The 113,639-nt window shown below is 66.7% G+C and carries 102 protein-coding genes, 4 tRNA genes and 1 pseudogene (2 of these 107 only partly in view); 57 read left to right on the plus strand and 50 right to left on the minus strand.

All coding sequences use genetic code 11. The features are described from left to right. A protein-coding gene (locus RE429_RS01640) for a substrate-binding domain-containing protein (protein ID WP_414472664.1) crosses the window boundary here: on the plus strand, positions 1 to 174 show its 3' end. It extends 516 nt beyond the left edge of the window; the window shows 174 of its 690 coding nt (coding positions 517–690); its start codon lies off the left edge, out of view; it ends in the stop codon at positions 172 to 174. A gap of 45 nt (positions 175 to 219) precedes the next feature. On the opposite strand, the gene kdgD is transcribed toward RE429_RS01640, so the two are convergent. Continuing rightward, positions 220 to 1,125: a 5-dehydro-4-deoxyglucarate dehydratase gene (gene kdgD, locus RE429_RS01645; RefSeq protein ID WP_414472665.1), complete on the minus strand. Its 906-nt coding sequence runs from the start codon at positions 1,123 to 1,125 to the stop codon at positions 220 to 222. Positions 1,126 to 1,458: 333 nt separating this feature from the next. Between kdgD and RE429_RS01650 the strand changes: the two genes are divergently transcribed. The 8 genes from RE429_RS01650 (at position 1,459) to RE429_RS01685 (ending at position 11,062) form a co-directional block, all read left to right on the plus strand. Continuing rightward, positions 1,459 to 3,546: a hydantoinase/oxoprolinase family protein gene (locus tag RE429_RS01650; RefSeq protein ID WP_414472666.1), complete on the plus strand. Its 2,088-nt coding sequence runs from the start codon at positions 1,459 to 1,461 to the stop codon at positions 3,544 to 3,546. An 18-nt stretch (positions 3,547 to 3,564) separates the two neighbouring features. After that, positions 3,565 to 5,202: a hydantoinase B/oxoprolinase family protein gene (locus RE429_RS01655; RefSeq protein WP_414472667.1), complete on the plus strand. Its 1,638-nt coding sequence runs from the start codon at positions 3,565 to 3,567 to the stop codon at positions 5,200 to 5,202. A 78-nt stretch (positions 5,203 to 5,280) separates the two neighbouring features. Then, the gene (locus tag RE429_RS01660) at positions 5,281 to 6,483 is read left to right on the plus strand and encodes a pyridoxal phosphate-dependent aminotransferase (RefSeq protein WP_414472668.1); all 1,203 of its coding nucleotides are present in this window, start codon (positions 5,281 to 5,283) and stop codon (positions 6,481 to 6,483) included. 47 nt (positions 6,484 to 6,530) lie between these two features. Next, positions 6,531 to 7,001: a RidA family protein gene (locus RE429_RS01665; protein WP_414472669.1), complete on the plus strand. Its 471-nt coding sequence runs from the start codon at positions 6,531 to 6,533 to the stop codon at positions 6,999 to 7,001. 178 nt (positions 7,002 to 7,179) lie between these two features. Next, positions 7,180 to 7,890 (plus strand): FadR/GntR family transcriptional regulator, encoded by a 711-nt coding sequence (locus RE429_RS01670; RefSeq protein WP_414472670.1) that lies wholly within the window; start codon positions 7,180 to 7,182, stop codon positions 7,888 to 7,890. Between the two features lie 300 nt (positions 7,891 to 8,190). After that, a complete protein-coding gene (locus RE429_RS01675; protein WP_414472671.1) occupies positions 8,191 to 9,180 on the plus strand; it encodes a TRAP transporter substrate-binding protein in 990 nt (329 codons plus the stop codon). Between the two features lie 43 nt (positions 9,181 to 9,223). After that, positions 9,224 to 9,748 carry a TRAP transporter small permease gene (locus tag RE429_RS01680; RefSeq protein ID WP_414472672.1) on the plus strand — a complete coding sequence of 175 codons (525 nt, stop codon included), beginning with the start codon at positions 9,224 to 9,226 and terminating at the stop codon, positions 9,746 to 9,748. A 9-nt stretch (positions 9,749 to 9,757) separates the two neighbouring features. Next, positions 9,758 to 11,062, plus strand: a complete 1,305-nt coding sequence (locus tag RE429_RS01685) for a TRAP transporter large permease (RefSeq protein WP_414472673.1) — start codon at positions 9,758 to 9,760, stop codon at positions 11,060 to 11,062. A gap of 663 nt (positions 11,063 to 11,725) precedes the next feature. Here RE429_RS01685 and RE429_RS01690 read toward each other — a convergent pair. The 3 genes from RE429_RS01690 to RE429_RS01700 all read right to left on the minus strand — a co-directional run bounded on the left by RE429_RS01690 (position 11,726) and on the right by RE429_RS01700 (position 13,455). Further along, complete coding sequence (locus tag RE429_RS01690; RefSeq protein ID WP_414472674.1) at positions 11,726 to 12,805, minus strand: diguanylate cyclase; 1,080 nt, start codon at positions 12,803 to 12,805, stop codon at positions 11,726 to 11,728. Between the two features lie 238 nt (positions 12,806 to 13,043). Continuing rightward, positions 13,044 to 13,208, minus strand: a complete 165-nt coding sequence (locus tag RE429_RS01695) for a hypothetical protein (protein WP_414472675.1) — start codon at positions 13,206 to 13,208, stop codon at positions 13,044 to 13,046. A gap of 100 nt (positions 13,209 to 13,308) precedes the next feature. After that, on the minus strand, positions 13,309 to 13,455 hold the full coding sequence (locus RE429_RS01700; protein ID WP_414472676.1) for a hypothetical protein: 147 nt from the start codon (positions 13,453 to 13,455) through the stop codon (positions 13,309 to 13,311). Between the two features lie 99 nt (positions 13,456 to 13,554). Between RE429_RS01700 and RE429_RS01705 the strand changes: the two genes are divergently transcribed. Continuing rightward, complete coding sequence (locus RE429_RS01705; protein WP_414472677.1) at positions 13,555 to 13,812, plus strand: hypothetical protein; 258 nt, start codon at positions 13,555 to 13,557, stop codon at positions 13,810 to 13,812. Positions 13,813 to 13,940: 128 nt separating this feature from the next. Here the strand turns inward: RE429_RS01705 and RE429_RS01710 are convergent, their stop codons facing one another. From RE429_RS01710 to RE429_RS01725, 4 genes are read right to left on the minus strand one after another with little or no spacing between them, the layout of a single operon-like run. After that, positions 13,941 to 14,171, minus strand: a complete 231-nt coding sequence (locus RE429_RS01710) for a Trm112 family protein (protein ID WP_370435732.1) — start codon at positions 14,169 to 14,171, stop codon at positions 13,941 to 13,943. An 11-nt stretch (positions 14,172 to 14,182) separates the two neighbouring features. Continuing rightward, a complete protein-coding gene (locus RE429_RS01715) occupies positions 14,183 to 14,854 on the minus strand; it encodes an LON peptidase substrate-binding domain-containing protein (protein WP_414472678.1) in 672 nt (223 codons plus the stop codon). Positions 14,855 to 14,883: 29 nt separating this feature from the next. Then, complete coding sequence (gene trxA, locus RE429_RS01720; protein ID WP_414472679.1) at positions 14,884 to 15,789, minus strand: thioredoxin; 906 nt, start codon at positions 15,787 to 15,789, stop codon at positions 14,884 to 14,886. Positions 15,790 to 15,828: 39 nt separating this feature from the next. After that, positions 15,829 to 16,368 carry a prolyl-tRNA synthetase associated domain-containing protein gene (locus tag RE429_RS01725; protein WP_414472680.1) on the minus strand — a complete coding sequence of 180 codons (540 nt, stop codon included), beginning with the start codon at positions 16,366 to 16,368 and terminating at the stop codon, positions 15,829 to 15,831. Positions 16,369 to 16,543: 175 nt separating this feature from the next. Here RE429_RS01725 and RE429_RS01730 point away from each other — a divergent pair. Together RE429_RS01730 and RE429_RS01735 are read left to right on the plus strand one after the other, a co-directional pair. Then, a tRNA-Gly gene (locus tag RE429_RS01730) sits at positions 16,544 to 16,618 on the plus strand. Between the two features lie 259 nt (positions 16,619 to 16,877). Continuing rightward, positions 16,878 to 19,274 (plus strand): transketolase-like TK C-terminal-containing protein, encoded by a 2,397-nt coding sequence (locus tag RE429_RS01735; RefSeq protein WP_414472681.1) that lies wholly within the window; start codon positions 16,878 to 16,880, stop codon positions 19,272 to 19,274. 168 nt (positions 19,275 to 19,442) lie between these two features. On the opposite strand, the gene RE429_RS01740 is transcribed toward RE429_RS01735, so the two are convergent. Beyond that, a complete protein-coding gene (locus tag RE429_RS01740; RefSeq protein WP_414472682.1) occupies positions 19,443 to 20,069 on the minus strand; it encodes a LysE family translocator in 627 nt (208 codons plus the stop codon). Between the two features lie 166 nt (positions 20,070 to 20,235). Here RE429_RS01740 and RE429_RS01745 point away from each other — a divergent pair, with 166 nt between their 5' ends. Beyond that, positions 20,236 to 22,020: an ABC transporter ATP-binding protein gene (locus RE429_RS01745; protein WP_414472683.1), complete on the plus strand. Its 1,785-nt coding sequence runs from the start codon at positions 20,236 to 20,238 to the stop codon at positions 22,018 to 22,020. 239 nt (positions 22,021 to 22,259) lie between these two features. Here the strand turns inward: RE429_RS01745 and RE429_RS01750 are convergent, their stop codons facing one another. Then, positions 22,260 to 22,982 carry a fused DSP-PTPase phosphatase/NAD kinase-like protein gene (locus tag RE429_RS01750; protein ID WP_414472684.1) on the minus strand — a complete coding sequence of 241 codons (723 nt, stop codon included), beginning with the start codon at positions 22,980 to 22,982 and terminating at the stop codon, positions 22,260 to 22,262. 312 nt (positions 22,983 to 23,294) lie between these two features. Between RE429_RS01750 and RE429_RS01755 the strand changes: the two genes are divergently transcribed. The 5 genes from RE429_RS01755 to RE429_RS01775 all read left to right on the plus strand — a co-directional run bounded on the left by RE429_RS01755 (position 23,295) and on the right by RE429_RS01775 (position 27,349). Continuing rightward, positions 23,295 to 23,576, plus strand: a complete 282-nt coding sequence (locus RE429_RS01755) for an acyl carrier protein (protein ID WP_414472685.1) — start codon at positions 23,295 to 23,297, stop codon at positions 23,574 to 23,576. A 149-nt stretch (positions 23,577 to 23,725) separates the two neighbouring features. After that, positions 23,726 to 24,193, plus strand: a complete 468-nt coding sequence (locus tag RE429_RS01760; protein ID WP_414472686.1) for a 3-hydroxyacyl-ACP dehydratase FabZ family protein — start codon at positions 23,726 to 23,728, stop codon at positions 24,191 to 24,193. Further along, positions 24,186 to 25,304, plus strand: a complete 1,119-nt coding sequence (locus RE429_RS01765) for a beta-ketoacyl-ACP synthase (protein WP_414472687.1) — start codon at positions 24,186 to 24,188, stop codon at positions 25,302 to 25,304. Before RE429_RS01760 ends, RE429_RS01765 begins: the two co-directional genes overlap by 8 nt. A gap of 13 nt (positions 25,305 to 25,317) precedes the next feature. Next, a complete protein-coding gene (locus RE429_RS01770) occupies positions 25,318 to 26,598 on the plus strand; it encodes a beta-ketoacyl-ACP synthase (RefSeq protein ID WP_414472688.1) in 1,281 nt (426 codons plus the stop codon). Positions 26,599 to 26,602: 4 nt separating this feature from the next. Continuing rightward, positions 26,603 to 27,349 (plus strand): SDR family oxidoreductase, encoded by a 747-nt coding sequence (locus RE429_RS01775; RefSeq protein ID WP_414472689.1) that lies wholly within the window; start codon positions 26,603 to 26,605, stop codon positions 27,347 to 27,349. A gap of 16 nt (positions 27,350 to 27,365) precedes the next feature. Here RE429_RS01775 and folK read toward each other — a convergent pair whose 3' ends face one another. Genes folK through folP form a run of 3 tightly spaced genes read right to left on the minus strand, consistent with a single transcriptional unit; the run spans position 27,366 to position 29,033 of the window. After that, the gene (folK, locus tag RE429_RS01780) at positions 27,366 to 27,839 is read right to left on the minus strand and encodes a 2-amino-4-hydroxy-6-hydroxymethyldihydropteridine diphosphokinase (protein ID WP_414472690.1); all 474 of its coding nucleotides are present in this window, start codon (positions 27,837 to 27,839) and stop codon (positions 27,366 to 27,368) included. Beyond that, the gene (gene folB, locus RE429_RS01785) at positions 27,832 to 28,200 is read right to left on the minus strand and encodes a dihydroneopterin aldolase (RefSeq protein ID WP_414472691.1); all 369 of its coding nucleotides are present in this window, start codon (positions 28,198 to 28,200) and stop codon (positions 27,832 to 27,834) included. Before folB ends, folK begins: the two co-directional genes overlap by 8 nt. After that, the gene (gene folP / locus RE429_RS01790) at positions 28,197 to 29,033 is read right to left on the minus strand and encodes a dihydropteroate synthase (protein WP_414472692.1); all 837 of its coding nucleotides are present in this window, start codon (positions 29,031 to 29,033) and stop codon (positions 28,197 to 28,199) included. The genes folB and folP overlap by 4 nt, the downstream gene beginning before the upstream one ends. Before the next feature lie 281 nt (positions 29,034 to 29,314). Here folP and RE429_RS01795 point away from each other — a divergent pair, with 281 nt between their 5' ends. The 3 genes from RE429_RS01795 (at position 29,315) to RE429_RS01805 (ending at position 32,178) form a co-directional block, all read left to right on the plus strand. Then, positions 29,315 to 30,337, plus strand: coding sequence for a zinc-binding dehydrogenase (locus RE429_RS01795; RefSeq protein ID WP_414472693.1), 1,023 nt, complete (start codon positions 29,315 to 29,317; stop codon positions 30,335 to 30,337). 168 nt (positions 30,338 to 30,505) lie between these two features. Beyond that, positions 30,506 to 31,411, plus strand: coding sequence for a lipid A biosynthesis lauroyl acyltransferase (locus tag RE429_RS01800; RefSeq protein ID WP_414474278.1), 906 nt, complete (start codon positions 30,506 to 30,508; stop codon positions 31,409 to 31,411). A 29-nt stretch (positions 31,412 to 31,440) separates the two neighbouring features. After that, entirely contained in the window at positions 31,441 to 32,178 is a 738-nt protein-coding gene (locus tag RE429_RS01805; RefSeq protein WP_414472694.1) for a DUF1223 domain-containing protein, read from the plus strand. 67 nt (positions 32,179 to 32,245) lie between these two features. On the opposite strand, the gene RE429_RS01810 is transcribed toward RE429_RS01805, so the two are convergent. From RE429_RS01810 to RE429_RS01820, 3 genes are all read right to left on the minus strand, one after another. Next, positions 32,246 to 32,854, minus strand: coding sequence for a TPM domain-containing protein (locus tag RE429_RS01810; protein ID WP_414472695.1), 609 nt, complete (start codon positions 32,852 to 32,854; stop codon positions 32,246 to 32,248). After that, positions 32,855 to 33,673 (minus strand): TPM domain-containing protein, encoded by an 819-nt coding sequence (locus tag RE429_RS01815; RefSeq protein WP_414472696.1) that lies wholly within the window; start codon positions 33,671 to 33,673, stop codon positions 32,855 to 32,857. It lies immediately after the preceding gene. Positions 33,674 to 33,790: 117 nt separating this feature from the next. Continuing rightward, the gene (locus tag RE429_RS01820; protein WP_414472697.1) at positions 33,791 to 34,396 is read right to left on the minus strand and encodes a LemA family protein; all 606 of its coding nucleotides are present in this window, start codon (positions 34,394 to 34,396) and stop codon (positions 33,791 to 33,793) included. A 164-nt stretch (positions 34,397 to 34,560) separates the two neighbouring features. On the opposite strand from RE429_RS01820, the gene RE429_RS01825 reads away from it, so the two are divergent. Continuing rightward, positions 34,561 to 35,202, plus strand: coding sequence for a LysE family translocator (locus tag RE429_RS01825; RefSeq protein ID WP_414472698.1), 642 nt, complete (start codon positions 34,561 to 34,563; stop codon positions 35,200 to 35,202). Here the strand turns inward: RE429_RS01825 and RE429_RS01830 are convergent. Genes RE429_RS01830 through RE429_RS01840 form a run of 3 tightly spaced genes read right to left on the minus strand, consistent with a single transcriptional unit; the run spans position 35,174 to position 37,052 of the window. Then, on the minus strand, positions 35,174 to 35,683 hold the full coding sequence (locus RE429_RS01830; protein WP_414472699.1) for a hypothetical protein: 510 nt from the start codon (positions 35,681 to 35,683) through the stop codon (positions 35,174 to 35,176). The genes RE429_RS01825 and RE429_RS01830 overlap by 29 nt on opposite strands. Beyond that, positions 35,680 to 36,135 carry a hypothetical protein gene (locus tag RE429_RS01835; RefSeq protein WP_414472701.1) on the minus strand — a complete coding sequence of 152 codons (456 nt, stop codon included), beginning with the start codon at positions 36,133 to 36,135 and terminating at the stop codon, positions 35,680 to 35,682. The genes RE429_RS01830 and RE429_RS01835 overlap by 4 nt, the downstream gene beginning before the upstream one ends. Beyond that, complete coding sequence (locus RE429_RS01840; protein ID WP_414472702.1) at positions 36,135 to 37,052, minus strand: YiiG family protein; 918 nt, start codon at positions 37,050 to 37,052, stop codon at positions 36,135 to 36,137. Before RE429_RS01840 ends, RE429_RS01835 begins: the two co-directional genes overlap by 1 nt. A 266-nt stretch (positions 37,053 to 37,318) precedes the next feature. Between RE429_RS01840 and RE429_RS01845 the strand changes: the two genes are divergently transcribed. Beyond that, positions 37,319 to 37,825 (plus strand): hypothetical protein, encoded by a 507-nt coding sequence (locus RE429_RS01845; RefSeq protein ID WP_414472703.1) that lies wholly within the window; start codon positions 37,319 to 37,321, stop codon positions 37,823 to 37,825. Between the two features lie 245 nt (positions 37,826 to 38,070). Here RE429_RS01845 and RE429_RS01850 read toward each other — a convergent pair whose 3' ends face one another. The 5 genes from RE429_RS01850 to RE429_RS01870 form a co-directional block, all read right to left on the minus strand. Continuing rightward, on the minus strand, positions 38,071 to 38,487 hold the full coding sequence (locus tag RE429_RS01850; RefSeq protein WP_414472704.1) for a hypothetical protein: 417 nt from the start codon (positions 38,485 to 38,487) through the stop codon (positions 38,071 to 38,073). Positions 38,488 to 38,489: 2 nt separating this feature from the next. Then, on the minus strand, positions 38,490 to 38,912 hold the full coding sequence (locus RE429_RS01855) for a hypothetical protein (protein WP_414472705.1): 423 nt from the start codon (positions 38,910 to 38,912) through the stop codon (positions 38,490 to 38,492). 85 nt (positions 38,913 to 38,997) lie between these two features. Next, positions 38,998 to 40,323, minus strand: a complete 1,326-nt coding sequence (gene rlmN / locus RE429_RS01860) for a 23S rRNA (adenine(2503)-C(2))-methyltransferase RlmN (protein ID WP_414472706.1) — start codon at positions 40,321 to 40,323, stop codon at positions 38,998 to 39,000. A gap of 178 nt (positions 40,324 to 40,501) precedes the next feature. Further along, positions 40,502 to 41,191, minus strand: coding sequence for a hypothetical protein (locus RE429_RS01865; protein WP_414472707.1), 690 nt, complete (start codon positions 41,189 to 41,191; stop codon positions 40,502 to 40,504). A gap of 322 nt (positions 41,192 to 41,513) precedes the next feature. Continuing rightward, positions 41,514 to 41,918 (minus strand): YkvA family protein, encoded by a 405-nt coding sequence (locus tag RE429_RS01870; protein WP_414472708.1) that lies wholly within the window; start codon positions 41,916 to 41,918, stop codon positions 41,514 to 41,516. 81 nt (positions 41,919 to 41,999) lie between these two features. Here RE429_RS01870 and RE429_RS01875 point away from each other — a divergent pair, with 81 nt between their 5' ends. After that, on the plus strand, positions 42,000 to 42,785 hold the full coding sequence (locus tag RE429_RS01875; RefSeq protein ID WP_414472709.1) for an SDR family NAD(P)-dependent oxidoreductase: 786 nt from the start codon (positions 42,000 to 42,002) through the stop codon (positions 42,783 to 42,785). A gap of 6 nt (positions 42,786 to 42,791) precedes the next feature. On the opposite strand, the gene RE429_RS01880 is transcribed toward RE429_RS01875, so the two are convergent. The 6 genes from RE429_RS01880 to RE429_RS01905 all read right to left on the minus strand — a co-directional run bounded on the left by RE429_RS01880 (position 42,792) and on the right by RE429_RS01905 (position 47,523). Further along, positions 42,792 to 43,838 carry an Ldh family oxidoreductase gene (locus RE429_RS01880; protein ID WP_414472710.1) on the minus strand — a complete coding sequence of 349 codons (1,047 nt, stop codon included), beginning with the start codon at positions 43,836 to 43,838 and terminating at the stop codon, positions 42,792 to 42,794. A 199-nt stretch (positions 43,839 to 44,037) separates the two neighbouring features. Then, the gene (locus tag RE429_RS01885; RefSeq protein WP_414472711.1) at positions 44,038 to 44,340 is read right to left on the minus strand and encodes a 4a-hydroxytetrahydrobiopterin dehydratase; all 303 of its coding nucleotides are present in this window, start codon (positions 44,338 to 44,340) and stop codon (positions 44,038 to 44,040) included. A gap of 130 nt (positions 44,341 to 44,470) precedes the next feature. Further along, positions 44,471 to 45,088, minus strand: coding sequence for a histidine phosphatase family protein (locus RE429_RS01890; protein ID WP_414472712.1), 618 nt, complete (start codon positions 45,086 to 45,088; stop codon positions 44,471 to 44,473). 37 nt (positions 45,089 to 45,125) lie between these two features. Next, a complete protein-coding gene (gene thpR, locus RE429_RS01895; RefSeq protein ID WP_414472713.1) occupies positions 45,126 to 45,662 on the minus strand; it encodes an RNA 2',3'-cyclic phosphodiesterase in 537 nt (178 codons plus the stop codon). A gap of 85 nt (positions 45,663 to 45,747) precedes the next feature. Beyond that, a complete protein-coding gene (locus tag RE429_RS01900; protein ID WP_414472714.1) occupies positions 45,748 to 46,791 on the minus strand; it encodes an aldo/keto reductase in 1,044 nt (347 codons plus the stop codon). Between the two features lie 69 nt (positions 46,792 to 46,860). Beyond that, positions 46,861 to 47,523: an arylesterase gene (locus RE429_RS01905; protein ID WP_414472716.1), complete on the minus strand. Its 663-nt coding sequence runs from the start codon at positions 47,521 to 47,523 to the stop codon at positions 46,861 to 46,863. A 69-nt stretch (positions 47,524 to 47,592) separates the two neighbouring features. Here RE429_RS01905 and RE429_RS01910 point away from each other — a divergent pair, with 69 nt between their 5' ends. From RE429_RS01910 to RE429_RS01925, 4 genes are all read left to right on the plus strand, one after another. Then, complete coding sequence (locus tag RE429_RS01910) at positions 47,593 to 48,285, plus strand: ABC transporter ATP-binding protein (protein WP_414472717.1); 693 nt, start codon at positions 47,593 to 47,595, stop codon at positions 48,283 to 48,285. Between the two features lie 12 nt (positions 48,286 to 48,297). Continuing rightward, positions 48,298 to 50,880, plus strand: coding sequence for an ABC transporter permease (locus RE429_RS01915; protein ID WP_414472718.1), 2,583 nt, complete (start codon positions 48,298 to 48,300; stop codon positions 50,878 to 50,880). A gap of 233 nt (positions 50,881 to 51,113) precedes the next feature. Then, entirely contained in the window at positions 51,114 to 51,896 is a 783-nt protein-coding gene (locus tag RE429_RS01920; protein WP_414472719.1) for a Bax inhibitor-1/YccA family protein, read from the plus strand. Positions 51,897 to 52,017: 121 nt separating this feature from the next. After that, entirely contained in the window at positions 52,018 to 52,554 is a 537-nt protein-coding gene (locus RE429_RS01925; RefSeq protein ID WP_414474279.1) for an N-acetyltransferase family protein, read from the plus strand. Between the two features lie 106 nt (positions 52,555 to 52,660). Here RE429_RS01925 and RE429_RS01930 read toward each other — a convergent pair whose 3' ends face one another. Next, a complete protein-coding gene (locus tag RE429_RS01930) occupies positions 52,661 to 53,041 on the minus strand; it encodes a DUF2794 domain-containing protein (protein ID WP_370435780.1) in 381 nt (126 codons plus the stop codon). 443 nt (positions 53,042 to 53,484) lie between these two features. Continuing rightward, positions 53,485 to 54,501: a zinc-binding alcohol dehydrogenase family protein gene (locus tag RE429_RS01935; RefSeq protein WP_414472720.1), complete on the minus strand. Its 1,017-nt coding sequence runs from the start codon at positions 54,499 to 54,501 to the stop codon at positions 53,485 to 53,487. Positions 54,502 to 54,596: 95 nt separating this feature from the next. Here RE429_RS01935 and RE429_RS01940 point away from each other — a divergent pair, with 95 nt between their 5' ends. From RE429_RS01940 to RE429_RS01960, 5 genes and pseudogenes are all read left to right on the plus strand, one after another. Beyond that, on the plus strand, positions 54,597 to 54,944 hold the full coding sequence (locus tag RE429_RS01940) for a winged helix-turn-helix transcriptional regulator (protein WP_414472721.1): 348 nt from the start codon (positions 54,597 to 54,599) through the stop codon (positions 54,942 to 54,944). Positions 54,945 to 55,056: 112 nt separating this feature from the next. After that, entirely contained in the window at positions 55,057 to 59,916 is a 4,860-nt protein-coding gene (locus RE429_RS01945) for an NAD-glutamate dehydrogenase (RefSeq protein ID WP_414472722.1), read from the plus strand. 60 nt (positions 59,917 to 59,976) lie between these two features. Beyond that, positions 59,977 to 61,323, plus strand: a complete 1,347-nt coding sequence (locus RE429_RS01950) for an MFS transporter (RefSeq protein ID WP_414474280.1) — start codon at positions 59,977 to 59,979, stop codon at positions 61,321 to 61,323. Positions 61,324 to 61,728: 405 nt separating this feature from the next. After that, positions 61,729 to 62,040, plus strand: a pseudogene (locus RE429_RS01955) (helix-turn-helix domain-containing protein); the annotation flags it as partial. Further along, positions 61,962 to 62,675 (plus strand): IS630 family transposase, encoded by a 714-nt coding sequence (locus RE429_RS01960; protein ID WP_414474281.1) that lies wholly within the window; start codon positions 61,962 to 61,964, stop codon positions 62,673 to 62,675. The pseudogene RE429_RS01955 and the gene RE429_RS01960, both read left to right, overlap by 79 nt. Positions 62,676 to 62,690: 15 nt before the next feature. On the opposite strand, the gene purH is transcribed toward RE429_RS01960, so the two are convergent. The 4 genes from purH to htpX form a co-directional block, all read right to left on the minus strand. Next, the gene (purH, locus tag RE429_RS01965) at positions 62,691 to 64,283 is read right to left on the minus strand and encodes a bifunctional phosphoribosylaminoimidazolecarboxamide formyltransferase/IMP cyclohydrolase (protein WP_414472723.1); all 1,593 of its coding nucleotides are present in this window, start codon (positions 64,281 to 64,283) and stop codon (positions 62,691 to 62,693) included. A 93-nt stretch (positions 64,284 to 64,376) separates the two neighbouring features. Beyond that, the gene (locus tag RE429_RS01970) at positions 64,377 to 66,131 is read right to left on the minus strand and encodes a heparinase II/III family protein (protein WP_414472724.1); all 1,755 of its coding nucleotides are present in this window, start codon (positions 66,129 to 66,131) and stop codon (positions 64,377 to 64,379) included. Positions 66,132 to 66,362: 231 nt separating this feature from the next. Continuing rightward, positions 66,363 to 67,622: an RsmB/NOP family class I SAM-dependent RNA methyltransferase gene (locus RE429_RS01975; RefSeq protein ID WP_414474282.1), complete on the minus strand. Its 1,260-nt coding sequence runs from the start codon at positions 67,620 to 67,622 to the stop codon at positions 66,363 to 66,365. A 56-nt stretch (positions 67,623 to 67,678) separates the two neighbouring features. Next, positions 67,679 to 68,599, minus strand: coding sequence for a zinc metalloprotease HtpX (htpX, locus tag RE429_RS01980; RefSeq protein ID WP_414472725.1), 921 nt, complete (start codon positions 68,597 to 68,599; stop codon positions 67,679 to 67,681). Between the two features lie 145 nt (positions 68,600 to 68,744). On the opposite strand from htpX, the gene RE429_RS01985 reads away from it, so the two are divergent. Together RE429_RS01985 and RE429_RS01990 are read left to right on the plus strand one after the other, a co-directional pair. Beyond that, entirely contained in the window at positions 68,745 to 68,981 is a 237-nt protein-coding gene (locus RE429_RS01985; RefSeq protein ID WP_414472726.1) for a DUF1674 domain-containing protein, read from the plus strand. A 303-nt stretch (positions 68,982 to 69,284) separates the two neighbouring features. Next, complete coding sequence (locus tag RE429_RS01990) at positions 69,285 to 70,592, plus strand: class I SAM-dependent methyltransferase (RefSeq protein WP_414472727.1); 1,308 nt, start codon at positions 69,285 to 69,287, stop codon at positions 70,590 to 70,592. Between the two features lie 36 nt (positions 70,593 to 70,628). Here RE429_RS01990 and RE429_RS01995 read toward each other — a convergent pair whose 3' ends face one another. The 6 genes from RE429_RS01995 to tsaD form a co-directional block, all read right to left on the minus strand. After that, a complete protein-coding gene (locus RE429_RS01995) occupies positions 70,629 to 71,126 on the minus strand; it encodes a L,D-transpeptidase (RefSeq protein WP_414472728.1) in 498 nt (165 codons plus the stop codon). A gap of 65 nt (positions 71,127 to 71,191) precedes the next feature. Further along, complete coding sequence (locus RE429_RS02000) at positions 71,192 to 71,671, minus strand: bleomycin resistance protein (RefSeq protein ID WP_414472729.1); 480 nt, start codon at positions 71,669 to 71,671, stop codon at positions 71,192 to 71,194. An 89-nt stretch (positions 71,672 to 71,760) separates the two neighbouring features. Next, positions 71,761 to 73,719 carry an acetate--CoA ligase gene (gene acs, locus RE429_RS02005; RefSeq protein WP_414472730.1) on the minus strand — a complete coding sequence of 653 codons (1,959 nt, stop codon included), beginning with the start codon at positions 73,717 to 73,719 and terminating at the stop codon, positions 71,761 to 71,763. 216 nt (positions 73,720 to 73,935) lie between these two features. Next, on the minus strand, positions 73,936 to 74,349 hold the full coding sequence (locus RE429_RS02010; RefSeq protein ID WP_414474283.1) for an EVE domain-containing protein: 414 nt from the start codon (positions 74,347 to 74,349) through the stop codon (positions 73,936 to 73,938). A gap of 34 nt (positions 74,350 to 74,383) precedes the next feature. Continuing rightward, positions 74,384 to 75,379 (minus strand): NAD(P)H-dependent glycerol-3-phosphate dehydrogenase, encoded by a 996-nt coding sequence (locus tag RE429_RS02015; RefSeq protein WP_414472731.1) that lies wholly within the window; start codon positions 75,377 to 75,379, stop codon positions 74,384 to 74,386. Beyond that, a complete protein-coding gene (gene tsaD, locus RE429_RS02020) occupies positions 75,379 to 76,434 on the minus strand; it encodes a tRNA (adenosine(37)-N6)-threonylcarbamoyltransferase complex transferase subunit TsaD (protein ID WP_414472732.1) in 1,056 nt (351 codons plus the stop codon). Before tsaD ends, RE429_RS02015 begins: the two co-directional genes overlap by 1 nt. A gap of 128 nt (positions 76,435 to 76,562) precedes the next feature. On the opposite strand from tsaD, the gene hemC reads away from it, so the two are divergent. The 7 genes from hemC (at position 76,563) to RE429_RS02055 (ending at position 81,958) form a co-directional block, all read left to right on the plus strand. Next, a complete protein-coding gene (hemC, locus tag RE429_RS02025; protein ID WP_414472733.1) occupies positions 76,563 to 77,489 on the plus strand; it encodes a hydroxymethylbilane synthase in 927 nt (308 codons plus the stop codon). Further along, positions 77,489 to 78,187 (plus strand): uroporphyrinogen-III synthase, encoded by a 699-nt coding sequence (locus RE429_RS02030; RefSeq protein ID WP_414472734.1) that lies wholly within the window; start codon positions 77,489 to 77,491, stop codon positions 78,185 to 78,187. Before hemC ends, RE429_RS02030 begins: the two co-directional genes overlap by 1 nt. 235 nt (positions 78,188 to 78,422) lie before the next feature. Further along, complete coding sequence (locus RE429_RS02035) at positions 78,423 to 79,910, plus strand: COG4223 family protein (protein WP_414472735.1); 1,488 nt, start codon at positions 78,423 to 78,425, stop codon at positions 79,908 to 79,910. A 15-nt stretch (positions 79,911 to 79,925) separates the two neighbouring features. Continuing rightward, on the plus strand, positions 79,926 to 81,521 hold the full coding sequence (locus RE429_RS02040) for a heme biosynthesis HemY N-terminal domain-containing protein (protein ID WP_414472736.1): 1,596 nt from the start codon (positions 79,926 to 79,928) through the stop codon (positions 81,519 to 81,521). Positions 81,522 to 81,602: 81 nt separating this feature from the next. Then, positions 81,603 to 81,678: transfer RNA gene (locus tag RE429_RS02045), tRNA-Thr, on the plus strand. A gap of 109 nt (positions 81,679 to 81,787) precedes the next feature. Next, positions 81,788 to 81,863 (plus strand) — tRNA-Ala (locus RE429_RS02050). Between the two features lie 20 nt (positions 81,864 to 81,883). Next, a tRNA-Gly gene (locus RE429_RS02055) sits at positions 81,884 to 81,958 on the plus strand. Between the two features lie 603 nt (positions 81,959 to 82,561). Here RE429_RS02055 and RE429_RS02060 read toward each other — a convergent pair. From RE429_RS02060 to RE429_RS02085, 6 genes are all read right to left on the minus strand, one after another. Then, positions 82,562 to 82,915: a hypothetical protein gene (locus RE429_RS02060; protein ID WP_414472737.1), complete on the minus strand. Its 354-nt coding sequence runs from the start codon at positions 82,913 to 82,915 to the stop codon at positions 82,562 to 82,564. Then, positions 82,855 to 84,282, minus strand: a complete 1,428-nt coding sequence (locus RE429_RS02065) for a methyl-accepting chemotaxis protein (RefSeq protein WP_414472738.1) — start codon at positions 84,280 to 84,282, stop codon at positions 82,855 to 82,857. The genes RE429_RS02060 and RE429_RS02065 overlap by 61 nt, the downstream gene beginning before the upstream one ends. A 203-nt stretch (positions 84,283 to 84,485) precedes the next feature. After that, positions 84,486 to 85,373 (minus strand): cation diffusion facilitator family transporter, encoded by an 888-nt coding sequence (locus RE429_RS02070; protein ID WP_414472739.1) that lies wholly within the window; start codon positions 85,371 to 85,373, stop codon positions 84,486 to 84,488. Positions 85,374 to 85,484: 111 nt separating this feature from the next. Continuing rightward, positions 85,485 to 87,470 (minus strand): CHASE2 domain-containing protein, encoded by a 1,986-nt coding sequence (locus tag RE429_RS02075; RefSeq protein ID WP_414472740.1) that lies wholly within the window; start codon positions 87,468 to 87,470, stop codon positions 85,485 to 85,487. 2 nt (positions 87,471 to 87,472) lie between these two features. Next, on the minus strand, positions 87,473 to 91,108 hold the full coding sequence (locus tag RE429_RS02080) for a FecR domain-containing protein (protein WP_414472741.1): 3,636 nt from the start codon (positions 91,106 to 91,108) through the stop codon (positions 87,473 to 87,475). Positions 91,109 to 91,361: 253 nt separating this feature from the next. Next, entirely contained in the window at positions 91,362 to 91,796 is a 435-nt protein-coding gene (locus tag RE429_RS02085) for a response regulator (RefSeq protein WP_414472743.1), read from the minus strand. Positions 91,797 to 92,315: 519 nt separating this feature from the next. Here RE429_RS02085 and RE429_RS02090 point away from each other — a divergent pair. Continuing rightward, positions 92,316 to 93,095 (plus strand): glutamine amidotransferase, encoded by a 780-nt coding sequence (locus RE429_RS02090; protein ID WP_414472744.1) that lies wholly within the window; start codon positions 92,316 to 92,318, stop codon positions 93,093 to 93,095. An 82-nt stretch (positions 93,096 to 93,177) separates the two neighbouring features. Here RE429_RS02090 and RE429_RS02095 read toward each other — a convergent pair whose 3' ends face one another. After that, positions 93,178 to 94,611: a helix-turn-helix domain-containing protein gene (locus RE429_RS02095; RefSeq protein WP_414472746.1), complete on the minus strand. Its 1,434-nt coding sequence runs from the start codon at positions 94,609 to 94,611 to the stop codon at positions 93,178 to 93,180. Positions 94,612 to 94,830: 219 nt separating this feature from the next. Here RE429_RS02095 and RE429_RS02100 point away from each other — a divergent pair, with 219 nt between their 5' ends. From RE429_RS02100 to RE429_RS02150, 11 genes are all read left to right on the plus strand, one after another. Then, on the plus strand, positions 94,831 to 95,040 hold the full coding sequence (locus tag RE429_RS02100) for a hypothetical protein (protein WP_414472747.1): 210 nt from the start codon (positions 94,831 to 94,833) through the stop codon (positions 95,038 to 95,040). 232 nt (positions 95,041 to 95,272) lie between these two features. Beyond that, positions 95,273 to 96,187, plus strand: a complete 915-nt coding sequence (locus RE429_RS02105) for an ABC transporter substrate-binding protein (protein ID WP_414472748.1) — start codon at positions 95,273 to 95,275, stop codon at positions 96,185 to 96,187. 99 nt (positions 96,188 to 96,286) lie between these two features. Next, positions 96,287 to 97,453: an ABC transporter permease gene (locus RE429_RS02110; protein ID WP_414474284.1), complete on the plus strand. Its 1,167-nt coding sequence runs from the start codon at positions 96,287 to 96,289 to the stop codon at positions 97,451 to 97,453. Beyond that, positions 97,450 to 98,388 carry an ABC transporter ATP-binding protein gene (locus RE429_RS02115; RefSeq protein ID WP_414472750.1) on the plus strand — a complete coding sequence of 313 codons (939 nt, stop codon included), beginning with the start codon at positions 97,450 to 97,452 and terminating at the stop codon, positions 98,386 to 98,388. The genes RE429_RS02110 and RE429_RS02115 overlap by 4 nt, the downstream gene beginning before the upstream one ends. Then, on the plus strand, positions 98,385 to 99,137 hold the full coding sequence (locus RE429_RS02120) for an ABC transporter permease (RefSeq protein ID WP_414472751.1): 753 nt from the start codon (positions 98,385 to 98,387) through the stop codon (positions 99,135 to 99,137). The genes RE429_RS02115 and RE429_RS02120 overlap by 4 nt, the downstream gene beginning before the upstream one ends. Beyond that, positions 99,134 to 99,700: a biliverdin-producing heme oxygenase gene (locus RE429_RS02125; protein ID WP_414472752.1), complete on the plus strand. Its 567-nt coding sequence runs from the start codon at positions 99,134 to 99,136 to the stop codon at positions 99,698 to 99,700. The genes RE429_RS02120 and RE429_RS02125 overlap by 4 nt, the downstream gene beginning before the upstream one ends. Further along, on the plus strand, positions 99,697 to 101,997 hold the full coding sequence (locus tag RE429_RS02130) for an ATP-binding protein (protein ID WP_414472753.1): 2,301 nt from the start codon (positions 99,697 to 99,699) through the stop codon (positions 101,995 to 101,997). The genes RE429_RS02125 and RE429_RS02130 overlap by 4 nt, the downstream gene beginning before the upstream one ends. After that, positions 101,997 to 102,446, plus strand: coding sequence for a response regulator (locus RE429_RS02135; protein ID WP_414472754.1), 450 nt, complete (start codon positions 101,997 to 101,999; stop codon positions 102,444 to 102,446). The genes RE429_RS02130 and RE429_RS02135 overlap by 1 nt, the downstream gene beginning before the upstream one ends. A gap of 8 nt (positions 102,447 to 102,454) precedes the next feature. Continuing rightward, positions 102,455 to 103,504, plus strand: a complete 1,050-nt coding sequence (locus RE429_RS02140; RefSeq protein ID WP_414472755.1) for a sensor histidine kinase — start codon at positions 102,455 to 102,457, stop codon at positions 103,502 to 103,504. 1 nt (position 103,505) lies between these two features. After that, entirely contained in the window at positions 103,506 to 105,650 is a 2,145-nt protein-coding gene (locus RE429_RS02145; protein WP_414472756.1) for a sensor histidine kinase, read from the plus strand. Positions 105,651 to 105,806: 156 nt separating this feature from the next. Further along, entirely contained in the window at positions 105,807 to 107,099 is a 1,293-nt protein-coding gene (locus tag RE429_RS02150) for an amidase (RefSeq protein WP_414472757.1), read from the plus strand. A 12-nt stretch (positions 107,100 to 107,111) separates the two neighbouring features. Here the strand turns inward: RE429_RS02150 and RE429_RS02155 are convergent, their stop codons facing one another. Then, on the minus strand, positions 107,112 to 108,131 hold the full coding sequence (locus tag RE429_RS02155) for a hypothetical protein (RefSeq protein ID WP_414472758.1): 1,020 nt from the start codon (positions 108,129 to 108,131) through the stop codon (positions 107,112 to 107,114). A gap of 479 nt (positions 108,132 to 108,610) precedes the next feature. Here RE429_RS02155 and RE429_RS02160 point away from each other — a divergent pair, with 479 nt between their 5' ends. From RE429_RS02160 to RE429_RS02170, 3 genes are all read left to right on the plus strand, one after another. Continuing rightward, positions 108,611 to 110,200, plus strand: a complete 1,590-nt coding sequence (locus tag RE429_RS02160; protein WP_414472759.1) for an isocitrate lyase — start codon at positions 108,611 to 108,613, stop codon at positions 110,198 to 110,200. Positions 110,201 to 110,352: 152 nt separating this feature from the next. Next, complete coding sequence (locus RE429_RS02165) at positions 110,353 to 111,588, plus strand: efflux RND transporter periplasmic adaptor subunit (RefSeq protein WP_414472760.1); 1,236 nt, start codon at positions 110,353 to 110,355, stop codon at positions 111,586 to 111,588. Then, positions 111,588 to 113,639, plus strand: partial view of an efflux RND transporter permease subunit gene (locus RE429_RS02170; RefSeq protein ID WP_414474285.1) — the 5' portion only. Its footprint extends 1,083 nt past the window's final position; the window shows 2,052 of its 3,135 coding nt (coding positions 1–2,052); the start codon lies at positions 111,588 to 111,590; its stop codon lies off the right edge, out of view. Before RE429_RS02165 ends, RE429_RS02170 begins: the two co-directional genes overlap by 1 nt.

Genomic DNA, 113,639 nt, shown 5'->3' on the forward strand with positions numbered 1-113,639 from the left:
CAGGGTATCGAAATCCTCGGTCCCCTGCCGTCGGAGGTCCAGGCGACGACCGTGTTCACGGCCGGGATCGCGAGAACCTCCGCCCGGCCGGAGACGGCGCGCGCCCTTATCGGCTTCCTGAATGCGGACCAGGCGCAAGAGGCGAAGCGCAGATACGGCATGGAGCCTGCCTAGCGCATCGGACCCGAAAGCGGATGTGCACTTTTCACGTCCGATGCTCTAACGCTTCACGCGGTCGATCAGCGCCTGCAGCATGCGTTCTTCCTCCGCCGTCAGGTCCACCAAAGGTGGTCTCACCGGGCCGGCCGAGAAGCCTTGAAGGCGCACGCCCGCCTTGACGGCGGAGACCGCATAGCCCTTGGCCCGGCTGCGCAGGCGCATGAAGGGATAGAAGAACTCGTGCAGGATCGCCTCGCAGCGAGCCCGATCGTTGGCGCGGACGGCCGTGTAGAATTCCACGGCGAGTGCCGGAACGAAGTTGAACACCGCCGAGGAATAGGTCGTAAAGCCCGCGCTGAGATAGGCTTCGGCGAAGAGCTCGGCCGTCGGCATGCCGCCGAGATAGGTCAGCCGGTCTCCGAGGGTCGCCGTAATCTGGCGGATCGTGCCGATCTCGCCTGTGCCGTCCTTGAAACCGACAAGGTTGGGGCACTCGTCGCAGAGCCGCGCAAGGGTGTCCGGCTGAAGCACGGAATTGTCGCGATTGTAGACCATCACCCCAATGCCGACCGATGCGCAAACCTGCTTGACGTGCCGGTAGAGTCCCTCTTGCGGTGCATCGATCAGGTAGTGGGGAAGCAGCAGGATCCCGTCAGCCCCGGCATCCTCGACCGCCCTGGCGATGGACACGGCGACGTCGGTGCCATACCCGCAACCGGCGATGATCGGCGTGGCGCCTGCCGCTTCCTTCGCGGCCCTCACGACCTGCGGAACCTCATGAGGCTGAAGCGAGAAGAACTCGCCGGTTCCCCCGGCCGCGAACAGAGCCGCCGCCTTGTATTCCGAGAGCCAGGCGACATGTCTCCGGTAGCTTTCGGCATTGAACCGATGCTCCGCATCGAAATGCGTGACGGGGAAAGACAATAGGCCGGCGCCGATGGCCGCCTTCATATCCCGAGGATCCATGTGAAGCTCCTGTTTCCTGGCCCTTGTTCCGCAACCCTTAGCGGCTCGAAGAAGACGGGTCAACAGTTGTATGATGAATTACATCATGCAAAGGTCAGGCCGGCGCCTGCCGGCTCAGGGTGGCGGCGATGCAACTCCCATGAAATCATGTCATCATACATATTACGTCCTTGACGCGCCGCAACGGGCCATTCTACGTTGACGGCATGTGCTCCGGTCGATGCGCCAAGGCTGTCTCGTCAGCCGCATCGCGGGTGTGTTCCGACGGCATGGCGTTCAAGACCAGGCATCGCGACAGAGGCAGAAATCCAGAAGACGGGAGAAGCAGCAGAAATGACGGTTGACGGCAATCAGGTCAGAGTCGGCGTCGATATCGGCGGAACGTTCACCGATGTCGCAATGGAGATCGGCACTCAGCTTCATTCCACGAAGGTGCTGACCAATTATGCGTTTCCCGAACAGGCCATCGTCGATGGAATTCGTCAGGTGGCAGAGTCGGCCGGGCTGGCGCTTTCGCAGATCGACATGGTCATCCATGGCACCACGCTCGCGACCAACGCTCTCATCGAGCGCCGCGGTGCGAAGATGGCCTTCGTGACGACCAAGGGCTTTCGCGACGTCATCGAGATGCGGACGGAAAACCGGTTCGAGCAGTACGATCTCGACATCGTATTGCCCGCTCCCCTGGTCGAGCGCAGCCACCGCTACGTCCTCGATGAGCGGATCGGGGCGGACGGATCGGTCCTCAAGGCGCTCGATCCCGCCGAGGTCGCGACATTGGCGGAGCGTCTCGCCGCCGGACCGTTCGAAAGCATCGCGATCGGGTTCATTCACTCCTACCTGAACGGGGTTCATGAGCGCCAGGTGCGTGATGCGCTCCTCAAGTGCAATCCGAAGCTCTCGGTCTCGATCTCGTCGGAAGTCTCGCCTCAGATGCGCGAGTTTCAGCGCTTCAATACGGTCTGCGCCAACGCTTACGTCAAGCCGTTGATGGCCTCTTACCTTCACCGGCTCGTCGGGCGTCTCTCGGAGGAGGGGATCGGCTGTCCGATCTTCATGATGCATTCCGGGGGCGGCATCATCAGCGTCGAGAGCGCCATCGAATTTCCGGTGAGGCTCCTGGAGTCGGGGCCTGCGGGAGGCGCCATTTTCGCGGCCGATATCGCGGCGCGCTACGGGCTCGATCAGGTTCTGTCCTACGACATGGGCGGCACAACGGCCAAGATCTGCCTGATCGAGGGGCAGGTTCCGAAAACCGCGAAGACCTTCGAGGTCGCCCGCACCTACCGTTTCAAGAAAGGCAGCGGCATGCCGATCTCGATCCCGGTCATCGAGATGGTGGAAATCGGCGCCGGCGGCGGCTCGATCGCAACCGTCGATTCCATGCGGCAGATCCGCGTCGGTCCGCACAGCGCGGGCTCCGAGCCCGGCCCGGCCTGCTATGGCCGCGGAGGAAACCATCCGACGGTGACCGACGCCGATCTGCTCCTGGGCAGGCTCGATCCGGAAGAATTCGCGGGCGGATCGTTCAAGCTGCACCCTGCGGCCTCGCACGATGCCGTGGAGCGTGACCTGGCGTTGAAACTGGGCATCGACAGCACCACCGCGGCGTTCGGGCTGAGCGAAGTCGTCGACGAAAACATGAGCAACGCCGCCCGCATGCATGCGGTGGAGAACGGCAAGGAGCTCTCCGAGTTTACGCTGATCGCATTCGGGGGCGCCGCGCCGATCCACGCTTCCCGCCTCTGCGAGAAGCTCGGCGTGAGCGAGTTGCTGATCCCGCCGGGCGCCGGCGTCGGGTCGGCCATCGGCTTCCTCCGCGCTCCCTTCGGGTACGAGTCCGTTCGCAGCGCCTATTTGCGGCTGAGCCGGTTCGATGCGGCCAAGATCAACGCGGTGCTGAAGGACCTGATCGACGAGGCGACATCCTTCGTGCATCTGGGAGCACCGGGAATCACCCCCGACCTGGAATGCGTGGCCTATATGCGCTACCTCGGTCAGGGCTGGGAGGTTCCCGTCCCGGTGGAGGTCCGCGACTATGCGGACGCGGACGGGGCGACCTTCCGCAAGAATTTCGACGATCAGTATACCCGCTTCTTCGGCCGCCTCATCGACGGCCTGGACGTCGAGATCGTCAGCTGGTCGCTGCGGGCGAGTTCCGAGGTTCCCCAGCCCGGCGCCGTCGCCCGGACGCACGGCATGCGGGCCATCGATGCTTCCGGTCGGCGACAGGTCTTCGACGCGCAGAGCGGCCGGTTCGTCCAGGCGGGCGTCGTTGCCCGCAGCGCGATGAAGACCGGCGATTTCATCAAGGGGCCCGCCGTCATCACGGAGCGGGAAACGTCGACCATCGTCACCGTCGGGCGAGAGGCCGTGATGCAGGCCGACGGCTGCCTGCTGATCCGCGCGTCGTCCGTCTGAGGCCGAGGAGATTCCATCATGACCAATTCCGCACTGTCCGATGTCCACATGCAGATCATGTGGAACCGCCTCATCTCGGTCGTCGAGGAACAAGCCGTCACCTTGATCCGCACGGCCTTCAGCACCAGCGTGCGCGAGTCGGGCGATCTCTCGGCCGGCGTCTTCAACCGCGGCGGCAAGATGATCGCTCAGGCCGTCACCGGCACACCCGGCCATGTGAATGCGATGGCCGAGGCCGTGGGGCATTTCATCAACGACATCGGCCCGGACAACATCTTCGAGGGCGACGTCTATATCACGAACGATCCCTGGAAAGGGACCGGCCACCTGCTCGACATCACGATGGTGACGCCCTCGTTCCGCAACGGCCGGCTGATCGGCTTCTTCGCCTGCACGGCGCATGTGGTCGATGTCGGCGGCCGGGGTTTCGGCCCCGATGCCAACGAGGTGTACGAGGAAGGCATCTTCATTCCGATCATGAAATTCGTGGAGCGCGGCGCCGTCAACCGCGATCTCGTCAACATCCTGCGCCACAACGTCCGGGAAGCGCATCAGGTTGTCGGAGACGTGTATTCCCTCGCGGCCTGCAATGAGATCGGGCACCGCCGCCTGATGGACATGATGGACGAATTCCATCTGGAGGACCTCGAAGCGCTCGCCGACTTCGTGTTCGAGCGAAGCTATGCGGCGACGATCGAGAAGATCGCGGCGCTGCCCCGGGGGGCCTACGACAACGTGATGCGGGTGGACGGCTACGGCAGCCCGATCGACATCGCCGTGCGCATCGATGTCGCCGCCGATCATATCCTGGTCGATTTCGACGGTACTTCGGGTCCCAGCCCGCTCGGCATCAACGTGCCGATGATCTACTCCAAAGCCTATGCGTGCTACGGGCTCAAATGTTCGCTGGCTCCGGAGATCCCGAACAATTACGGTTCGCTCCTGCCGTTCCAGGTGACCGCGCCCGAAGGCTGCATCCTGAACGCACAGCATCCCGCGCCGGTCGCGGTCCGCCACGTCCTCGGCCACTTCATTCCGGACGCCGTCCTGGGAGCCGTTCACAAGATGCTGCCCGGAAAGATCCCGGCCGAAGGATCGGGCGCACTCTGGAACCTCCATCTCAGCGCGCGCCCGCTTCAGGGAGACAGGGCGCCCAAGGATGGAGGGCAGCGAGCCGAAGTGCTGCTTTTTAACAGCGGAGGCGCAGGTGCGCGCCCGACCCTCGACGGGCTCAGCGCCACGGCCTTCCCGAGCGGCGTTCATACCATGTCGATCGAAGCGACCGAACATGTCGGTCCGGTCGTCTTCTGGCGAAAGGAGCTGCGCAACGGTTCGGGGGGAACGGGTCAGTATCGCGGCGGGCTGGGCCAGGTCGTCGAGATCGCCGCGACCGATGGGCACGAGTTCTATTTCAACGCGATGTTCGACCGGATCGACCATCCGGCGCGGGGCCGTGCCGGGGGAGGGGACGGCGCTCCCGGCGCCGTGCTTCTGGACGACGGGACCAGGCTTGCGTCCAAGGGACGCCAGCATGTGCCCTCGGGCCGGCGGCTCGTGCTGCAGCTTCCGGGCGGCGGCGGTTACGGTCCCGCGGAGAAGCGCAGTCCGGAGGCCGTCAAGCGGGACTTCGCGTTCGACTACGTTCTCAACGATTGAACTCGTAAGCATGGAGGGGATCCGGGGCCGGGCGGGCCGTTGCCGCCGCCTGGATCCTCGTCCTCATGGAGAAGGCGGATGAAGTACGAAGCGGATCTGATCAAAACGATCAAGGCCTCTCCGGCGATGGCGATCTCGATGAAGGCGAGGGCGATGACGGCAGCGGGAACCGATGTCGTCGATCTGAGCGTCGGCGAGCCCGATTTCTCCACGCCGCCCCACATCGTCGATGCGGCGATCGCCGCCATGCGCCGGGGGGAGACCCACTACACCGCCGCCGACGGCACGGCCGAACTCAAGGACGCCGTCATCGAGAAGTTCCGGCGTGAGAACGGTCTCGATTTCGCGCGCAATCAGATCTCGGCGGGCAACGGCGCCAAGCAGATCATCTTCAACGCCCTGATGGCGACGCTCGAGCCCGGCGACGAGGTTGTCGTTCCGACGCCGTACTGGGTTTCGTATACCGACATGGTCATGCTGCTGGGAGGCACGTTCAAGCTTCTTCCCTGCACGTATGAAGAGGGCTACAAACTGACGCCCGAGAAGCTCGATGCCGCGTTGAGCGAGAGAACCCGCTGGCTGCTGTTGAACGCGCCGAACAATCCTTCGGGCGCCAGCTACACCCGCGCGGAAATGCGCGCTCTGGGGGATGTGATCGCCCGTTACCCGAATCTCCTGGTCCTGTCGGACGAGATCTACGAGCAGATCACCTATGGGGCGGATCCGTTCTGCTCCTTTCTCAGCGCATGCCCGGAACTCCGGGAGCGCGTCGTGATCGTCAACGGGGTCTCGAAAGCCTATGCCATGACCGGCTGGCGCATCGGCTTTGCCGCCGGGCCCGCGGATTTGATCTCCGCCGTGGCGAAGATTCAGTCGCAGAGCACCTCCAATCCCTGCTCGATCTCGCAAGCGGCCGCCGTTGCCGCGCTCACGGGCCCCCAGGACTTCGTGCAGGAAGCCCTCGCCGAGTACAGGGCGCGCCGCGATCTCGTTCTCGATGGGTTGCAATCCATTCCGGGTTTGCGGCTGCGCGCGCCGGACGGCGCCTTCTACGTCTTCCCGGAATGCGGCGCCCTGATCGACCCGGGATCCGGAAGCGAAAGAGCCGTTGAAGACGATGCCCAACTCGCGTCCTATCTTCTCCATGAGGCTCATGTGGCGGTGGTGCCGGGTGCGGCCTTCGGGTCGCAGCCCTGTTTGCGCCTGTCGTTTGCGACATCGCGGGACAATCTTGAGAAGGCCGTCGACCGGATCGGCCGGGCGCTCGCCCGCCTGGCTTGAAAGACCAAGTATTCCGCCGATGGAACGATCCTGAAGGGGCGAGCGCCATGAGTCCTGAAAAGCGTCTGATCGGGTTGGGTCTCACCCTGCCGGCGCTTCGATCGTCCGCGGGAGCCTATCTGCCCTTCCGCTGGGCCGGAAATCTCCTCTTCGTCTCGGGCCGCGGCGCGACCAGGGGCGATGGGAGATTCATGACCGGACGCGTGGGCCTTGATGTCTCGGTCGAACAGGCGCGCCTGCATGCGCGCGATGCCGGACTGCAGCTTCTGGCGGCCGCGAAAGCCGCCCTGGGCGATCTTGAGAGGATCGGCGCCGTGGTCAAGCTCACCGGAATGGTGAACGCCGTCGAGGGATTCACCGAGCATCCGGCGGTCATCGACGGTTGTTCGCAGCTGCTCGTCGATGTGCTGGGAGAGGCCGGGCGCCATGCCCGAACGTCCATGGGCGCCGCAAGTCTCCCTCACGGGATGAGCGTCGAGATCGAGATGATCCTGTGGGCCGACCGGCCGTCCGGCTGAGACAGACCGGACCGGCTGTCTCTTGCGGCCCGGCGTCGGGCCTTGTCCATTCCCGCTCCGGTTCCCTTGGGGGATCGGGGCGGGAGACTGTCGATACCGTCGACTGGCGCGCGGTGCTCAGATGTCATACATATGAGCGTATAGTGGAATGTAATCGCGTTCGAACAGGAACAGCCTCATGCTGGGCAGAAAAGAGAGCCTTTCTTCGCAACTGACGAAAGAGCTCACGCAGAAAATCGAAGCGCAGGTCTATGCCCCGGGCTCGCGGATCCCGACCGAGGCCGAGCTCTGCCAGGAATATGGCGTCAGCCGGACGGTCGTGAGGGAGGCCATTGCCTCCTTACGGGCCGACGGTCTCGTGATCCCGCGACAGGGCATCGGCGTTTTCGTCAGTGAGAGAACGAGACTTCTTCCCTTCGAGTTCGATGCGAAATCGGAAGGGGCGCTCGCCGACATTCTCTCTATTCTGGAGCTTCGGCTGAGCGTCGAACTCGAGGGCGCGGCTCTTGCCGCCGAACGTCGCAATACCCGGCAGCTTCAGGCGATCAAAGCCCGCCTCAAGGATATCGCCAAGGAGATCAGCGACGCTCAAGGAGACGGCGGCCGCGGCGACTTCGAGTTTCATCTGGCGATCGCCCGGGCGACGAACAATCCCTATTTCGAGAAATTCCTGAGCTTCATCGGCCCGCAGATCATTCCGAGAATCAGGATGAGCAGCCTGCAGACCCAGCGGGTGTCGGATCAGGAATATCACGCGACGCTTCAAAAGGAACACGTCGCCATCGTGGAGGCTATCGCCGATCGAAACGCGAATGCCGCACGGGACGCGATGCGGGCCCACCTGTCCGGGAGCCTGGAGCGTTACCGCGCGCAAAACCCGCGCAGCTGACGAGAGCCGGCGACGTTCCGAAACGCCCGAATGGCGACAAGTCTCCGGATTAGGACGGCGCAGAGGAGCGATGCTCCGGCGCCTTGTCGCCGAATTCCTTGGAGCGCATGCGCGGGCAAGACTTTCCGGAGGCCCTGTTCGTGTCGCATATGCCGGGCCCATGACGGTTGACATATATGACAACTGATGACAGGTTTTCATACTAGATGCCGTGCAGCGGCCGTTCTCAAGAGAAGAGACGAGACAGCGCAGAAATGCTGCCCGAACTCGTCCGCCACTCCAGCGAACAGAGGGAAAATCATGTCGTTCAAAGCCTATTTTGCCGCAGCGGCGCTTTCGGCAGCCGGTCTCGTCGCGGCAACCGCATCCCACGCCCAGACTGTCTGGACGATGGCTTCCGGCTATCCGGAAAGCAGTTTCTTCACCAAGAACCTTCGGGAGTTCATCAAGGAGGTCGAGACCAAAAGCAGCGGAAAGCTGAAGATCGATCTGCGTCCGCATGACAGCCTGATCAAGCTCGATGCGATCAAGCGGGCCGTGCAGTCCGGTCAGGTGCAGATCGGTGATATCCGCATGGGCGTCTACGGCAATGAAGCCGCGATGTACAATCTCGACAACATTCCCGGCGTCGTTCCCACGTTCGACAAGTCGTACAAGCTGATGGAGTTTCAGAAGCCGTTCTACGACAAGCTTTTCGGCAAGAACGGCATGCGGGTCATCGCCTATGTCGCCTGGCCGGGGCAGGGGTTCTTCACGAAGGAGCCTGTAACCTCGCTCGCCGATCTCAAGGGCCAGAAGCTCCGCATCTATTCCAAGCAGACCCAGATCATGGGCGAGAAGCTCGGCATGGAATCCCTGATCCTGCCGTTTGCGGAAGTCCCGCAGGCTTTTGCGACGGGCATGATTCAGGCGCTGTGGACGAGCGCCCAGAGTGGGACGGACGTTCAGGTCTGGGACTACGTGAAGAACTTCACCTATACCGGCACGATGCACAACAAGAATGCGATCATCGTCAATGAACGGGCCATGCGCGCACTTGATCCGGAGTTGCAGAAGATCGTCATGGATGCCGGTGCTGCCGCGACCGATCGCGGCTGGCAGATGGCCAAGGAGGCCAGCGCCGAGCGCGAGCAGGTTCTGCGCGATCACGGCGTAACGATCGCTCAGGCTCCCAAAGACGTTCTCGATAAAATCGACGAGATCGGCAAGGAGATGGTTCAGGACTGGCTGAAAGACGCCAATGCGGAGGAAAGAGCCGTCTACGAGCAGTACCAGGCTGCATTGAAGTGAAAAGGCCTGAAGCCTTCGATCGGCCAAAAGGAGAACGCCGCTCATGATCAGGCCCATCCTGAACAAGCTCTATCTTTTCAGCGGTTACATCGCAGCGGTGTTTCTGGTTGGAATCGCCGTCGCCATCATGACCCAGATCATCGGGCGCATGAAAGGCGTCACCATCGATGCGACGGAGGCGGCGGGGCTTTGCCTCGCCGCCGCCACTTTCTTCGGTCTCGCCCATACCTTCGGCCATGGAGGACACGTGCGCATCACGGTCGTCATCGAGCGCCTGTCCGGCGGCACCAGGCGCGCCGTCGAGATCTTCAACTGCCTGATCGCATCCCTGGCCGTGTGTTACCTGTCATGGAACGTCATTCTGCTCGCCGTGCAGTCATACGAGTTTCATGACGTGAGTCCCGGGCTTCTGGCGATGCCTTTCTGGATTCCCCAGGCAGGCATGGCCTTCGGCGTGACCATGTTCGCGGTCGCGCTTCTCGACGAACTGTTCTGGGTCATCGGGGGACGAAAGCCCCGCTACGACCATGTGGACGATCCGGCGCAAGACGACAGGCCCGTGGCTTAGGAGGAATTGATGGATCAGACCATTTTAGCCTCTGTCGTTCTCGTCGTCCTCACGTTCGGATTGCTGGCTTCCGGAATCTGGGTCTCGGTGGCGCTCCTCATCGTCGGCATGGCCGTCATGGAGCTGTTCACGACCGCGCCCATGGGGTCTCTCATTGCGTCGACCTTGTGGGATTCGAGCTGGGGGTGGGCGCTGACATCGCTGCCGCTCTTCGTATGGATGGGAGAGATCCTGTTCCGGACGAACCTGTCGTCGGACATGTTTCGCGGGCTGGCGCCCTGGCTGTCGCGCCTGCCGGGCGGATTGCTGCACGTGAACGTCATCGGATGCGGCATCATGGCGGCCGTTGCGGGCTCGTCGGCCGTGACCTGCGCCACGATCGGCCGCATGAGCGTCCCTGAGCTCACCCGGCGCGGCTACCCGCTGAATATGACGATCGGGACCCTTGCGGGATCGGGAACCCTGGGCCTCTTGATTCCGCCCTCGATCGTCATGATCGTCTATGGGGTCACCGCCGAGCAGTCGATCGGCCGGCTCTTCATCGCAGGCGTTCTTCCGGGGCTCGTCCTGATCCTGCTGTTCATGGGCTACACGGCGATCTGGAGCCTGCTGAACAAGGAGAAGCTCCCGCCGCCGGAGCCGCGCATCGGCCTTCTCGCGCGGATCAACAAGTCCCGGAGCCTCATCCCCGTTGCGCTGCTGATCGGATTGGTCGTCGGCTCCATCTATGGGGGCATTGCGACGCCGACGGAGGCTGCGATGTTCGGGGTCGTCGGCGCCCTGATCCTTGCGGCGTTCAGCAGAACCCTGACCTGGGCGAGCTTCATGGACAGCCTGATGACGGCGGTCCGCACCTCGTGCATGATCTCGTTCATCATCGGATGCGCCGCCTGCCTGTCGATCGCCGTCGCGTTCGTCGACATTCCCAGAACGCTGGCCGCCTGGGTCGACGCGATGCAGCTCTCGCCCTATGTGCTTCTGGCGGTTCTAGCGGTCTTCATGCTGATCCTGGGATGCTTCCTCGAGGGCATTTCCATCATCGTGCTGACGTCGTCGGTCATGCTGCCGATGGTGCAGAGTGCCGGCATCGATCTGATCTGGTTCGGAATCTTCATCGTCGTCCTGATCGAAGCGGCGCAGATCACCCCGCCCGTCGGATTCAACCTGTTCGTCCTGCAGAGCATCACGGGCAAGAACATCATCACCGTCACCAAGGCGGCGATACCGTACTTCTTCGTCCTGATGCTCCTGCTCGTGCTGATCACGATCTTTCCGTCGATCGTCCTCGTTCTACCGAGCTTCATGAGCGGGTAACGACAGCGGCTCCGTTGATGAACCGGCGAAGCCGCACCGGTCGCTCCGGCGTGGCTTCGTCATGCGGGAAAATCTCATGGCATCGCCGCTAGCGCATCGTGCGGACCCAGCGGGCCGCGCGAGCGAAAAGCGGATCCGGTTTTCCGCAAGAACGACGCGCTCGAGGACTCACAATCCTGTCGGCACAGGGAGCCGGACGCAGGCATGCTGCGCAATCCTCGCGCTCATCGCCGTCTTTCAAGGTTCCGGTGTAAAAGAAGAGCGCCACGGGGGCGCTTTGAAGTGCACGACCGTAGGGGCAAAAAGCGGTCGATGGGTTCAATTTATACGATTAATCGGAAAACTCGATAGATCCTTCGATCTACCTCTTCAGAGGTAGCGTTCGCTCTATTGTCGTACACCGAACGAATCAAATATCCCTATATCTGCCGTGGGGGCATGACGGTACAGGGCCGCTGACCAGAACCATCCAAGAGTTCTGGCGCGGCCCTTTTTCTTGCGTGCCGGTTCGTCCCACTTGGGCCGGTCCGGCTCGATCGTCGGACGTGAAAAGCGGGAACCGGTTTTGCGTGGAAAGATGCTCAAAACCACAAGGGGCAAGGCATCGGATGTGGGTTCGATGTCACGTCCGATGCTCCATGAGCGGCGACGAGGCGGGGCACTTCAAGCGGCGGTGTAAACGACGCTGCGGTCGCGGCCTTGCTGCTTGGCCCGATAAAGAGCCGCATCGGCCCGAGCGATCAAGGTCTCCGGGCTTCCGGCACTGTCGAGGCCAATTTCGGGGCCAATTTCGGGGCCAAGTCCGGGGTCAAGTCCGGGGTCAAGTTCGGGACCAAGTGTTGCGATGCCGATGCTGACCGTGACGAGGTCATCGATGCCGTGAGGGTGGGGGATCCGGGCCGAGGCCAGCAACGATCTCACCCGCCCGGCCGTCTCCAAGGCCTGGGCGCCGTCGGCATCCGGAAGAATCAACGCGAATTCCTCGCCTCCATAACGGGCCGCCAGGTCGTCGGACCCGCTGCCGGCTTCCGACAATATCGGAGCACAGCGCCGGAGAGCCTCGTCCCCGGCCTGATGCCCCCAACAATCGTTCAGGAGCTTGAAGCGGTCGAGATCGACCAGCAGCAGGGACAGGGGACGCCGTGTCCGCTGAAACCGCCGCCAGGCGCGGTCGAGAGCTGCGTCGAAGGCGCGGCGATTGGCCAGGCCGGTGAGACTGTCGGTGTCCGCAAGCCGCCTCAGGTCCTGGTTGCGACGCCACAGGTCCAGCTCATCCATGGCGATCGCGCCGAGGTCCTGAAGAGGCGACAATTCGAATTCGTCTGCCGGCTGGGGAGCGTGCTTGAGAACGCACAGCGACGCGACGGCGACGCGATCCTCCGTCATGAGGGGCACGCCGGCATAGAAACGGAACGGCAGCCGAGGAAGAGCCGGATGGCCCTGAAGACGAGGATCCGACTGCAGGTCGCCGATCACGAGGGGCTTTCCGGATGCGATCACGATCTGACAGATCGTCTGGTCCCGGTCGGCCCATGGCGCGATGCCCCCGCCATGAACGGACTTCATCCATTGGGTCCTGTCGTCGACGAAGCCGATGAAGGCGGCGTCGGCATCGTAGAACTGCGCCGACAGACGGGTGATTCGGTCGAAGCGCTCGTCCTTCTCCGTGTCGAGAATTCCGCAGGAGAAAAGAATTTTGAGGCGCTCTGCTTCGTTCGAGGGCGGCCGAGGCACGACAAACATGTCAGAACTCCTGCTTTTCGACACGTCGGACTGAGGTGGCCTCCATATATCATGCGTGGCGGGCTTGCGACCGGCCGCGGACAAAAAGGGCATAGAGCCTGTTCGGGCGAAGGGGCGCCGGCTCGCCGTTCAAAAATGCGGCTGAGCCGAAGACATGGGCCGATCCACAAATTGGGGCAACAGTTCTCAGTCCGCCGTCAGGCGCCGCAGATGTCTGAAACGTGAGAAGGCTCGAGGATCACGGCGGCAATTTCGGCGCCCTTGTCGGGTTGGACGCCATGGATTCCAGCGTTGGTCCCAAGACCTTGATGGCGAAGCCGAGAGCCCCGCCGATCAACAGGCCGGTCACGATGACAAACGGCAGCAGGCTCCAATCGCGGCGATTATCCATCCTGCGAGCCATGATGTGCCCAACCTGATTTGCTTGGGGTCCCGATCCGAGTTTAGCGCTATTCCGTCAGCCGTGGGAGCATCGTGAGTGCGAAGGCGGGCTCATCCTCGTTTCATCCGCCCACAGGCTCGTCGTCATCGTCGCCCAGAGGCGTCTTTTTCGCGTTGGCCAGGACCGCGATCAGCTTAACCGCGAGGGCGAAGCCCAGGAGGAGAATGATTGCGCGCGGGAGCGTCATCTCCGAAATGAGTTGAGCCATTCCCGCCCTCAAATCGTACATATGATTGAAGCGATAAGATATGTATGATACTTCCGTCAATCATAGATACGATAAAAAAATTGACGAAAAGAGGCCCGCTTGACTCAATTTCGTATATACGTCACTCCATCCAAGGTTGGACGTAAAAAGCCGTCTAAAGTGGGTCGCAAAAAGCAATTTCAGACGCGGATCACGCTGCCCCTCTCCGATGAGATGGCGGAACGCATTGCTGCGACGTTACGTCCCGACGAGGTCCGCCTCGATTTCATCCGCGATGCCATCGAGAGAGAGCTGAAACGGCGGGAGCGCCTCAAGGACGGCCCCGCCAAACGGTCCGAATCGGGCTCTGACGCTTAGCGCACCATGATCGTCTGGTCCGGCACATACCGCTTCCTTCGAAATCAACCCTCCGTCATCCCGGGACGGCTTCTCCCTCTCGGGAATAGTGCAGGTTCGGCATGGCCTGCTCCGGAGCGACGGGCCCTTTAATCCGTCAGCTGCCGCGCCTCTTCCGGCAGCATGATCGGGATGCCGTCGCGGATGGGATAGGCGAGTTTGGCGCGCCGGCTGATCAGTTCCTGGCGCGCAGCGTCGTACTCCAGGGTTTCCTTGGTGAGCGGGCAGACGAGAAGCTCGAGGAGCTTCGGGTCGATGCGCGTCGCCTCGACGGGCTGCGGAGCATCGGTGTGGGGCGAGGCATTCGTCTCTGCGGACATCGTTTTCAACCCTATTGCAGCGTCGAATCGGAGCTGACGCCGCCGCGGGCGAGCTCGATCTCGGTGAGCGCGATGAGAACTTCCGCGCGGGTTTTCAGGTTCGGCGCTTCGAGGAGCGCCTGCTTTTCGCGCACGCCGAAGGGGCTCATCATGCACAACGCATTGACCAGCGCCTCGTTGGGCGCTTCCTCGATGCCGCGCCAATCCACCTTCACATGGGCGGCATCCACGAAGTCGCGAAGAGCCTTGACGACGCCGTTCCGATCCACCTCGTTCTCGCCCGCGCGGGCGATGAAGTCGTTCCCGAAAGGCCCGAAGCTCACGCGGCAGCGGCGGAAGAGTTCGACGGGCGGCAATTCCTCCTCGACACGGAACCGCGCGATGCCGATCAGCGTGATGAGATAGCGGCCGTCGCCGGTCTCGGCGAACTGGGTGATGCGGCCCGCGCAGCCGACGGAATAGAGCCTGGGAACGACCGAATTGGGATTGCTGTCCGCGTCCGGCTGGATCATGCCGATCACCCGGTCGCCCTTGAGCGCCTCGTCCACCATGGAGAGATAGCGCGGCTCGAAGATGTTGAGCGGCATCTGCCCGCGCGGCAGCAGCAGCGCGCCGGGAAGGGGAAAAACGGGAATGACCGACGGGCAATCTTCCGGCCCCCGGTATACCGCGTTCATTCCCATGCCGATCTCCCCGTTGACGTCGAGCGACGTCAGGCAAACAGAAGCGAGGACAGCTTCCGCCGTCCCGCGATGGTCATCTCGTCCATCGGGCCCCAGGCCTCGAAGAACTGGACGAGCTGCTTGCGTGCGCCGTCGTCGTTCCAATTGCGGTCGCGGCGGACGATTTCAAGGAGGTGGTTGACCGCTTCCTCGCGCTTTCCGCGCGCGTTGAGGGCGATCGCCAGATCGAAGCGCGCCTGGTGATCGAGCGGGTCGGCTTCGACCCGGCGCTGAAGGTCGGCCGCATCGCCCAGGGAGCCCGCCTGCTCGGCAAGTTCCACGGCGGCCCGCGCGCCGGCAATCGCCGGGTCGTTCGCCTTGGCGGCGGGCGCCATGGCGAGGAAGCGCTTCGCGCCTTCGAGATCGCCGACATCAACATGGAGCTTCACGAGCGCCGCGAGCGCCGCCGTATTGTCGGGCTCCTGTGCAAGCACGGCGGCATAGAGCTCGGCCGCGCCCGCCATGTCGCCGGCGGCTGCGAGCTGGTCCGCTTCGCTCAAGATTTCTTCCGTGGCGCCGGGGCCCAAGGGGCCGACGAGGCGTTCGATGAACGCCTTCAGCTGGCTCTCCGGCAGGGCGCCCATGAAGCCGTCCACCGGCTGACCGCGCTGGAAGGCGAAGACGGCGGGAATCGACTGCACCCCGAGCTGGCCCGCGATCTGCGGATGATCGTCGATGTTCATCTTCACCAGCTTCACCTTGCCGCCGGCGGCGCGCACCACCTTCTCCAGGACGGGGGTGAGCTGCTTGCAGGGGCCGCACCAAGGAGCCCAGAAATCGACCAGCACGGGGCGGTTCATCGATTCGGCCAGCACGTCCTGGCGGAAATCGGCCGTGGTGGTGTCCTTCACGAGATCGTCGGACGGCATTCCGGAGGAGGGGGTATCGGTCAACATGCGATCCTCGAAGGGTGATCGTGAAAAGAAGGTCTGTCCCTAGATGGGAGCTCGACCGTTGTCTGGCAAATCCGCAGGCGGCTCCGGCAGCTTCAGGATCAGCGGGTCGTGGCCTGTCGCGCGCAGGAACTTCACCAGATCCTCCCGCGACACGCCAGTGGTCATGGAATTCACCAGGGGATGAAAGTTCACGCGCTCGTGCTCCATCAGGTTGGCGTCGAGCACCATGGTCACCTTGCCTTCCGTATCGTTCACCACCGCGAAGGCGGTCACCGAGCCGGGCTCCACACCCAACATGGTGCGCAACTGGTCGGCGGAGCCGAAGGAGAGGCGGCCCGAAGCCCCGAGGGCCTCGTGGGTGCGCTTGAGGTCGATGGCGGTGTCGTGCTTGGCGGAAATGAGAAAGAAGCGCCCCTTCTTGTCCTTCACGAACAGGTTCTTGGAATGAGCGCCCGGCACCTGCTCCTTGACGGATTTCGATTCGGCGACCGTGAATACGGGCTCGTGCTCGACGGTCTCGAACGGGATTCCCAGCGCGTCGAGGCGATCGAGGAGTTCTTTGGGAGAAAGGTGGGCCAAGACAGGAAACTCCGACAGATCACCGGCTTCTACCGGCCCGGACCCGCAGGCTCAAGCGCCGCGTCAAAAAGTTTGGCGAGACCCCCCGAAAAGCCCCGAAAAGCCCCTTGCCAAGCGAACCGATTTGGGGCAAATCAGCGGCCTCGCAACGATGCCTTGCCGCATCGCGGAGCGTGCGGGTGTAGCTCAGGGGTAGAGCACAACCTTGCCAAGGTTGGGGTCGAGGGTTCGAATCCCTTCGCCCGCTCCAATTTCCAAAAGGGCCGCCTTCGGGCGGCCTTTTTGCTGTCCGGCGCCCCGTTCGAAGGCTTCTCCGTCACCATCGGCTCGCGGTCCTTCTCACGCTTGTCTCAGGGGCCTCCGTCTTCCGAACGCATGGCTTCCAAGGCGTCGACGGCTGCAGGCGGAGGGCGGCCGCGGCGAGAGGGTGGATGCGGAACGGCCCTTCTCCTGCTAAGAAAACGACACAACAATCGCGATGCGGTCTTGCGCCGCCCGGGAGGATTCTCATGGCCGACGCCCGGCATCTTCGTTTTCTGGCGGAGCTCGAGCGCAAGGTGCTCTGGCTGTCGACCTGGACGATTCACAACGCCAATCACCTGCGTTCCAACGAGGACGGGCTGAAGATCGGCGGGCACCAGGCCTCCTCGGCCTCGCTCTCGACGATCCTGACGGCGCTCTATTTTTCCGTACTGCGTCCCGAGGACCGGGTGGCGGTCAAGCCCCATGCGAGCCCGATCTTCCACGCGATCCAGTATCTCTTCGGCAACCAGACCCGTGAGAAGCTGGAGAATTTCCGCGCCTACAGGGGCGCGCAATCCTATCCCTCCCGCACCAAGGATGGGGACGACGTGGACTTCTCCACGGGCTCGGTGGGCCTCGGCGTCGCCCAGACGCTCTTCGCGAGCCTCGTGCAGGATTACGTGAAGGCCCATGGCTGGGCCAAGGACAGGCCCGAGGGCCGCATGATCTCGCTCGTGGGCGATGCGGAGATGGACGAGGGCAACATCTTCGAGGCGCTGCTGGAAGGCTGGAAGCACGGCGTGCGCAACACCTGGTGGATCGTCGACTACAACCGCCAGAGCCTGGACGCCGTGATCCGCGAGGGCCTCTGGGAGCGTTTCGAGGCGCTGTTCCGCAATTTCGGCTGGGACGTGGTGATCCTGAAATACGGCTCGCTCATGCAGGAGGCCTTCGCCGAGCCGGGCGGCGAGCGCTTGCGGGCCTGGATCGATACCTGCCCGAACCAGCTCTATTCCGCGCTCACTTTCCAGGGCGGGGCCGCGTGGAGGAAGCGCCTCCTCGACGATCTCGGCGATCAGGGCCCCGTCACGCGCCTCATCGAGAAGCGTACGGACGAGGAGCTGGCGCGCCTCATGTCCAATCTCGGCGGGCACGACCTGCCGGGTCTCTTGGACGCCTTCGAGCAGGCGCGGACGCACGACCGTCCGGTCTGCTTCATCGCCTATACGATCAAGGGCTTCGGCCTGCCGCTGGCCGGCCACAAGGACAACCATTCGGGCCTGCTGACGCCGACCCAGATGGAGGCCTGGCGCGCCGCCCAGGGCGTGCGCCCGGACCATGAATGGGACAAGTTCGAGGGCGTCGCGATCCCCCGGGCCGAGCTCGAAGATTTTCTGAAGAAGGTGCCCTTCGTGCAGAAGGGACGGCGGCGCTATTCCGCCCCGCAGGTGCCGGTGCCGGAGAGGCTCTCGTTCCCGGCCAATCCGGCCATGTCGACCCAGCAGGGCTTCGGGCTCATCCTCAACGAGCTCGCCCGCTCCGATCAGGCGCTGGCGGACCGCATCGTCACCACCGCGCCGGACGTGACCGTGTCGACCAATCTGGGCGCCTGGGTGAACCGGCGCGGGCTGTTTGCCCGCAACAGCCTGGTCGATACCTTCAAGAAGGAGCGGATTCCCTCGACCTATAACTGGGAGTTCTCGCCGAAGGGCCAGCATCTGGAGCTCGGCATCGCGGAGATGAACCTCTTCATCACCCTGTCCGCCCTGGGGCTCTCGCATTCGCTGTTCGGGGAGCGGCTCATTCCCATCGGCACGCTCTACGATCCGTTCATCTATCGCGGCGCGGACGCGCTGAACTATGCCTGCTATCAGGACGCCCGCTTCATGCTGGTCGCCACGCCCTCCGGCGTGACGCTGGCCCCGGAAGGCGGCGCGCACCAATCCATCGGCACGCCGCTCGTCGGCCTGGCGCAGGACGGCCTGGCGTCGTTCGAGCCGGCCTTCGTCGACGAGCTCGCCGTGATCATGCGCTGGGCCTTCGACTACATGCAGCGCAACGGGGAGGGCGAGCCGAACGAGACCACGTGGCTGCGCGACGAGACCGGCGGCTCGGTTTACCTGCGCCTCTCCACCCGAAGCCTCGAACAGCCCCAGCGCCCGATGACGCAGGAGCTCGCCGACGACATCATGGCCGGGGCCTATTGGCTGCGCAAACCCGGGCCGAACGCCCAGGTGGTCGTCGCCTATACGGGTGCGGTCGCGCCCGAAGCCATCGAGGCGGTCGGCCTCATGGCCGAGGACCGGCGCGACATCGGCCTGCTCGCCATCACGTCCGCCGACCGGCTCAACGCGGGCTGGACCGCGGCCCAGCGCGCCCGCGAGCGCGGCCTCGTCCATGCGCGATCCCATGTGGAGCGCCTGCTGGCCGACGTGCCTCTCCATTGCGGGCTCGTGACCGTGATCGACGGCCATCCGGCGACGCTCGCCTGGATGGGCTCCGTCATGGGCCATCGCACCCGCTCGCTGGGCGTGGAGCATTTCGGCCAGACGGGCACGATCAAGGATCTCTACCGCCATTTCGGCATCGACGCTCAAGGGATCATCGCGGCGGCCGAGATGATCGCGCCGGGCAAGCCGATGCGATACCTGAAGGCGGTGTGACGCCCGCTACAGCGTCGGGCGTGAGTTCCATTTCACGTCCGACGCTGTAACATTTTGATCTTGAGCATCTTTCCACGCAAAACCGGGTCCCGCTTCCCGCGTTCGATGCTCTCCTTGCCGGAGCATCTTTTCACGCAAAACCGGTGCCCACTTCCCACGTTCGATGCTCTAGGACTGCCCCGCCTTCAGGGCCACGGTGGCGATGCCGGCGCCGATCAGCAGGCTGCCGCCGGTCTTGTTGACGAGGCCGACCGTGCGCGGGTTGCTGATGATCCGCCGGGCCCGCGCGGCGACGAGCGCATACGCGAAGGCGTTCGTGAAGGCCAGGATCAGGAAGGTCGCGGCGCACAGGCTCACCTGCGGCAGAAAGGCGAGCTTCGGGTCGATGAACTGCGGCAGGAAGGCCACGAAGAACACGAGGCCCTTCGGGTTGAGGGCGGTCACGAGCCAGGCGTGGCCGAGCATTTTCAGGGATGAGGCGGCGTCCGTGCGGGGCGTCACGTCGAGGTTTCCGCCGGCGCGCCAGAGCTTGATGCCGAGCCAGACGAGATAGGCGGCCCCGATCCATTTGAGGGCCGTGAACACCGTTGCCGATGCGGCCAGCAGCGCGCCGAGGCCCAGAAGAGACAGCGTCATGGCCGTGAAATCGCCGAGCGCGACGCCGGCCGCCATGGGCAGGGCCGTGCGCCAGCCCTGTCCGAGCGCATAGGAGACGACCAGCAGAATGGTCGGCCCCGGGATGACGAGCAGCACGGCGGCGGCTGCCGTGAAGGCGAGCCAAGTCTCGAAGGGCACGGCCGGTCTCCTCTCCGGATCATGGAAATTCAGCCACAGAACGCCGGGCCTGTCGAGGGGAGGGCGATTTTGCCGGCAAAGCGTGGCCCGGAGGCGGAAGGGTTTGCCGCTCAGGGGATCGCGTGGTAACTCGCGAGGCGAAATCACGAGAGAACCAAGCATTCCGATGGCCCGCACACGTCCGATCCGCGGCAGCACCGCCCCCCTGGTCAAGCGCCTCTGGCGCGAATGGATGCGTCCGCATTCCAGGGCCCTGGTGGCCGTGCTCGTGTTCGTCGGTCTCGTGTCGGGCGCGACGGGGCTCTACCCGGTTCTCATCAAGGCGGCTTTCGACGCGTTCGACACGAAGGATATGACGGCGATCTACCTCGCGCCGCTCTTCGTGATCGCGGTCACCTCCGTGAAGGGCTTTTCCCTCCTGGCGCTCACCATCCTGACCAACAAGGTGGTGACGCGCATCGAGGCGGACATGCAGACCAGGCTCTACGGCCACATGATCGAGGCGGATCTCGCCCAGATCGGGCGGGAGAGTCCGGCTGCGCTGACCCAGCGCTTCACCACCGACTTCATGTTCATCAAGGAGGCGCTGACCCGCCTCTCCACCGTGTTCCTGCGCGAGGTCTCCACGGTGATCGCCCTGGTGGGCGCGATGATCTGGATCGACCCGATGATGACGCTGGTGGCCGGCATCACCATGCCGTTCTTCATCTATCCGGTCGAGAAGATCGGCCGCAAGCTGCGCCGCGTCGCCACGTCCACCCAGGAGCAGACCGGCCAGATGGCGGGACTCATCACGGAGAGCCTCGCCGGCACCCGCTTCGCCAAGACCTACCGGCTGGAGGGCTATCTCAAGGACAAGGCGGCCAGCACCTTCGACGAGATCCGCCGCCTGCGCATGAAGGGCGCGAATGCCCGCGGGCGCCTCGATCCCCTGCTCGAGGTCGGCGGCGGCGTCGCCGTGGCGGCGGTGCTCGTGCTGATCGGCCAGCGCATCCTCTCCAACAGCAGCACCGTCGGCGATTTCACGGGCTTCGTCAGCGCGCTCCTCCTGGCGGCTCAGCCGATCCGGGCGCTCGGCAATCTCAACGCCATCGTGCAGGAGGCGGCCGCCGCCCTGCAGCGCACCTTCACGGTCATGGACGAGGCGCCCCTGATCAAGGACAGGCCGGCCGCGAAGCCGCTCGCCCTGAAAGGCGGCGAGATCCGCTTCGCCGGCCTGTCCTTTTCCTATACCGGCGATGCAACCGCCGTGGACGGCGTCGACTTCGCGGCGGAGGCCGGCAGCACCACCGCCCTCGTCGGACGCTCCGGCTCCGGCAAATCGACCCTGCTCTCCCTCGTGCCGCGCCTGTACGATGTGACGGACGGCGCGATCCTCATCGACGGCCAGGATATCCGTGACGTGACGCTGGCGAGCCTGCGCCAGGCCATCGCGGTGGTGAGCCAGGACGTGGTGCTCTTCGACGACACCATCCGGGCCAATATCGCCTTCGGCCGCCCCGGCGCCACCGAGGAGGAGATCGTCGAGGCCGCCAAGGCCGCGGCCGCCCACGACTTCATCATGAAGCAGCCGAACGGCTACGACACGATGGTCGGCCCCGGCGGCGGGCGGCTTTCGGGCGGCGAGCGCCAGCGCGTGTCGCTGGCCCGCGCCTTCCTGAAGAACGCCCCGATCCTGCTGCTGGACGAGGCCACGAGCGCGCTCGATTCGGAATCCGAGCGCCTGGTGCAGGCCGCCATCGGCAAGCTCATGAAGGGCCGCACGACCCTGGTCATCGCCCACCGTCTCTCGACCGTGCGCGACGCGGACAAGATCGTCGTGATGGAGGCGGGACGCGTCATCGAGATGGGGCCGCACGAGGCCCTGATCGCCAGGGGGGGCACCTATGCCCGCCTGCACCGGCTGCAATTGTCGGACGATCTGGAGCCGAGCTGGGCGGCAAATTCCTGAGCCCGGACGTTTCGACGCAAGGCCTTACCCCGCCCGGATTGCGCCGCGCCTTTCCGCTAGAGCCTTTTCCGCAAAAGTGGATGCCGGGTTTTGCGAAGAAAAGGCGTCTTTCTCAAACAACAGGAGCCTTTTCCATGAACCGAAGTTCATGGAAAAGGCTCTAGAGAACAGCACATCGCCTGCTGCGGAAAACCGGGTGCCCTTTTCGCTCGCGCGGCCCGCCGGGTCCGCACGATGCGCTATTCCCGCCGCATGATCTTGTCCACGAGCAGGTTCGACCAGAAGCCCGGGCGGAAATCCCGCTCGAGGGTCTTGGCGTCGTAGACGGTTTCCAGCCAGGTCAGGAACGACAGGCCCCTGGCCTCGCCGTCGCGGCGATAGGAATCGAAGAACGCATCGAGGATGCCGGTCTTCGAGAACCGGAAATGGCCGTAGCGCATGTGGAGCTGCCGCTGGGCCTCGTCCACGCTCCGGCCCTCGTGCAGGACGAGATAGAGGGCCGCCATGAAGCCCGCCCGGTCGGCCCCGGACTTGCAGTGCATCACGGCCGGATATTCGATGCGCTCGAAGAAGTCCTTGGCCGTGAGGAGGGACTTCCGGTCCGGTGCACCGCGGGAGCGGATGACGAATTCCTCGAGATTGACGCCCAGGCGCTCACAGGCTTCCTTCTGAAGCTGCCAGGAGCCGTGCTCGTGCCCCCCGCGCAGGTTCACGATGGTGCGCACGCCTTTCTTCTTGAGCGCCTCGATCTGGTGCGGAGCCGGCTGGGCCGTGCGCCAGAGCCGGTCGGTGACCCGGTGCTTGTTCAGGTAGACCAGGCGGAAGACCCCATGGTCGACGAGGAGCATGTTGGCCCAGGCGCACAAGCGGCCGAAGGTGCCCTGGACGGGTTTGTCCCATCGGGCGATGCGAGCCATGCGTCGGGCGCGACGAACGGCAGGTCTGCGGAACCTGTTGAGCACGTTGATCCGGTCTCGAAATCGTATTCTGCCAGTGAGATCAGGAGCCTTGGGGGCGCCGGGTGGGCCCTTATCGACGATCGAAACGGATTAATCAATCGGCCTCCCTCTTAACCTTTGCCGCAGGTTCTGCCATCGTGCGGCGATCAGGAAAGAGCCGGGACGCAACCAATCGGTTGCCGCTGAGGTCCCCGTCGTGTAAGGGGAGCGTTCCGATACAACCCTCCTTGACGAAAAGAGCGGCTGGATCTGGGCCCGATAGGGTCCGGCGGCGGCGGAATCGTTGAGAGTCAAGCATTTCAGGAGAGCGGCGTCATGTCGTCCACCTTCGAGACCGTCGCCGGCATCATTTCAGAGACCGCCGACATTCCGCGCGAGCAGATCACGCCCGAGAGCCACGCCATCGACGATCTGGGCATCGACTCGCTCGCCTTCCTCGATATCGCGTTCGCCATCGACAAGGCCTTCGGGATCAAGCTGCCCCTCGAGCAGTGGACCCAGGAAGTCAACGAGGGCAAGGCTCCGGCCGAGGAATACTTCGTTCTCAAGAACCTCGTGGCGCGCATCGACGCGCTCGTGGCCGCCAAGCAGGCTTGAAGCGTCAGGCTTGAACCACCACAAGACGTCCATCCCGGTGGGCCGGACCGACCTGAGGCCGGCCCGAAGAGGCGATCCATTCCAGAGCCCCGCCTCATGGATTCCTTTTCCTGGACCGCCCGCCGGGAACGAGAGAGACCGGGATCGGGATGCGCCTCGAATATTTTGAAATGATCGACCGGGTGGTGTCCCTCGACCGCGACGCGAAGCGGATCGAGGCGACCTCCACGGTGCCGCAGGAAAGCCCCGTCTTCGAGGGGCATTTCCCCGGACATCCGCTCGTGCCCGGCGTCCTGCTCACCGAGACCATGGCCCAGGCCTCCGGCTATCTCGTGCTCGGCCTCATGGGCTTCACCCACATGCCGTTCCTCATGGCCGTGGACAAGGCGCGCTTTCGCACCTTCGTGGGGCCCGGCACGGTGCTCACGGTCCAGGCCCAGCTCGAGCATGAAGGCTCGGGCTATGCGGTGACAAAGGCCAAGATCCTGGCCGACGGCAAGCCGATCTGCGATGCTGAGCTGCGGTTCAGGATCATGCCTTTCCCGGACGGCATGGACGGCCAGATGCGGGCTCAGGCCCGGCGCATCGGCCTGATAGGGGAGATCCAGGATGCGTGACGTCGTGATCACCGGAATCGGTATCGTCTCCTGCGCGGGAGAGGGCCTGGACGCGCATCTGGCCGCGTTGTCCGGCACACCCAGCACGGACAGCGAGACCTTCGCGCCCCATCCCGTTCATCGGGCGACGGCGCTGGAATGGGACCGCCAGATCCCGAAGAAATCCGACCAGCGGCAGATGGAGGCCTGGCAGAGGCTCGGCTGCTATGCCGCGGGCCTGGCCCTCGACTCGGCGGGCGCGAAGGACGATGCGGGGCTTAAAAGCCGCATGCAGCTCATCGTTTCGGCCGGGGGAGGCGAGCGCGATTACGCGGTCGACGGGCAGATCCTGACGGGCCTCCGGACGGCCGGGGATCCCGGCGTGTTTCTCAACGAGCGCCTGATGGGCGACCTCAGGCCCACGCTCTTTCTCGCTCAGCTTTCGAACCTGCTCGCAGGCAACATCTCCATCGTGCACGGCGTCACGGGCGGATCGCGCACCTTCATGGGCGAGGAATCGAGCGGCGTGGACGCCATCCGCATCGCCCGTCAGCGCATCGCCTCGGGCCAGGACGACATCTTCCTCGTCGGCGGCGCCTACAATGCCGAGCGGCCTGACGTGCTGCTGATCTACGAGATGGGCGGATTCCTCTGGAAGAAGCCCTACCGGCCGGTCTGGAGCCGCCCCGCGGAAGGCGGCGGCATGATTCTCGGTTCGGCCGCCAGCTTCCTGGTGCTCGAAGCCCGCGACCATGCGCAACAGCGCGGCGCCAGGCCGCTCGCGGCCCTCGCGGGCGTCGCGTCGGACCGCTCCCGCCGCCAGCCAGGCAGCGTCGAGCGGGCGCTCCGCGGCCTTTCCGGGCAGCTTCAGGGCAAGCCCGACGTGGTGATCTCCGGCGCGACCGGCGTGCAGGGCATCACGGAAGAGGAGCAGGCCGCTCTGAAGGACATCGCGCCGGGAGCCGCCCTCTACGCGACCGGCGACGTGATCGGCCATGCCATGGAGGCTCAGGCGCCCGCGGGCGTGGCGCTTGCGGCGGGCCTCATCGCTGAGGCCAAGGCGAACGACGCCCTCGTGACCTCGATCGGTCACTGGCGCGGCGAAGGCGCCCTGCGGCTCACCAAGGCTTGAACAGGAGAACGGCATGGCGCTTCGCGACAAACAGGGCCGTCCGCTCGTCGCCGTCACCGGCATCGGCGTGGTCACCTCTCTCGGCCAGGGCAAGGACGCCACCTGGGCCGCGCTGACGGCGGGGCAATCGGGCATTCACCGCATCAACCGCTTCCCCACGGAAGGCCTGCGCACCACGATCGCGGGCACCATCGATTTCATCGACGTGGAGCCCTTCTGCGCCCCGATGCTCTCCGAGCGCCTCGCTGTCCTCGCGGCGGATGAAGCCGTCGGGCAGTCCGGACTGGCGTCGGGCGATTTTCCGGGCGCGCTGTTCATCGCCGTGCCGCCGGTCGAGATGGAATGGCCGCAGCGCAAGGCGCTGGCCGAGGCCTCCAGGCAGGCGGGCGAGATCACCTACAAGGATCTCCTGCAGGCTGCGGCGACCGGCCGCTTCAAGGCCTGGCACGACCTGTTCATCTTCGGCACCGTGGCGGACCGGGTCGCCGACCGCTTCGGCACGAAGGGCTCGCCGATCTCGCTTTCGACCGCCTGCTCGTCGGGCGCCACCGCCATCCAGCTCGGCGTCGAGGCGATCCGCCGGGGCGAGACGGATGCGGCGCTCTGCATCGGCACGGACGGATCGGTCAATCCGGAATCGCTCATCCGCTTCTCCCTGCTCTCGGCGCTCTCCACCCAGAACGAGACCCCGGAGGGCGCCTCGAAGCCCTTCTCCAAGAACCGCGACGGCTTCGTGATGGGCGAGGGCGGCGCCGCCCTCGTTCTGGAGAATGCGGAGACCGCGAAGGCGCGGGGCGCGACGATCCTCGGCTATGTGCTCGGCTGCGGCGAGAAGGGCGATCATTTCCACCGGACCCGTTCGTCCCCGGACGGCTCGCCCGCGATCGCGGCCATCCGCCAGGCGCTCGACGACGCGGGCGTCACGCCCGACGAGATCGGCTACATCAACGCGCACGGCACCTCGACGCCCGAGAACGACAAGATGGAGGCCATGAGCTGCACGGCCGTATTCGGCGAGCGCATGGGAAGCCTTCCGATCTCCTCCAACAAGTCGATGATCGGCCACACGCTCACCGCCGCGGGCGCGGTGGAGGCGGTGATGTCGCTGCTGACGCTCGCCACGGGCCGCCTGCCGCCGACGATCAACTATCAGGTGCCCGATCCCGCGATCCCGCTCGACGTGGTGCCCAATGTCGCGCGCGATGCGGATGTGAAATTCGTGCTTTCGAATTCCTTCGGCTTCGGGGGCCAGAACACCTGCCTCGTCTTCGGGGCCGAGCCCAAGGGGGCTTAAACTCATGACGCGCATTCTCGTCACCGGCGGCGGCAAAGGCGTCGGAGCCGCCATCGTGCGCGCGCTCGCGGCGGCCGGCCACGACGTGGATTTCACCTATCGCTCGTCGGGCGATGCCGCGAAGGCGCTGGCCGAGGAGGTGATGCAGGCTCATCCCGGCCGCAGCGCCAGGGCGCATGAGATCGACCTCGCCGACAAGGCGGCCCTCGAAATCTTCTGCGGGATGCTGGAGGGCGAGAGCTTCTTCGGGCTCGTCCACAATGCGGGCCAGCCCTACGATGCGCTCGCCGCCATGATGCAGCAGGACAAGGCCGAAGCCGCCATGCAGGTGAACTTCTGGTCGCTCACCCGCATCGCCAAATCCCTCATGCGCGGCATGGTCCGCGCCCGGGCGGGGCGCATCGTCGCGATCGGCTCCGTGGCGGCGCTCCAGGGCAATCCCGGCAACGCGGCCTACGCCGCCTCCAAGGGCGCGCTGATCTCCTATTGCCGCACGCTCTCCGTCGAGACCGCCAAGCGCAACGTCACCGTCAACGTGATCGCGCCGGGCTTCATCGACACGGACATGATGGCCCCCTACGCGGCCTATCGCGACACCATGGAAAAGCAGATCCCGGCCGGACGCTTCGCGAAGCCGGAAGAGATCGCGGGCCTCGCGGCGTTTCTGATGAGCGAACCCGCCGCCTATATCACCGGCGCGGTGCTGCCCATCGACGGCGGCCTGACCGCGATGCTGGGCGTGCACCGGTAATTCCGAGGACACCCGTTCAATCGAGTTTCCGGATCTCCTCGGGCGGCAGCGCCGCGAGGGCCTCCGTGATGCGCTGCCCGCGCACCGTGAGATCCGGCGCGATCTCGGCGAGCGGGACGAGGACGAACAGCCGCTCCAGCATGTGCGGATGCGGCAGGATCAGGCCGGGCTCGCCGATCTCGAGATCGTCATAGGTCAGAACGTCGATATCGATGACGCGGGGCCCCCATTTCACCTCGCGGACGCGCCCCAGATCCCGCTCGATCCGCAGGCACAGGGACAGCAGGGCCGCCGGGGCGAGGCCGGTCTCCACGACGATGCAGGCATTGACGAACCGGTCCTGCTCCACCGGCCCCCACGGCTCGGTGAGGTAATCGGCGGAGCGGGCCAGGATCGTGACGCCGTCGTGTTCGAGCGCCGCGATCGCGCGGGCGATGACGGCGCGCTTGTCGCCGAGATTGCTGCCCAGGCTCAGCGCGGCCCTAGCCATGGCGCGCGCGCCTGATCTCGACCGAGACGCCCTCGATCACGAAGGGTACGGGAGCCTCCGGCTTCTCGACCAGCACGGTCACTTCGGCGACGCGCGGAAAGGTCTCCAGAACCTTCGTGGCGATCGCCTCGGCCAGGCCCTCGATGATGCGGAAGCGCCGGGTCGTCGCCGTCTCGTGCGCCAGGCGGGCGAGCGAGGCGTAGCAGACGGATTGCCCGTAATCGTCCGCTTCGCCGGCGGGCCTGAGATCGAGCGAGCAGGTCAGGCTGATATAGAAGCGCTGGCCGAGCCGCGCCTCTTCCTCGTGCAGGCCGTGATGCGCATAGACCGCGAGGCGGGAGACGGTGATCCGGTCGCTCATGTCGGGTTCCTCAGCAGGGCGTCCGCCACGCGGCAGGCTTCCGCATGCGCTTTCACGTCATGGACGCGCACGATATCGGCTCCGCGCGCCACCGCCGCCACATGCCCGCCAATGCTGCCGAACAGCCGTTCCCGCGGCGGCACGTCCGCAGCGTAGAACCGCCCGAGCACGGATTTGCGCGAGGCGCCGACGAGCAGCGGAAAGCCGAGCGCCTTGAGCTCCGGCAGGCGGCGGAGCACCTCGATATTCTGCTCGCCCGTCTTGCCGAAGCCGATTCCGGGATCGAGGATGACGTTCCGGTCGGGGATGCCGGCCCGCCGCGCGAGATCGAGCGAACGCTCGAAGAAGGCGAGCATGTCGGCCACGATGTCGATGGCCGCATCGGCCTGCGGCCGATTGTGCATCACCACCACGGGAGCGCCGTGCTCCGCGACGACCGCCGCCATCTCCGGGTCGTGCTGGAGGCCCCAGATATCGTTGACGATGCGGGCCCCCGCCTCGAGGGCCGCGCGGGCGGTCGCGGCCCGGTAGGTATCGATCGAGATCGGCACCGCCAGCTTCGGGGCGAGTTCCCGGATCACCGGGAGCACGCGCCGCTGCTCCACCTCGGGGCCGACCGGGACGTATCCCGGACGGGTGGATTCCCCGCCGATATCGATGATGTCGGCGCCCTCGGCCTCCAGCCGCTCCGCATGCGCCAGGGCGTCCGGCAGATCGAGGAAAAGCCCTCCATCCGAGAAGGAATCCGGCGTGACGTTGAGCACCCCCATGACGAGGGTGCGGGAGCCGAGGCCGGGAAGGGTAGCGGGAAGGGTGGTTGAAGACGATGTCATCGTGGCGCCATGCTGAGACGAATTTGTGCCCATTGCCGCGTTCTGCCCGGCAGGTCGAGAGGCAGGTCGACAGGGAGATCGAGAGCCTCGACCGGCCCGCGGAGCGGATCGGGGCGGCGACAAGAGCTTGTCATTCGCTTTGGCACACTTTAAGCCGCCGCCAACAGATTTCTCCCGTCATGGCAGGTATGCTCCGGCCATTCAGGTCTCAAGAACCCGGCGGATCAAAGACGCGGCATCCCCGAAAACGTTCGGGGTGACGACGAACAGGATTGTCTCTCATGCGCTCCCTTCAGCTTTTCGGCGACCGTGACATTCGCATCACCGAGATCGACGCGCCGCCGCCTCCCGCCGCGGGCGAGGTGCAGGTGCGGGTCAAGGCGCTCGGCCTGAACTATCTCGACGTCTGGGGCTTCCGCGGCATGGCGTTCGCCAAGCGCAAGATGCCGCAGGCCGTGGGCGTGGAGGCCGCGGGCGAGATCGCGGCCGTGGGCGAGGGCGTGACCCGGTTCAAGGTGGGCGATCCGGTCACCATGTACGGCGCCGAGACCTGCGGGCATTGCCGGGCCTGCCGGGAGGGGCGCGACAATCTCTGCGAGAACGTGGCCGGGATCATGGGATTCCATATCGACGGCTTCGCCCGCGAGCTCATCAACCGCCCCGAGCGCCTCGTGATCCCGGTGCCGAAGGGTGTGAGCTTCGAGCAGGCGGCCTGCGCGCCCATCGGCTTCGGCACGGTGCAGCACATGCTGTTCGACAACGCCAGGCTCGAACCGGGAGAGTCGATTCTCGTCCATGCGGGCGGCTCCGGCATCGGCACGGCGGCGATCAAGATGGCCAAGGCCATCGGCTGCACGGTCTACACGACCGTGGGCGACGACGAGAAGGGCGAGAAGGCCAGGGCCCTCGGCGCGGATCACGTGATCAACTACCGCACGGAGCGCTTCGAGGGCGAGGTGCGCCGGCTCACCAAGCGCAAGGGCGTCGACGTGGTGTTCGAGCATGTGGGCGCGGAGACCTGGAACGGCAGCCTGCTCTGCCTCAAGCGCGGCGGCCGCCTCGTCACCTGCGGCTCGACCTCGGGCGTGTCCACCACCATGAACCTGATGCAGCTCTTCCAGCAGCAATACCGGATCTTCGGCTCCTTCGGCTGCCGTATGGAGAATATCGCCCAGTCCCTGGACAAGATGGCGGGCGGCATGAGTCCGGTGATCGACTCGGTGTATCCCCTCGACGAGTTCCGGCAGGGCCTGGAGCGTCTCGAAGGCCGCAAGGTCTTCGGCAAGGTCATCGTGACCTTCTGACCTCTGGTACGGACCGGCCTTCCACCATAGATCTTGCATAGATCTTGACGAAACGGGCTCCCCGCGAAAAACACGCGGAGCCTTTCTCCTTGTCCACGCCCGGATTTTCCCATCGTGCAGCACAGCTCCCGCCCTCGCAGCCTTCTCTCGCGTCTCGTGGAGACGGTTATGGTCGGCGTCGTGCGCGGCGTGTTCGCCTTCTCGCGCGCCATCGGGCCGGAGCGCTCGGGCTCGTTAGGCGCGGCGCTCACCCGCACCTTCGGGCCGCTCCTGAAGGCGCACCGGACGGCGCTCGCCAATATCCGGGCCGCCTATCCGGACAAGCCCGAGGCCGAGGTGAGGGCCCTGGCGCGCGCGGCCTGGGACAATCTCGGCCGTACGGGCGGGGAATATCCGCATCTCGGCAACCTGTTCGATTTCGACCCCGACAGCACCGTTCCCGGACGCACGGAGGTCGACGGCATCGAGCACTTTCTCAGCCTGCGCGACGACGGCAGGCCCGGGATCATCTTCTCGGCCCATCTCGCCAACTGGGAACTGCCCGCCATCTGCGCGGCCCGTTTCGGGTTGGACGCCACCGCCGTCTTCCGGGCGCCGAACGATCCGGCCATCGCCCATGTCCTGCACGAGATCCGCAGCGAGACCATGGGAAATCTCGAGGCGGCGCGCCAGGGCGCGGCCTTCGCCATGCAGGGGGCGCTGGAGAACGGCGGGCATCTGGGCATGCTCATCGACCAGCATTTCACCCGGGGCGTGATCGTGAATTTCATGGGCCGCCCGGCCCTGGTGAACCCGGTTCTGGGAAAGTTCGCCCGCCGCTTCGACTGCCCCGTTCACGGGGTACGCGTCATCCGCCTGCCGGGCCATCGCTTCCGCCTTCAGCTCACGCCGCCCCTCGACCTGCCGCGCGATCCGGACGGGCAGGTCAACGTGCAGGGGGCGATGCAGGCCATGACCTCGGTGGTGGAGGCCTGGGTCCGGGAACATCCCGAGCAATGGCTCTGGATGCATCGGCGCTGGCGGGTTCCCGCCAGAACCGAAGGCCTCGCTCAAGGTAACGTGAGTTCCCAATGAACGGGCCTTGGTGTTTCATGACGGGCATCATGGCGTCCCGATTGAAACTCGTCCTGGCGGCCTCCGGCCTCACCGCTCTCCTGCAGCCCGCTTTCGCGGAATCTCCCCGCGCCGTTGTCGAGCTTTTCACCAGCCAGGGCTGCTCGAACTGCCCGCCGGCCGATGCGCTGCTGGTGGAATATTCCCAGAAGCCCGACATCGTGGCGCTCTCCTTTCCGGTGAATTACTGGGATTATCTCGGCTGGAAGGACACGCTCGCCCATGCCGAGTTCACCCACCGGCAGAAGGAGTATGCCCACGCCCGCAGCGACCGTCAGGTCTTCACGCCGCAGATGATCGTGAACGGGAAGAAATCCTGCATCGGCTCCGATCGGGCGCAGATCGAGAAGGCGATCCAGATGACCGCGAAGGGCCGCCCCACCCTTCCGGTCGACATCGCGCTGACCGAGCAGAACGGCATGATCATCGTGTCGATCACGGAGACGGCCGAGGTCGCGCATCGGGAAGCCGACGTCTGGGTGCTGCCGGTCCTGCGGTCGCAGACCGTGCCCATCGAGCGCGGCGAGAACAAGGGCAGGACGGTCACCTATGCCAATGTGGTGCGGGGCTTGAAGCGCATCGGCGAATGGCACGGCGGCTCTGCCCGCTTCGAGCTGCCCGCCGAGGCCGCCCGCAGCGGCGCCGACGGCTACGTAGTGCTCCTGCAGGTCGAGGAGGGCGACAAGCCCAGCGTGATTCTCGGAGCCGCCAAGAGCGCGGGCCTCTAAACGCGGGCTTCCGCGCCCAGCATCGGATGTGAAACCGAACTCACGTCCGATGCAGTCGGTCTATGTTCTAGAGAATTACCACCTTGTTGGGCAGTTCGTTCCTGTCCTGCGCCCCAGGCGGCGCGTGCTCGGCCAGGATGACGCCCGCGCGGTGGACGGCCCGGAGCAGTCCGTCGGCCGGTTTTTCCCGGCGAATCGCCTCGACGAGATCGGCGATGATCTCCTGCCATGCGGCAGGGCCGGCCCGGTCGGCGACCCCGATATCCGCGATGATCTCGGCGTACCGCTCCGCCGCCGCGACATAGATCAGGATGCCGGTCCGCCCCTGCGTGCGGGACAATCCATGGCTGGCGAATTCCCTGACGGCCGCCTCATGGGCCCTCGCCCTTTTGATCGATCCCGGAACCAGCGCCAGATGCACCCGGGGCCACGCGAAGACGAGATTGAGGCCGCAGGCCACGACGAGCTGGATCAGGAAGATCCGGGAGGGGCCGAGTTCGGTGAACCAGATCAGGGGCCAGGGCACGAGGAGCGCCACGAACAGGCCCAGGAGAGCCGGGATCGCCCGATAGGCATTGGCCTGGCGCGCCACCACCACGACGATTTCGCCCGCAGTCGTCTTCTCGGCGTCGTGGATGGCCTGCGAGATCCGGGTCCGGTCGTGTTCTGAAATCATCTACCAGCTCCCCGAAGCGCCGCCGCCGCCGGACGAGCCGCCCCCGCCCGAAAAGCCTCCGCCTCCGCCTCCGCCGGACCAGCCTCCGCCTCCCGACCAGCCCCCGCCGGTCGGAATGATCCAGGGGCCGGAGCCGCGCCGGCGGCCGTAGGCGCCGGGTCCGCCCCCGCCGCCGCCCCCGCCGCGCATGGCGCGGAAGACCTGGAACAGGATGAAGGCGATGACCAGGACGGTGATGAAGGTGTCGAGATTCGAGGTCTGATCCTCGCGGACTTCCGCGCGGCGCTGCCATTCCTGGGCATCCCCGGTGAGGATCGACAGAATGGCGTCGACGCCCGCGTTGATGCCGCCCGCGAAATCGCCTTTCTGGAATTGCGGCGCAATGGCGGTGGTGATGATGACCTTCGAGAGCGCATCGGTGAGCGCGCCTTCGAGCCCATAGCCGACCTCGATGCGCACCTTGCGCTCGGCGGGAGCGACGAGCAGCAGGACGCCGTTGTCGTTCTTCTTCTGCCCGAGCTGCCAGGCCCGGAAGAGGCGATTGGCGTAATCCTCGATGCTCGTGCCCTCGAGCGAGCGGATCGTGGCCACCACCACCTGGTCGGAGGTCTTGTCCTCGTAGGCCTTGAGCTTGGCCTCGAGCGTTGCCCGCTCGTCGGGCTTCAGGATATTGGCCGCGTCGACCACGCGCCCGGTGAGCGGCGGGAAGGTCTGGGCGAAGGCATCGAGGGCGAAGAGGGCAAGGACGAGCGCCACGACGAGAGTGCCCGCATGGTGCGGCCGCACCCGTCTCCCGAAGGGAGAGGAGAAGGCACCCACGCCCGTCATCCGCTTACAGCATCGGACATGAAATCGAACCCACATCCGATGCTTTCATCTTTTGGCTTTGAGCATCTTTTCACGTAAAACCGGTTCCCACTTTTCACGTTCGATGCTCTAGAATTTCACTTCGGGCGGCCGGTCGGAGCCGGCGGTGGCCGTGAAGGTCTCCATGGGCTTGGCGTCCGGATAGACGACGGCCGCGATCCAGCGGCCGGGGATCGTGCGCAGCTCCGTGTTGTAGGCCTGCACGGCCGAGATGTAGTCGCGGCGCGCCACGGCGATGCGGTTCTCGGTGCCCTCCAGCTGCGATTGCAGGGCCAGGAAGTTGGCGTTTGACTTCAGCTCCGGATAACGCTCGACGGTCGCGAGCAGGCGGCCGAGCGCGCCGGAGAGCTGGTTCTGCGCCTCCTGGAACTGGCGGAACTTTTCCGGATCCGTCACCGTGGAGGCATCGACCTTGATCTGCGTGGCGCGGGCGCGGGCTTCCGTGACCTGGGTCAGCACCTCGCGCTCCTGCTGCGCGAAGCCCTTCACGGTCTCGACGAGATTCGGGATCAGGTCGGCCCGGCGCTGATACTGGTTCTGCACCTCGCTCCAGGCGGCCTTGGCCTGCTCTTCCAGGGTCGGCACGGTGTTGATCCCGCAGGCAGAGAGGCCGAGCGCGAGAGCCAATCCGGTCAGGGCGGCCCTGATCCGTGTCCGCAGGGGCGAAGCCGTCATGTCTGTCCTCTCGGGATTGAAATTTTTCGCAACGTTACCGGGTTCAACAGATGGGTCAGGCGTGGCGTTTCTACAAGGCATTTTTCACTGGCTGCGCATGGGCGATTGAGGCAAGATCCGCGGATTCACGAACAAATCCTTAAACTCCCAAAGCCTGAACTCCCATGACCTTCCTGCCGAACGTCAGCACCCTGCTTGCCTATTCCTTCGCCTGCTTCCTGCTGTTCATCACGCCGGGGCCGGACATGAGCCTGTTCCTCGCCAAGACGATGTCGGGCGGGCGCAGGGCCGGCATGGCCGCGATGCTGGGAGCGATGGCGGGGTGCTGCGTCCATACGCTGCTGGCGGCCTTGGGCCTCTCGGCCCTGCTGGCGGCCTCGGTCACGGCCTTCACGGTTCTGAAAGTCGTGGGCGCGCTCTACCTGTTGTGGCTCGCGGTGGATGCCGTGCGCCACGGCTCGGCCCTGTCGGTGAAGCAGGAGAGCCGCGCCGAGGTCTCGTTCTGGAAGACGTTCCTCGTGGGCGTGGGCATCAATCTCACGAACCCGAAGGTGGTCCTGTTCTTCGTGACCTTCCTGCCGCAATTCGTCGACGCGCACGACCCCTACGCGTCCGACAAGCTCCTGTTTCTCGGCCTCTACTTCATCGCGCTCACGGGCCCCATGGGGGCCGCCATGATCCTGGGCGCCGAGAAGGTGATCGCGCTCCTGCGCAATCATCCGAAGCTCATGCGGGGGATCGATTATTCCTTCGCGGGCCTCTTCGGGGCCTTCGCGGTCAAGATCCTGACGGCGTCTGCCCGGTAGGCGGAGGCGGGGGAGCGCCGCGCCCTCCCGCATCGCGGCCCGCGATGGCCCAATAGACCAATCCGGCCACCGCGCCGGTCAGGCCGAGGATCGCGCTCACATGAAGTTCCGCCGGATTGGCGACCCGCGCCGCCCCGCGCAGGATCCACGGCACGGAGGCCGTGAACACGCCGGTGGCCACCGCATACCAGACGAGACTGCGTATCTTCAGCGCCTCGCCGATCACCGCGATCACCAGAGGCGGCAGCACGAGCAGCGTGAACATGATCCGGCCGACGCCGAGCATGGCCTCGGCCACGATGGGGCCCGGGTCCTCGCTGGAAAACACCGCGTCCACGAGGTTCCAGAGCCCGACGAACAGCGTCTCCCCCGTGAGCGTCGCCATGAGCGGATCGACCATCGAGGCGATGAGGAAGAACACGCTGCTCATGCCGATGGCGATGAGGAGCGCGAAGGGGACGAGGAGAAGCCAGCGGATCATGGCTCGGCTATAGCATGGCCCGCCTCGGGAGTCCGCCGGATTGCGATGCGCCAATAGATCCAGCCGCAGATGGCGCCGGCCAGCGTCCCTGCCGCCACATAGCATGCGTATGCAGCAAGTTGAGGCGCTGAAGACAGGGCCAGTCCGCCAAACAAGGCGCCGTTGACGCAAAGTCCGAACAAGCTCCCACTGAGGACAATAACCCAGGGGGTCTTCCATCCCAAGGCATTCAGTCCCCAGACGACGAGCCCGGCAAGCAAGGCGATCAGAGGTCCCAGCGAAGCCGCAACGACAGTTGCCAGGAGGACGAACTTATAGAGATCCAGGGGCCCTGTCAGTTCGATTGAAAGAAGATCGATCTGAAGAACGGGCTCAAGTCCGAGCACGATGAAGACCATGGCATAGGGAGCCATCGCACTGGCTACCAAAAGACCGATGATCTGCCGCCTCATCAATCCGCCGCGCTGTTGGCGGAACCGACCAGCCCGTTATAGGCATTCACGAGGGCCTGGGCCTGCTGTCCTCCCCCGCGGCGGAGATCGCCTTTCAGGGGCTTGATCGTATCGCGAAACTCACGCGCCGCCGCCACGAAGGACCGGAGGCCACCCTGGAGGCTTTTAAGGGCTTCGGGATCGGATTTCCGGTAATCCTCGAAACCCGCGGAGGCGTTCACCAGGGCCGTCACGTCGGCATCGAGGGCAGCCACATCGACGGTGGGATCGTCGCTGTCCGGCAGGCGGTCGACGATGCGCTGGGCGGCCATCATCAGATTGGCGCGATGCCAACGGGCCTTCCGGCCCTCACGCCGCTCGATGAGTGCCAGCTCTTGCCGGTTGAGGTTCATGTGCTCGAGCTGAAGGGTCTGGTTGACCGTCTCGCGGGCTGCCAGAAAGGCCCTGGCGGCGGGCGCGAGCCGTGCATGGATCTGTTTCCCGCGCGCCAGATTGTCGTCCAGATAATCCTTGCGCTCATAATAGGTGTTGGCTTCGTCGATGATGGGCGCAAGCCCCGAATAGGCTTCGATATAGGTCTTCATGCTGCCGTCGAGCTCGGGAAGCTTCGGCTCCTGGCCGAGAGCTGCCGAAGCCTCCGCGATCAGGTCCGTCACGTCGTAGAGATCGTAGACGCCGAAGACGCGGTTCTTGTTGACCGGGCCCTTCTCCATATCGACCCAGCTCTTGTACCTCTCGATGGATTCGCTGGCCCGCAGGGTCCGGTTCATCAGCGCCACATAGGCATTCATCTTCGCATTGATGGCCTCGAGGGCGGCATCCTCCGCCTGCTGCGGCCGGGTTGCATCGGGAGCTTGGGCAGCCGCCATCGGGGCAGTGCCCAGGAGCACGACGGCAAGGAGCAGGGTGCGGATCATGGCGGAGGTCTCAAGGGGGGCTGGCGGAGTCGCTTGGATGCCGGCGGCTCCGGATATCCATTTGTCGATATTATATAACATAATCCGATCTGCGGTGACAACCAGTCCGGGCATCCCGGCGATGTCGACGTCGCGGAGCTCCTCGGTTTCGCTCTCGAACTGGCCGGGGGGCGAGAATATCGCGGCGGCGGAACGGACCGGTTTTCTGTCCTTGGCGATGCGCTACTTAAAGAACCGTGCGGCGGGCATTCACCCAGGAGAACGCCATGGCGACGTCTAAGCTGGACGAGCGGCGGCTCATGAACGACGAGGAATACACCCTCGTCGAACAGACCCGGTATCCCGTGCTGGGCAAGCTGGAGGACGCGGCCCTCAAGGAGCTGACTCAGCGGTTGCGGGAGCGGCGCGACCGGGCGCGGGACATTGCCCATCGCCAGCGCCGCGAGGTCCGTGGCAAGGGCCGGCAAACGACAGCCTTCGAGAAGCAGGATGCGGGCAACCGTCAGAAAGCCCGTATCCTGGCCGAGGCGCTGACCCGGATCAACAGCGAGCGCACGCGCCGCAAAGCGGAGGAGCTCCGCGCCAACGCCCACCGTGCATTCGCCTTGCGGCAGGGTTCGGAGGCACCGGCGCGGCCCGATGCTGGTAGGACGCCTCGGAAGGGCATGCGCAAGAACGCGAGCAGCCGCCGCGATCGGATCGTCAGGCCGATGGACGTCGGTCGCGTCTCGCAGGCGGGCAAGCGCGCGCAGGCGGTGCGGGACAGCGCTTAGAACGTTGCGCGGCTTGCGGCGCGCGCCTGTCGATGCTCAAGGATTTTGGGGCGCCCGTTCCTCACACGTCATCACGGGCTCGTGCCGATGATCCCGATCCGAAGAGTGCGGTGCTTCACAGTATCGAGATGGCCGGGAATGGCCATATGATCTGGGCCCGCCGGGGAAACTGAAACCCGCATAGAGGGTGGCCACCAGATAGGGAGCGAGGGCGCTCGCCGCGAACAGGCTCAGGAGCTGGCGCTTCATGATGGCGGAGGCTCGACGGTTTGACGGGGCCGCATGGCGATGCGCCAATAGATCCAGCCGGAGATGGCGCCGGAGAGAGCGCCCGACATCAGGAACGGGACGGACACGCCGTCATCGGCGGAATGGGCCGCCGTGAACCCGAGACTGAGGGTAATCCCGCCCAATACGGACCCGCGCCAGGTCGGCCGCCGGACGACATTCACCGCCATCGCGCAGAGGCTTGCGAGGATCAGCAGAGGGATTCCAAACATCCCGACGCCGAGGGTACCCAGGGGAATGACCTTGAGGAGATCCAGGGGCTCCTTCATCCCGACTTGATCGCCCGAGAGGAGGCCGAACAGGCTCCACAGAAACAGGACGAGGTAGGGAGCGGCGGTGGTGGCGGTCAGAACGCCGAGAATGTGTCGGCGCATGGCTATGCCCGCTTAGACGCTTCAGCCAGGGCCCTTCGCGCAATCAGCCAGTAGAGCCAGGCGCAGACGAGGCTGATGGCCATGATCCAATAAAAGTACGGTCGGCGCAGGAGATGGACAGTGAAGCCCCAGTACCACAGGATGAACCCGAGTCCGATGACCGCTCCCCCTGCCAGATAGATCCAGGGAGAGCGCCAGCGATAATAGAATCCTGCAAGGGCAAAGATCAGCGAAGCCGGAAGAGCCGTCGAGAAGACTGCCTGGAAGCTGAGTACCAGGACCGCGAGGGATACCCCTAGATGCGATCCTAAAGTCCTGGGAAGGTTCGGGTCGGCCAGCGCCATGGCAGTGCCGACCACGAGGACGAACAGGCATGGAGCCGCCGCGTTTGCCGCGACCGCGGCGATCAGGACCCGACGCATCATAATCCCTCCGAAGAACGTTTCGGGGGGGGGGATACGTTATAATGAATCGAAAGGGGAGCTGCCCGTTGTGGCAGGCAGGTCTCGCCTACTCCCCGTTCCCCACCGCGTAGACACCTTCGGCCCCGATGCCCTGCTCGGCCATCATGCGGGCGCGGGCGCGGAGTTTCTCCGTCTCGCTCTTGAGCTGGCCGCAGGCGGCCAGGATGTCGCGGCCGCGCGGGGTGCGGACCGGGGAGGCGTAGCCCGCCCGGTAGACGATCTCGGAGAAGCGCTCGATTCGCTCCCAGTCCGAGCACTCGTATTTCGAGCCGGGCCAGGGATTGAACGGGATCAGGTTGATCTTCGCCGGAATGCCCTTCAGGAGGCGCACCAGCTCGCGCGCATCGGCGTCCGAATCGTTCACGCCTTTCAGCATTACGTATTCGAAGGTGATGCGGCGGGCGTTCGAGAGCCCCGGATAGGCGCGGCAGGCATCGAGGAGCTGCTTGATGTCGTATTTGCGGTTGATCGGCACCAGCACGTCGCGAAGCTCGTCGCGGACCGCATGGAGCGAGATCGCCAGCATGGTGTTGGCCTCGGAGCCCAAGCGCTCCATCTGCGGCACGACGCCTGAGGTGGAGACCGTGATGCGCCGGCGCGAGAGGCCCAGACCCTCGTTGTCCGACAGAACGCCGATGGCGTCGACCACGTTGTCGGTGTTGTAGAGCGGCTCGCCCATGCCCATGAACACGATGTTGGACACGAAGCGTCCGCCGTCGGTCGGGACGAAGGCGCCGTCCGGCGGCGTGGCATGGGGCCAGTCGCCGATGCAATCGCGCGCCACAATGAGCTGCGCCACGATCTCCGCCGAGGTGAGATTGCGCACGAGGCGTTGGGTGCCGGTGTGGCAGAAGGAGCAGGTCAGCGTGCAGCCGACCTGGCTCGACACGCAGAGCGTGCCGCGGTCGACTTCCGGAATGTAGACGCACTCGATCTCGGCGCCCTTGTCGAGGGGGCCGGTGGAGGCCATGCGGATCAGCCACTTGCGGGTGCCGTCCTTCGAGACCTGCTCGGACACGACCTGCGGGCGGGCGAGCGTATAGGCCTGGCTGAGCTTGGCGCGCAGCTCCTTGCCCACGTTGCTCATCTCGGAGAAGTCCTTGGCCCCGCGGAAATAGATCCAGTTCCAGATCTGGGCGACGCGCATCTTGAGCTCGCGCTCCGGCACGCCGATCGCCGCCAGGGAATCCTTCAACTGATCGCGGGTGAGACCGACGAGCGACGCGCCGCCGGGGGCGGCTCCCGCCGCCACGTTCATCTCGGCCGTCTTTTCGATGGACAAAGCGGTCTGCCCCGCCGCGCGCGCGGCATCGCTCACGGCCAGGGGGGCCGCATTGGGGTTACGCTTGGCGATGTCGAGCGCCGTCGCCATGGGAAATCTCAAGCCTCGTTGTTGGGAGTGGCTGCGTCGTATAACACGATTACGCCGAAACCGTGAGCTTCGCACAAGCAAAATTCCGGGCGCGAGGCCCGGAAAATGCCCATTCCCGGCGCGATTTGCAAGGGCAGAGGCTCTTGCAGGGGCCTCTAGCGGGTGCTTTGCGGGCGCTTTAGACGCCGCATTCCCGGCGGGCCTGCTCTAGGGCCTTGGTGAAGCCGCTCAGGGAATAGCGATCCGTCAGGCTGGACCCGCGGGTCGATTGGCTCTTCACCATGAGGCTCGATCCCTTCGCCATGGTGGCGATGGCCTGTCCCTCCTCGGCGGGATTCTTCAGCCAGGCGTTGGCGGCCTTGGTCACCAGCTCGTAGGAGGCGTTGCCGATGGCGGCCGAGGCCGGGCCGTTCTCCTTCGCCGTGAAGCCCAGCACGAGGGCCACCTCGTTCTTCACGTTCTCCGCCGGGCGGAAGGACACGAAGAGATAGGCCGGATCCCGGCTCAGGTTCTTCGGCAGCCGTTCCTGGGGCTGGCTGAGGGCATAGCAGATCTTCGAACGGCCGGTCTGAGCCGTGTAGACGCCCCAGTCGCCGTAGGTGTTCACGAGCGAGGCGCCGCCCGGGCCCGTGGCCGCCTGGGCGGGCTTGGCGGCAGCCGCCGCGGCTCCGGCAGCGGCCGCAGCAGCCGGTTTTGCCGCCGATGTCGCCTTGCCGGTCGCAGGCTTCGCCTTCGACGGGGCTGCCGCCGCAGGCTTCTGTCCGGTCGCGTGCCGGGGCTGAGCCAGGGCGGCGGACCCGGTTCCAAGGGCGAGGACGGCGGAAAGGACGCCCGCGGCAAGGGCGCGCTGGAAAGATGCTGTATTCATGAGGGCGGACAATACGCGCGGATGGTTAAGAACTCTTCACCATCCCGTAGCCTCAACGCCCGAGTCTTGGCGATGCGTCGAAACGTGGCAGCATCGGATTCAATCCCAAAGGTGGATTTCACTTTCTACGTCCGATGATCTCGCAAAATAAAAGGGCCGCATCCGCGGCCCGTCGAGTTGTTTACTCATAAAGGTGTTCATTGTTCAAATGGAGGAGGATCAAATGACTTCTGATGAACGAGAATCATTCTAGCGATAATATATAATATTGCAACAGGTTCATATTCTTTGTTCTGACCTTAATCCTATCGATTCGCTCGGATTAACGCTCGCCCTCGGCCGCTTCCTCTAGGGATTCCCGCCCTAGGGATTCCCGGGCTTTGGCCCGGTGCTCTTCCGTAATGGAACTCGCGACCTGCGTGATGGCGGCCGCCAGAACGGCTGCGTCGTCGGCAAAGCCGATCACGGGAAGGAAGTCGCTCACCGCGTCCAGGGGCATGACGAAATAGGCGATGGCGCCGAGCAGGATCAGCTTCACGCGGCTCGGCGTCTTCGGGTCGGCGGCGCAATAGAAGGCCGCCACGAGATCCTCCGTGAAGGGGATCTTTCCGGCCACGCGCCTGAGCTTGTTCCAGAACCGCCGCTTCAACCCCTCCTCGTCGCGGGTGGCCGCCCGCATGGCGTCCATCTCGGCCTTGGTGAAAGGTTTGACGATCGTTTCGCTCATCCGGGTTCAGCTCCTCGTTGATCTCAGGTATCCGCCATCGCCAGGATGACATAGAACCATCCTTTCACGAGGAGAGAACCCATGAAGCTCGACAAAATGATGGCAGCCATCGTCACGGGAGGGGCTTCGGGCCTCGGAGAGGCGACCGCCCGGATGCTCGCCGGACAGGGCGTCAAGGTCGCGGTCTTCGACATGAATGCCGAACGCGGCGAGGCGGTCGCCCGCGACATGGGCGCCCTGTTCTGCCAGGTGGACGTGACCGACGAGGCGTCCATCGATGCGGGCCTGGTCAAGGCGCGCGAGACGCACGGGGTCGAGCGCATCCTGGTCAATTGCGCCGGGATCGCCCCGGGCCGCCGCACGGTTACGAAGAAGCGCGAGACGGGCCAGCTCATCCCGCACGATCTCGCGAGCTTCCGCAGGACCGTGGAGATCAATCTCATCGGCACCTATGCGATGATTTCAAAATGCGCGGCCGCCATGGCGGCCCTCGAGCCCGTCACGCCGGACGGCGGACGCGGCGTGATCGTCAACACCTCCTCGGTCGCGGCGCAGGACGGCCAGATCGGGCAAGCGGCCTATTCCGCCTCCAAGGGCGGCGTCCTGGCCATGACCCTGCCGGTGGCGCGCGACCTGTCGGGTTTCGGCATCCGCGTGATGACGGTCATGCCGGGCCTCTTCCACACGCCGCTCTTCGAGGGCATCGCGGAGGATTACCGCAAGGCCCTCGAAGCCAATGTGCCGTTTCCCTCGCGCCTGGGGCGGCCCGAGGAATATGCCCAGCTTGTCCGGAGCATCCTCGAGAACGACATGCTCAACGGCGAAGCGATCCGTCTCGACGGCGCCCTGCGCATGCAGCCGAAGTAACGGCCATCAGGCCAGTTCCAGGAAGCGCGCCGTATCGGGATCGACCGGAATCCCGGTTCGGCTCCGCTCCGCCAGGGTCAGCCACTCCCGGTCGCCCGGCGCGAGCACCGGCTCGCCGGTCTTCGCGGGCGAGGCGCGCAGCCCCGCGAGATACTGCGCCATGAGCCCGTCATAGGCCTCGCGTCCGACGAAGCGCGCCGGGTCGATGGCGAGGCAGAAATGGCCGATATCGTGAGGCTTCACGTTCCCGTCGCCCATCGGCGCGACGAGGTGGTCGGGCGTCGCTCCGGTCAGGACGGCCGAGAGAATCGTCACGAGACCCGCGAGGCCCGCTCCCTTGAAACCGAAATCCAGTCCTCCGAGCGGCGTCAGGATCTCGGCCCGGTGGGGATCGCGCGTCGGCTCGCCGTCGATGTCCGCCGTCACGTCGGCGGGCAGCTCCCGCTGCAGCGAGCGGTAGAGCAGAATCCGGTTATAGGGGATGGCCGAACTCGCCATGTCGAGGAGCCAGGGCTTCGAATCGCGCACGGGCGCCGCCGCCGCGATCGGGTTCGTGCCGTGAAACCGCGTCTTGCCGCCGTAAAGGGCCACGAGCGAATCGGCATTCGTGGTCGAGATCGCGATGAGCCCGGCCTCGGCCCCGGCCAGGGCATAGGCTCCCGCCGCGCCGTAATGGGTCGAGTGGGCGATCCCGACGGCGCCGACCCCGCTCTCCCGTGCGATCCGACAGGCCTCCTCCATCCCTCGATAGGCCGCGGCGTGACCGAGGCCGTGATCGGCGTCGAGCATGGCGCTCGCGGCGGCGGTGCGCTGGAGCTTGAACGCGGGAGTCCCGTTGATCTGTCCGCTTCGCAGGCACTCGGCGTAGAAGGATGCGAGCCGGACGCCGTGGCTGTCGATGCCCAGGCGCGAGGCATGCATCAACGCGCGCGTAGCGGCGGCTGCGGACGCCTCGTCCGCGCCTGCGTCCCGCAAGGCCAGGTGGACGCGCTTCTGCAGGAGCTCGGCCGGAAATCTCGGGCTCTTGACCGGCCCGATCGATGCGTCAGACAAAGTTCCGTCCTCCCCCGAGATTGCCTCCAAGATTGCTCCCGAGATTTCGTCATCCCGACAACGGCGATTGCTGTGTCAGGCCGGAGGCCGCGTGGCAAGCCCGACCGGTGCCGCGCCATGGGTTTCCCGGATGGCCCGGCAGGGATCGGGACGTCGCGTCGCCACGGTTCTCGGGATAGCCGATCAGATCCGGCGTGCCTCAACCCTTCACCAGCCCGGCCGCCAGCTGATCCATGCGCTGCGCGAGCTCGATGTCGCGGCGCGTGAGGCCCTTGGCGTCGTGGGTGGAGAGGGTCACGTCGACCCGGTTGTAGACGTTGAACCATTCCGGGTGGTGGTTCATGGGCTCGGCCACCAGGGCCACGCGGGTCATCCAGCCGAAGGCCGCGTTGAAATCGTCGAATACGAAGCGCTTGCGGATGGCATCCCGGCCTTCCACGAGTGTCCAGCCGTCGAGGCCGGAGAGAAGGTCATGGCGTTCGGAATCGGTCAGGCGGGGCATGGGGCGTCATCTCCGGGAAAACTCCCCGTGAGCGCATCGTACGGACCTTCGGGTCCGCAATGAACGATGCGCTCCTCTCGGAGGGAGCATCGGGTCCAATGCCCTAGTGATGAAGCACACGGGCGATGTTTCAAGCCCCGGATGTCCAAGCTCTGGACGCCTTGGAAGGAACGGCGGCTTCCTCGATGGTGCGCCAGTCCTGCCGGAGGGAGAAGGTTTCGCGGTCCATCACGAAGAAACAGCCGCCGCCCGGATGCTGCGGCCGGCTTTCCCGTCCGATCTCCACGCTTTGCAGATGGGCCATGAGCAGGCAGCCGACCCCGCCATGAGCCACCACGAGGGTGTCGCCGGGCTCCTCGGCCGCGATCCTGCGCACGGCCTGCACGATACGCGTCTGCGCATCGATGGCGCGCTCCCAGCCGCGGATGCTCTCATGGGGATTGGCGAAGAAGGCCTCGACCACCTCCCAGAATTCCGGCGGCGCGATGTAGCCCGTGGCCGAGCGGTCGTTCTCGCCGAGATCCTCGTGCGTGCGATAGGAGAGACCCAGGCGCTCGGCCACGATGGCGGCGCCGTCCATGGCCTTCCGCTCGGTGCTGGCATGGATCGAAGCGAGGCCGCTTTCGGACAGCGCCTCGGCGAATTGCTCCATCCGCTTGCGCCCGATGGCGTTCAAAGGCCATTGCGGCACGGGCACGAGCGGGTCGATCACCACTTCCGGGTGGGTCAGGAAAATCAAGGAAGCCATGCTTCATGGCGTAGCGGCTCGAAGCTCGGCCGTCGAGTCACCCGAAGGGGTAGGCCGCTTCGATGATGTAGGGTCCTCCGCCCACCGAGGCCCGGGACGAGTAGAGGACGAAGCGGTCGGCCGTGAAGGTGAGCTTCGGGAAATGGCCCCGGACGGCCATGTAATCCGCCACGTCGATGGGGGAGACGTTCTTCAGGCGCGCCAGGGTCACGTGCGGGGTGAATTTGCGGGTCTCCGGAGCCAGGCCGATCTGGCGCATCATCCGCTCCTGTTCGGCCTGAAGATCGGTCAGCTGGCCGTTGCCGGAGACGCGCACGAACACCGCACGCGGCTTGCCGCCGCCGAAGGTATCGAGCCCGTCGAGGGTGACGGCGATGGGCTCGCGCCAGCGCGAATCGCCCAGGATCGAGCACACGTCGTCCGCCATGCGTCCGTCCACGTCGCCGATGAAGCGGAGGGTCAGGTGATAGTTTTCGGGATCGATCCAGCGCGCCCCCGGCAGGCCGCCGCGGCAAGCCGACAGGGCAAGGCCGATCTCGGGAGGAATCTCGATGCCGGTGAAAAGACGTGGCATGCGATCCCTCCCGTGATTCGTTTACGCTTGATGATTCAGACGACGAACGGGCAGGCTTTGTTCCTGCCGGGCCGCCGTGCGGCCATTACGGGCACGGATTGCAGTGCGCGACATGGATGGCGTCGATGCGCTGCTCCAGCTCCGGCGTGATGGTCACGCCGATGGAGGCGATGTCAGTCTTCAGCTGCGCCATCGAGGTCGCCCCGATGATGTTGGACGTCACGAACGGCCGCGAATTCACGTAGGCCAGCGCCATCTGGGCGGGGTCGAGGTCGAATTCCCGGGCGAGGGCGATGTATTTGCGGATCGCCGCCTCAGCGGTCGGATTCTCGTAGCGCTGGCCGCGGTTGAAGAGCGTGGTGCGCGCGCCCTCGGGCCGCGCCCCGTCGAGATACTTGCCGGTCAGGTAGCCCTGGGCGAGCGGCGAATAGGCGAGCAGGCTCACCTGCTCGCGCGTGCTCACCTCGGCGAGAGCGACCTCATAGGTGCGGTTGAGCAGGTTGTAGGCGTTCTGCACGGATTGCACCCGCGCGAGGCCCTTGGCCTCCGCATGCCTGAGGAAGGTCATCGTGCCCCAGGCGCTCTCGTTGGAGAGGCCGAAATGACGGATCTTTCCGGCCTTCACCAGGTCCGTCATGATCTCCACCGTCTCGGCGATGGGATGGGAATCGCCGTCCTGGTGCTTGTAGATGGTCGGGTTCGAGCCCCAGGGCATGGGGCGGTCCGGCCAGTGGATCTGGTAGAGGTCGATGTAATCGGTCTGGAGCCGCTCGAGGCTCTTGTTCACGGCCTCCTCGATCTGCCGGCGCGACAACTCGGCCTTGGAGCCGTCGTCGCGGAACCAGGTATTGTCGGAGCGGCCCACCACCTTCGACGCGAGGATCACCTTGTCGCGGGCGCCGCGCGACCTGAACCAGGAGCCGATGATCCGCTCCGTGGACCCTTGAGTCTCGGGCCGCGGGGGAATCGAATAGAGTTCGGCGGTGTCGAAGAAATTGATGCCCTGGTCGAGGGCGTAATCCATCTGCTCGTGGCCGTCGGCCTCGGTGTTCTGCTGGCCCCAGGTCATGGTGCCGAGGCAGATCAGGCTGACATTGAGGTCGGTGCGGCCAAGCCGGCGGTATTGCATTGTCGGGGCTCCTGGCGGCGGGCGGGCCGCCGCGCGTGGGAAGGGTTTGAAAAGCGCCAGAAAGGACCTTCAGCGCGGGGTCAGGCGGGCAAGAAAGCTCTCGACGGTGGGAAGGATGCGGTCGACGATGATCTCCACGCCCTTCGCCGTCGGATGCATGCCGTCGGACTGGTTGAGGGACAGCTCGCCGGCGATGCCGTAGAGGAAGAAGGGATAGAGCACAAGGTCGTGCTTCTTCGCAATGTCGGAATAGATGGTGTCGAACTTCCCCGCATAGTCCGCGCCCAGATTTCGCGACGCGTACATGCCGGCGAGCATCACGGGAATGTTCCGGGCCTTCAGGCGCTCCACGATGGTCTCGATGTTCCTGCGCGTGACGGCGGGATCGAGGCCGCGCAGCATGTCGTTGGCGCCGAGCTCCAGGATCACCCCGTCCGTTCCGTCGGGCACGGACCAGTCGAGCCGGTCGAGGCCTCCGGAGGAGGTATCGCCCGACACGCCCGCATTGGCGATCTCGACATTGTAGCCCTTGGCCTTGAGGGCGCGCTCCAGCACCACCGGGAAGGCGGCTTCCTGAGGCAGGCCGAAGCCTGCGGTCAGGCTGTCGCCCAAAGCGACGAGATGCAGGGTTCTGCCCTGGGCCAGCGGCCCGGAGGAGGGAGCGATCATGGCGGCAAGGGCCGCCGCACACGCAAAAATGATCGTCATGAGAGGGCCGGATTGGCGCTTCATCGGTAGGATTCCCATCTATGCCGGATTAGACGAACGTCTCTTGGTTGCCAACAAATCGGGTGAACGGGCATGAAGGACAAGGCCATCGCGCTGCACGATGTCGATCTGAGCCTTGGGCGCGGGGCGGCCCGGGTGCACATCCTGAAAGGCATCTCGCTCGACGTCGACAGGGGGGAGGCGGTCGGTCTCGTGGGGCCCTCGGGCTCCGGAAAATCCACCCTGCTCATGACCATGGCGGGCCTCGAGCGTCCGGATTCGGGCCGGGTGATCGTCGACGACACCGACCTGTCGGGCCTCGACGAGGACGCGCTGGCGCGCTTTCGCGGGCGGCGCATCGGCATCGTGTTCCAGTCGTTTCATCTCGTCCCGACCATGACGGCGCTCGAGAACGTGGCGCTGCCGCTGGAACTGGCGGGCGAGGACGACGCCTTCGAGCGGGCCGAGGCCGAGCTCAACGCGGTCGGCCTGGCGGCCCGGCTCCATCACTATCCGGCGCAGCTCTCCGGCGGCGAGCAGCAGCGCGTGGCCATCGCCCGCGCCATCGTGCCCAATCCGGCCATCCTGGTGGCGGACGAGCCCACCGGCAATCTCGACGAGAATACGGGCCAGTCCATCGTCGATCTGCTGTTCGCCCTCAAGCGCGACCGCGGGGCGACGCTGGTGCTGGTGACCCACGACCTGAACCTCGCCCGGCTCTGCGACCGCATGGTGCGCCTGCGCTCGGGCCAGGTCGATGCCGACGCGGCTCCGGCCGTCGCGTAAGGGGGGCAGCGCATGCACGGCACTCTGTCCGCGCCGCGGCGTCGAGGCCCGGCCTCGCGCCTGCCGCTTCTCCTGCGCCTGGCCCTGCGCGAGCTGCGCGGCGGCCTGAAGGGCTTCGGCATCTTTCTCGCCTGCATCGCCCTCGGAGTGGCGGCGATCGCGAGCGTCTCCTCCCTGTCGCGGTCGCTGACGGAGGGCATCTCCCGCGAAGGCCGCCGGATCCTCGGCGGCGACATGGCCTTCTCGCTGATCCAGCGGGAGGCGAGCGGGCCCGAGCGGGCCTTTCTCGAAGGAAAGGGCCGGGTGAACGTCATCGCGTCCATGCGCGCCATGGCGGTCGCGGGCGACAAGGGCTCCGGCCTCGTGGAGATGAAGGCGGTCGATTCCGGCTATCCGGCGGTGGGCCTCCTCGAAACCGATCCGCCGCTCGCGCCCGCCGATCTCTTCGCGGAGCGGAACGGCGCCTATGGGGCGGCCGTCGATCCGGCGCTGCTGGCGCGCCTCGACCTGAAGGTGGGCGACCGCGTGACGGTGGGCGGCGCGAACGTGGAGCTTCGCGCGCGCCTCCTGTCCGAGCCCGACCAGCTCGCCGGCGGCATCGGCTTCGGTCCGCGCCTGCTGATCTCCCAGGATGCCTTAAGGGCGACGGGCCTCGTCCAGCCCGGCAGCCTCGTGCGCTGGACCTATCGGCTGATCCTGCCTCCGGCCCTGTCCAACGAGGAGGGGCTCACGCGGATCGAAGCCGAGGCGAACCGCGTGCTGCCCGAGGCCGGGTGGCAGATCCGCACGCGGCTGAATGCCGATCCGCGCTTTGCCAAGAATATCGAGCGCTTCACCCAGTTCCTCACCCTCGTCGGCCTCACGGCCCTTCTGGTCGGCGGCGTCGGGGTCGCCAATGCGGTGCGCGGCTTCGTGGACCGCAAGCGCGCCTCCATCGCCACGCTGAAAAGCCTCGGCGCGCCGGGCGGTCAGGTGGTGATGCTGTATCTGACGCAGGTGATGCTGATCGCGGCCGTCGGCATCGGCATCGGCCTTGCGGCCGGGGCGGCCCTGCCCTTCGTCGTGACGGGGCTGTTCGGCCAGTTGCTGCCCATCCCGATCCAGCCGATCGTCGCTGTTCCGGAACTCGGCGTCGCGCTTCTCTACGGCGTGCTCACGGCGTTCGTCTTCGCCATCGCGCCGCTGGGCCGCGCGCACGACGTGCCGGTCTCGGGGCTGTTCCGCGACCAGATCGATCCGGAGCGGCGCTGGCCGCGCCGCCGCTATCTCGCGGCGCTGGCCCTGTCCGTCGCGGCGCTGGTCGCGCTCGCGGTGATCGCGGCCTATGACCGGCGCATCGCGCTCATGTTCGTGGCCGCGGCGGCGGGCTCCTTTCTGCTCCTGCGCATCGTCGCCATCGGCATCATGGCGCTCGCCCGCCGCCTGCCGCGGCCCCGGCGCACGGCGCCGCGCCTCGCGCTCGCGAACATCCACCGGCCCGGCGCGCTCACGCCCTCGCTGGTGCTCTCGCTGGGGTTGGGAATCACGCTTCTCGTCACCCTCTCGCTCATCGATTCGAACCTGACGAGGCAGCTGACGCAGAGCCTGCCGGAGCGCGCGCCGAGCTTCTTCTTCCTCGACATTCCCAACCAGCAGGCGGACACGTTCGAGGGTTTCCTGAAAGAACAGGCGGCCGATGCCCGGATCGAACGCGTGCCGATGATGCGCGGACGGCTCGTCAGCCTGGGCGGACGGCCCGTCTCCGAGGTCAAGGCCCCCGAGGACATCGCCTGGGTGCTCGAGGGCGATCGGGGCATCACCTATGCCAAGACCCTGCCGGAGGGCTCGAAGCTCGTGCAGGGGGAATGGTGGCCCGAGGACTACCGGGGCAAGCCGCTCGTCTCCTTCGACGGCAAGATCGCGGAGGGGCTGGGGCTGAAGGTCGGGGACGACATCGTGGTCAACGTGCTCGGCCGCAACATCGCCGCCACCATCGCCAATCTGCGCGAGGTGGAGTGGCGCTCGCTCGGCATCAATTTCGTGATGGTGTTCTCGCCCAACACCTTCGCGGGAGCTCCGCATACGCATCTGGCGACCGTCACCTTCCCGCACGGGTCCGATGCGGCCACCGACGCCAGGATCATCAGACGCTCGGCCCAGGCCTTTCCGATGGTCACGAGCGTGAGGGTAAAGGACGCCCTGGAGGCGGTGAACGATGTCGTCTCCCAGCTCGTCATGGCGATCCGCGGGGCGAGCTCCATCGCACTCGTCGCAAGCCTCCTCGTGCTCGCGGGCGCGCTCGCGGCGGGGCATCGCGCCCGCCTCTACGACGCCGTGGTGCTGAAGACGCTGGGGGCCACCCGCGCCCGGCTGCTGTCCGCCTACGCCCTCGAATACGGCATGCTCGGCCTCGCCACGGCCGCCTTCGGGCTCCTGGCCGGCGGAATCGCGTCCTATTTCATCGTCACCCGCCTCATGAATCTAAGCTTTAGCCTAGATTTATCCGGCGCGCTTCTCGCGTCGGCCTTGGCCGTTCTAGTGACGATCGGCCTGGGGCTGATCGGGACATGGCGGATCTTGAGTCAAAAGCCGGCCCAATACTTGAGAAATCTTTAAAGTCGAGCTCGCCCTCGGGCTCTCTCGGGAAACGCGCTGCGTTTTTCGGGGAGCGGCTTCTACGCCGCTCCCCGAAACTATTACTCACAAAAAGGTGAAGCTTGGCGTTGCCTCTTGCGAAGCAAGGGCGCTCCCCTCATATTTCCCGGTGTCGCCGGAAATCGCCGGCGGCCGAGGGCTGACTCCCCAGCCTTTCGAGGGAACACAACGGGACACCGTGAGAAAGGACTCCGATGCAACCGTATGAGCAAAACCAAACCGCCTATGGCACCGGCTTTGCCCGGACGGCGGCACAGGTCGACCAGGGCCTGCGCGCCTTCATGCTCGGCGTCTACAACAACATGGTCCTGGGTCTGGCGATTTCGGCCGTGGTCGCGCTCGGCATCAACATGCTGGCCACCACGAGCGATCCGTCTCAGGCTGTCGCCCGCATGGGCGGCATCGGCCTGACCCAGTTCGGCGCGACCCTGTACGGCTCGCCGCTGATGTGGGTTGTGGCGCTGGCGCCTCTGGCCTTCATCTTCTTCTTCTCGTTCCGCATGGACCGCATGTCGGCGGCCTCGGCCCGCGGCACCTTCTTCGCCTTCGCGGCGGTGATGGGCGCCTCGCTCTCGACGCTGCTGCTGCGCTATACGGGCGCGAGCGTCGTTCAGGTGTTCTTCATCACGGCGGCGTCCTTCGGCGCGCTGTCGCTGTGGGGCTACACCACGAACCGCAGCCTGTCGGGCATCGGCTCGTTCCTGATCATGGGCCTCTTCGGCCTGATCATCGCGTCGATCGTGAACATCTTCGTCGCTTCGAGCGCGCTGCAGTTCGGCATTTCCGTGATCGGCGTTCTGATCTTCGCGGGCCTCACGGCCTACGACACCCAGAAGCTGAAGGAGATGTATCTCTACGGCAACTACGACACCGAAGCTGCCGGCAAGGTCGCGGTCTTCGGCGCGCTTCAGCTCTACCTGGACTTCATCAACATGTTCCAGTTCCTCCTCGCACTGCTGGGCAACCGCAACCAGTAATCGCGAACGGATCTCGGACCTCCAAGGAGCCCCGGTGCAAGCCGGGGCTTTTTTCTTGCGGATTTTCGGCGGATTTCTCGGTCGGATTGCCTGCGGCGCGGCTTCCGCCTACCAATGGCGCATGAGCCTTCTCGTGCGCCCCTCGGCCGACGCGGATTTGCCCGCCATCGCGGCCATCTATGCCCATGCCGTGGAGCACGGCACGGCCTCCTTCGAGCTCGATCCGCCCGACGAGGCCGAGATGGCGCGCCGCCGGGAGGCGGTTCTCCAGGCCGGCTATCCCTATCTCGTGGCGGAGCGCGACGGCGAGATCCTCGGCTATGCCTATGCGGGCGCCTATCGCACCCGGCCGGCCTACCGGTCGACCGTCGAGGATTCGATCTACGTCGCGCCCTTCGCGCAAGGGCAGGGCGTCGGGCGGGTTCTGCTGGAGCGCCTCATCGGGGAATGCGAGGCGCGGGACTTCCGGCTCATGGTGGCCGTGATCGGCGACGAGGATTCGAAAGGCTCCATCGCCCTTCACGAGAGTCTCGGCTTCGAGCCCGTCGGCATCCTCAAGGGCATCGGCTACAAGCACGGGCGCTGGCTCTCCACCGTGCTCATGCAGCGTCCTCTCGGGTCCGGCATGGCGGCGGCGCCGACGCGGCCCGTCGCGTAGCCCGGCTCAGCTTCGCCGCATGCGCGCGGCGGCCTTCGTTCCGAGCAGGGCAAGCCCGGTCGGACTTAGGGATGAAAGCGCCTTGTGGCGGCGGGAGCGGGCGGGATCAGTTCGACACCACCTTGGGCTTGTCGAGCACGCGCAGGACGCGGGCGAGTTCGTGTCCGCGCTTGAGGATCAGGCCCGTCGAGACGATGATCGAATACGCGCCCTGCTTCTTGGCGAGCTTGGGATCCTTTTCGATCCGGTAGAGAGGCATTTCCGATGTGCGCCGGTAGACCGAGAAAATCGCTTTGTCCGGAGTGAAATCGATGGCGTAATCGCGCCATTCGCCGGCGGCCACCATGCGGCCATAGAGATTGAGAATGGTCTGCAGCTCGGCTCGGTCGAAGGACACCTGCTTCGGCGCGGCGGGGAAGGGCAGGATGCGAGCCGAGCTCTGCACCGAGCCGCCGCGCAGCGGCTCCGAGATGTCGCCTTCGCTCATGAAATCTCCCATCCTGTTCGTCTCATGCTGATGATGGGTCCGGCTCAGGATCGGATCAAGGCGTAAAGATCATATGAATCGCTCGTTTCAGGGCAAATCTTATTCCTGCCGCAATCGCGCCCATAAGGCGCCTCACTGGATGGCGTAAATGCTTGTGTTGCCTCGACGGCCCGGCTTGCCCATCGGCTTGGACACGTCAGCCCCCCAGCCCTCCAGGCTTTTGGAGAGCCGGGCCACCAACCCTCGAGACACAGGCCGCCTTTCCAGGCGGCCTTTCTTTTTTCTGCTGCATCTGACGTGACATCGAACCCACATCGGATGCTTTCACATTTTGGTTCTGAGCATCTTTTCACGCAAAACCGGTTCCCACTTTTCACGTCCGATGCTCTCCTTGCTTGAGCATCTTTTCACGCAAAACCGGGGCCACTTTTGCGTCCGATGCTCTAAAATCCCGACAGCACGATTTTGCCCCGGGCGCGATTGCTCTCGATGAAGGCATGCGCCTTCCTGAGATGGGCGGCGTCGATCGGACCCATCACGGCGGCGAGCGTCGTCCGGATCGTGCCGTCCTCCACGAGGCGCGCCGCTTCGTTGAGGATTTCGTGCTGGCGCTCCATGTCGGCCGTCTGGAACGTCGAGCGCGTGAACATGGATTCCCAATGGATCGAAACGCTCTTGCCCTTCAGGAGCCTGATGTCGATGGGATTTTGCGGATCGTCGATCAGCGCGAAGCGGCCCTGGGGCGCGATCATCTCGGCGATCTCGGGAAAATGCGCCTCCGTGTGGGTGATCGAGAACACGAAGGCGGGAGCGCCGATGCCCAGCGCCTTCACCTGCTCGGCGAGAGGCTTCGCATGGTCGATCACGTGATGGGCGCCGAGCGTCCGGCACCATTCCTGCGTCTCGGACCGCGACGCGGTGGCGATCACCGTCACGTCGGTAAGGCGGCGCGCGAGCTGGATCGCCATGGAGCCGACGCCGCCCGCACCGCCCACGATCAGGATGGCATGGGCCGCGCCCTCGACGGGCCTGCGGATGTCGAGGCGGTCGAACAGGGTCTCCCAGGCCGTCAGGGTCGTCAGCGGCAGGGCGGCGGCCTCCTCGAAGCTCAGGCGCGCGGGCTTGCGGCCGACGAGCCGTTCATCGACCGCGTGAAACTCCGCATTGGTGCCGGAGCGCGTGATGGCGCCCGCATAGAACACCTCGTCGCCCGGCTGGAACAGGGAGGTCTCCGGTCCGACCGCCCGGACGATGCCGGCGGCGTCGTAGCCCAGCACCTTGTACGTGCCGGGTTCGGGTACGGCGCGGCGGCGCACCTTGGTGTCCACGGGATTGACGGAAATCGCCCTGACCTCCACCAGAAGGTCCCTGGCTCCCGGCTCGGGGCGGGGTAGCTCGATATCCACCAGAGAGGCTTCCGAATCGATCGGCAGGGATTGCTGGTAACCGACGGCGCGCATGGCTTGTCTCCTTTCGATGGAGACAGAGTCGAGCCCAGGGGCTATGATTGCAAGAACGCACATTAAGCGCCCATAGTGTCAAAAAGGATACCGTCATGCCGCGTGCCGCCCGGAAGCCGACCTCCTCCGGATGCTCGGTCGAGCGCGCGCTCAATCTCATCGACGGCAAGTGGAAGATCGTCATCCTCTACAAGCTCCTGTGCGGAACCCTGCGCTTCAACGAGCTGCGCCGGCTCATCCCCGGCGTGACCCAGCGGATGCTCACGCATCAGCTGCGGGAGCTGGAGGCGGACGGCCTGATCGTGCGCGTGGTCTATGCGCAGGTTCCGCCGCGAGTCGAGTATTCGCTCTCGGCCCGCGGGCAGAGTCTGGAGCCGGTCCTCATGGCGCTGAAACACTGGGGAGACACGAATCTGTCGTCTTTCGAGACGAAAGCGGCATAAAATTGCCGTCTCCGCGGAAACTTAACCCTCAGGCCGGAAGACCCTAGGGTTGTGTTGCGCGATCGGATACTCTGTGGCAACGCTCGCGCAACGAACATAAGAGGATACGCGCATGAAGCTGGAAACGCCGACCAGCGGAAGCGAACTGACGGCCGAGGCCGTTGCGGTTCTGGAAGCCGGGCATAAAGCCATTCCCCCCACCTTCGTCCGCGATCTCTATGGGCGCGTCCCGCCCGAGGATCTGGCGGCCTATTCGCCGGCGGCGCTCGCCGAGCTGGCCGCGGCGGCCTACGAGCACCTCAAGGCGCCCCGGGTCGGGGGAGGGGAGGACATCCGCCTCGTCGATCTGGAGGTCGAGCGCGAGGGCCGGCGCCGGGACGTGACGGTTCTCGAAATCGTCAACGACAACATGCCTTTCCTGCTCGACTCGACCCTCGCCGAGCTGGTCGACCTGGGCTATGAGCCGTATCTCGTCGCGCATCCGATCCTGGCCGTGGAGCGCGACGCCCAGGGCGGCCTCGTGCGCCTCGTGGGCGAGGCCACCGGCACCGGCCGTCACGGCGTCAAGCGCGAGAGCTTCATCCACGTCCATCTGCCGCGCATCGACGACGCCGAAATCCGCGAAACGCTCGTCGAAACCATGCGCCGCGTCCACAAGGACGTCTCGCTCGCGGTCCACGACTGGCCCGCGATGCGCGCCCGCATCACCGAGACCGTTCACAACTACCGCCTCAACCCGCCGCCGCTGCCGGACGACGAGGTGAAGGAAGCGGTGGCCTTCCTCGACTGGATCGCCCGCGACAACTTCACGTTCCTGGGCCTTCGCGAGTACAGGCTGCCGGCCGGCGATGCCGCCGCCGATCCCGTGGAAGGGTCGGGCCTGGGGCTTCTGCGCGACCCGTCCGTGCGGGTGCTGCGCCGCGGGCGCGAACTGGTGGCGATGACGCCGGAAATCCGCGCCTTTCTGGAAAAGCCCAAGGCGCTCATCATCACCAAGGCGAACGTCAAGTCGCGCGTCCATCGCCGCGCCCATCTCGACTATATCGGCGTCAAGCTGTTCGATTCGGACGGCAGGCTGCAGGGCGAGCTGCGCATCGTCGGCCTCTTCACCGCGAGCGCCTATACCAACACCACGTCGGAGGTGCCGTATCTGCGCCTCAAGGTGGCGCAGGTCGTCCAGCGGGCCGGGTTCGATCCGTCGAGCTATGCGAGCCGCGCGCTGCTCAACGTTCTCGAGAATTACCCGCGCGACGAGCTGTTCCAGATCGACGAGGACACTCTCTATCACTTCGCCATCGACATCATGAACCTGTCGGAGCGTCCGCGCGTGCGGGCGCTGGCGCGCACCGACGAGTTCGACCGCTTCGTGTCGGTGCTCGTCTTCGTGCCGAAGGACCGCTACGACACGAGCGTGCGCCAGCGCATCGGGCAGTTCCTGGCGGGAATCTACGAGGGGCGCGTCTCCGCCTCCTATCCGGCCTATCCCGAAGGTCCGCTCGCGCGCACCCACTACATCATCGGGCGCGACGAGGGGCAGACCCCGCAGGTCTCCCGCGACACTCTGGAAAAGGGCATTTCGTCGATCGTACGCACCTGGGGCGATTCCTTGCGCGACCAGCTCGACGAAACCATGGGCGGCGCGCGCGCCCGTGCGCTCGCGGCCCGCTATGCGGACGCCTTCAGCGCGGCCTATCGCGAGGCCTTCGGGGCCGATCAGGCGATCAAGGACATCGCGCTCCTGGAGCAATTGTCCGAGGCCCGTCCCCGGGCGGTCGATCTCTATCGCCGCGAGGGCGACGGCGAGGCCCGCGTCAACCTGAAGGTGTTTTCGCGCGGCGCGGCGCTGCCTTTGTCGGACCGCGTCCCACTGCTGGAAAATCTCGGCTTCAGGGTGGTGAACGAACGGACCTATCGCGTGGTCTCCACCGGCGTGACGGGCATGGATCGCGTCTGGCTCCACGACATGGCGCTGGAGCGCGCGACGGGCGGCGCGATCAGGATCGACGAGATCCAGGCGCTCATCGAGGCGGCCCTGCTCGCCCTGTTCCGGGGGCTCGCGGAATCGGACGGCTTCAACCGTCTCGTGCTCGAAGCCGGGCTCGGCTGGCGCGACGTCGCGATGGTGCGCACGCTCGGCCGGTACCTGCGCCAGATCCAGGTGGCCTATGCGCAGGATTATCTGGCCAACACCCTCTCCCGCCACGCCGCGATCACCACGAACATCGTCAAGCTCTTCTACATGCGCTTCGACCCCCGGCACGGGGGCAAGGCGGAGGCCGAAGCCGCCGTCCGGGCGGCCATCGAAGAGCAGCTCAAGGACGTCACGAGCCTCGACGACGACCGCATCCTGCGCCGCTTCATCAACCTCATCGAAGCCGCAGTGCGCACCAATTTCTTCCAGCTCGAAGGCAACGGCCTGCCGCGCCAGACCATCGCGTTCAAGTTCGAATGCGCGAAGGTGGAGGGGCTGCCGCTGCCCAAACCCCTCTACGAGATCTTCGTCTACTCGCCGCGGGTCGAAGGCGTGCATCTGCGCTACGGCAAGGTGGCGCGCGGTGGGCTGCGCTGGTCCGACCGTCCGCAGGATTTCCGGACCGAGGTGCTGGGTCTCGTGAAGGCCCAGCAGGTCAAGAACGCCGTGATCGTGCCGGTCGGCGCCAAGGGCGGCTTCGTGCCCAAGCGCCTGCCGCCCCCGAGCGACCGACAGGCCTGGCTCGCGGAAGGCACCGAGAGCTATCGCATCTTCGTGCGCACGCTCCTGCAGCTCACCGACAACATCAAGGACGATCACGTGGTGCCGCCCGCCGACACGGTGCGCCACGACGGGGACGATCCCTATCTCGTGGTCGCGGCCGACAAGGGCACGGCCACCTTCTCCGACATCGCCAACGAGATCTCCCTCGAGAAGGGGCATTGGCTGGGCGACGCCTTCGCGTCCGGCGGCAGCCAGGGTTACGACCACAAGAAGATGGGCATCACCGCCCGGGGCGCGTGGGAGGCGGTGAAGCGCCACTTCCGCGAGATGGACATCGACATCCAGAAGGAGCCGGTGACGGTGGCGGGCGTGGGCGACATGTCCGGCGACGTGTTCGGCAACGGCATGCTGCTCTCGCGGGCGATCAAGCTCGTGGCCGCCTTCGACCACCGCGACATCTTCCTCGATCCGAGCCCGGATCCGGAAGCATCGTACAGGGAGCGCGAGCGCCTCTTCAACCTGCCGCGCTCGAGCTGGCAGGATTACGACAAGGCGCTGATCTCGGCCGGCGGCGGCGTCTTCCCGCGCAGCGCGAAATCGATCAAGCTGTCCGCGGAGGTGCGCGCGCTCATCGACCTCGACAAGAACGAGGCGACGCCCGCGGAGGTGATGTCCGCGATCCTCAAGGCCAATGTGGGCCTGCTCTGGTTCGGCGGCATCGGCACCTATATCCGCTCTTCGGCCGAAACCGACGAGCAGGTGGGCGACCGTGCCAACGATTCGATCCGCATATCCGGCGCGGACGTGCGCGCCAAGGTGATCGGCGAAGGCGCGAATCTGGGCGTCACGCAGCGCGGCCGCATCGAGGCGGCGCAAAGCGGCGTGCGCCTCAATACGGATGCCATCGACAACTCGGCGGGCGTCAACACCTCCGACGTGGAGGTGAACATCAAGATCGCGCTCACCACGCCAGAGCGCGACGGGCGGCTGACGGAGGAAGCCCGCAACGCGCTTCTCGCCGACATGACCGACGAGGTCGCGGGCCTGGTGCTCCGCAACAACTACCTGCAGCCCCTGGCGCTCTCGCTCTCCGAGCAGCACGGCGTCGCCGATCTCGGCTTCGCCAGCCGCCTCATGCAGATGCTGGAGGCTCAAGGGCGCCTCAACCGCAAGGTGGAATACCTGCCCGACGACGCGACGCTCACGGAGCGCGCCCGCCGCGGCGAGGCCCTCACCCGGCCGGAACTCGCCGTGCTGCTGGCCTATGCCAAGCTCTCGCTGCATGACGAATTGCTCGACAGCGCCGTCCCCGACGATCCCTATCTCGGCAAGGAGCTCGAACGCTATTTCCCGGCCGAGATGCGCGAGCGCTTCCCGGACGCGATCGCAAGCCACCGGCTGCGCCGCGAGATCATCGCGACGCAGCTCGCCAACGCCATCATCAACCGGGGCGGGCCCACCATAGTGGCGCGGCTCGTCGACCAGACCGGGGCGGATGCGCCGACCATCGCGGCGGCCTATGCGGCCACCCGCGATTCCTTCGGCATGACCGAGATGAACGTCGCCATCGACGCCCTCGACGGGATGGTGCCGGGCAGCCTTCAGCTCACTCTCTACGGCGAGCTGCAGGATCTGTTGATGAACCGCATCGTCTGGTTCATCCGCAACATGGATTTCTCCAGTCACTCCCTCGACACGATCATCGGCGCCTACCGGTCGGGAATCGCCGAGATCGAGCGCGGCCTGCCGGAGACCCTGTCGCCCGAGGCGCTCACCGCCTTGGACGGCCGCGCGGCGGCCCTGATGGAGCTCGGCGCTCCCGAGGATCTGGCGCGCCGCATCGCGGCCCTGCCGGACCTGGTGGCGGCTCCCGATATCGTGCTGACCGCTCAGAAGACGGGCAAGCCCGTGAGCGATATCGCCTGCACGCATTTCGCCCTCGAGGCGGCCTTCCGCCTCGGATCGCTCATCAGCGCGGCGCATGAGATCGCGGTCGGCGACTATTTCGACCGCCTGGCGCTCGACCGCGCCATCGACAGCATCGCCTATGCCCATCGCGGCCTGACGGCGGAGGTCGCCGCGCAGGACATCTCCGGCCAGGACCTCTCCGGCCAGGACCTCTCCGGCCAGGACGCGGTCCGGGCCTGGAGCGAGAAGCGGGGCGCCGACGTGGAGCGCATCCGCAGCGCGGTCGACAGCATCGTGTCCTCGGGCCTGACCCTGTCCAAGGTCACCGTGGCGGCGAGCCTGCTCGGCGATCTGGCGCGGACGGGCTGAGGCGTGGCGCGGATCATCGACGAAGACGGGCCGGCGAGCGGGCGGCAGGTCCGGCCCGTCATGGCCTCGCGCCCCGCCGTTCTGGGCTGGCTGTTGTTCGACTGGGCCTGCCAGCCGTTCTTCACGCTGGTCACGACCTTCGTGTTCGCGCCGTATTTCGCGGCCTCGCTCGCGCCCGATCCCGTGACGGGCCAGAGCCTGTGGGGCTATGCGACCGCGGCGGCGGGCTTCGCCCTTGCGATTCTCTCGCCCGTCCTCGGCTCGGTGGCCGATGCGACGGGGCCGAAGAAGCCCTGGATCGCCGCCTGCGGCCTCGTCCTGTTCGTGGCCTCCTTCGCCCTCTGGTACGCCGCGCCGGGCGAGCCGCATGCGATCGCGACCGCCCTGGTCGGCTTCGCCTTCGCGACGATCGCCGTGGAAGTGGCGGCCGTGTTCAACAACGCGATGATCCCGCATCTCGTGCCGCCGGAGCGTTACGGTCGGCTCTCGGGCACAGGGTGGGCGATCGGCTATCTCGGCGGGCTGATCTCGCTGGTGATCGTGCTGGGCTTCCTCGCGGCGGATGCGGGCAGCGGCCGGACGGTTCTCGGCTTCACGCCTCTCTTCGGGCTCGATCCCGCCTTGCGCGAAGGCGACCGGGTCACCGGTCCGTTCTCGGCCCTGTGGTTTCTCGTCTTCGTCCTGCCGCTCTTTCTCTTCACGCCCGACATCGCGCGCTCCAAGCTGCGGTTCGGCGAGGCGGTGCGCCAGGGGCTCGCGCAGGTGCGGAGCACGCTCGCGGATGCCCGGCGGCACGAGGGCGTGCTGCGGTTTCTCATCGCCAACATGGTCTATCAGGACGCGCTCGTCGCGCTCTTCGCCTTCGGGGGCATCTACGGCGCGGGTGTCTTCGGATGGCAGGCGACGGAGCTCGGCCTCTTCGGCATCCTGCTCACCATCACGGGAACGGCCGGGGCGCTGGTCGGCGGGCGTCTCGACGACCGCTTCGGCGCGAAGCCCGTGATCCTGGGCGCGATCCTGGTGCTCGCCCTCGTCTGCGTGGGCGTGCTGTCCCTCGGCCGCGAGCACGTTCTCTTCGTGGTTCCGACCGCACCGTCCGCGCCCGACGGCGGCCTCTACGATTCCGTGCCCGAAAAACTGTTCGTTCTGCTCGGCCTCGTCATCGGGGCGGTGGCGGGGCCGCTGCAGGCCTCGTCCCGCAGCATGCTCGCGCGGCTCGTGCCCGCCCGCGAGGCCGGGCGCTATTTCGGCCTGCTGGCCCTGTCCGGCAAGGTCACGTCCTTCCTGGCGCCGCTCGCCGTGGCGCTCGCCACCGCGATCTTCAGGACCCAGGCCGCGGGACCGGCGGTGCTGATCCTGTTCCTGCTCGCGGGCTTCGCACTCCTGAGCGGCGTGAAGAAGGCGTGAGCCGATCGTCCATCAGTTCGTCATCCCCGGCGCCGGGCTGGGAATTCCGGGCTTTCTTTCAGATGGTGTGGTGCCAAGGACGAGGATGGCCGGGACGAGCCCGGCCATGACAAAAGGAGCGCGGGGACGGCCCTGACATTTACAGCATCGGACGTGAAATCGAACCCACATCCGATGCTGTCAGTCTCTATTCTTGAGCATCTTTTCACGCAAAACCGGTTCCCACTTTTGCGTCCGAAGCTCTAAGTACAGCGTCGCAAGTTCAGTGGTATATTGAGTTGTGGGGGCCGCGAGGAGGCGGCCATGCGCGCCATTCGGTTGGATGAGCTCAGCTCAGAGCAGCTGAGCGAACTTGATCAGCTTTATCACACCAGCCCTGATCCGCGGGTGCGCATCCGCGCCCTGATGATCCTGCTCTCCGCCGAGCGCCATCTGGTTGCGGCCGAGATCGCCGCTCTGGTGCGCCAGCACGAGGAGACCGTGCGGCGCTGGTTCGCCCGCTATGCGGCGGAAGGCATCTGCGGCTTGGCCGATGCCCCCCGCTCAGGCACCCCGCCGAAGGTCACGCCCGCCTATCGCCAGCGTCTGTTGGAACTCGTGCGCCGCCGCCCACGCGCCTTGGGGCTGCCGTTCTCCCTCTGGACCGCCGCTCGGCTGGCCGACGCTCTGGCCGAGGAGACAGGCCTGCGCATGAGCGTGCCCAGCGTGCAGCGGCTCCTGCGGGCCGGCGGCATGGCGCTGAGCCGGCCGCAGCACACCATCACCAGCCCCGATCCCGACTATGCGCTCAAAAAAAGACGGTTGAAGACACCCGCGATGACCTGAAGCCCGACACGGTGTTCTACTATGCGGATGAGTTCAACATCAGCTGGCATCCCACCCTGCGGGCGATGTGGAGCCCGAAGGGCCAGCAGGTGATGATCCCCACCCCGATGCACCCCACGCGCCGCTATGGCCTCGGGGCCGTCAACTGGCACACCGGCGAGACGGTGGTCATCACGCGTCCCCACAAACGCCGCCAGGAGGTGGCGGAACTGCTCCAGGCGCTGCTCGATCGTCATCCCGACACGACCGTGTATGTGGCCTGGGACAATGCCAGCACGCATGAGGACGAGGAGGTGGAGGCGGTGCTCCGAGGCGCCGCGGGCCGTCTCGTGCTGTTGTATCTGCCGACTTACAGTCCGTGGCTCAATCCAATTGAGATGCTCTGGCGTCAGTTCCGGCGCGAGGTGACGCACTGCGAGCTGTTCGCCACCGTGCAGGACTTGCTCACCGCCACCAGAGCCTTCTTCGACCGCTGCAACGGCAGTCCGGACAGAGTGCGCGCCATCATCGGCGCACACCCCACATGAGTTCCGACGCTGTACTTAGTGCCTGAAATGCCGATGTCCCGTGAAGACCATGGCGAGACCGGCCTCGTCGGCGGCCTTGATCACCTCGTCGTCGCGCATGGAGCCGCTGGGCTGGATCACGGCGGTGGCGCCGGCCTCGGCCGCGGCGAGCAGGCCGTCCGCGAAGGGGAAGAAGGCGTCGGACGCCACGACCGAGCCCTTGGCAAGGGTCTCGGGCAGGTTCGCGGCCTTGGCGGCCTCCGCTGCCTTCCAGGCGGCGATGCGGGAGGAGTCGACCCGGCTCATCTGGCCCGCGCCGATGCCGACCGTGGCCAGGTCCCTGGCATAGACGATGGCGTTCGACTTCACGTGCTTGGCGACCCGGAAAGCGAAGCGCAGATCCGCGAGCTCGCGCTCGCTCGGCGCGCGCTTCGTCACCACCTTCAGGTCCATGGCGTCGACGACGGCGTTGTCGCGGCCCTGCGCCAGGAAGCCGCCCGCCACCGTGCGGATCGTCAGGCCCGGCTGGCGCGGATCGGGCAGGGAGCCCGCGAGCAGCAGGCGCAGGTTCTTCTTGGCGGCCACGATGGCGATGGCCTCCTCGCTCGCATCCGGCGCGATGATCACTTCCGTGAAGATCTCGGTGATGGCTTTTGCCGCCTCCGCGTCGAGCGGGCGGTTCATGGCCACGATGCCGCCGAAGGCGGACACGGGATCGCAGCGCAGGGCCTTCTCGTAGGCCTCCGCGAGGCTTGTCCCTTCCGCCACGCCGCAGGGGTTGGCGTGCTTGACGATCACGATGGCGGCGGAGCGGTCCGGGTTGAACTCGGCCACGGCCTCATAGGCGGCGTCGGTGTCGTTGATGTTGTTGTAGGAGAGCTGCTTGCCCTGCACCTGGCGGGCCGTGGCGACGCCGGGGCGCTGCTCGGGGGTGCGATAGAAGGCGGCGCTCTGGTGCGGATTCTCGCCGTAGCGCATCACTTCCGCGATCGCGCCGCCGATGGCCCTGAAGGGCGGGTTCGGCTCGTTCAGCTCGTTGGCGAACCAGTTGGAGATCGCCGCGTCGTAGGCGGCCGTGCGGGCATAGGCCTTCTGGGCGAGGCGGCGGCGCAGGGTCGCGGTGACCGCGCCGTCGTGCTGGGCGAGATCGGAAAGGATTGCGGCATAATCGGCGCCGTCCACCACCACGGCCACGTCGGCGTGGTTCTTGGCCGCCGCGCGGATCATGGCGGGCCCGCCGATATCGATGTTCTCGATGCAGTCGTCGAAGGGCTTGCCGGCCGCCACCGTCGCCTCGAAGGGATAGAGGTTCACGACCAGGAGGTCGATGGGCCGGATGCCGTGGGCGAGCATCGCCGCCTGATGCTCCGGGTTGGCCCGGATGCCGAGGAGACCGCCATGGACGGCGGGATGGAGCGTCTTCACCCGCCCGTCCATCATCTCGGGGAAGCCCGTGAGATCGCTCACGTCCTTCACCGGCAGGCCGGCCTCGCTCAGCGCCTTATGCGTGCCGCCGGTGGAGACCAGCTCGACCCCGCGGTCGAACAGCGCCCGGGCGAAGTCCACGAGACCCGTCTTGTCGGATACGGAAAGCAGAGCGCGGGAGATGCGCTTCGGATCGCTCGGCATGGCGGCCGCTCCATTGAAGGGGTAAGAATGCGGGCGCGATAGCACGATGAATCCGGGTTGGGAACCCGAGCGGCCGGATTTGCAGCCCTGCGGTCAGAGCAGATCGGGCGTGGCCTCGGAGGGCTGGCCCGGATTGAACGTGCGGGCGAGCCGCTCGAAGCGCCAGCGGACGGACGGGGTCTCGCCCGGGCGGATGCCGAGCACGATCTGCTCCGTGCGGCGCATGCCGTCGGGCGCGGCCAGGAACACGCTGTCCTCCACGGAGGCCTCGAGGGGAAGGGCCGTGAACTGCCAGGCCTCCTGGTTGGGCAGCACGAGCATGACCACTCGGCCACCCTGCGCACGGCTCGCCCGGACGCCGGGGGCGAGATGGAAGCGGATGACCGCTTCCGTCGTGGCGGCGCCTTCGCCCCAAAAGACGTCCTCGCCCTCCAGGAGATTGCCCTTGGGAGCGAGCTGCAGCCGACGCTCGTGGGTCAGGCCGAAACGCGGGCGGTAGCCGTCGTGGCTGGCGGTGAGAATCTGGGCGTGCTCGCGCTCGCCGCGTTCGGAGGTGACCCGCTCGGGGCCCGAGATTACCACCGGCCCGATGCGGCCCAGGAGCCAGCGCCCGATCCGGCGGCTCAGCCAGGTGCCCCTCTCGCCGACCATCTGGCAGGACGAGACGTCGCTGATCGAGGCGGTGGAATGCGCGGCCGTCGAGCGCGAGGCCTGGATGATGGCGTCGCCCGCGATCCGGGGCGTGCCGCAATTGACCACGATCCGCTGCGAACCCGAGGAGAACTCGAAGGACAGGCAGCCCGCCCCGGCCTCCGTCGACAGGGCCGTCGGCGGCGGCGCGCCCACATCCATCACCAGCAGGCTGCGCCCGGCCTCCATCCGCTCGTAGCCCGAATGGGGCGCGTGCTGGATCGGCTGGCTGCGCATGTCGTCGTAGGTGAGCAGGGTGGCGAGATGGTCCGCCGCCGTCACGCCCATGCCGTTGAAATGCGAGAGCGTGCCGTCTCCATGACGGAACATCCGCACCATGGGCAGCATGCGGTCGATGGCGTTGAGCAGGGCCCCGGGCGTATCGACCTCGCGGCTGGCGAACATCTGGCGCAGCGGCAGAAGGTCGAAGAGCAGTTCGACGAGGATGCGCGGATTGCGGCTCGCATGGCCTCCGTCGGCGAGGATCTGGCGTTCCAGTTCGCGGGCGAGCAGGCGGCTCGCCCGCCGCAAGTGCCGTTCGAGCCCCTCGCAGCACAGGCCCGCATAGCAGAGCGCGATGGCGGCCATGAGCTGCTGCTGGGGCAGGGCGCCGGAGCGCACATGGCGCTCGAGCTCGCGCACATGCTGCCCGATGAGGCGCAGGAAGCGCTGATAGAACGCGTGGTCGGCCCCTTCGAGGATCAGCGGCGACTGGCTGATGAAGGACATGAGGCGGCGGGCGATCACCTGCGTGTCGCAGGCGGTCTTCCGGTCGCCCAGCTTCGACGAGACGAACTCGTCGACCAGCGAGCGGGCGTTGGCCTGCGCGAGAGCGGTGCCGGCGGCGCGCAGGTGCCGCAGCCAGCCGAAGCCGTAGAGCGCCTCGGCCCATGCCCGGCTCGGCGGCGCGAAGGCGAAGGGCGAGCGGCCGCTCGTGGTGATCGCGCGGCCCGCGAAGGCGAAGAAGCCGGAATAGATGTCGGTCGCGATGGTGGGGTCGGCGGTGCGCAGGTCCTGCGGCGCGAAGAGCAGGCGCACCGGCTGCGGCGTCCTGGCGAACACCTTGGACAGGCTCCAGACCGTGGCTCCACGCATGGCGCGGCCCGCCTCCGACAAGGCGAGCCTGTACAGACGCCAGCGATCTGGCCCGAAATCCACCCGTGGCGCTCCTTCACGTCAAGCTCGTCCGCGCCAGCATAAGGGGGAGTTCCTGCTGACTGGTTAACAACGCGTAAGCGATTGCCGCATTGTTCGGGTTCAACAGGCTTGTCCTCAACCCGGCGAGGATTGCGGGGGCAACCCGTTCCGACTGAAAATCGGCCTTGCTTCTCCTCCGAGGCACCGCGGACGCAGCGCCTCAGGATGAGGACAGGGCCCGGCGTCTTGCAATCAGGATGCCTTCGCGAAGCGTGCGACAAAGAAGCCGTCGAGGCCGCCGCGCTCGTGACCGGGGGACACGAGATGACAGGGCAGGGTGCGCAGGTCGCCCTCGGGGGTGAGACATTCGGTGAGGCCGCCGATTTCGTCGGCCGTGATCGGCCGGCGCGCGAAGTCGGGATGACGGGCGAGAAAGCCCGCGGCCTGCCGTTCGCCTTCCTCGGCTTCGAGCGAGCAGGTGCAGTAGACCAGGCGCCCGCCCGGCTTCAGCAGGCCCGCCGCCTTGTCGAGCAGGCGCGTCTGGAGTCCCGAGAGCTTGCGGATGTCCTCCTCGCTCTTGGTCCAGGCCACGTCGGGATGACGCCGGATCGTGCCGGTGGCCGAGCAGGGCGCGTCGAGCAGGATGGCGTCGAAGGGCGCCTCGTCGAGCTTTTCGGCATCGATGGCGCGGGTCTCGGCTTTGAGGTGGAGGCGGGCGAGATTGTCCTCCAGCCGCTTGAGGCGCTTCGCCGAGCGGTCGACGGCCAGCACATCGGCGCCGGTTGCGGCGAGCTGCGCCGTCTTGCCGCCCGGAGCGGCGCACAGATCCGCGATGCGCTCGCCGGGCCGGGCCTGGAGCAGGCGCGCCGGAAGGGCGGCGGCGGCGTCCTGCACCCACCACGCGCCCTCGTCGAAGCCCGGAAGGTCGCGGATCGCGGTGCGCTCCTGAAGCCGGATGCTGCCGGTCGGCAGAAGAACGCCGTTGACGCGCTCGGCCCAGGAGGCGGCGTCCTCCTTCACGGACAGGTCGACCGACGCCATGGCGCGATGCGCCTCGGCGATCCTGGCCGCGAGCTCCTCGCCATATTGCGCCACCCAGCGCTCTTCGAGCCAGGTGGGCGTGTCGAGCCAGGGCTCCTGCCGGGCCAGGATTATGTCGCGCTCGCGGGCGACGCGCCGCAGCACGGCATTGATGAAGCCGCCCGCGTGAGACAGTTTCGCGTCCTCCTGCGCGAGCCGTACGGCGCTGTCGACGGCGGCATGGTCCGGCACGTCGAGAAAGAGGATCTGGGCCGCGCCGGTGGCGAGGAGATGCAGGAGCCGCTCGTCCTTGGGCTCCCGGTTGAGGCGCTCGTTGAGCGCGCGGCCGAGGGTTCCGAGGCGGCGGAAGGTCACGATCGCGATGGCCCGCGCGAGGGCCTCGTCGCGCGCAGACAGGTTCTCCTTGGGCGAGAGCTCATCCAGCACGTCGTCGAGCGGCACGCGCCGCTTCATGGTTTCCGTGACCGCCATCCAGGCGAGGCGGCGGGGACCTAAGCCCACCTGTTCTTCCGATTGACTCAAAATTCTTAACCCCAGGGTCCACGGCGGGGCGGCTGGCCCCAGGGACTCGATGCGCTTTGCGTGACGAAGCCGGCCTGCGGCGCGGCTCCCATCTCCTGCGCCAAAGATTGGAGCGCCGCAATCCTGTTTTCCGTCGCCGGATGCGTGGAGAACAGATTGTCCATGCCGTGACCAGAGAGCGGGTTGATGATGAAGAGGGGCGCAGTGGCGGGATGGCGCTCGGCGTCCATGTTGGGCACATGGGCGACGCCGCCGGCGATCTTCGCCAGCGCCGAGGCCAGCGACAGGGGCTGGCCGCAGATCTGGGCGCCCATCCGGTCGGCGTCGTATTCCCGCGAGCGGCTGATCGCCATCTGGATGATCATGGCGGCGATCGGCGCGATGATCACGGTCGCCAGCATCACGATGGGGTTGGGCCGGTCGTTGCCGCGCCCGCCGAAGAAGAAGCCGAACTGCGCCAGCGTCGCGATGGCGCCCGCGATGGTGGCGCTCACCGTCATGATGAGGGTGTCACGGTTCCTGATATGGGCGAGCTCGTGCGCCATCACGCCCGCGACCTCGTCGTAGGAGAGCATGTTGAGAAGGCCCGTGGTGGCCGCGACCGCGGCGTTTTCCGGGTTGCGGCCGGTGGCGAACGCGTTCGGCTGCGGGTTGTCGATGAGGTAGACCCGCGGCATGGGAAGGCCGGCGTTGCGGGAGAGATCCCGCACCATGCGGACCAGATCCGGCGCGGTCCGTTCGTCCACCTCTACGGCGTGATGGGCGGCGAGCGCCAGCCGGTCGGAGTTCCAATAGGCGTAGAGATTGGTGGCAAGTCCCAAGCCCAGCGCGATCATCATGCCGGTCGCGCCGCCGAGCAGGTAGCCGACGACGCCGAACAGGGCCATGAGGCCGGCCAGCAGCATTCCGGTCTTGACGGTGTTCATCGGGGCCTCCACGTCGAGCAGACAATCATCCGTTTCACCCCTTCATGTGGGAACGGTCGAGGTCCCGACCAAGAGGTCCCGACCAAGAGTGCCCGCGCCCATCGGCCTCTCCCGCAGCGAGTCCGGACCTGATAAAAGCCTTGTCATGAGCACCAACGATACTCCCGAGAACACCTCGCGTCCCGCCCTGGAAGGCGCCGCGCCCGGAAAAACCCTCTCGCCCGCGGCCCGGCGAGCCCTCGAAGAGGCCGCCCGGCGGCGCCACGAGATCGACGCCCACGCGGCCGAGATCGCCCGGGAGAAGGAACATCAGGGCCGTGGCGGGCTGGAGCCCGTGCGCTATGACGACTGGGAGGTGAAAGGCCTCGCCAGCGATTTCTAGAGCCTCGGACGTAAAAGGCGGGAACCGGTTTTGCGTGAAAAGGCGCTCGAAACCATAGGCTTACAGCATCGGATGCGGGTTCTATGTCACACCCGATGCTGTCGCCTTTCATCGTCATGGCCGCACTAGGTTTACGCTCATCCAGGTCTTCAGGCACCGCACCAGGTCAAAGACGTGGATGCCCGGCTCGAGGCCGGGCATGACGAGAATGATGCTCCCACTGTCGAACAGCACATCGTTCCCGCTAAAACCGGGTCCACTTTTCCGCACGATGCGCTAACGTGCCCGAAACGAGGAGGGCTCATGGCTGAGGCGGGCAAGACGGCACGGCTGGAAATGTTCCGTGATATCCTGGGAGATGCGCACAGGGCGCTCGACCTGTCGTTCGGCTTCGAGCTGTGGGACGGATCCCCGGTTCCCGCCGACCTGCCGTCCTACGCCATGCGCCTCGTCATCCGGCACGAGAACGTGGTCGCGAGCCTCGTCCGGCGCCCGAACCTGGACACGGCCCTCAACGCCTATGTGTCGGGACTGCTCGACCTCAAGAACGGCACCATCTTCGACCTCGCCGCCCAGCGCCCGCAGAAGGCGGGCCGGCGCCTCGGACGCGTGGGCAAGCTCAAGGCCCTGAGGGTCGCCTATCATTTCCTGCGCGCGCCCGCCGACATGCCGCGCCCCCTGAACGAGGTTCAGGAGGATCCCGACGCGCGGGAAGGAAAGCCCCAGACCAACAAGAAGAACGTCGCCTATCACTACGACGTGTCGAATGACTTCTACGGCCTCTTCCTCGATCCGGAGATGGTCTATACCTGCGCCTATTTTCAGCCGGACTGGCACGACGACCTCGCCCGCGCTCAGACCGACAAGCTCGACATGATCTGCCGCAAGCTGCGGCTCAAGCCCGGCGACCGCCTCCTCGACATCGGCTGCGGCTGGGGCGCCCTGATCTGCCATGCGGCGCAGCATTACGGCGTCAAGGCCACGGGCGTGACGCTCGCCGAGGAGCAGGCGAAACTCGCCCGCGAGAAGGCCGCGCGCCTCGGGCTGCAGGACCGCGTCGAGGTTCTGGTGAAGGATTTCACCCAGATGGAGGGCGAGTTCGACAAGATCTCCTCCATCGGCATGTTCGAGCATGTGGGCATCAGGAACCACCCCACTTACTTCCGCTCGGTGCATCGGCTGCTCAGGCCGCGCGGTCTCTATCTGCACCACAGCATCGCGCGGCGCGCCAAGAAGAGCGACAGGGCCTTCCGCAAGCTCAAGCCCGAATACAAGGCGCTCACGCGCTATATCTTTCCCGGCGGCGAGCTCGATCATCTCGGCATGTCGGTCGCCAACCTGGAGCGCTTCGGCTTCGAGGTGCACGACGTGGAGGGCTGGCGCGAGCATTACCAGCGCACCACGCGCCTGTGGTGGGAGTCCTTGAGCGCCCGGCAGAAGCAGGCCGAGGCCATGGTGGGCCGGGAGAAGACCCGCATGTGGCTTCTCTATCTCGCCGGCTGCTCCCTGGCCTTCGAGCGCGCGGCCGTGGGCGTGAACCAGACCCTCGTGTCCAAGCGCACGCGCGGGCCCTCGGGCCTGCCGCCGTCGCGGGCGGATCTTTATGCCTGAAGCATCGGATGCGGATCTGGCGTCTCGTCCGATGCTTCAGGGCGTGACCACGACCCGTGTTCCCACGCTCACCTGATCGTAAAGATCGATGATGTCCTGGTTGAGCAGGCGGATGCAGCCGTAGGACGCGTAAGTGCCGATGGAGCTCGGCCGGTTGGTGCCGTGGATGGCGTATTCGCCGAGATTGAGGGTGAGCGCCCGCGCACCCATGGGATTGTTGGGCGCGCCGCCCGGAATCACGTCGGGCAGGCGGGGGTTGTCGCGTTTGACTTCACTCGGCGGCGCCCAGGCGGGCCGCACGTATTTTCCGTCGACCCGCGCCTCTCCGAACCATTGCTTGCCGGGCTTGCCGACGGCGACGCGGTAGCGCAGGGCCGTCCCGTCGCCGCGCACATAATAGAGCTGTCGCTCGCCCGTCCTGATCACGATGGTGCCGGGCGAGACACTCTCCCGGAACGGCACGACCTCGCGGGCGGATGCGCCCGAGGCGGTCAGGAGCAGGGCGGCGAGCGCAATGGCGATCCGTTCAGACATGTCTCAAAACCCTCCAGCTTCGACAGCATGGGGATGAGACGCGAAGGAAACGGCTGCGGTTCCAGCTATTCGGTCAGCATCTTTCGGCCGATATTCTGCGCGAAGCGGATGAGATAGCCGTCCGGGTCCTGGACCAGGAATTCGCGCGCGCCGCTCTCCACATCGTCGCCTAGGCGATACCAGGCCTCGTACGGCTCCCGGTACAGAGGCCAGCCGGCTTCCCTCAAGGCGTTCACGACCGGATCGATGTCGCGGGCCGCGATCTGGAAATTGATGCCGCGCCCGAAGGGACGCTCGAGGGCGCCCACCTCCCAGTGGCGGTTGATCTGGCACAGCATCACCTGTGCGCCCTCGCGCTGGAGATAGGCGAATTTCGCCTGCGGCCGGTCATAGGCGACCGCGAAGCCGAGAAGCTCGCACCAGAAGCGCAGGCTCGCCTCGATATCGGTGACGTCGAGTTCGGGCACGAGCGCATTGAAGCCGCCTTCCGGCAGGCGGCCCGTGCCGGAGGAGAGATTCCGCTCGGCCGAGGTCGGAAGGGTCATGGGAGTTCGTGTCCTGCAGGTGTTTCGGATGACGCGCCACCCCGTCATGCCCGGCCTCGTGCCGTGCATGACGGGGAAGGGATGAACGGTCACGCCGCCTGCGTGCGCTTGTTCTGGCGGTTGGTGATGAGATCGTCGACCACGGCGGGGTCGGCCAGCGTCGACGTATCGCCGAGAGAGCCGAACTCGTCCTCGGCGATCTTGCGCAGGATCCGGCGCATGATCTTGCCGGAGCGGGTCTTGGGCAGTCCCGGCGCGAACTGGATCAGGTCCGGCGACGCGATGGGGCCGATCTCCTTGCGCACCCAGGCCACAAGCTCCTTGCGCAGATCTTCCGAGGGCTCGATGCCCGCCATGAGCGTCACATAGGCGTAGATGCCCTGGCCCTTGATGTCGTGCGGATAGCCCACGACGGCGGCCTCCGAGACCTTCGGGTGGGCGACGAGGGCGGATTCCACCTCCGCCGTGCCCATGCGGTGGCCGGAGACGTTGATCACGTCGTCGACGCGGCCGGTGATCCAGTAATAGCCGTCCTGGTCGCGGCGGCACCCGTCGCCCGTGAAGTACTTGCCCGGATAGGTGGAGAAATAGGTCTGCACGAAGCGCTCATGATCGCCGTAGACCGTGCGCATCTGTCCGGGCCAGGAATCAGCGATCACGAGATTGCCCTCGGCCGGGCCCTCCAGGACCTTGCCGTCCGCGTCCACCACTTCCGGCTTCACGCCGAAGAAGGGCCGCGTGGCGGAGCCGGGCTTGAGCTTCGTCGCGCCCGGCAGCGGCGTGATCAGGATGCCGCCGGTCTCGGTCTGCCACCAGGTGTCCACGATGGGGCAGCGGCCGTCGCCGACCACGCGGTGATACCACTCCCAGGCCTCCGGATTGATCGGCTCGCCCACGGAGCCCAGGAGGCACAGCGACTTGCGGGAGGTCTTCTTCACCGGCTCTTCGCCCGCCTGCATGAGGGAGCGGATCGCGGTCGGCGCGGTGTAAAAGATATTCACGCGGTGCTTGTCGATGACATCCCAGAAGCGGGAGATCGACGGATAGGTGGGCACGCCTTCGAACATGAGCGTCGTCGCGCCGTTCGCCAGCGGCCCGTAGAGAATGTAGGAATGGCCCGTCACCCAGCCCACGTCGGCGGTGCACCAGTAGATGTCGCCGTCATGATAGTCGAACACGTATTGATGGGTCATCGACGCGAAGACGAGATAGCCGGCGGTGGTGTGCAGCACGCCCTTGGGGGTGCCCGTGCTCCCCGAGGTGTAGAGGATGAACAGCGGATCCTCCGCGTGCATCTCCTCGTAGGGGCAATCGTCCGAGACCATCTTCGCGGCCTCGTCGTAATAGACGTCGCGGCCGGGCAGCATGTTGACGGCTCCACCGGTACGGCGAACGACGAGCACGTGATCGACCACGCCCGGTCCGACGCGCTCGATGGCGGCGTCCACGTTCACCTTCAGGGGGACTTTACGCCCGCCGCGCAGGCCCTCGTCGGCCGTGACGATGAAGGCGGACTTGGCGTCCTGGATGCGGCTTGCGAGCGAATCCGGCGAGAAGCCGCCGAACACGACGGAATGGATGGCGCCGAGACGCGCGCAGGCCAGCATCGCATAGGCCGCTTCCGGGATCATCGGCATGTAGATCGTGACGCGGTCGCCTTTGCCGACGCCGCGGTTGCGCATGATGTTGGCCATGCGGCAGACTTCGGCGTGAAGCTGGCGGTAGGTGATCTTCTTGGATTCGGAAGGATCGTCGCCTTCCCAGATGATCGCGACCTGATCGCCGCGGGTGTGCAGGTGCCGGTCGACGCAGTTATAGGCCACGTTGGTGATGCCGTCCTCGAACCAGCGGATCGAGACGTTGCCGGGGCCGAAATGGGTGTTCTTGATCCGGGTCGGTTCCTTGAACCAGTGGATCCGCTTGGCTTCCTCGGCCCAGAAGGCCTCCGGATTCTTCACCGAAGCCTCGTATTTCGCGCGATAGCCCGCATCATCCAGATAGGCGCGGTGGGTCCATTCGGACGGGACGTCGTAGATCTTTTCTTCCATGGCGCTTCTCCCAGACACCTCATGAGGGGGGTATTTAGGTCTAGGTTTAAGGAAAGAGAGTGGGGCTGAGCAAGCGGGACAAGGATCGGACTTTGGTCGTTGCCGCTTTTGGGGGCGGCACGAGATGTCTGGCCGCCCCGTCATGGCCGGACTTGATCCGGCCATCCACGTCTTGAGGGGTACCCATCCACAAAGACGTGGATGAGGGGAAGCTTCCTAAAGCCCGCCCATCCGGCAGACGATGGACCATTCCTCGTCCGTGACCGGCTGGACCGAGAGGCGGGAATTGTTGACCAGGATCATCTTCTCGAGGCCGGGATGCTTCTTGATCTCATCGAGGGTCACCGGCCGCGGAAAGGCTTTGACGGCTTTCACGTCCACCATGCCGAACCTGCCCGTTTCGTCGGTGTGGTCGGGATAGTATTCCTTGATCACCTCCACGATGCCGACGACCGCCTTGCCCTCGTTGGAATGGTAGAAGAAGCCCTGCTCGCCCCGTTTCATCGCCATCAGGTTCTGCTTGGCGACGTGATTGCGCACGCCGTTCCAGTGAGTGCCCTTGTCGCCTTGCGCGACCTGGTGGTCCCAGGACCAGACGGAGGGTTCGGACTTGTAGAGCCATTTGGCCATGTTCTTCTTGCTCAATCTCAATGCTCGGACTTGCTCAATGTTCGGACTTGATGGGACGGTTCATGAGCGCATCGACCGCCTCGTCGAGGGTCCATGCGCCCGAGAGGATCTGCTCGACGGCTTCGGCGATCGGCATGTCGACGCCCTTTTCGCGCGCCAGCGCCACGAGGGCGCCGGCCGTCGTGGCGCCCTCCACGAGCTTGCCGCCCGAGGCGGCCTGCACGCCCATGCCCTGGCCGAGCCGGAGGCCGAAGGAGAAGTTGCGGGATTGCGCGGACGAGCAGGTGAGCACGAGGTCGCCGAGGCCCGACAGGCCCATCAGGGTCCCGGCCTCCCCGCCATAGGCGCGGGCGAAGCGCAGGAGCTCGGCGAAACCGCGCGCGATGAGCGCCGCCTTCGCGCTCTCGCCGAGGCCGCGCCCGGTCACCGCGCCGCACGCGATGGCGAGCACGTTCTTGGCGGCGCCGCCGATCTCCACGCCGCGCACGTCCGTGCCGTGATAGACGCGAAGGGTCGGGCCGGAGAGGGCGGTGGCGAGTTCCTCCGCCAGGGCTCCGTCGCGGCAGGCCAGCGTCACGGCGGTGGGCAGGCCGCGCACGACGTCGTGCGCGAAGCTCGGGCCCGACAGCACGGCGACCGGAGCGCCGGGGCGGACCTCCTCCACCACGTCGCACAGGAAGGCCCCGGTGGTGCGCTCGATGCCCTTCGCGCAGAGCACGAGGGGCGTCTCGCGCGGGAGAATGTCGGCGAGCGCGCCCGCCATCTCCCGCGTCGTCTGCGCGGGCGTGACGAGAAGGACCGCGTGGCTCGCCGCGAGGAGGCTCAGGTCGGCGGTCGGCGCGATGCGGTCGAGCAGGCGAGCGCCGGGGAGGAAGCGCTCGTTCGCGCGGGTTCCGGCGAGCGCCGACGCCTGCTCCTCGGAGCGCATCCAGAGAATCACGTCGTTCCCGGCGATGGCGGCGGCATTGGCGAGCGCCGTTCCCCAGGCCCCGGCTCCGGCGATGCCGATGGGACCCGTCGCCCCGGGCATCAGGCCTTGGCTCCCACGGCCTGGCCGCTGGTGTCGAGGGGCCAGCGCGCGCGCGCGGGGGCGTCGATGTCGTCGATGAGGCCGAGCCGCATGCGCTCCAGGCCCGCCCAGGCGATCATGGCGGCGTTGTCGCCGCACAGCGCCAAGGGCGGCGCGACGAGCTTGAGGCCGGTCTCGACGGCCAGGCGCTGGAGGGCCTGGCGCATGGCCTGGTTCGCGGCCACGCCGCCCGCCACCACGAGCGCCTTCGGGGCGCCCGCGATCTCGCGGAACCGGCGCAGGCCCACGCGGGTGCGGTCCACGACCACGTCGACGATGGCGGCCTGGAAGCTCGCGCAGAGATCGGCGATGTCGGTCTGGGTGAGGGGGGCGATCTTCTCGGCCTCGATCCGCACGGCGGTCTTGAGGCCCGACAGGGAAAAGTTCGGCTCCGCCCGTCCCTGCATGGGCCGGGGCAGGGCAAAGCGCTCGGGATTCCCCTTCGCGGCCTCGCGCTCCACATGGGGGCCGCCGGGATAGGCCAGACCCAGCATCTTCGCCACCTTGTCGAAGGCCTCGCCGATGGCGTCGTCGATGGTGGTGCCGATGCGCACGTAATCGCCCACGCCCTTCACGGCCACGAGCTGCGTATGGCCGCCGGAGGCGAGCAGAAGCAGGTAGGGAAAGCCGATCCCGTCCGTGAGCCGCGCCGTGAGCGCGTGGGCTTCGAGATGGTTCACGGCCATCAGGGGCTTGCGGGTCACGAGCGCGATGGCCTTCGCGGTGGTGAGGCCCACGAGCACGCCGCCGATGAGGCCGGGGCCCGCGGCCACCGCGATGCCGTCGATCTGCTTGATCGTGCAGCCCGCCGCCTTGAGGGCGCGGGCGATCAGGCGGTCGAGCACCTCCACATGGGCGCGGGCCGCGATCTCCGGCACCACGCCGCCATAGGCCGCGTGCTCGGCGATCTGGCTCAGGACCTCGCTGGAGAGGATCTCGCCGCGCCCGTCGAAGCCGACGCCCACCACGGCGGCCGCGGTTTCGTCGCAGGTGGTTTCGATGCCGAGGATGCGCATGGTCTGTCGGTACCGTTGGCTCTAAGTGATCTTTCGGGCTTTCGGCCCGGCTGTCCTCACCCTATAGTCCGCCCCGCCGCACAAGATCAAACGCGGATGTTGTCCTCAAGCAGGAGTAAGCAGCGGGAATGACCTCTTCACCGACCCTGGTCATCGGCACGCGCGGCAGCCCTCTGGCGCTCGCGCAGGCCCACGAGACGCAAGACAGGCTGGTGGCCGCCCACGGCTGGGCGATCGAAAACCTCCCTCTGTCGATCATCAAGACCACGGGCGATGCGATTCAGGACCGTCCCCTCTCGGAAGCCGGCGGCAAGGGGCTCTTCACCAAGGAACTCGACATCGCGCTGCTCGAAGGCGCCATCGATCTGGCCGTCCACTCCGCCAAGGACCTGCCGACCACCCTGCCGGAGGGCATCGTGATCGCGGGCTTCCTGCCGCGGGAGGACGTGCGCGACGCCTTCATCAGCCACCGCTACAAGAGCCTCGCCGCGCTGCCCCCCGGCGCCGTCGTCGGCTCCGCGTCCCTTCGCCGCCAGGCGCAGGTCCGCCGCCTGCGGCCCGACCTGAAGGTCACGCTGCTGCGCGGCAACGTCCAGACGCGGCTGTCCAAGCTGGAGCGCGGCGAGGTGGACGCCACCCTGCTGGCCATGGCGGGCCTGCGCCGTCTCGGGCTGACCGATCACGTGACCGCCATGCTCGACACCGACGATTTCCTGCCCGCCGTGGGGCAGGGGGCCATCGCGATCGCGATCCGTGCCGAGGATTCCCGGGTGCGCGAGAGCCTGCAGCCGATTCTCGATGCCGCCACCGCCCATGCGCTCGCGGCCGAACGGGCCTTCCTGACCATTCTCGACGGCTCCTGCCGCACGCCGATCGCCGGCCATGCCCGCATGGTGGGAGGCGAACTGGAGATCCGCGGGCTCGTCCTGCGCCCGGACGGCTCGGAAACCCTCGAGGCGGTCCGGCGCGGCTCGCCGGACGACGCCGTGATGCTCGGACGCGAGGTCGGAACCGAGCTTCGCACCCGTATGCCGGCCGGATTCCTGGCAACCTGATGCGGATCCTCCTCACACGCGCCCACGAGGATGCGGAGCGCACGGAAAAGAAGCTCGCGGCCCTGGGTCACGAGGTGGTGATCGCGCCCGTGCTCCGCGTCGTGCTGACCGGCGATCCCGCGCCTGCGGATCCCCATGACGCCCTCATCGTCACCAGCGCCCATGCGGTGGAGGGCCTCGCCGCCTATCCTGACAAGGCCGTTCCCGTCTTCTCCGTGGGCGAGCGGACTACCGACGCGCTGCTGGAAGCGGGATTTACCGCCGTCGCCACGGCCGAGGGCGACGCCGTGTCCCTGTCCCGGCTGATCCGGGAGACGCTCCAGCCTCCCCGGACCTTGCTTCACGTCACGGCGCGCCATCACAAGGAGGAGCCGGCGGCTTCCTTGAGCGCCGCCGGATTCACGATGCTGTCCTGGGAGGTCTACGAGGCCGAAGCCCTGGCGGCATGGCCCGAGGCGGCCCTGGAGGCTCTTCGCACTGGCAAAATCGAGGCCGTGCTCCATTATTCCCGTCGGAGCGCGGATCTTTTCGTACGGCAGGCGGAGAAGGCGGGGCTTCGATCCGCCATCCTCGGCTGCCTCCATCTCTGCCTGTCCGAAGATGTCTCGGCCCCTCTCAAGGCCATCGGCGCGGCCACCCGCATGGCAAGCTGGCCCCACGAGGATGCGCTCCTCGAACTGGTGCGGAGCCCTTCGTGACCTTCGTCACCGCTTCGCTTACGATGCGCTGATCGAGAGACGGGGCATCTGACGCCGCTTTTTCGCGTCCGATGCTCCGGGATCTTTGCCGAAGGAGAGGACCTTGTCCAAGAAATCCATCCCCTGTCCCTGATGCGCCGGCGCCTCCGGGGAACCGAAGGGTGCGCTCAAGCTTGCCTCAATTGCGTTCCAGTCTGAATCCGACGTGTCCGAATTGCCCCTCCAAGAGTGACCTGTGACCGATTCATCCGATCCCAAAGCTCCCAAGACCTCCCGCAGGAAACCTGCCCGCGAGCCGGCGACCATCGACCTGAAGGCGACGGTGGTCGACGAAGGCGTTCAGCCGGACAAGGACAGCGACAAGGCCTGGGATGCCGTGAAGCCCGAGGAAACGATCATGCCCAGGGCCGAGGTACCGGCCGAGGCACCGGCCGAGGCCAGCCCGGCTCCGGGGGAGGCGGTGCCCGATTCGGGCCCTGCCGCCGACACCCTCGCGTCGGGCGCGGGCGCCGATGAGGGGCCGCCGCCCCCGCCGGACGAGCCGGAGAGCGCCTCTTCCGGCCCGGCTCCGGCGCCCGCCCCGGAGCGCCGCGGTTCGGCCGCCGCCCTGATCGGGTCCGGCCTCCTGGGCGGCCTGATCGGCGCCGGCCTCGTCTATGGTCTCGGGCAGTGGCAGCAGACTTCGCCGGCCCCGGAGGATCCGCGCGTCGCGCAGCTGGAGCAGCGGGTGAGTGCCTTGAGCCAGGCCCGGCCTGCCCCGCAGCAGCCGGGTCCGCAGAACGTGGACCTGTCGCCGATCGAAGAGCGCCTGAAGGCGCTCGAGGAGGCCCGCGCTCCCCTCGATCAGCGCCTTCAGGAGATCCAGGACGCCGCGAACCGCGCCGCCGCGCAGGCCGAGGAGGCGCTCAACCGGCCTCTGCCGGAGCCTGCCGCGCCGCCGCCCCAGAACGATGCGGCGCTGACCGACCTCTCCGGCCGCCTCGCCGATCTCTCCAACCGACTCGGCGCCCTGGAGAAGTCCGACCGTCTCGAGACCGTGGAAAATACGGTCCGGACGCTCGAGGGCGAAGTGCGCGCCGGGGCGCAGAGCGCCGCCGGGGCCTCGAACGCCGTGCAGGATCTGAACCGCCGCCTGGGCGAGCAGGATCAGCGCCTCGCGGCCCTTTCCCAGCAGGTCGCCGAGAGCGGCAAGAGCGCCGAGGCGGCGGGCCAGACCAGCACGCGGGTCGTTCTCACCGAGCGCCTGAGCGATGCGCTGCGCAACGGCACGCCCTATGCGGAGGTGCTGGACGCCTTGCGCAAGAACGGCGCCGATGCCGGGCGGCTGCAGGCCCTGGAGCCCTTCGCCGAGAAGGGCGCGCCGACCGCCGCCGCCCTGCGCGCGAGCTTCGAGCCTCTGGAAGCCCAGATCCTGCGGGACGAGCGGGCGGCCTCGGGCGAATGGTCCGACCGGGTGCTGCGCATGCTGGACAAGGTGGTCACCGTGCGGCCCGTGAACGAACCCAACGGGACCGGCGCCGAGGCCGCGGCGGCGCGGATCCGGCAGGCCCTGGCCTCCGGCGACGTGGCGGAGGCGGCAACCGCCTGGTCCTCCCTGCCCGAGCCCGCGCGGAGGATCTCGGAGGCGTGGGGACGGCAGGTCCAGGCCGTGGCGGAGGCCCGGCAGGCCTCCCGCGATCTCTCCGGGGAAGCCCTCGCGGCCCTCAACCGTTCGACGCAATAAAAGGAACAGCCCAGAATGTGGCGTGCTCTACTTTTCATCGGTCTTCTCTGCGTCGCGGCCTTCGGGGCGGTCTGGCTGGCCGACAGGCCCGGAACGGTTCTGATCACCTTCGGGGGCTACGAAGTGCAGATGTCCGTCGCGGTGGCGGCCATCGCCCTCGCGGGACTGGCATTGGCTTTGGCCCTGCTCTGGGCGGCGGTGAGCACGATCCTGCGGCTGCCGTCGCGCCTGACCTTCGCGTCGCGGGCGCGCCGCCGCTCCCGGGGCTATCAGGCGGTCTCGCGGGGCATGGTGGCCGTGGGCGCGGGCGATACCATCGCGGCCCGCCGCTATGCCAACGAGGCCGAGCGGCTCCTCGGTCACGAGCCTCTGACGCTTCTCCTCAAGGCCCAGGCCGCCCAGGTCTCGGGCAACCGGGAGGCGGCGGAGGCCGCCTTCAAGCAGATGATGGACGAGGATGAGACGCGGGTGCTGGGCCTGCGCGGCCTCTTCGTGGAGGCCCGCCGCCGGGGTGACGCCGACGCTGCGCGGGAATTCGCCTCGGAGGCCGTGCGCCTGGCTCCGGCGGCCGCCTGGGCGAGCGATGCGGTCCTGGAGGCGCGCTGCGCCGAGGGCGACTGGCGCGGAGCGCTCGACGCCATCGAGCGGCGGACGTCTCTCGGCCTTCTCGACAAGGCGACCGCCAAGCGTCACCGGGCGGTGCTTCTGACGGCCGATGCTCTCGACCGGGCCGAGCCCGATCCCGAGGGCGCGCTGCGGAGCGCCCAGGACGCGGTCAGGCTCGCACCCGATCTCGTGCCCGCCGCCGCGCTCGCCGGAAAGCTCCTGGCGCGCCGGGGCGATCTGCGCCGGGCCGCCAAGATCGTCGAGACGGCGTGGCGCAGCCAGCCGCATCCGGATCTCGCCGAGGTCTATCTCAACCTGCGCCCGGGCGATTCGGGTTTGGACCGGCTCAAGCGCGCCGAAACCCTGTTCAAGCTCTCGGGCGGCGCGCCGGAGGGACGTCTGGCGGTGGCCCGCTCGGCGCTCGAATCGCGCGAGTTCGACCGCGCCCGGGACGCGCTCGAACCGCTGCTCGCGGACCGGCCGTCCATGCGGGTCTGCCTGCTGATGTCCGATCTCGAGCAGGCGGAGCACGGCTCCACCGGCAGGGGGCGCGAATGGCTGGCCCGCGCCACCCGTGCGCCGCGCGACCCAGCCTGGATCGCGGACGGGGTCGTGTCCGATCACTGGGCCCCGATCTCTCCGGTGACCGGCCGCCTCGACGCTTTCGTCTGGCAGGCCCCGCCGGATGTGCTGATCGCGCCGGAAATCACCATGAGCGACGACGTCACGGCGGATCTCGACGACGAGCCCAGGGCACTGCCGATGACCCCGGTCCGGGAGGAGCTGCAAACGGCCGCAGCCGCTTCCTCGGTTGCCGAGCCCGCATCGGCGCCGGCGGAGCCCGTCGCGGCCGTGGAGACGGTCGAGGCGGCCTGGCCGGAGCCCGCCAAGGAGGACACGCCTTCCCCGCGGGCGGAAGCGGTGGTTTTTCCCGCGACGCCGCCGGATGTGCCCAAGCCCGAAGAGCCGGCGTCGGCCCGTCGCAGCGCTTTTTCCCTCTGGTAGGCGAAATCAGTTCTCGCCTGCCCTTGCCAAGCGACAGGCGAGAGGGTATGAGGACGCCCTCTTCGATCGCATGATCGGCACGCCGCAATAGCTCAGCTGGTAGAGCACCTCATTCGTAATGAGGGGGTCGGGGGTTCGAATCCCTCTTGCGGCACCATTCTTCCTCTTGAATTTCAAGAGGTTGGAAAGGGGGTTGCCTTAAGGGCAGGTTGCCGGTAAGCGATGGGGAGAGGGGCGCGGGTTTCCACCGTGCCGCCGATCAGACTGGGGTCGTAGCTCAGTTGGGAGAGCGCGTGAATGGCATTCACGAGGTCAGCGGTTCGATCCCGCTCGGCTCCACCAATCTGATCGAAACGGAGCGTGCGGGTGTAGCTCAGGGGTAGAGCACAACCTTGCCAAGGTTGGGGTCGAGGGTTCGAATCCCTTCGCCCGCTCCAATTTCCAAAAAGGCCGCCTTCGGGCGGCCTTTTGCTTTTTCCGACGCTGTGGCTTCCCGAGGTCCGTGCCGGCGGCTCCGCAGGCGAAACGGGCCCTCTCGCCAGGGAGGGCGGAGGGCCCGCAGGGGTGACCTTGCAAAGGTTAGTCCCGAAGGTCATGCATCAGGGATGCTCGATCCGGCTAAACCGGTTCTATAAGGTGTCGATTGTAAAGCTGGGAGCTCTCCGCCATGCTCAATCCGGCACGGTGGAGGACGCCATCAGCCCAGGCGGTGTTTCGATCTCAGCCTCCATCTCGTCCGGACCGGGGCGGGTGCCCGTCCTGTCATGCCTGCGGTCGGCCGCCGATTCGGGAACCCGCACGGGCGATCGGCCGATCCGCTGCTCGCGACAGGCTCGTTCTCGGCGCGCGGGAGTGGGCCTGTCATTGTTAAAATGGCCCGCCGGGCCAACTTGTTTCAGCGTGGCGGAAAAGAAAAAAGCCCGGTATTGCCGGGCTTTAGAAGCGATTCGTGATCGCCGTCAGGGGAGGGCTCCTGTCACGCCCTGGAGCATCGTTCCGGCGAAAAACCGGTGCCCACTTTTGGGTTCGATGCGCGAGCCTCAGGCGGCCTTGACGCCGGAGAGGAAGCTCGCGACCTCGTGGCCGAGATCGCTGGAATGGCGCGCCAGTTCCTGGGCGGCGCCCAACACCTGATTCGCCGCTGCCCCGGTCTCGCCTGCCCCGTTCTGCACATCCGCGATGCTGCCGGTGACCGCTTCCGTGCCGCGCGCCGCCTCCTGGACGTTGCGGGCGATCTCGGCGGTGGCGGCGCCCTGCTCCTCCATGGCGGCCGCGATCGAGGTCGAGATCTGGCTCATCTCGGCAATCGTGCGCGCGATCTCCCGGATCGCCGTCACCGTCTCCTGCGTCGCCTGCTGCACCGAGCCGATCTGGGCCGAAATCTCCTCGGGCATCGCGCCTTGGCGGTCTGCGAGGCGAGCTCCTTGACCTCGGTCGCCACCACCGCAAAGCCCCTGCCGGCCTCGCCCGCGCGCGCCGCCTCGATGGTGGCGTTGAGCGCCAGCAGGTTGGTCTGGCCCGCGATGGTGCTGATCAGCTGGATCACGTCGCCGATGCGCTCGGCGGAAGCCGCGAGCGCCTGCACGGTGGCGTTGGTGCGCTCGGTGCCCTGCACGGCGCGCTCGGCCACCTGCGAGGACTGGCCGACCTGGGCGGCGATCTCGCGGATCGAGATCGACAGCTCCTCGGTCGCGGCCGCCACCGTCTGCACATTGGCCGAGGTCTGCTGGGCGGCCGAGGACACGGTCATCGTCTGCTGGCTGGCCTGGCCGGCCACCGCGCTCATCGACTGGGCCGTGGCCTCCATCTCGGTGGCGGCCGAGGACAGCCCTTGCGTCAGGGCCGAGACCTTGCTCTCGAAACGCTGCGTGAGCGCCTCGAGCACCTCGGCCCGGCGCATCTTGGCCTGGGTCTCCGCCTCCTGCGCGGCCGCAAGACGACGCGCCTCCACCGCATTCTCCTTGAAGACCTCGACGGCCTTCGCCATCACGCCGATTTCGTCGCGGCGGGTCGTGCCTTCGACCGTCACGGCCAGATCGCCGCCGGCAAGGCTGCGCATGTTGGCGACGAGTTTCTGGATCGGACGGGAAATGCTGCGCCCCAGGCCGAACGCGATGACGATCAGAATCACGGCCGCCATCACGACGAAGGCGAGGAACTGGTTGCGGTAGGACGCCGCCACGGCCTCGAGGTCGTCGATATAGACCCCGGTCGCCACCACGAGACGCCATTTCTCGAAAGCCGCCGCGTAGGTCAGCTTCGGAGACGGCTCGGTCTGTCCCGGCTTCGGATAGAAATAGGCGGTATAGCCGCCGCCGGCCCGCGCCCCGGCGATCATTGTCTTGACGTATTGCGATCCGGTGGAGTCGCGCAGCTCCGACCGGTCCAGGCCTTCGGTTTGAGGATTGATCGGGTGAACCCGCAGGAAGTGGTCGTAGTCGTAGACCATGAAATATTCGGAGCCCGAATAGCGAAGGGCGCGAATGGTGTCGAACGCGCGCTTTCTGGCTTCCTCGGCCGGCAGCTCGCCCTGGTCGGCGCGTTTGCCGTAATCCGCCATGATCGTCAGAGCGGCTTCGGTCAGATGCTTCAGCTCGTCCTTCTTGCGCTCCATCAGGATCGTCGAGATCGTCATCGAGCCATAGATCGACAGAGCCGCGAGAGCCAGGATACCGAAGGCGATCCCGGCATAGAAGCGGCCGGCAACGCCGGTAAAGGCACGCACCCATTTCGAGCGTGCGGTCAAAGTGTCCTGAGACATCCCCATCCCCATTTCGGCGCCGGCATCACGACGGCGCGCATTTGCAAGTCGGTGGGGACTTAGTGAGGGAAGCTTGCTTGGGCATTTCGCAGAAATTCGTCCGCCGCGCGGGCGCACATTTTGCCGCACCCCGCCACGCAGACGCGTCGGCGCATCATGCGGGAAACCGGGTCCATGTCCCGGTTCACGTTTCAGGCGATGAATTAGAGAACAACGATGCCCGCGTGCTTCGCCTTGTTGTCGGGCTCCACGTGAATCGTGATCAGCGCATCCTTGACCTCGTCCTTCAGCGCACGCTCCAGGCTGTCGCAGATGTCGTGGGCGTCCGTCACGCTCATGGAGCCGGGTACGACGAGATGAAAATCGATGAAGGTCATCCGGCCCGCATGCCGCGTGCGCAGGTCATGCGCCTCGATGGCGCCCTCCGCATTGCTGGCGATGATGTCCTTGACGCGCGCGAGGGTCGCCTCGGGCAGCGCTTCGTCCATGAGCCCGCCGACGCTCTCCTTGATGAGACCCCAGCCGGACCAGAGGATATTGACCGCCACGAAGGCCGCGAGAACCGGGTCGAGCCAGGCCCATCCGGTCACGGGCACGAAGACGAGGCCCGCGAGAACGCCCGCGGAGGTGTACACGTCCGTCATGAGGTGGCGTCCGTCGGCGGTGAGCGCAGGCGAGCGCAGGCGGCGGCCCTGGCGGATCAGGATCGACGCCCAGATGCCGTTGATGACGCTCGCGAGCGCGTTGGCGGCAAAACCCAGGCCGGGCGATTCGAGCATCTTGGGCGAGAGAAAGCCGAAATAGGCCTCGCGCAGAATCATCAGCGCCGCCACGATGATCAGCACGCCCTCGAGAACGGCGGAGAAATACTCCACCTTGTGGTGGCCGTAAGGGTGATTGGCGTCGGCGGGCGCCGCGCTCATGCGAACGGCCATGAAGGCCGCGATCGCCGTCACCACGTTGATGACGCTCTCCAGCGCATCCGAGTAGAGCGCGATGCTGCCCGTCAGATGATAGGCCACGTATTTGAGCGCGAAGACCAGCGCTCCGATGAAGATGCTGCCGACGGCAAGCTTTTGAACGCGATTCATGGCAGACGTCACAGATGGAGCAGCGGGACGGCGAAGCCGCCCTTATAGTGATCGAGGTTCCAAGCGCAAGCCTTTCAATTTACTTGCAAATCGCTTGCAGAAGCGGCCGGGTCATCGCGGTGTCCGGCCGATTTTCCGCATGAGCGTGCGGTAATAGCCCGCGAGCGAAGGAGCCAGCGTCTGGCAGCGCACGATCAGACCGAGCGCTTCGTCGCCACGCTCCTGGCGGAGACCCGCGAGGGCCTGGGCATGGAGCCGCGTGAGTTCCGAGATGGCCGGATCGTGCCGCCGCGAGGCTGGCGCCACGACGGTGAAGATGGCCGATTCCGTCGCGCGCCCGCGCACCGCGATGCGGTCGAGCTCGATCAGCACGTAATCGTCCTGCACGGCTTCGGCCGTCGCGGGGCCGAGGATCAGGGAGACGGCGTATTCCTTCGACAGGCTTTCGAGGCGCGAGGCGAGGTTCACCGTATCGCCGAGCACCGAATAATCGTAGCGCCAGCGCGAGCCCACGTTGCCGACCACGCAGTCGCCCGTGTTGATGCCGACGCCGACGGCGAATTGCGGCGCATGCTCTCCCTCCTCCTGCCGCAAGGCGGCGTTCAGCATCGTGACGGCGTCCATCATGCGCATGGCCGCGCGGACCGCGCGCAGCGGATGGTCATGGCTCGGCAGAGGCGCGTTCCAGAAGGCCATGACGCAGTCGCCCATGTATTTGTCGATGGTGCCGCCCTCCGCGAGCACCGCTTCCGAGAGCGGATCGAGCAATCGGTTGATGAGGCCCGTCAGGCGCTCCGGCTGGTCTTTCAGCTTCTCCGACAGGGTGGTGAATCCGCGCACGTCGCAGAACAGGATCGAGAGATTGCGGCGCTCGCCGCCGAGCTTGAGCGCGCCCGGGTCGCGCGCGAGCTGCGCGACGAGTTCGGGCGAGAGATAGCGCGAGAAGGCTTCCGACACGGCGTGGCGAAGCTGCCGCTCGCGGGCGTAGTCGAGCCCGAAGCGCGCGCCGAAGACCGCGAGCGATGCGGCGGCGGGAAGAGCTGGCGGCATCCACACGCGCCCGAACCGCAAGGCGAGCCATGCGCCTGCAAAGACCAGCGCCACCACGGACAGAGCGGCCAATCCGGTGCGCCAGGTCACGCCGCGGGCCGACAGGGCCGCCGCGACGAGAGCGGCCGCCAGGAGAAGGCCCAGGACCGCGATGCGCGGCACGGGGACGACGAAGAGATCGTGGCGCAGGTTGTCGAGAATGGTCGCCTGCACCTCCACGCCGGCCGTGAGCTCGCCGGTCGTCACCGTGAAGGGCGTGGGGAAGGTGTCCGGGGCGCCGGCATTCACGGAGGTCGCCGCCTTGAGGCTCAGTCCCACGAGGACGATCTTGTCCTTGAAGCGTCCGGGCTGGAGAAACTCCTCCGGATCGAGCGCCTGGTAATAGGATACGGTCGGATAGGTGCGGGCGGGGCCGAAATACTGGATGAGGGCTCCGGCGGGGGCAGGCGCCGCCGGCTCTCCGGCAAGGCGCAGGATCTCGGCCGCGAAGCTGTCGGGCTGCGTGGGCATGCGGCGAAGATAGACGTCCGGATCGGGATCGACGGATGCGACGCCGGCAGCGGCGTCCGCATCGAGGAACGGATCGATGGGATTGACGCGCGTCGTCTGGATGCCGTGATCGAGCTTGGTCAGCACGTCGTCGGCGGCCAGCACCACGTCCGGCCCGAGCGCGGAAGCGAGCGCCCGGTCGGCCTCCTCCGTCGAGGGTTCGGCGAAGATGATGTCGATGCCGACGACCTTGGCGCCCGCCGCGCGCAGGCGTTCGACGAGCCGGGCATGCAGCTCCCGCGACCACGGCCAGCGCTGCCTGATCTCGGCGAAGGACGGCTCGTCGATGGCCACCACCTCCACGCCGGAGGGGAACGGGCGGGGCGGGGCGATGATCGAGAGAAGATCGAAGAGCCTTGCCTCGATGAGGGCGAAGGGCGGGAAGAAGACGAGCGGCGCCAGGAGCGCCGCGATGAGGCCCGCCATGACGAAGTGCCGCCAGAGCGGCTCCCCGTCGTGCCTGCGCAGGGCGGACCTTGCCGAGGCGGGGGCGCTCACCGTCAGAACCGGGCCTTCAGGCTGGCCGCGATGGTGCGTCCCGGCCCGGGAATGTCCCGCGCCACCTCGAATGCCTCATCGAACAGGTTGAGGACGCTCAGCCCCACGAGAAGCCGGCGGTCCGGCGTTTCCCATGTCAGGGCGGCGTCCGCCGTCCAGTAATCGTCGAGACGGCTGCCCGCGAGGTCGCCCGTGAAATCTCCCACATAGGTGGCCGCTACCGTAAGCTTGAGCCGGCTCGGATGGACGAAGGTGACGCCCGCGCGCGCGAAGGTGCCGGCCGCCAGCGGCACGTCGTTGCCGCGCCCCAGGCCCGAGCGTATCTCCGTCGATTGCGTGCCGACGGTGCCGAACACCCCGAAGCCGTGCGTGAGCCAGAGATTGGCCGTCGCCGCCAGCCGCTCGATGCGCGCCTTGTCGACCGCGATGGTGTCGAAGGTGTTCGGCACGCCGATGCCGAGATTCTCGGCATCCTGCCGCTGATATTCGAGGGCCGTGAAGAGATAAGGAGACCATTCCGCGTCCCAGCGCAGGGCGAGGGTCTCGACTTTCCCCGACGAGTCGATCGGAAGTCCGTAGGGCACGAGGCCCACGGTCGTGATCGGCGAGAGCGTGTAGGCGAGGGGCATCAGGCCGTCGCTGCGATAGGCCGCCCGCAGCCAATGGCCCTCGAAGGGCGAGATGCCGATGCCCACGCGCGGAGACACCATGCTGTCGTCGCTAAAGCCGGTGTCCAGCGCCGTGCGCTGAATGCCGGCCTGGGCCTCGAACCAGTCCGAGGGACGCCAGAACAGATCGGCATAGAGGCGGCTCGCCTTGAACGTGGTGTCGGTCTCCTCGTCGATGGGAACGGATGTGATCTCGCCGGTATTCGCGTCGTAGAAATAGGCGATCCCTTCGGCATCGCTCGAACTGCGTCCGCGCTGCGCCTCGATGCCGTAGCGGAGCGTGACGTCGCCGAAGCCCACCGTGTGGGACAGGGCGGCGACGGCGCCTTCGATCCGCAGGCGCTGCCATTGGGTGCCGCCGATGACGATGCCGGGCAGTTCCGCGCTCGCCATGCTCGAATAGCGGTTGTCGAAACCGCGCTGGCCGAAGACGGCGGCCGTCAGCACGTTCCTGTCGCTGAAGCTGTGGCTCCATCCGGCGCCGCCGACCACGGCAGTCGTATTCTGCGTGCCCGTGAAGACACGCGCGTCGGTGCCGATCGCCGCAACACCGGGTTCGAGATCGGAAGCCACGCCGAACAGCACGAAGCGGTCGGCCGCGGTCGGGGCCGAGCCCACGAAGACGGAGCCGTTGGCGATCTCCTGCCGGTCGATGGCCGCGCGCGCATCCGTCTGCGCCCGTCCGGCCGTCAAAGCGAAGGAGGTGGGGAGCGGCTCGTTCGCGTAGCCCTGGACATTCGCGTTCGTTTCCCAGCCGATCTTGCCGCCATGGGAGAGAAGGCCGCCGCCGATCTCGACATCGAGGAAGGGGCGGCGGATCAGGTCGATCCGTCCGATGCGGCCGGAGACCGCGAGGGGATCGAAGAACAGGCCCTGGATCGTCAGGTTGAGGGACGTGAGGTCCGCGCCCACGCCCGTCTCGATGGTGGAGACGTCGGGCCGCTCGGTGAACAGGCGCGGCCGGTCGACCGCGGCCTGGTCGAAATAGCTCGAAGCCTCGAACGGGTCGAACACGCGGTCGCCGTAGAAGCGCGACCATTCGTTCAGGTTCAGGAAGCGGTAGGCCTGGGCCGGATAGGACCCGCCGTCCTTGTTGACGGCGAGGCCGGCGAAATCGCCGCCGCGCTGGCGGTAGCGGCGCAGCGTCTCGCGCGCCGCGAGCACGGCCTCGTCCGCCTGGTACTGATCGATGGCGATCGCCGTGCGCGCGCTCGACACCACGGGATCGTTGGGATCGAGACGGTCCGCGTTGTCGAGGGCTTGCTGGGCGAGCTCTTCGTCGCCGTTCTGGTAATAGGCGGCCGCGGCCACGAGCAGACCCTGGGACCAGGCCGGATTGGCCGCGGAGCCGGCGAGAATCGCCTCGATCGCCTTGTCGGTCTCGCCCTTCTGCAGGAGATAGCGCCCCCGCGCGATGGAGGCGACGTGGAAGCCGGGATCGAGGGAGAGCGCCTTGTCGATCAGGGCGCCCGCCTCCTCGACGCGGTTCTGGTCGAGGAGCACGAAAGCCAGATTGGCGTAGGAGACGGGGCTTTCCGGATCTTCCGCGATGGCGCGGCGAAAGGCCTCTTCCGCGGCCAGGGGCCGGTCGCGGTCGGATTCGAAGAGCCCGAGGCTGTTCCAGATATTGGCGTTGCCGGGCGCGATCGCGGCCGCCTCGCGCAAGGCCGCGACGGCCGCATGGACCTCGCCGTCGATATCGCCGCGGATGTTGCTGTCGGCGGCGATCACGTCCGGATCGTCGGGATCGAGCGCCTTGGCGCGGGCGATGGAGGCGCGCATCGCCTCGCGCCTGTTCAGGGCGTAGGAGACCTGGGCGGCCATGACGGCGATGCGCGTATCCTTGGGAAAGCGCTTTTCGGCGGCCTCGAGCACCCCGGCGGCGGCGTTCAGGTCCTCGCGGAAGGCCACCACATAGGCATGGGCCAGCGCGGAGAGCGGATCGTCGCGAAGCCCTTTCGGTTCCGGATAGACCTTCTTCGGATCGGCGAGCGATTGCGCGATGTAGCGGCCGTAGGACGCGATCACGCGGCGTCCGGCGTCGACGCCGCGCTCGGCTTTCGCAAAGGCGGCGGCCGCTTCGGACCAGCGATGCTGCGATCCGAGAAGGGTGGCTTCCACGAGGTCCGCGCGGGCGCGCTGGGCGGCGCTCAGGCCCTTGGCGCGCGCCTGCGCGAGGGCCTGCGCGGCCGCTGGGCGCCCGTCGAGGAGGAGGGCGGCCTCGGCAAGGCTCAGCCAATCTTCCGCGCTGCGCCGCTCGGGCGCGACGGCTGCGGCCCGCGCGCGCTCCGCTTTCAGGGCCGAGCCGGTCAGCGGAGACACGGGCATCGACGCGAAGGTGTCGCGCAGGCTCAGGTAGAAGAGCATCTGCTCCCGGTCTTCGGAATTCGTGAGCACGAATTTCGTCGGGGCCTGCCCGATCGACGCCACCGCGCCCTCGCCCTGGCTCACGGTGACGGAGCCCTGGGCGTTGCGCAGCTCCACGACGCCTTCCAGCACCATCAGGGAGGTGCGCCCGCCTTCGACGGAGAGCGACCAGTCGGTGCCGCGAATGGCCGCCACCGCGGCCGGGGTCTTCACCTCGACGCCCGACCCGCCGCGCGCCGCGCGGGCCCAGATCTGGCCGGTCTCGAGGCCAAGCGTGGTCGTGCCGCCGGCGCTGCCGGCGATGTCGTTCACCGTCAGGGTGGAGTTGCGGCCGACGCGGATCTGGGTCCGGTCGGCGAACAGGATCGCCAGATTGCCGATGGCGTTGGTGCGCAGCACGTCGCCGCCGATGACATCCTGCCGGATGAGCGCCGTCCGCCAGAGATCCTCGCGGACGAAGCGCATCTCCTCCCCGCCCTTGGCCGCCACGATCGAGCCTGCGACGGGAAGGGGCCTGGGAACGGGAACTTGCGCGTGGGCCTCGGCCAGGCACAGCGCCAGAGTGCTTGCCGCGGCAAGGAGTTTGAGCGGAGATCCGGCCATGATGGTGATGTGATGACGTGTCTGATCGGTTGCCGTTCGAGCTTAGCAGGAAAGCGGCAGGATCAAAGCCGAATCAGAAATCGTCGTCTGTGTCGAAAGGCACATGGCGCGCTCCTTACGGCATCGGACGTGAAATCGAACCGATCAGATGCTGTAAGTTGATGTTTCTGAACATCTTTCACGCAAAACCGGTTCCCGCTTTTCACGTCCGATGCTCGGGAACGGCCGGACCTTCCGGGCCGGGAGAAGGCTTTTAAGAAGCGCCTTTGCCCCGGGCCATGATCAGCTTCTGCTTCAGGTCGTTCTGAGCGAAGGGCTTTTGCAGGACGGGGCGGTCGCGGAAGGAGTCGCGGATGCCCGCGCTGCCGTATCCCGTCGAGAAGACGAAGGGGATCGAGCGCTGGGCCAGGGCCTCGGCCACGGGATAGATCGGCTCGCCTGCCACGTTCACGTCGAGAATGGCGAGATCCACCTGCTCCCGGGCGACCGCGTCGAGGGCCGCGGAAAGGCGCGCGGCCGGACCGATCACTTCGCAGCCGAAATCGAGCAGCATGTCCTCCAGCAGCAGGGAGATCGCCGCCTCGTCTTCCACCACGAGGATGCGCAGGCCGTTCAGATCACCGTCGCTCGTCAGGCTTTCGGTCACGTGTCTACTCTCTCTTTCACGCAAGGGCCGCAGGATCGGCATCCGCCGCGCCGGAATGATTCCTGGCACCGACGAAGGCCGGACCGGGAATCAGAGGGTTCTATCATTCTTGCACACAGGTGCAAAAGCCGACTGCAACCCTACGAAGACCCGGGGCTTTATAGCCTAGTTGATCTTAGTGCAGCCTTCCGCAATTGCATAGATCCCGAAGCGATTGAGTTTGTTGGATAAAGCGAGGGCGATATCCAGTCCCGGCCCGGCATTCGTGCGACTCTTCGCCTTAGGGCCGATCCTGGCCTTCGCGCACGCATCGGGCCGCGCCCGGAAACGGTCCCTGCGGCGATCGCCGGATATCGCGGGGGCGCTGCTCGGGGGAGCCCCATCGCCGCGGCGCACGAGACGGGCTCGGATCCGCGGGAACGGGCTCGGGAATGTCGCCGTGAGCCTTGCGCGGACGGCGTCTTTTCCTGAATAATCGCGGCATGTTCAGTCGATTTGGTCTCGTGCGCGCCCGTCCTTGCCCCTCGCGGCATCCGAAAGCCTTCGTGGCGGAGCTCAATCGTGGCTAGACGAGGCACGAAGCCGCCCGTCCTCATCGTCCTGCACCAGGAGCATTCGACTCCGGGCCGGGTCGGGCGCCTGCTGGCGGAGCGCGGGCACCGGCTCGACATCCGCCGTCCCCGCCTCGGCGATCCTTTGCCCGAGACGCTCGCCGGGCATGCGGGCGCGGTGATCTTCGGCGGCCCCATGAGCGCCAACGACCCCGACGACTTCATCAGGGCGGAGATCGATTGGATCGGCGTTCCGCTGAAAGAGAACAAGCCCTTCCTGGGGCTCTGCCTGGGGGCCCAGATGCTGGCCAAGCACCTGGGCGCCGGCGTGCGGGCACATCCGGAAGGGCGCGCCGAGATCGGCTATTATCCCCTCGTGCCGACCGAGGCCGGAGAGCGCCTGAGCGACGTCTGGGGCGTGCCGTGGCCGAGCCATGTCTATCACTGGCACCGGGAGGGTTTCGATTGCCCCTCGGGCGCCGAGACCCTGGCCACGGGCGACGATTTCCCGACCCAGGCCATCCGGGTCGGCGGCCGGGCCTTCGGCCTCCAGTTCCACCCGGAGGTCACCCACGCCATGATCTGCCGCTGGACGGTCGTCGCGGAAGAGCGCCTGTCCACGCCCGGCGCCCAGGACCGCATCCACCAGCTCGAAGGGCGCTTCCAGTACGATCCGCATGTCTCGCGCTGGATCGACCGGTTCCTCGATCATTGGCTCGATGAGCCGTCGAGCGCGACAACGGAAGCCGTCATCCCGCCGGCGTCATGGCCGGGCTTGTCCCGGCCATGACGGGAGAGCCAGGACGACGGCAGCGGCATCGATCCGAGAGCATCGAACGCAAATGCGGGTGCCACGTCCCGCGTTCGATGCCCTAAGTCGCGTCGAACTCGAACGGCGAGATGCCGCGCCGCATCTCGTCGACGATGAGCGCGTGCATCAGGGGCGGCGCCGCGCGCTGCGGGCAGGCGGCGCGCTCGCACAGGCGGCAGTTGATGCCGATGGGGGTCGCGTCGGCGGCGGCGAGGTCGAGGCCGCGCGCGTAGACGAGGCGATGGGCGTATTTCAGCTCGCAGCCGAGGCCCACCACGAATTGAGGATCGGGCATGCCCCAGGGATTGGAGGCGCGCTTCACCGCCCGCGCGATGGAGAACCAGCGCGAGCCGTCGGGCAGCTCGATGATCTGGGTCGCCACCTGCCCGGGCGTCTTGAAGGTGGAGTGGAGGTTCCAGAGCGGGCAGGTGCCGCCGAATTGCGAGAAGGGGAAGCGGCCCGACGAAAAGCGCTTCGATACGTTGCCGGCCGCATCCGCGCGCACCAGGAAGAACGGGATGCCGCGTGCGCCCTGGCGCGCGAGCGTGGTGAGGCGGTGCGCCACCTGCTCGAAGCTCGCGCCGAAACGGGCGCCGAGCACCTCGACATCGTATCCGAGAGCCTCCGCGGCCGCATGGAACTTGCCGTAGGGCATCATGAGCGCGCCCGCGAAGTAATTGCCGAAGGAGACGCGCAGGAGCCGCCGCGCCGGACCGTCCACGGGCTCGAGCTTGGCGGCCAGCGAGTCGATGGTTGCGCGCATTTCCGCGAAGGCGAGCTGATAGGCGGCCTGGAAGGTGCGGCCGGACGGGTCGACGAGTTCGGAAATCAGGAGCTGGCGGCGATGGTGATCGTAGCGGCGCAGGTTGTCCGACATCACGTCGATGGGCATCACGCGCACGCGGATGCCATGCTTCGCGCGCAGACGCTCCGCGACGGCGAAGAACGGCTCGTGCCCGCTGACCGCGAGATCGGACGCCAGGGCCTCGGCGGCCTCGTCCAGTTCCGGGAAATGGTTCCTGGCGTCGCGAATCAGTTCGCGCACCCGGTCCACCGGGTTGATCTGCGGCGCGTCCTCCGCGCGGTCATGGTCGCTGAGATGGGGCGTCACGGCCTCGCGCGCCCCGCGCATGGCCTGGTAGGCGCGATAGAGGCGGTTCACGGCATCCACGAGAGAGGGCGCGTTCTCGATGGTCTCGCGCAGCTCGATGCGGGACACGGGAGCGTTGCGGAAGAGAGGATCGGCGAAGATCTCCTCCAGCTCCGAGACCGTGCGCTCGTGATCGTCGTTGGCGAATTCGCGCGGATCCAGGGAATAGGCGTGCGCGAGCCGGATGAGCACCTGGGCCGTGATCGGGCGCTGATTGCGTTCCATCAGGTTGAGATAGCTGGGCGAGAGCCCGAGTTCCTCCGCCATCCGGGCCTGGCTCAGGTTGAGATCGCGGCGCAGGCGCTTGAGGCGGGGGCCGACGAAGAGTTTTCTGCTCTCATCCATTTGTAAATCTTTTTACAAGTTTACCGAGCCGTGGCGTCGGGAATTTACAACGCCACCTTTCTTTCGAAATCGGGCGTTGAAACAAAGACTTCTTCTGGAATTATACCCATCAGACGCCTCGCCGATGCACAGAGTTTGTGGGTCCGGGAGGCGCTTTGTCAACGGATGTAAATTCAAAAAACGGGGCACTGGCCCCTCAGGTCACAACGGAGAACGGCCATGCAACAATCTCGTTTCTGGGTGGTGGGCGGCGAATACACCTCATGCGCATGCGAAGCCCTGGTTCAGGGCACCGAGCGCGTCGTCGGTCCCTTCGAGAGCCGCACCGAAGCCGAACGCGCCTGGCGCCTCCTGTCCGAGGATCACCGTCCGCAGGCGCAGGTGCGCTTCACCATCGCCCAGGAGCCTGCGCTGGGCGCGAGCGCGTGATGCGCCCGCGACACGAAGTTTTTATCGTCGGGGCCGGGACTCGGGCGTCTTTCCCTGCTTAAATGACGGGCGCGGCCTGGCGCATCGCGTGAAAAAGCCGGTTTCGGTTTCTCGCGGCGAACGATGCGCTATCTCAGGGCTGGCGCATCGGACGAATCCCGAAAGTGGGGTCCACTTTCGGGGCCGGTGCTCTAGACTATGCTGACGCATGTGCTGCCGCTGAGGGGGAATCATGACGCCCGTTCTGAAGAGTGTTGTCGCCGCTCTGGCCCTGGGCCTGACGGCTTTGAGCCCGGCCAAGGCCGATGTGGTCGTCTCGTCGAAGATCGACACCGAAGGGTCGGTTCTCGGGAACATGATCCTGCTGACCCTCGAGGCCAACGGCATCAAGACGCAGGATCGCATCCAGCTCGGCGCGACCCCGGTGGTGCGCAAGGCGATCACCGCGGGCGAGATCGATATCTATCCCGAATATACCGGCAATGCGGGCTTCTTCTTCAACAAGGCGGACGATCCGGTCTGGAAGGATGCCGCGAAGGGCTACGAGACCGCCAAGAAGCTCGATTACGAGGCGAACAAGATCGTCTGGCTCGATCCCGCGCCCGCCAACAACACCTGGGCCATCGCGCTGCGGCGGGACGTGACCGAGGCCAACAAGCTCAAGACGCTCTCCGATTTCGGAAAATGGGTTTCCGGCGGCGGCCAGGTGAAACTCGCGGCCTCCGCCGAGTTCGTCAATTCGGAAGCGGCCCTGCCGTCGTTCCAGAAGGTCTACGGCTTCACCCTCAAGCCCGATCAGCTCATCGTGCTCTCCGGCGGCGACACGGCGGCGACGATCAAGGCCGCGGCCGAGCAGACCAGCGGCGCCAATGCCGCCATGGTCTACGGCACGGATGGCGGCATCGCGCCGTCGGGCCTCGTGGTGCTGGAGGACGACAAGGGCGTGCAGCCCGTCTATGCCCCGGCGCCGATCATCCGCGAGGCGGTGCTGAAGGACAATCCCAAAATCGCAGAGCTTCTCAAGCCCGTCTTCGCCTCCCTCGACCTCACGACCCTCCAGAAGCTGAACGCCCGCGTGCAGGTGGGCGGCGAGGCGGCGAAAGCCGTCGCGGCCGACTATCTGAAGTCCAAGGGCCTCATCAAGTAAGGCACGCCGGAGCTTTCGCGCGATGCGGACGGCAGGGCGGCAAAGGAAAGACCAGAGTTCAACGTGAGTTCCACGACATCCAGGACGGGCACGTTGGGAGTGGTTCCGCCACGCCCGGCGTTTTCCCTCGATCATCTGGGCGTTGTGATCGCCATCCTCAACGGCGTCGCGCTCTTCGCGGCTCCGTTTGCGACCTATCGCGCCACCCGCATCGCGTCGGGCGAGTCGCGCCTCCTGATCGAGGCGCTTCCCTTCGCGATGGCGGCGGCTCTCGCGCTCGTGACGCTCGCGGTCGCGGTCGGAGCCGTCCTCGTGCGCGATCCCCTCAGCCGGCTCGGCTCCGCCGTGATCGGGCTTGCCGTCCTTCTCCCGGCGCTGGGCCTCTCGGCCGGTTTCCTGACGCCGGTCGACAATACCTTCGCGCGGGTGTCGCCTTCGCTGGGCTTCTGGCTGCTCACCCTGTCGTTCTCGCTTCTCGCCATCGACGCCCTCGCGCGCATGAAGCTCGGCCCCTATGGACGGCTCGCGGCTCTGGCGGTCGGCGCGAGCGTCCTGGTCTTCCTGCTGTTCTCGGGGGTGTGGGACAACCTGTCGATCCTCAAGGAATATCACACCCGCGCCGACAGTTTCTGGCGGGAGGCCCGCCAGCATCTCCTGCTCGCCTTCGGGTCGATGGCGGCCGCGTGCCTCATCGGCATTCCGGTCGGCATCGCCGCGCACCGGCAAAGGACGCTGCGGGCGGTGGCGATGCAGAGCCTCGGCATCGTGCAGACGATTCCGAGCATCGCACTCTTCGGGCTTCTCATGGCGCCGCTCGGCGCGCTGGCGGCGAGCGTTCCGCTCGCGGCGGCCTTGGGCATCAGGGGAATCGGCGCCGCTCCCGCTTTCATCGCGCTGCTTCTCTACGCGCTGCTGCCGATCGTCGCGAACACGATCGCGGGGCTCGACGGGGTGCCGGCGACCGCCGTCGACGCGGCGCGCGGCATGGGGATGTCGGCCCGGCAGCGGCTGGCGCAGGTCGAGGTGCCGCTCGCGCTTCCCGTGATCCTCGCAGGGATCCGCATCGTGCTGGTCCAGAATCTCGGCCTCGCCACGGTGGCGGCGCTGATCGGGGGAGGCGGCTTCGGAACCTTCGTGTTCCAGGGCATCGGCCAGACCGCCCTCGACCTCGTGCTCCTGGGTGCGATCCCCACGGTCGCCCTGGCCTTCGCGGCCTCCATCGTGCTCGATGCGCTCGTCGATCTCTCGAAGGGAGCGCTGGCATGATCGAGATCGACCGCCTCTCCAAGCGCTATGGCCCGACCGTCGTGGTCGACGACGTGTCGTTCACGGTGGAGGAGGGCACGCTCACGGTCGTGGTCGGCACGTCGGGCGCCGGCAAGTCGACCCTGCTGCGCATGATCAACCGGCTCGTGGAGCCGAGCGCGGGGCGCGTTCTGATCGACGGGGAGGACACCCGCGCGATTCCGGAAGACGAGCTGCGCCACCGCATCGGCTACGTCATCCAGGGCCACGGCCTGTTCCCGCACCGCACCGTGGCCGACAACATCGCCACGGTGCCGCGCCTGCTCAAATGGGACCGCAGGAAGGTCGCGCAGCGCGTCGACGAGCTGCTCGATCTGTTCCAGCTCGATCCAGCGGAATTTTCGGGCAAGTTCCCGCATGAATTGTCGGGTGGCCAGCAGCAGCGCGTGGGCGTGGCGCGGGCGCTGGCGGCGCGGCCCGGGCTGCTCCTGATGGACGAGCCCTTCGGTGCGCTCGACGCGGTGATCCGCTCCAAGGCCCAGGACGATCTCCTCGCCATCCAGCGGCGGCTCGGGACCACGATCGTCCTCGTCACCCACGATCTGAGCGAGGCCTTCCATCTCGGCGACCGCATCGCCGTCATGGACCAGGCCCGCCTCCTGCAGCATGCGACGCCGGCCGAGCTCCTGACGCATCCCGCCGACGATTTCGTGGAGCGCCTCGTGGGAACGGCGGAACGGCCCTTCCGTCTCCTCTCCCTGACGCGGGTGCGCGAGGCCGTCGAACCGGGCGAGGCCGAAGGCGAGCCGGTCACGATGTCCGACAGCCTTCACGAAGCGCTCTCGCGCCTCCTCTGGACCGGGCGCAAGGCCCTGCCGGTCGCGGACGCGTCCGGTGCGATCGTCGGGAAGGTGAGCGTCGGCGGCATCCTGCAGCACGGACGTCCGCCGCCATGACGCTGCCCAATCTCGTCCGGCTGGCCGCGATGCTCCTGCTCGTGGCCTTCATCACGATGCCACAGGCCTTCGCATTTCTCTTCGAGCCGCTGACCGAACACGGCGCGCCCGCCATCTACAACCAGGGCAGCCTCCTCATGCTGACCCTGCAGCACCTGCGCACGGTGAGCCTCGCGACCGCCGCCAGCACGCTTCTCGCCGTGACGCTCGGCATCTTCGTCACCCGTCCCTCGGGGGCCGAGTTCCTGCCGCTCTCGCGCAGCCTCGTGAATATCGGGCAGACCTTTCCGCCGATCGCCGTTCTGGCCATCGCGGTGCCGCTCGTCGGCTTCGGAGAGGAGCCCACCTTCATCGCGCTGTTCCTCTACGGCCTGCTGCCGATCTTCGAGAACACGCTGACGGGACTGACGCAGGTTCCGGCCCAGGCTCTCGACGCCGCGCGCGGCATGGGGATGAACGCGCGGCAGCGTCTGATGCAGGTCGAGCTTCCGCTCGCCTTCCCGGTGATTCTCGCCGGCATCCGCGTGTCGGTGATCATCAGCCTGGGCACCGCGACCATCGGCTCGACGGTGGCCGCCAAGGGCCTCGGCGAGGTGATCATCGCGGGCCTGCAATCCAACAATCTCGCCTTCATCCTCCAGGGCGGCCTGGTGGTTGCGCTGCTGGCGGTTCTGATCCACGACGGGCTGGGGCTCGTGGAGCGAGTCGCCGCCCGAAGGCTCGGCCGCTCCCTTGATGAGGTGTCATGACTCTGCTCGAACGGCTGAAGCTCGAAACAGGACCCGCGCACGAGCGCATCGAGACGGCGATGGATCTCGACCGCCGGATCGCCACGCGCGACGGCTACAGGGATCTGCTGATTCGCTTCTACGGCTTCCACGCCGCATGGGAAGAAGCCGCGGGCGCGGCCGCTCCCGACCGGGATTTCTTCGAGAGGCGGTGCAAGACGCGGCTTCTGGCCCGGGATCTCGCCGCGCTCGGCCTCGAAGAGGACGAGATCATCCGTCTGCCGCAATGCGATCCGCTCATGCCGCTGCATTCCTCCGCCGCCGTGCTCGGCAGCATGTATGTGGTCGAAGGCTCGACGCTCGGCGGCGCGATCATCGCGCGCGAGGTGGAGCGCAGGCTCGGTTTGGATGCCGGGACGGGCTGCGCCTATTTCAGGAGCTACGGGCGGGATATCGCGGCCATGTGGAAGCAGTTCGGGAGCGTGCTCCTGGAGGCGTCCTCCCCCGACACCGACGATGTCGTCGTGGCGACCGCGCGAGAGACCTTCGGCGTCATGCATGACTGGCTTTGCGAGGCCCCATGAGCAGCCAAACGAGCGACCCCACGAGCGACCCCACGAGCGATCCGACGAGCGGACAAGCGCCGCAGCATGCCGGACGGGAGATCGATCTCACCGCCTGCGAGCGCGAGCCGATCCATATCCCGGGCAGCATCCAGCCGCACGGCGTCCTGTTCGCCTTCTCCCGGGCCGACAGGACCGTGACCCATGCGAGCGCCAATGCCGCTTCGCTCATCGGCGTCGATCCGGATCTGCTCCTGAAGCGCCCCTTGGGCGAGGCGCTTCCCGCGATCGCCGCGCAGCTGGAGGCGGATCTCGACACGCCGATGCCCGCGGGAACGGCCCATTACCTCCGCACGATCACGCTGACGGGGGACGGCGGCGAAGCGGTCTACGACGCCGTGCTCTCCCGTTCCGACGGGCATGTGATCCTGGAACTGGAGACCGTCCCGAAAGGCCAGGCGTCCAGCATCGAAACGCTCTACCCGACCCTGCGCCGTTTCGTGGAGGATCTGCAGGGGGCGTCCACGGTGGAGCGCCTCTGCCGTCTGGCCGCGGAGGACATCCGCCGCATGACCGGGTTCGACCGGGTGCTCATCTATCGATTCGACGAGCACTGGAACGGCACCGTGATCGCCGAGGACCGGAACGACGCCCTGCCGTCCTATCTCGACCTGCGCTTTCCCGCCTCCGACATTCCGGCGCAGGCGCGGGAACTCTACCGCCGCAACCGGCTGCGCATCATTCCCGATGCGACCTACACGCCGGTTCCGATCCGCTCCCACGATCCCGCACCGCTCGACCTGAGCGATTCGGTGCTGCGCAGCGTCTCGCCCGTGCATCTCGAATACATGCGCAACATGGGCACGCCCGCCTCCATGTCGATCTCGATTCTGCGCGGCGGCGCGCTCTGGGGGCTGATCTCCTGCCACAACAGCGAGCCCCGGCGCGTCCCGCTGCCGGTGCGCGATGCCTGCGATTTCCTCACCCAGATCTTTTCCCTGCAGCTCGAGGCGCGGGAGAACACGGCGCTGGCGGAGGCGAGGGTGCGGCTCGGCGCGATCCAGGCGCGCCTCCTGGCCTACATGGCGGGAGAAACCGTCTTCATCGACGGCCTCGTCGGCCATCCGGAGGATCTGATGCGGCTCGCGGGCGCGCGGGGCGTCGCCATCCTGACCGAGGGGCATTGCTGGCGCCTCGGCGAGACGCCCGGCGAGGCCCAGGTCAAGGCGCTCTGCGGCTGGCTCTCTGAGCATCATAAGGAGGACGTGTTTGCCACCGACCGCCTGTCGGAGATCTTTCCCGAGGCGCGGGCCTATGCGGACAAGGCGAGCGGTCTTCTGTCCATCTCCATCTCGAAGATGCGTTCGAGCTACATCCTCTGGTTCCGTCCCGAGCTCGTCGAGACGGTCAAATGGGGCGGCAATCCGGAAAAGCCCATGCGGGAGGAGGCCGGCACCTCGAGGCTCCATCCCCGGCGCTCCTTCGAAATCTGGAAGGAGACGGTGCGCGCGCGCTCGGCCGCCTGGGACCGCAGCGAGATCGAGGCCGTAAAGGAGCTGCGCAACGCCATCGTGGGCATCGTGCTCCGCCGCGCCGAGGAACTCGCGGCCCTGGCCGACGAGCTGCGGCGCTCGAACAAGGAGCTGGAAGCCTTCTCCTATTCGGTCTCCCACGATCTGCGCGCGCCGTTCCGCCACATCGTGGGCTATTCCGAGCTCCTGAAGAAGCAGGAATGGTCCGAACTCTCGGAGCGCGGCAAGCGCTATATCGATACGATCATCGAGGCCGCCTACACGGCCGGCACCCTCGTCGACAACCTGCTCCGCTTTTCGCATATGGGCCGCACGGCCCTCAAGCCGCGCCGGGTGGACATCCGGGCAATGGTCGAGGAGATCCGCCAGAAGCTCCCCATGGAGACGGGCGGGCGCCGGATCGAATGGAGCATCGGCGACCTGCCTTCCGTCATGGCCGATCCGGTGCTGATCCGGCTGGTTTTTGAGAATCTTTTGGATAATGCCGTCAAATATTCTCGAAGGCGGGATACTTCCCGTATCGAAGTGGGTTCCTATCGGGATAACGGGGAGATCGTCTTCTTCGTGCGCGACAACGGGGTCGGGTTCGATATGAAATACGTCGACAAGCTGTTCGGCGTCTTCCAGCGCCTGCACCGGATCGAGGAATTCGAGGGAACCGGGATCGGGCTGGCCAATGTCCGCCGCATCGTCGAAAGGCATGGCGGCCGCAGTTGGGCGGAGGGCGAACTGGACAAGGGCGCGACGTTCCATATCGCCCTGCCCGAGAGTGAAGGAGCGGCTTGATGCCGGAACTGAAACCGATCCTTTTGGTCGAGGACAATCCGAAGGATCTGGAGCTGACCCTGGCGGCCCTGGAACAGAGCCAGCTCGCCAACGAGGTCGTCGTCGTGCGCGACGGCGAGGAGGCGCTCGACTTCCTCAATCGGCGCGGCCTGCACGCCAACCGCAACACCAGCGATCCGGCCGTGGTGCTGCTCGACCTGAAGCTTCCGAAGATCGACGGGCTCGAGGTGCTGGAGAAGGTGAAGGCCGACCCGCGGCTGAAGCAGACCCCGGTGGTGATGCTCACCTCCTCACGGGAGGAGAGCGACCTGATCCGCAGCTACGAGCTCGGCGTCAACGCCTTCGTGGTGAAGCCCGTGGGGTTTCGCGAATTCTTCGACGCGATCCAGGACCTCGGTGTCTTCTGGGCCATTCTCAACGAGCCGCCGCCGCGGCGAGACGAGCCGTAGGAGCGTCGATGGCTCAGGCGGCCGCTCTCCAGTCCAGCCGAATGCTCCGCATCCTCCTCCTGGAGGACAGCGCGCTCGATGCCGAACTGGTGACGGAGGCGCTGCTCGCCTCGGGCCTGACGGTCTTCGTCGAGCGGGTCGTCCTCGAGGAGGAGTTCGCCGGGATGCTGCGCGACGGCTCATGGGACCTCGTGCTGGCCGATTACCTTCTGCCCGGCTTCGACGGACTTCATGCCCTCGCCCTGGCGCGGACGCAGCGGCCGGAACTGCCCTTCGTGTTCGTGTCCGGCGCGCTCGGCGAGGAGGTGGCCGTCGAAGCGCTCAAGCGCGGGGCGACGGATTACGTCCTCAAGGACCGGCTGGACCGGCTTCCCGTCACGGTGCTCGGAGCGCTGGCGGAGGCCCGTGAGCGGACCCAGAAGCGCGAGTCCCAGGAGACCCTGCAGAAGCTCCTCGACGAGCGGACGTCGCTCCTGCACGAGCTCGATCACCGCGTGAAGAACAACCTGCAGCTCCTCCTGTCGCTGATCGGGATCGAGATCCGCCACGCCGAGGACGAGGCGACCGGCAGGGTGCTGGGGCGCATGCGGGAGCGGCTTCAGGCCCTTGGGGCGGCCCATCGCGATCTCTACGACGGGAACGGGTCCTCCCGGTTCGACGTGAGCAGCTTCGCCCGCGGGCTGTGCCAGGAGCTCACGGTCTCCATCGCCGATGTCGCCATCGTGCCTGAATTCGACCTCGAGGCCATCGAGGTCGAGGCCGCCAAGGCCGCGCCGATGGCGCTTCTCTTCAACGAGATCGTCGTGAACGCGCTCACCCATGCCTACCGGGAGCGGCACGGCAAGCTGAAGATCGCCATGCATGTGCGCGACGGTCGTCTGACGTTCCAATTGTCGGACGACGTCTTCAGTCCGGAGGAGAAGCAGGCCGCGCAGGAAGGCGCCTCCGGCACCGTGCTGAAAGGCCTGGCGCGGCAGCTCGATGCGAGCGTCGAATGGCCCGCGGACGATCCGACGGTGCTCGTGCGCGTCCTCATGCCGGTTCAAGAAGTCGGCTGACATGCAGGACAACGACGGCCCTGCACCGACATCGTTCCCGCGCCCGCCCAACCTCCTCGACGGATCGCGCACATCGCTGCGTCAGATCCTCTGGGCGCTCGTCGTCGCCCTCACCCTGCCGGCCGTCCTGATCGCCGCGGCGGGGTTCCGTTCGGGCTATCGCGCCGAGCGCGACACCTCGGATCGGCGCCTCCAGGAAACCGCGCGGGCGTTGAGCCTGTCGCTCGACCGCGAGATCGAGAAGAACGAGCTGGTTCTGCGGGTGCTCGCCCTGTCGCCCGCCATCGCTCAAGGGGATTTCGCCGCCTTCCATCGGCAGGCGCGGGAGGCCGGACTCGCCAGCCAGTCCCGGATCGCCCTGATCGACATGGACGGCAAAGTGCTGCTCAACACCGGCGCGACCTACGGCGCGCCCTTGCCGGACAACTGGCGCGAGAGCGTCCTGCGCAAGATACAGGAGGCCCACAAGGCGCAGCTGTCGGATCTCCACGCGGACCCGATCACGGGCCGGCCCCTCATCACGATCGATCTTCCGGTCGTCATCGACGCGAAGGTGGCCTACATCCTGTCGGCGGCCATCGGCCCCGAAACCTTCCAGCGGATCATCGCGGACCAGCGCGTCGACCGGGATTGGAACGCGGCCGTGCTCGACGGCAGCGGGCGGATCGTCGCGCGCTCCCGCTCGCCCGCCGAGTACGTCGGGCGGCTTGCGAACCCGGTCATCCGCGATGCCTCCGCCATGTCCCGCGAAGGCAATGTCCAGAGCGTCACGCTCGACGGCATCTCGGTGCGCGCCTATTTCAGCCGGTCGCCCGCCTATGGCTGGACCTTCGTGGTGAGCGTGCCGGTCACGGAACTCGCGGCGTCCTTCAAGCGCTCCCTGTTCTGGCTCTTCATCCTCGCCGGATGCATCCTGCTGGGGGTGCTCCTGGCCGCCATCCTGTCGCGCCTGATCGCCAAGCCGGTCGACCGGCTCGTGGCCGGCGCGCAGGCGCTCGGAACCGGCCGCGAGGTGACCGGGACGACCACCCGCGTGCTCGAATTCGACACGATACAGAAGGCCCTGGCCGACGCGGCGTCCGACATCCGCACCCAGGCAAGGCATCGGGAGGAGGCCCTGGCCGGGATCGCCGAAAGCGAGGCGCGCCTGCGTCTGGCGCTCCATGCGTGTCATCTCGGCTCATGGGAATACACGCCCGCGACCGGCGCCTTCGAGGCCTCGCCCCAGTGCCGCGCCCATTTCGGCCGCGGCCCTGACGGACCGTTCTCCTATGACGACCTGATCGCCGCCATCCATCCGGAGGATCGCGCCCGGCAGGCCGAAGCCGTCGCCCGGGCGCTCGACATCCGCTCCGCCCTCGAGGTCGAGTTCCGCGTCGCCTGGCCGGGTCACGGCGAGCGCTGGATCCGCATCAGCGGCCGGGTGCGCAGCGGACCGGCCGCGGGCCTCTCGCTCGTGGGCGTGTCGCAGGACATCACGGAGCAGCGTCTGGCCGACGAGCGCCAGGCGCTTCTGCTGCATGAGCTCAACCACCGGGTCAAGAACACGCTCGCCACCGTGCAATCCGTCGCCTCGATGACGCGCCGCGCCGCCGAACAGGGCGACGAAGGCGCGTGGGACGCCTTCGAGCGGCGGTTGCAGGGCCTCGCCAAGACGCACGATCTGCTCACCGCCACCCAATGGCAGGGCGCATTGCTGGAGGAAGTGCTCAGAAGCGAGCTCGACCCCTATCAGGACGCCATGCGCCAGCGCATCCGCCTGCGCGGCCCGAGGGTTAATCTGCAGCCGAGCGCCGTTCTGGCGCTCGGGCTCGCCATCCACGAGCTGGCGACCAACGCCACGAAATACGGAAGCCTGACGCTGCCCGAAGGCCGGGTGAGCGTCATGTGGGCGGTCGCGCTCTCCTTGAGCCCGCCCGTACTGATCGTGGAATGGGTCGAAAGCGGAGGGCCGCCGGTGGCGCCGCCCAGGCGCCAGGGCTTCGGCACCCGGCTGATCCAGCGCGGCCTCGCGCAGCAGCTCGGCGGCGAGATCAAGCTCGATTTCCAGCCAGAGGGTATCCGCTGCGTCATCACCTTCCCGGTCAAGGCCGTGCTGGCCGACCCCGCCCCGGCGGAGGAGAGCACCGAGCGATACGCCTCCTGACCCGAGGCGGCGGGGGAGATCGCCGGAGGCGCTTGATCGCTCCTGCCCGTCTCTCCTGCCCGTCTCTCCTGCCTGTCCCTCTTGCTGTCACTCTTGCCTCTTGCCCGCCTCGTCCAAGAGTGGCAGACCCGACCAGTGTCCAGACAGGCTTCCCCCATGATGACGGCGCGAGACAAGCTCGAGATGATCCTGGCGCGGCTCTCCGACCGGACGGGGGACGAGCGCGTGTTCACGAAGCTCTATCCCGACGCGGCCCGGGCCGCCGCCGATGCCGCGGATGCCCGCACGCAGGCGGGGATCTCCCTGGGCCCGCTCGACGGTGCGCTCGTGTCGATCAAGGACCTGTTCGACGTGGCCGGAGAGGCGACGGTCGCGGGCTCCCTCGTGCTGCGCGAGGCCGCGCCCGCCGCCCGGGATGCGCTCGTCGTCCGCCGCCTGCGCCAGGCGGGCGCCGTGATCCTGGGCAAGACCAACATGGTGGAATTCGCCTTCTCGGGCCTGGGCCTCAACCCCCATTACGGCACGCCCGGCAACGCGACGGACCCTTTGCGGATTCCCGGCGGCTCGTCCTCGGGGGCCGGGGTCGCCGTGGCGGAAGGCACTTCCGAGATTTCCATCGGCAGCGATACCGGCGGCTCGGTGCGCATCCCGGCGGCGCTCAACGGCGTCGTCGGGTTCAAGCCGACGACGGGGCGCGTGCCCCTCGACGGCGCCTTTCCCCTCTCGCCCAGCCTCGATTCCATCGGCCCGCTCGCGCGCTCGGTGCGGGACTGCGCCTTCGCGGACGCGGTCATGGCCGGGGAGGAGCCCCACGCGCCGGATCCCTATCGGCTTGCGGGATTGCGGATCGGCATCCCGCGCGGGCGCCTGTTCTCGCGCAGCGAGGCGCTGGTCGAGGAGGCTTTCGAGAAAACGCTCGGCCGCCTCTCGAAGGCCGGCGCGGCCATCGCCGATCATCCCATCGACGATCTCCTCCTCGCCATGCGCGAGACGACGGAGGCCGCCTCCATCGCGTCCATCGAGGCCGCGGAAGTTCACGCGGACTGGCTCGAGAGCCGTGCGGACGAGATCGATCCGCGCGTCCATCCCTGGCTCATGCGCAGCAGCGCGGTTCCCGCGCCGGTCTACCTGCGCATGATGCGCCGGCGCCGCGACCTCGTCGCCGCGATGGACCGGCGGCTCGCGCCCGTCGACGTGCTGGCTCTGCCCACGACGGCGATCACGGCTCCCCTGATCGCGCCGCTCGAGGCCGACCCGAAGCTCTATGACGCCACCGACGGGCTGATCCTGCGCAACACGCAGGTCGCCAACCAGTTCGACCTGACGGCCATATCGCTGCCGCTCGCCATCGGCGAGCGGCCCGTCGGTTTCATGCTGATGGCGCGGCACGGGGAGGACCGCAGGCTTCTCGATATCGCGGCCGGCGTGGAGCAGGCGCTTCTGGCCTGAGCGGCTCCGCGGTCACACGACGAGGAAGTCGGCATAGGTCATCTTGAGACCCGCCGAAATCTTGGCGAAGGCGATCCCGTCCGCGCCGCCCGCGCCGTCCGGGTCGTAGACGAGAACCCCGTGGGATCGGTCGTAGACGATCCGGTCGGTGGCGTCGTGCGCGGCCGCGCCGGTCCAGAACATGGTCGGCTTGATGTGTCCCGCCGGTCCGAGCGCCTTGAAGACCGCGTTGTCGAGCCAGATGGTGTCGTCGGCGACCGAGAAATCCACGATGGTGTCGATATTGGTCACGGGATCGGGCCTGGTGTTGAACACGAAGGCGTCCTTGCCCGCATCGCCCCGCAGCGTATCCCGGCCGGTTCCGCCGTAAAGGATGTCGTCGCCGACGCCGCCAGTCAGGCGGTCATGGCCCGCCTGTCCGTAGAGCCTGTCGTTCCCGCTGTCGCCGACGAGGCTGTCGTTTCCGGCCCGGCCGTAGAGGATGTCGCTGCCGACGCCGCCGAACATGATGTCCCGGTGCGCCGTTCCGAAGAGCGAATCGTTCACTTTCATGGACTGGAGCTGGCCGTAGAGCGGCGCTTCGCCGGGCCGGATGCCGACCGGGTAATGGGTGGCCCAGTTGATGCCGACGCTGTGCAGCACCGAGGCGACGACCGAATTGCTGTTGAGGTCGTCGCCCGGCGCCTGCCGGTAGATGTCGAAGCTGTAGGGCAGATGGGCGGCGTCGATGTTCTGGGCGTGCCTGACCATCACGCTCCAGACATCGTCGGCGTCGCGGGTGCCGAGATCGAGGACGGTGCGGTGCCGCTCCTGCGGCGTATCCGAGCCGCGCCGGTCGGGAGAGGAGGCGAGGCTCACATCGGCGAGCGTCCCGAGACTGCCGTCATCCTCGATGCTGCCCCGGATCACCTTCTCCGACACGACGCGCCCCTGACTGTCGGTGACCGTCTTCACCAGATAGAGGTGATGAAACTCGCTGTTGATGTCCCCGATACCGAGGGGCTTGGCTTCGATGGCGATAACCGTCGGCATGGAGGATTCCCGTCCCTTCCGCGTGATGATGCTGAGCACCAACAGCCTCGGAGGCGCTGCCGTTCCATGCGGAGGCCGGGGCGTTTTCGGCGAAACGGCTCCGGTTCGCCCGCCACCTGCGTCCTCCCGCCGTCTCCCCGCAATGACGGTGCAGCGGATTGTAAGGTCTTTACACGGTCCGGTCCCTGCGGCGAATACCGCGTGGCCGGCGGGCGCTGAAAGCCACCACCCCAAGTTTTCGTCTCTCGAGGCATAGACTTATGGCGTATGCGTCGTCGCCAGGATCGCCGGCGGCGCCGGTCGGTTTCAAAGAACCCAAGAAAATCAACTGCAAGGCCGTTCCGATGTTTTGTCAAAGATTTACAGCGTGACAGAGCGCATGCTGTAAAGCTCCACACCCGGACCTTTACGCGCCTTCCGGCGCACGAACGCCCCGGATACTTCCTCGTTCAACCAGTCCAAAAGCGAGGAACACGACCGTGGCTTATCAAGATCAGATCGCGCAGGCTCATCGCATCGTCGAGGAGGCCCGCACCTGGAGCGGAATCGATCCGGAAGCGGTGGCGCGCATGCGCCTGCAGAACCGCTTCCGGACAGGGCTCGACATCGCGCGCCACACCGCCAGGATCATGCGCGAGGACATGGCGGCCTACGACGCCGATCCGGCGCTCTACACACAGTCGCTCGGCTGCTGGCACGGCTTCATCGGCCAGCAGAAGATGATCTCCATCAAGAAGCATTTCGGCTCCACGCAGCGCCGTTATCTCTATCTCTCCGGGTGGATGGTCGCGGCCCTGCGGTCCGAATTCGGGCCGCTTCCGGATCAGTCGATGCACGAGAAGACCAGCGTTCCCGCCCTGATCGAGGAGCTCTACACCTTCCTTCGCCAGGCCGATGCCCGCGAACTCGGCCTTCTCTTCCGCGACCTCGATGCCGCGCGCAAAAACGGCAACACGCTCCGGGAGCGGGAGATCCTTACCGCCATCGACAATCACCAAACTCATATCGTGCCGATCATCGCCGATATCGACGCAGGGTTCGGCAACGCGGAAGCGACCTATCTGCTCGCCAGAAAGATGATCGAGGCGGGCGCCTGCTGCATTCAGATCGAGAACCAGGTGTCGGACGAGAAGCAATGCGGCCACCAGGACGGCAAGGTCACGGTCCCGCACGAGGATTTCATCGCGAAGCTGCGCGCCGTGCGCTACGCCTTTCTCGAACTCGGCGTCGATGACGGCCTCATCGTGGCGCGCACCGATTCCCTGGGCGCGGGCCTCACGAAGCAGATCGCAGTCAGCCGCCGGCCCGGCGATCTCGGCGACCTCTATAACGGCTTTCTGGATTGCGAGGAGATCACGCCCGAGACCTGCGTCAACGGCGACGTGGTCATCAACCGGAACGGCAGGCTGATGCGCCCGAAGAGACTGGCCAGCAACCTGTTCCAGTTCCGCCCCGGCACGGGCGAGGACCGCTGCGTGCTCGACTGCATCACGGCGCTCGAGAACGGCGCGGACCTTCTGTGGATCGAAACCGAGAAGCCCCATATCGAGCAGATCGCCGGCATGGTCGACCGCATCCGCGCGGTCATCCCCGATGCGAAGCTCGTCTACAACAACTCGCCGTCCTTCAACTGGACCGTCAATTTCCGCCAGCAGGTCTACGATGCCTGGGAGAAGGCCGGACGGGACGTGTCGTCCTACGACCGCGCGCGGCTCATGAGCGCGGAATACGACGAGACCGAGCTTGCGAGAGAAGCCGACGAGCGCATCCGCACCTTCCAGGCCGACGGCTCCCGGCAGGCGGGCATCTTCCATCACCTCATCACGCTGCCGACCTATCACACGGCGGCGCTCTCCACCGACAATCTCGCGAAGGAGTATTTCGGCCGCGAGGGCATGCTCGGCTATGTCCGCAACGTGCAGCGCCAGGAGATCCGCCAGGGCATCGCCTGCGTGAAGCATCAGAACATGGCGGGCTCCGACATCGGCGACGACCACAAGGAGTATTTCGCCGGCGAGGCGGCGCTCAAGGCCGGCGGCGCGCACAACACGATGAACCAGTTCGGCTAGAGCATGGGCCGGGAACGGCCTCCCGCGTCATGCCGGTCCCGCCTTTCTCTTTCAAGCTTAAGGGCTGAACCAGAGCCTCTGTCCGCCGTTGGATAGCAAGACCGAGGCAGCCGGTCTCCGGCATGTCCGATCCGGTCCTTCCGGAGGACAACGTGGCCAAACGCATTCTTCTCATCGCCATGATCGGTCTGGCGCTTGCCGCTGGCCTCACCGTCTTCGTGTTCCGCCCGTCCGGGAAAGCGCCGGTGTCCCAGACCGGCTCGGCCTCGGCGATGCCTCCGCCCCAGGTCGGCATCGTCACGGTCAAGCCCGCCGAGGTTCCCTATCCGGTCGAATATGCCGGGCGCGTCTCGGGCTTTCGCGACGTGGAGGTGCGCCCGCGCGTCGGCGGCCTCCTGCTCGAGCGCGCCTTCGACGAAGGCGCGAAGGTCACCGAGGGTCAGGTGCTGTTCCGGATCGATCCGGCCACCTACGAGGTGGCCCGGAGCCGGGCCGAGGCTCAGCTCAGGCAGGCGCAGGCGGCCCTCGTCCAGGCGCAGCAGAATTTCGACCGCATCGAGCCGCTCGCCCGCCGGGGCGTTTCGACGGACGTGCAGCTCGACGAGGCCCGCTCGCAGCGGGATCAGGCGCAGGCCGGGGTGCAGCTCGCCCAGGCGGAGGTCCGGAGCGCCCAGCTCAACTTGAGCTACACGACGGTGACGGCGCCCGCGACCGGCACCACGGCGCTGCAATCGCCGCCGGTCGGCGCCCTCATCCAGGCGCAGCAGACGCTCCTGACGACGATCTCGCAGCTCGATCCGGCCTATGTGGACTTCTCCATTCCCGACGCGGAATGGCGCGCCTTCCAGGCCCTCAACGAGCGGCGGGACAAGCCGATCTCCGAGAAGGACCTGAAGGTCGAGCTGCGCTTCGCGCAGGAAACCTCCTATCCTCAGCCCGGCCGGATCGACACCGCCGCCCAGCGGGTCGATCCGCAGACCGGAACGATCCAGGCGCGGGCGATCTTTCCCAATCCCGACGGTGTCCTGCTCCCCGGCCAGTTCGTGCGCGTGCGCATCACCGGCATCACGCTTCCCGATTCCATCGTCGTTCCGGAGCAGGCGGTCAGCCAGGGCCCGCAGGGGCCATCGGTCTACGTGCTCGGGGAGAACGACGTCGCCCAGGCGCGGCCGATCCGCCTCGGCCCCGAGGTTCCGGCGGGCTGGGTGGTGCGCGACGGCCTGAGCGGGGGCGAAAGGGTGGTGGTCGACGGCGTGATCCGGGTGCGCCCGGGGCAGCCCGTCAGGCCGGTTGCGGCGGGCACCGGAACGGCGACCGGCTCGGCGGCGTCGGGAGCTCAAGGGAAGCAAGGCGGCCCGGGCGGTCAGGCAGCGGGGACACGGCCATGATCTCCAAATTCTTCATCGACCGCCCGATCTTCGCGTCCGTCCTGTCCATCGTGATCGTGCTCGTGGGGATCATCGCCATGCGGATCCTGCCCGTGGCGCAATATCCCGAGATCGTGCCGCCCCAGGTCGTGGTTTCGGCGACCTATCCGGGAGCGAGCGCCGAGACCATCGCCGAAACCGTGGCCGCGCCCCTGGAGCAGCAGGTCAACGGGGTCGAGAACATGATCTACATGCAATCGACCTCGACGGGCTCCGGCACCATGAACCTGTCCGTGTACTTTCAGACCGGCACCGATGCGGACCAGGCCACGATCAACGTGAACAACCGCGTCCAGCGCGCCAACGCGGTCCTGCCCGAGGAGGTGCGGCGGCAGGGCGTGACGGTCACGAAGCGCTCGTCCTCGATCCTGCAGATCGTCGCTTTGTCCTCGCCCGACCGGCGCTACGACACGATCTACATCTCCAATTACGCGCTGGTGAACGTCATCGACGAATTGCGGCGCACGCCGGGCGTCGGCGACGCCTCGCTCTTCGGCGCGTCGGATTACTCGATGCGCATCTGGCTCAGGCCCGACAAGGTCGCCCAGTTCAACCTGACGCCGGGCGACATCGCGAACGCGATCCGCGACCAGAACGCCCAGTTCGCCGCCGGCCGGTTCGGCGAGGAGCCGATGCCCGGGCGACAGACCTTCACCTATTCGGTCACGACCCAGGGACGCCTCGCGGACCCGCGCGAGTTCGAGCAGATCATCCTGCGTTCGGACGAGAACGGCGGGGCCCTGCGGCTCAAGGACGTGGCGCGGGTGGAACTCGGCTCCCTGAATTATTCCACCGTGGCGACGCTCAACGGAGCCCCGACGGTGCCGATCGGGATCTACCTCCAGCCCGACGCCAACGCGCTTCAGGTCTCGGCCGCCGTCAACGCCACGATGCAGCGGCTCGCGCAGCGCTTCCCCGACGGGCTGCGCTACGACGTGCCGTTCAACACCACGACCTTCATCGAGGTTTCCATCGACGAGGTGATCCGCACCTTCGTCGAGGCCATCGTGCTGGTGGTGATCGTGGTGTTCATCTTCCTGCAGAACTGGCGCGCGACGCTGATTCCGCTGCTCGCGGTTCCGGTCTCCATCATCGGCACGTTCGCGGGCATGTATGCGCTGGGCTTCTCGATCAATCTCCTCACGCTCTTCGGGCTCATCCTGGCCATCGGCATCGTGGTGGACGACGCCATCATCGTGCTCGAAAATGTCGAGCGCATCATGACCACGCAGGGCAGGCCGCCCCGGGAGGCCGCCATCCAGGCCATGCGCGAGGTGAGCGGGCCGGTCATCGCCGTGGTTCTGGTGCTCTGCGCGGTGTTCATCCCCGTCTCCTTCCTGGGCGGGCTCGCGGGCGAGCTCTACCGGCAATTCGCCGTCACGATCGCGGTCTCGGTGGTGATCTCCGGCATCGTCGCGCTGACGCTGACGCCGGCGCTCTGCGCGATTCTCCTGAAACCCGGCCATCGGGAGCCCTGGCGGCCGTTCCGCATCTTCAACCGCGGCTTCGGGGCGGTGACGGGGGCCTTCACGTCGGGCACGGCGTTCTTCCTGCGCCATGTGGCGGCGGCCCTCGTGATCATCGCGCTCATGCTCGGCGCGACCTGGTGGCTGTTCGAGCGGGTGCCCGGCGGCCTCGTGCCCGCGGAGGATCTGGGCAACGTCTTCGTCGTGACGATGCTGCCGCCCGCGGCGTCCCTCGACCGCACCCTCGACATCACCGCCAAGGTGACGGAGGGGCTGACGCAGAACCCCGCCGTGGCCGACGTCGTGACCCTGGCGGGCTACGACTTCCTGTCGGGCGCGCAGAAGACCAATGCGGGCATCTCCTTCGTGACCCTCAAGGACTGGTCCGAGCGCACCGATCCGCGGCTCGATGCGAGAAATCTCGCGCCGTCATTCGCGGCCCTCAACGCCGATTTCCGCGACGGGATCGTGATCGGCTTCAATCCGCCGCCGATCATGGGCCTGAGCACCACGGGAGGCTTCGAATTCTACCTGCAGGACCGCTCC

Source organism: Microvirga sp. M2 (genome assembly GCF_047497095.1).
GTDB lineage: Bacteria > Pseudomonadota > Alphaproteobacteria > Rhizobiales > Beijerinckiaceae > Microvirga.

Bases quoted from the DNA above. Each gene is read 5' to 3' on its own strand.
- kdgD (WP_414472665.1), bottom strand. From the start codon at position 1,125: ATGGATCCTCGGGATATGAAGGCGGCCATCGGCGCCGGCCTATTGTCT.
- RE429_RS01650 (WP_414472666.1), top strand. From the start codon at position 1,459: ATGACGGTTGACGGCAATCAGGTCAGAGTCGGCGTCGATATCGGCGGA.
- RE429_RS01655 (WP_414472667.1), top strand. From the start codon at position 3,565: ATGACCAATTCCGCACTGTCCGATGTCCACATGCAGATCATGTGGAAC.
- RE429_RS01660 (WP_414472668.1), top strand. From the start codon at position 5,281: ATGAAGTACGAAGCGGATCTGATCAAAACGATCAAGGCCTCTCCGGCG.
- RE429_RS01665 (WP_414472669.1), top strand. From the start codon at position 6,531: ATGAGTCCTGAAAAGCGTCTGATCGGGTTGGGTCTCACCCTGCCGGCG.
- RE429_RS01670 (WP_414472670.1), top strand. From the start codon at position 7,180: ATGCTGGGCAGAAAAGAGAGCCTTTCTTCGCAACTGACGAAAGAGCTC.
- RE429_RS01675 (WP_414472671.1), top strand. From the start codon at position 8,191: ATGTCGTTCAAAGCCTATTTTGCCGCAGCGGCGCTTTCGGCAGCCGGT.
- RE429_RS01680 (WP_414472672.1), top strand. From the start codon at position 9,224: ATGATCAGGCCCATCCTGAACAAGCTCTATCTTTTCAGCGGTTACATC.
- RE429_RS01685 (WP_414472673.1), top strand. From the start codon at position 9,758: ATGGATCAGACCATTTTAGCCTCTGTCGTTCTCGTCGTCCTCACGTTC.
- RE429_RS01690 (WP_414472674.1), bottom strand. From the start codon at position 12,805: ATGTTTGTCGTGCCTCGGCCGCCCTCGAACGAAGCAGAGCGCCTCAAA.
- RE429_RS01695 (WP_414472675.1), bottom strand. From the start codon at position 13,208: ATGGCTCGCAGGATGGATAATCGCCGCGATTGGAGCCTGCTGCCGTTT.
- RE429_RS01700 (WP_414472676.1), bottom strand. From the start codon at position 13,455: ATGGCTCAACTCATTTCGGAGATGACGCTCCCGCGCGCAATCATTCTC.
- RE429_RS01710 (WP_370435732.1), bottom strand. From the start codon at position 14,171: ATGTCCGCAGAGACGAATGCCTCGCCCCACACCGATGCTCCGCAGCCC.
- RE429_RS01715 (WP_414472678.1), bottom strand. From the start codon at position 14,854: ATGGGAATGAACGCGGTATACCGGGGGCCGGAAGATTGCCCGTCGGTC.
- trxA (WP_414472679.1), bottom strand. From the start codon at position 15,789: ATGTTGACCGATACCCCCTCCTCCGGAATGCCGTCCGACGATCTCGTG.
- RE429_RS01735 (WP_414472681.1), top strand. From the start codon at position 16,878: ATGGCCGACGCCCGGCATCTTCGTTTTCTGGCGGAGCTCGAGCGCAAG.
- RE429_RS01745 (WP_414472683.1), top strand. From the start codon at position 20,236: ATGGCCCGCACACGTCCGATCCGCGGCAGCACCGCCCCCCTGGTCAAG.
- RE429_RS01755 (WP_414472685.1), top strand. From the start codon at position 23,295: ATGTCGTCCACCTTCGAGACCGTCGCCGGCATCATTTCAGAGACCGCC.
- RE429_RS01760 (WP_414472686.1), top strand. From the start codon at position 23,726: ATGCGCCTCGAATATTTTGAAATGATCGACCGGGTGGTGTCCCTCGAC.
- RE429_RS01765 (WP_414472687.1), top strand. From the start codon at position 24,186: ATGCGTGACGTCGTGATCACCGGAATCGGTATCGTCTCCTGCGCGGGA.
- RE429_RS01770 (WP_414472688.1), top strand. From the start codon at position 25,318: ATGGCGCTTCGCGACAAACAGGGCCGTCCGCTCGTCGCCGTCACCGGC.
- RE429_RS01775 (WP_414472689.1), top strand. From the start codon at position 26,603: ATGACGCGCATTCTCGTCACCGGCGGCGGCAAAGGCGTCGGAGCCGCC.
- folK (WP_414472690.1), bottom strand. From the start codon at position 27,839: ATGGCTAGGGCCGCGCTGAGCCTGGGCAGCAATCTCGGCGACAAGCGC.
- folB (WP_414472691.1), bottom strand. From the start codon at position 28,200: ATGAGCGACCGGATCACCGTCTCCCGCCTCGCGGTCTATGCGCATCAC.
- folP (WP_414472692.1), bottom strand. From the start codon at position 29,033: ATGACATCGTCTTCAACCACCCTTCCCGCTACCCTTCCCGGCCTCGGC.
- RE429_RS01795 (WP_414472693.1), top strand. From the start codon at position 29,315: ATGCGCTCCCTTCAGCTTTTCGGCGACCGTGACATTCGCATCACCGAG.
- RE429_RS01800 (WP_414474278.1), top strand. From the start codon at position 30,506: ATGGTCGGCGTCGTGCGCGGCGTGTTCGCCTTCTCGCGCGCCATCGGG.
- RE429_RS01805 (WP_414472694.1), top strand. From the start codon at position 31,441: ATGGCGTCCCGATTGAAACTCGTCCTGGCGGCCTCCGGCCTCACCGCT.
- RE429_RS01810 (WP_414472695.1), bottom strand. From the start codon at position 32,854: ATGATTTCAGAACACGACCGGACCCGGATCTCGCAGGCCATCCACGAC.
- RE429_RS01820 (WP_414472697.1), bottom strand. From the start codon at position 34,396: ATGACGGCTTCGCCCCTGCGGACACGGATCAGGGCCGCCCTGACCGGA.
- RE429_RS01825 (WP_414472698.1), top strand. From the start codon at position 34,561: ATGACCTTCCTGCCGAACGTCAGCACCCTGCTTGCCTATTCCTTCGCC.
- RE429_RS01830 (WP_414472699.1), bottom strand. From the start codon at position 35,683: ATGATCCGCTGGCTTCTCCTCGTCCCCTTCGCGCTCCTCATCGCCATC.
- RE429_RS01835 (WP_414472701.1), bottom strand. From the start codon at position 36,135: ATGAGGCGGCAGATCATCGGTCTTTTGGTAGCCAGTGCGATGGCTCCC.
- RE429_RS01840 (WP_414472702.1), bottom strand. From the start codon at position 37,052: ATGATCCGCACCCTGCTCCTTGCCGTCGTGCTCCTGGGCACTGCCCCG.
- RE429_RS01845 (WP_414472703.1), top strand. From the start codon at position 37,319: ATGGCGACGTCTAAGCTGGACGAGCGGCGGCTCATGAACGACGAGGAA.
- RE429_RS01850 (WP_414472704.1), bottom strand. From the start codon at position 38,487: ATGCGCCGACACATTCTCGGCGTTCTGACCGCCACCACCGCCGCTCCC.
- RE429_RS01855 (WP_414472705.1), bottom strand. From the start codon at position 38,912: ATGATGCGTCGGGTCCTGATCGCCGCGGTCGCGGCAAACGCGGCGGCT.
- rlmN (WP_414472706.1), bottom strand. From the start codon at position 40,323: ATGGCGACGGCGCTCGACATCGCCAAGCGTAACCCCAATGCGGCCCCC.
- RE429_RS01865 (WP_414472707.1), bottom strand. From the start codon at position 41,191: ATGAATACAGCATCTTTCCAGCGCGCCCTTGCCGCGGGCGTCCTTTCC.
- RE429_RS01870 (WP_414472708.1), bottom strand. From the start codon at position 41,918: ATGAGCGAAACGATCGTCAAACCTTTCACCAAGGCCGAGATGGACGCC.
- RE429_RS01875 (WP_414472709.1), top strand. From the start codon at position 42,000: ATGAAGCTCGACAAAATGATGGCAGCCATCGTCACGGGAGGGGCTTCG.
- RE429_RS01885 (WP_414472711.1), bottom strand. From the start codon at position 44,340: ATGCCCCGCCTGACCGATTCCGAACGCCATGACCTTCTCTCCGGCCTC.
- RE429_RS01890 (WP_414472712.1), bottom strand. From the start codon at position 45,088: ATGGCTTCCTTGATTTTCCTGACCCACCCGGAAGTGGTGATCGACCCG.
- thpR (WP_414472713.1), bottom strand. From the start codon at position 45,662: ATGCCACGTCTTTTCACCGGCATCGAGATTCCTCCCGAGATCGGCCTT.
- RE429_RS01900 (WP_414472714.1), bottom strand. From the start codon at position 46,791: ATGCAATACCGCCGGCTTGGCCGCACCGACCTCAATGTCAGCCTGATC.
- RE429_RS01905 (WP_414472716.1), bottom strand. From the start codon at position 47,523: ATGAAGCGCCAATCCGGCCCTCTCATGACGATCATTTTTGCGTGTGCG.
- RE429_RS01910 (WP_414472717.1), top strand. From the start codon at position 47,593: ATGAAGGACAAGGCCATCGCGCTGCACGATGTCGATCTGAGCCTTGGG.
- RE429_RS01915 (WP_414472718.1), top strand. From the start codon at position 48,298: ATGCACGGCACTCTGTCCGCGCCGCGGCGTCGAGGCCCGGCCTCGCGC.
- RE429_RS01920 (WP_414472719.1), top strand. From the start codon at position 51,114: ATGCAACCGTATGAGCAAAACCAAACCGCCTATGGCACCGGCTTTGCC.
- RE429_RS01925 (WP_414474279.1), top strand. From the start codon at position 52,018: ATGAGCCTTCTCGTGCGCCCCTCGGCCGACGCGGATTTGCCCGCCATC.
- RE429_RS01930 (WP_370435780.1), bottom strand. From the start codon at position 53,041: ATGAGCGAAGGCGACATCTCGGAGCCGCTGCGCGGCGGCTCGGTGCAG.
- RE429_RS01935 (WP_414472720.1), bottom strand. From the start codon at position 54,501: ATGCGCGCCGTCGGTTACCAGCAATCCCTGCCGATCGATTCGGAAGCC.
- RE429_RS01940 (WP_414472721.1), top strand. From the start codon at position 54,597: ATGCCGCGTGCCGCCCGGAAGCCGACCTCCTCCGGATGCTCGGTCGAG.
- RE429_RS01945 (WP_414472722.1), top strand. From the start codon at position 55,057: ATGAAGCTGGAAACGCCGACCAGCGGAAGCGAACTGACGGCCGAGGCC.
- RE429_RS01950 (WP_414474280.1), top strand. From the start codon at position 59,977: ATGGCCTCGCGCCCCGCCGTTCTGGGCTGGCTGTTGTTCGACTGGGCC.
- purH (WP_414472723.1), bottom strand. From the start codon at position 64,283: ATGCCGAGCGATCCGAAGCGCATCTCCCGCGCTCTGCTTTCCGTATCC.
- RE429_RS01975 (WP_414474282.1), bottom strand. From the start codon at position 67,622: ATGGCGGTCACGGAAACCATGAAGCGGCGCGTGCCGCTCGACGACGTG.
- htpX (WP_414472725.1), bottom strand. From the start codon at position 68,599: ATGAACACCGTCAAGACCGGAATGCTGCTGGCCGGCCTCATGGCCCTG.
- RE429_RS01985 (WP_414472726.1), top strand. From the start codon at position 68,745: ATGAGCACCAACGATACTCCCGAGAACACCTCGCGTCCCGCCCTGGAA.
- RE429_RS01990 (WP_414472727.1), top strand. From the start codon at position 69,285: ATGGCTGAGGCGGGCAAGACGGCACGGCTGGAAATGTTCCGTGATATC.
- RE429_RS01995 (WP_414472728.1), bottom strand. From the start codon at position 71,126: ATGTCTGAACGGATCGCCATTGCGCTCGCCGCCCTGCTCCTGACCGCC.
- RE429_RS02000 (WP_414472729.1), bottom strand. From the start codon at position 71,671: ATGACCCTTCCGACCTCGGCCGAGCGGAATCTCTCCTCCGGCACGGGC.
- acs (WP_414472730.1), bottom strand. From the start codon at position 73,719: ATGGAAGAAAAGATCTACGACGTCCCGTCCGAATGGACCCACCGCGCC.
- RE429_RS02010 (WP_414474283.1), bottom strand. From the start codon at position 74,349: ATGGCCAAATGGCTCTACAAGTCCGAACCCTCCGTCTGGTCCTGGGAC.
- RE429_RS02015 (WP_414472731.1), bottom strand. From the start codon at position 75,379: ATGCCCGGGGCGACGGGTCCCATCGGCATCGCCGGAGCCGGGGCCTGG.
- tsaD (WP_414472732.1), bottom strand. From the start codon at position 76,434: ATGCGCATCCTCGGCATCGAAACCACCTGCGACGAAACCGCGGCCGCC.
- hemC (WP_414472733.1), top strand. From the start codon at position 76,563: ATGACCTCTTCACCGACCCTGGTCATCGGCACGCGCGGCAGCCCTCTG.
- RE429_RS02030 (WP_414472734.1), top strand. From the start codon at position 77,489: ATGCGGATCCTCCTCACACGCGCCCACGAGGATGCGGAGCGCACGGAA.
- RE429_RS02040 (WP_414472736.1), top strand. From the start codon at position 79,926: ATGTGGCGTGCTCTACTTTTCATCGGTCTTCTCTGCGTCGCGGCCTTC.
- RE429_RS02060 (WP_414472737.1), bottom strand. From the start codon at position 82,915: ATGCCCGAGGAGATTTCGGCCCAGATCGGCTCGGTGCAGCAGGCGACG.
- RE429_RS02065 (WP_414472738.1), bottom strand. From the start codon at position 84,282: ATGTCTCAGGACACTTTGACCGCACGCTCGAAATGGGTGCGTGCCTTT.
- RE429_RS02070 (WP_414472739.1), bottom strand. From the start codon at position 85,373: ATGAATCGCGTTCAAAAGCTTGCCGTCGGCAGCATCTTCATCGGAGCG.
- RE429_RS02080 (WP_414472741.1), bottom strand. From the start codon at position 91,108: ATGGCCGGATCTCCGCTCAAACTCCTTGCCGCGGCAAGCACTCTGGCG.
- RE429_RS02085 (WP_414472743.1), bottom strand. From the start codon at position 91,796: ATGCCGATCCTGCGGCCCTTGCGTGAAAGAGAGAGTAGACACGTGACC.
- RE429_RS02095 (WP_414472746.1), bottom strand. From the start codon at position 94,611: ATGGATGAGAGCAGAAAACTCTTCGTCGGCCCCCGCCTCAAGCGCCTG.
- RE429_RS02100 (WP_414472747.1), top strand. From the start codon at position 94,831: ATGCAACAATCTCGTTTCTGGGTGGTGGGCGGCGAATACACCTCATGC.
- RE429_RS02105 (WP_414472748.1), top strand. From the start codon at position 95,273: ATGACGCCCGTTCTGAAGAGTGTTGTCGCCGCTCTGGCCCTGGGCCTG.
- RE429_RS02115 (WP_414472750.1), top strand. From the start codon at position 97,450: ATGATCGAGATCGACCGCCTCTCCAAGCGCTATGGCCCGACCGTCGTG.
- RE429_RS02120 (WP_414472751.1), top strand. From the start codon at position 98,385: ATGACGCTGCCCAATCTCGTCCGGCTGGCCGCGATGCTCCTGCTCGTG.
- RE429_RS02125 (WP_414472752.1), top strand. From the start codon at position 99,134: ATGACTCTGCTCGAACGGCTGAAGCTCGAAACAGGACCCGCGCACGAG.
- RE429_RS02130 (WP_414472753.1), top strand. From the start codon at position 99,697: ATGAGCAGCCAAACGAGCGACCCCACGAGCGACCCCACGAGCGATCCG.
- RE429_RS02135 (WP_414472754.1), top strand. From the start codon at position 101,997: ATGCCGGAACTGAAACCGATCCTTTTGGTCGAGGACAATCCGAAGGAT.
- RE429_RS02140 (WP_414472755.1), top strand. From the start codon at position 102,455: ATGGCTCAGGCGGCCGCTCTCCAGTCCAGCCGAATGCTCCGCATCCTC.
- RE429_RS02145 (WP_414472756.1), top strand. From the start codon at position 103,506: ATGCAGGACAACGACGGCCCTGCACCGACATCGTTCCCGCGCCCGCCC.
- RE429_RS02150 (WP_414472757.1), top strand. From the start codon at position 105,807: ATGATGACGGCGCGAGACAAGCTCGAGATGATCCTGGCGCGGCTCTCC.
- RE429_RS02155 (WP_414472758.1), bottom strand. From the start codon at position 108,131: ATGCCGACGGTTATCGCCATCGAAGCCAAGCCCCTCGGTATCGGGGAC.